Origin of the sequence: Halanaerobacter jeridensis, from assembly GCF_016908315.1 — a bacterium.
Lineage (GTDB): Bacteria > Bacillota > Halanaerobiia > Halobacteroidales > Halobacteroidaceae > Halanaerobacter > Halanaerobacter jeridensis.
On the sequence record NZ_JAFBDQ010000002.1, the window covers coordinates 1 to 115,343 of the forward strand.

General features: G+C 32.2%; 112 protein-coding genes, 8 tRNA genes, 2 pseudogenes and 3 riboswitches (1 of these 125 running past the window's edge). Of the genes and pseudogenes, 105 read left to right on the forward strand and 17 right to left on the reverse strand.

What is annotated here, in order from left to right:
* The 21 genes from JOC47_RS01750 to JOC47_RS01850 all read left to right on the forward strand — a co-directional run.
* The coding region (locus tag JOC47_RS01750; RefSeq protein WP_204700261.1) for a recombinase family protein at positions 1–300 on the forward strand (300 nt) is incomplete at its 5' end.
* A 28-nt stretch (positions 301–328) separates the two neighbouring features.
* A complete protein-coding gene (locus JOC47_RS01755) occupies positions 329–1,858 on the forward strand; it encodes a transposase (protein ID WP_204700262.1) in 1,530 nt (509 codons plus the stop codon).
* Between the two features lie 176 nt (positions 1,859–2,034).
* A complete protein-coding gene (locus JOC47_RS01760; RefSeq protein WP_204700263.1) occupies positions 2,035–2,274 on the forward strand; it encodes a hypothetical protein in 240 nt (79 codons plus the stop codon).
* 19 nt (positions 2,275–2,293) lie between these two features.
* Positions 2,294–3,136 (forward strand): DUF4280 domain-containing protein, encoded by an 843-nt coding sequence (locus JOC47_RS01765; protein WP_204700264.1) that lies wholly within the window; start codon positions 2,294–2,296, stop codon positions 3,134–3,136.
* 217 nt (positions 3,137–3,353) lie between these two features.
* Positions 3,354–4,328 (forward strand): AAA family ATPase, encoded by a 975-nt coding sequence (locus JOC47_RS01770; RefSeq protein ID WP_204700265.1) that lies wholly within the window; start codon positions 3,354–3,356, stop codon positions 4,326–4,328.
* Positions 4,329–4,404: 76 nt separating this feature from the next.
* The gene (locus JOC47_RS01775; RefSeq protein WP_204700266.1) at positions 4,405–5,226 is read left to right on the forward strand and encodes a DUF58 domain-containing protein; all 822 of its coding nucleotides are present in this window, start codon (positions 4,405–4,407) and stop codon (positions 5,224–5,226) included.
* The gene (locus tag JOC47_RS01780; protein ID WP_204700267.1) at positions 5,223–6,011 is read left to right on the forward strand and encodes a hypothetical protein; all 789 of its coding nucleotides are present in this window, start codon (positions 5,223–5,225) and stop codon (positions 6,009–6,011) included. Before JOC47_RS01775 ends, JOC47_RS01780 begins: the two co-directional genes overlap by 4 nt.
* On the forward strand, positions 6,011–6,979 hold the full coding sequence (locus JOC47_RS01785; RefSeq protein WP_204700268.1) for a VWA domain-containing protein: 969 nt from the start codon (positions 6,011–6,013) through the stop codon (positions 6,977–6,979). Before JOC47_RS01780 ends, JOC47_RS01785 begins: the two co-directional genes overlap by 1 nt.
* Before the next feature lie 36 nt (positions 6,980–7,015).
* Positions 7,016–7,993, forward strand: a complete 978-nt coding sequence (locus JOC47_RS01790) for a VWA domain-containing protein (RefSeq protein WP_204700269.1) — start codon at positions 7,016–7,018, stop codon at positions 7,991–7,993.
* Positions 7,990–8,946 carry a tetratricopeptide repeat protein gene (locus JOC47_RS01795; protein WP_204700270.1) on the forward strand — a complete coding sequence of 319 codons (957 nt, stop codon included), beginning with the start codon at positions 7,990–7,992 and terminating at the stop codon, positions 8,944–8,946. Before JOC47_RS01790 ends, JOC47_RS01795 begins: the two co-directional genes overlap by 4 nt.
* A 36-nt stretch (positions 8,947–8,982) precedes the next feature.
* Positions 8,983–10,647: a BatD family protein gene (locus JOC47_RS01800; protein WP_204700271.1), complete on the forward strand. Its 1,665-nt coding sequence runs from the start codon at positions 8,983–8,985 to the stop codon at positions 10,645–10,647.
* Positions 10,648–10,749: 102 nt separating this feature from the next.
* Positions 10,750–11,865: an aldo/keto reductase gene (locus JOC47_RS01805; protein WP_204700272.1), complete on the forward strand. Its 1,116-nt coding sequence runs from the start codon at positions 10,750–10,752 to the stop codon at positions 11,863–11,865.
* An 89-nt stretch (positions 11,866–11,954) separates the two neighbouring features.
* Positions 11,955–12,056, forward strand: a riboswitch (purine riboswitch).
* A gap of 406 nt (positions 12,057–12,462) precedes the next feature.
* The gene (gene guaA / locus JOC47_RS01810) at positions 12,463–13,998 is read left to right on the forward strand and encodes a glutamine-hydrolyzing GMP synthase (RefSeq protein ID WP_204700273.1); all 1,536 of its coding nucleotides are present in this window, start codon (positions 12,463–12,465) and stop codon (positions 13,996–13,998) included.
* A 374-nt stretch (positions 13,999–14,372) separates the two neighbouring features.
* Positions 14,373–14,474: riboswitch (purine riboswitch) on the forward strand.
* Between the two features lie 92 nt (positions 14,475–14,566).
* Positions 14,567–15,880, forward strand: a complete 1,314-nt coding sequence (locus tag JOC47_RS01815) for an NCS2 family permease (RefSeq protein WP_204700274.1) — start codon at positions 14,567–14,569, stop codon at positions 15,878–15,880.
* 192 nt (positions 15,881–16,072) lie between these two features.
* Positions 16,073–16,360, forward strand: coding sequence for a YerC/YecD family TrpR-related protein (locus tag JOC47_RS01820; protein ID WP_204700275.1), 288 nt, complete (start codon positions 16,073–16,075; stop codon positions 16,358–16,360).
* The gene (locus JOC47_RS01825) at positions 16,353–16,502 is read left to right on the forward strand and encodes a hypothetical protein (protein ID WP_204700276.1); all 150 of its coding nucleotides are present in this window, start codon (positions 16,353–16,355) and stop codon (positions 16,500–16,502) included. Before JOC47_RS01820 ends, JOC47_RS01825 begins: the two co-directional genes overlap by 8 nt.
* Positions 16,503–16,746: 244 nt before the next feature.
* Complete coding sequence (locus JOC47_RS01830; protein ID WP_239550867.1) at positions 16,747–17,997, forward strand: TIGR00341 family protein; 1,251 nt, start codon at positions 16,747–16,749, stop codon at positions 17,995–17,997.
* Positions 17,998–18,177: 180 nt separating this feature from the next.
* Positions 18,178–19,098, forward strand: coding sequence for a cysteine synthase A (cysK, locus tag JOC47_RS01835; RefSeq protein WP_204700277.1), 921 nt, complete (start codon positions 18,178–18,180; stop codon positions 19,096–19,098).
* A gap of 526 nt (positions 19,099–19,624) precedes the next feature.
* Positions 19,625–19,736: riboswitch (SAM riboswitch) on the forward strand.
* Between the two features lie 85 nt (positions 19,737–19,821).
* Positions 19,822–20,874 (forward strand): methionine ABC transporter ATP-binding protein, encoded by a 1,053-nt coding sequence (locus JOC47_RS01840; protein ID WP_204700278.1) that lies wholly within the window; start codon positions 19,822–19,824, stop codon positions 20,872–20,874.
* A complete protein-coding gene (locus JOC47_RS01845; protein WP_204700279.1) occupies positions 20,846–21,517 on the forward strand; it encodes a methionine ABC transporter permease in 672 nt (223 codons plus the stop codon). Before JOC47_RS01840 ends, JOC47_RS01845 begins: the two co-directional genes overlap by 29 nt.
* 31 nt (positions 21,518–21,548) lie before the next feature.
* Positions 21,549–22,352, forward strand: coding sequence for a MetQ/NlpA family ABC transporter substrate-binding protein (locus tag JOC47_RS01850; RefSeq protein ID WP_204700280.1), 804 nt, complete (start codon positions 21,549–21,551; stop codon positions 22,350–22,352).
* 76 nt (positions 22,353–22,428) lie between these two features.
* Here JOC47_RS01850 and wrbA read toward each other — a convergent pair whose 3' ends face one another.
* Entirely contained in the window at positions 22,429–23,043 is a 615-nt protein-coding gene (wrbA, locus tag JOC47_RS01855) for an NAD(P)H:quinone oxidoreductase (protein ID WP_204700281.1), read from the reverse strand.
* Between the two features lie 176 nt (positions 23,044–23,219).
* Between wrbA and JOC47_RS01860 the strand changes: the two genes are divergently transcribed.
* The 5 genes from JOC47_RS01860 (at position 23,220) to JOC47_RS01880 (ending at position 28,106) form a co-directional block, all read left to right on the forward strand.
* Entirely contained in the window at positions 23,220–23,681 is a 462-nt protein-coding gene (locus JOC47_RS01860) for a hypothetical protein (RefSeq protein WP_204700282.1), read from the forward strand.
* 17 nt (positions 23,682–23,698) lie between these two features.
* Positions 23,699–24,304, forward strand: coding sequence for an adenylyl-sulfate kinase (gene cysC, locus JOC47_RS01865; RefSeq protein ID WP_239550868.1), 606 nt, complete (start codon positions 23,699–23,701; stop codon positions 24,302–24,304).
* A 311-nt stretch (positions 24,305–24,615) separates the two neighbouring features.
* Positions 24,616–25,836 (forward strand): L-lactate MFS transporter, encoded by a 1,221-nt coding sequence (locus tag JOC47_RS01870; RefSeq protein ID WP_204700283.1) that lies wholly within the window; start codon positions 24,616–24,618, stop codon positions 25,834–25,836.
* 221 nt (positions 25,837–26,057) lie between these two features.
* Positions 26,058–27,026: a biotin synthase BioB gene (gene bioB / locus JOC47_RS01875; RefSeq protein WP_204700284.1), complete on the forward strand. Its 969-nt coding sequence runs from the start codon at positions 26,058–26,060 to the stop codon at positions 27,024–27,026.
* A gap of 162 nt (positions 27,027–27,188) precedes the next feature.
* Positions 27,189–28,106, forward strand: coding sequence for a chemotaxis protein (locus JOC47_RS01880; protein WP_204700285.1), 918 nt, complete (start codon positions 27,189–27,191; stop codon positions 28,104–28,106).
* A 59-nt stretch (positions 28,107–28,165) separates the two neighbouring features.
* Here the strand turns inward: JOC47_RS01880 and JOC47_RS01885 are convergent.
* Positions 28,166–28,242 (reverse strand) — tRNA-Ile (locus JOC47_RS01885).
* Positions 28,243–28,467: 225 nt separating this feature from the next.
* Between JOC47_RS01885 and JOC47_RS01890 the strand changes: the two genes are divergently transcribed.
* The 6 genes from JOC47_RS01890 (at position 28,468) to JOC47_RS01915 (ending at position 32,311) form a co-directional block, all read left to right on the forward strand.
* Positions 28,468–29,403 (forward strand): DUF362 domain-containing protein, encoded by a 936-nt coding sequence (locus JOC47_RS01890; protein ID WP_204700286.1) that lies wholly within the window; start codon positions 28,468–28,470, stop codon positions 29,401–29,403.
* A 170-nt stretch (positions 29,404–29,573) separates the two neighbouring features.
* Entirely contained in the window at positions 29,574–29,921 is a 348-nt protein-coding gene (locus tag JOC47_RS01895) for a hypothetical protein (protein WP_204700287.1), read from the forward strand.
* Between the two features lie 3 nt (positions 29,922–29,924).
* The gene (locus JOC47_RS01900) at positions 29,925–30,398 is read left to right on the forward strand and encodes a 2-thiouracil desulfurase family protein (RefSeq protein WP_204700288.1); all 474 of its coding nucleotides are present in this window, start codon (positions 29,925–29,927) and stop codon (positions 30,396–30,398) included.
* Entirely contained in the window at positions 30,398–30,856 is a 459-nt protein-coding gene (trmL, locus tag JOC47_RS01905; protein WP_204700289.1) for a tRNA (uridine(34)/cytosine(34)/5-carboxymethylaminomethyluridine(34)-2'-O)-methyltransferase TrmL, read from the forward strand. Before JOC47_RS01900 ends, trmL begins: the two co-directional genes overlap by 1 nt.
* Before the next feature lie 38 nt (positions 30,857–30,894).
* On the forward strand, positions 30,895–31,764 hold the full coding sequence (dat, locus tag JOC47_RS01910) for a D-amino-acid transaminase (protein ID WP_204700290.1): 870 nt from the start codon (positions 30,895–30,897) through the stop codon (positions 31,762–31,764).
* Positions 31,765–31,990: 226 nt separating this feature from the next.
* A complete protein-coding gene (locus JOC47_RS01915) occupies positions 31,991–32,311 on the forward strand; it encodes a thioredoxin family protein (RefSeq protein WP_204700291.1) in 321 nt (106 codons plus the stop codon).
* 41 nt (positions 32,312–32,352) lie between these two features.
* Here the strand turns inward: JOC47_RS01915 and JOC47_RS01920 are convergent.
* From JOC47_RS01920 to JOC47_RS01955, 8 genes are all read right to left on the reverse strand, one after another.
* Positions 32,353–32,439 (reverse strand) — tRNA-Tyr (locus JOC47_RS01920).
* Between the two features lie 19 nt (positions 32,440–32,458).
* Positions 32,459–32,534: transfer RNA gene (locus JOC47_RS01925), tRNA-Thr, on the reverse strand.
* 6 nt (positions 32,535–32,540) lie between these two features.
* Positions 32,541–32,617 (reverse strand) — tRNA-Asp (locus tag JOC47_RS01930).
* Between the two features lie 4 nt (positions 32,618–32,621).
* Positions 32,622–32,697, reverse strand: a tRNA-Glu gene (locus JOC47_RS01935).
* A 7-nt stretch (positions 32,698–32,704) separates the two neighbouring features.
* A tRNA-Lys gene (locus JOC47_RS01940) sits at positions 32,705–32,780 on the reverse strand.
* 21 nt (positions 32,781–32,801) lie between these two features.
* A tRNA-Arg gene (locus tag JOC47_RS01945) sits at positions 32,802–32,878 on the reverse strand.
* Positions 32,879–32,890: 12 nt separating this feature from the next.
* Positions 32,891–32,967 (reverse strand) — tRNA-Pro (locus JOC47_RS01950).
* Between the two features lie 228 nt (positions 32,968–33,195).
* A complete protein-coding gene (locus JOC47_RS01955; RefSeq protein ID WP_204700292.1) occupies positions 33,196–34,146 on the reverse strand; it encodes an L-lactate dehydrogenase in 951 nt (316 codons plus the stop codon).
* A gap of 214 nt (positions 34,147–34,360) precedes the next feature.
* On the opposite strand from JOC47_RS01955, the gene JOC47_RS01960 reads away from it, so the two are divergent.
* From JOC47_RS01960 to JOC47_RS02005, 10 genes are all read left to right on the forward strand, one after another.
* A complete protein-coding gene (locus JOC47_RS01960) occupies positions 34,361–34,747 on the forward strand; it encodes a Fur family transcriptional regulator (RefSeq protein WP_204700293.1) in 387 nt (128 codons plus the stop codon).
* A gap of 144 nt (positions 34,748–34,891) precedes the next feature.
* Positions 34,892–36,445 (forward strand): PAS domain-containing sensor histidine kinase, encoded by a 1,554-nt coding sequence (locus JOC47_RS01965; protein ID WP_204700294.1) that lies wholly within the window; start codon positions 34,892–34,894, stop codon positions 36,443–36,445.
* A gap of 19 nt (positions 36,446–36,464) precedes the next feature.
* Positions 36,465–37,376: a UV DNA damage repair endonuclease UvsE gene (gene uvsE, locus JOC47_RS01970; protein WP_204700295.1), complete on the forward strand. Its 912-nt coding sequence runs from the start codon at positions 36,465–36,467 to the stop codon at positions 37,374–37,376.
* Positions 37,377–38,089: 713 nt separating this feature from the next.
* Positions 38,090–38,608, forward strand: coding sequence for an NADH-quinone oxidoreductase subunit NuoE (nuoE, locus tag JOC47_RS01975; RefSeq protein ID WP_239550869.1), 519 nt, complete (start codon positions 38,090–38,092; stop codon positions 38,606–38,608).
* Between the two features lie 6 nt (positions 38,609–38,614).
* Positions 38,615–40,414: an NADH-ubiquinone oxidoreductase-F iron-sulfur binding region domain-containing protein gene (locus tag JOC47_RS01980; protein ID WP_204700296.1), complete on the forward strand. Its 1,800-nt coding sequence runs from the start codon at positions 38,615–38,617 to the stop codon at positions 40,412–40,414.
* Positions 40,415–40,442: 28 nt separating this feature from the next.
* A complete protein-coding gene (locus JOC47_RS01985) occupies positions 40,443–42,260 on the forward strand; it encodes an NADH-dependent [FeFe] hydrogenase, group A6 (RefSeq protein ID WP_204700297.1) in 1,818 nt (605 codons plus the stop codon).
* Between the two features lie 246 nt (positions 42,261–42,506).
* Positions 42,507–42,914 carry a secondary thiamine-phosphate synthase enzyme YjbQ gene (locus JOC47_RS01990; RefSeq protein ID WP_204700506.1) on the forward strand — a complete coding sequence of 136 codons (408 nt, stop codon included), beginning with the start codon at positions 42,507–42,509 and terminating at the stop codon, positions 42,912–42,914.
* A 28-nt stretch (positions 42,915–42,942) separates the two neighbouring features.
* Positions 42,943–43,704: a histidinol-phosphatase HisJ family protein gene (locus JOC47_RS01995; RefSeq protein WP_204700298.1), complete on the forward strand. Its 762-nt coding sequence runs from the start codon at positions 42,943–42,945 to the stop codon at positions 43,702–43,704.
* Between the two features lie 120 nt (positions 43,705–43,824).
* On the forward strand, positions 43,825–45,639 hold the full coding sequence (gene typA, locus JOC47_RS02000) for a translational GTPase TypA (protein WP_204700299.1): 1,815 nt from the start codon (positions 43,825–43,827) through the stop codon (positions 45,637–45,639).
* Positions 45,640–45,687: 48 nt separating this feature from the next.
* Positions 45,688–46,875: a pyridoxal phosphate-dependent aminotransferase gene (locus JOC47_RS02005; RefSeq protein ID WP_275579350.1), complete on the forward strand. Its 1,188-nt coding sequence runs from the start codon at positions 45,688–45,690 to the stop codon at positions 46,873–46,875.
* 24 nt (positions 46,876–46,899) lie between these two features.
* On the opposite strand, the gene JOC47_RS02010 is transcribed toward JOC47_RS02005, so the two are convergent.
* From JOC47_RS02010 to JOC47_RS02020, 3 genes are all read right to left on the reverse strand, one after another.
* Positions 46,900–47,376, reverse strand: a complete 477-nt coding sequence (locus tag JOC47_RS02010) for a sporulation membrane protein YtrI (protein ID WP_204700300.1) — start codon at positions 47,374–47,376, stop codon at positions 46,900–46,902.
* 1 nt (position 47,377) lies between these two features.
* Positions 47,378–47,680, reverse strand: coding sequence for a YtrH family sporulation protein (locus JOC47_RS02015; RefSeq protein WP_239550878.1), 303 nt, complete (start codon positions 47,678–47,680; stop codon positions 47,378–47,380).
* A 128-nt stretch (positions 47,681–47,808) separates the two neighbouring features.
* Positions 47,809–48,081: a hypothetical protein gene (locus JOC47_RS02020; RefSeq protein WP_204700302.1), complete on the reverse strand. Its 273-nt coding sequence runs from the start codon at positions 48,079–48,081 to the stop codon at positions 47,809–47,811.
* Between the two features lie 185 nt (positions 48,082–48,266).
* Between JOC47_RS02020 and dnaE (JOC47_RS02025) the strand changes: the two are divergent.
* From dnaE (JOC47_RS02025) to JOC47_RS02065, 9 genes and pseudogenes are all read left to right on the forward strand, one after another.
* Positions 48,267–49,451 (forward strand): annotated as a pseudogene (gene dnaE / locus JOC47_RS02025) (DNA polymerase III subunit alpha); the annotation flags it as partial.
* Positions 49,452–49,743: 292 nt separating this feature from the next.
* Entirely contained in the window at positions 49,744–50,688 is a 945-nt protein-coding gene (gene dnaE, locus JOC47_RS02030) for a DNA polymerase III subunit alpha (protein WP_204700304.1), read from the forward strand.
* Between the two features lie 269 nt (positions 50,689–50,957).
* Positions 50,958–52,307 carry a helix-hairpin-helix domain-containing protein gene (locus JOC47_RS02035; RefSeq protein ID WP_204700305.1) on the forward strand — a complete coding sequence of 450 codons (1,350 nt, stop codon included), beginning with the start codon at positions 50,958–50,960 and terminating at the stop codon, positions 52,305–52,307.
* 212 nt (positions 52,308–52,519) lie between these two features.
* On the forward strand, positions 52,520–53,029 hold the full coding sequence (locus JOC47_RS02040) for a phosphatidylglycerophosphatase A family protein (protein ID WP_204700306.1): 510 nt from the start codon (positions 52,520–52,522) through the stop codon (positions 53,027–53,029).
* A gap of 263 nt (positions 53,030–53,292) precedes the next feature.
* On the forward strand, positions 53,293–54,111 hold the full coding sequence (locus JOC47_RS02045) for a DUF368 domain-containing protein (protein WP_204700307.1): 819 nt from the start codon (positions 53,293–53,295) through the stop codon (positions 54,109–54,111).
* Between the two features lie 27 nt (positions 54,112–54,138).
* Complete coding sequence (locus JOC47_RS02050; protein WP_204700308.1) at positions 54,139–55,548, forward strand: HD domain-containing protein; 1,410 nt, start codon at positions 54,139–54,141, stop codon at positions 55,546–55,548.
* A 200-nt stretch (positions 55,549–55,748) separates the two neighbouring features.
* Entirely contained in the window at positions 55,749–56,696 is a 948-nt protein-coding gene (locus tag JOC47_RS02055; RefSeq protein ID WP_204700309.1) for a helix-turn-helix transcriptional regulator, read from the forward strand.
* Between the two features lie 177 nt (positions 56,697–56,873).
* Positions 56,874–59,108: a glycoside hydrolase family 3 C-terminal domain-containing protein gene (locus JOC47_RS02060; RefSeq protein WP_204700310.1), complete on the forward strand. Its 2,235-nt coding sequence runs from the start codon at positions 56,874–56,876 to the stop codon at positions 59,106–59,108.
* Positions 59,109–59,294: 186 nt separating this feature from the next.
* The gene (locus JOC47_RS02065; RefSeq protein ID WP_204700311.1) at positions 59,295–59,780 is read left to right on the forward strand and encodes a hypothetical protein; all 486 of its coding nucleotides are present in this window, start codon (positions 59,295–59,297) and stop codon (positions 59,778–59,780) included.
* A 45-nt stretch (positions 59,781–59,825) separates the two neighbouring features.
* Here the strand turns inward: JOC47_RS02065 and JOC47_RS02070 are convergent, their stop codons facing one another.
* Positions 59,826–60,956, reverse strand: coding sequence for an ankyrin repeat domain-containing protein (locus JOC47_RS02070; RefSeq protein WP_204700312.1), 1,131 nt, complete (start codon positions 60,954–60,956; stop codon positions 59,826–59,828).
* Positions 60,957–61,174: 218 nt separating this feature from the next.
* On the opposite strand from JOC47_RS02070, the gene mtrB reads away from it, so the two are divergent.
* From mtrB to JOC47_RS02305, 47 genes and pseudogenes are all read left to right on the forward strand, one after another.
* Complete coding sequence (gene mtrB, locus JOC47_RS02075) at positions 61,175–61,390, forward strand: trp RNA-binding attenuation protein MtrB (protein WP_204700313.1); 216 nt, start codon at positions 61,175–61,177, stop codon at positions 61,388–61,390.
* A gap of 395 nt (positions 61,391–61,785) precedes the next feature.
* Positions 61,786–63,285 (forward strand): SSO2105 N-terminal domain-containing protein, encoded by a 1,500-nt coding sequence (locus JOC47_RS02080; RefSeq protein ID WP_204700314.1) that lies wholly within the window; start codon positions 61,786–61,788, stop codon positions 63,283–63,285.
* Positions 63,286–63,573: 288 nt separating this feature from the next.
* Positions 63,574–65,064 carry an anthranilate synthase component I gene (gene trpE, locus JOC47_RS02085; protein ID WP_204700315.1) on the forward strand — a complete coding sequence of 497 codons (1,491 nt, stop codon included), beginning with the start codon at positions 63,574–63,576 and terminating at the stop codon, positions 65,062–65,064.
* On the forward strand, positions 65,039–65,608 hold the full coding sequence (locus JOC47_RS02090) for an anthranilate synthase component II (protein WP_338035302.1): 570 nt from the start codon (positions 65,039–65,041) through the stop codon (positions 65,606–65,608). The genes trpE and JOC47_RS02090 overlap by 26 nt, the downstream gene beginning before the upstream one ends.
* Positions 65,609–65,837: 229 nt before the next feature.
* Positions 65,838–66,860 carry an anthranilate phosphoribosyltransferase gene (gene trpD / locus JOC47_RS02095; protein WP_204700317.1) on the forward strand — a complete coding sequence of 341 codons (1,023 nt, stop codon included), beginning with the start codon at positions 65,838–65,840 and terminating at the stop codon, positions 66,858–66,860.
* Between the two features lie 151 nt (positions 66,861–67,011).
* Complete coding sequence (gene trpC, locus JOC47_RS02100; protein ID WP_204700318.1) at positions 67,012–67,782, forward strand: indole-3-glycerol phosphate synthase TrpC; 771 nt, start codon at positions 67,012–67,014, stop codon at positions 67,780–67,782.
* A gap of 36 nt (positions 67,783–67,818) precedes the next feature.
* The gene (locus JOC47_RS02105) at positions 67,819–68,445 is read left to right on the forward strand and encodes a phosphoribosylanthranilate isomerase (RefSeq protein WP_204700319.1); all 627 of its coding nucleotides are present in this window, start codon (positions 67,819–67,821) and stop codon (positions 68,443–68,445) included.
* A 195-nt stretch (positions 68,446–68,640) separates the two neighbouring features.
* Positions 68,641–69,819, forward strand: a complete 1,179-nt coding sequence (trpB, locus tag JOC47_RS02110; protein WP_204700320.1) for a tryptophan synthase subunit beta — start codon at positions 68,641–68,643, stop codon at positions 69,817–69,819.
* 196 nt (positions 69,820–70,015) lie between these two features.
* A complete protein-coding gene (gene trpB, locus JOC47_RS02115; protein WP_204700321.1) occupies positions 70,016–71,212 on the forward strand; it encodes a tryptophan synthase subunit beta in 1,197 nt (398 codons plus the stop codon).
* 315 nt (positions 71,213–71,527) lie between these two features.
* Complete coding sequence (gene trpA / locus JOC47_RS02120; RefSeq protein WP_204700322.1) at positions 71,528–72,322, forward strand: tryptophan synthase subunit alpha; 795 nt, start codon at positions 71,528–71,530, stop codon at positions 72,320–72,322.
* Between the two features lie 138 nt (positions 72,323–72,460).
* Positions 72,461–72,862: a hypothetical protein gene (locus JOC47_RS02125; RefSeq protein ID WP_204700323.1), complete on the forward strand. Its 402-nt coding sequence runs from the start codon at positions 72,461–72,463 to the stop codon at positions 72,860–72,862.
* Between the two features lie 137 nt (positions 72,863–72,999).
* Entirely contained in the window at positions 73,000–73,725 is a 726-nt protein-coding gene (locus tag JOC47_RS02130; RefSeq protein WP_204700324.1) for an N-acetylmuramoyl-L-alanine amidase family protein, read from the forward strand.
* 40 nt (positions 73,726–73,765) lie between these two features.
* On the forward strand, positions 73,766–73,978 hold the full coding sequence (locus JOC47_RS02135) for a hypothetical protein (RefSeq protein WP_204700325.1): 213 nt from the start codon (positions 73,766–73,768) through the stop codon (positions 73,976–73,978).
* A 181-nt stretch (positions 73,979–74,159) separates the two neighbouring features.
* Entirely contained in the window at positions 74,160–74,741 is a 582-nt protein-coding gene (locus JOC47_RS02140) for a hypothetical protein (RefSeq protein WP_204700326.1), read from the forward strand.
* 233 nt (positions 74,742–74,974) lie between these two features.
* Positions 74,975–75,562, forward strand: a complete 588-nt coding sequence (locus JOC47_RS02145) for a DUF2345 domain-containing protein (RefSeq protein ID WP_204700327.1) — start codon at positions 74,975–74,977, stop codon at positions 75,560–75,562.
* A gap of 235 nt (positions 75,563–75,797) precedes the next feature.
* Positions 75,798–77,972: pseudogene (locus tag JOC47_RS02150) on the forward strand (transcriptional regulator).
* 165 nt (positions 77,973–78,137) lie between these two features.
* Positions 78,138–78,563 carry a membrane-associated protease 1 gene (locus JOC47_RS02155; RefSeq protein WP_204700329.1) on the forward strand — a complete coding sequence of 142 codons (426 nt, stop codon included), beginning with the start codon at positions 78,138–78,140 and terminating at the stop codon, positions 78,561–78,563.
* Positions 78,564–78,696: 133 nt separating this feature from the next.
* On the forward strand, positions 78,697–79,098 hold the full coding sequence (locus JOC47_RS02160; protein ID WP_204700330.1) for a DUF5675 family protein: 402 nt from the start codon (positions 78,697–78,699) through the stop codon (positions 79,096–79,098).
* A gap of 33 nt (positions 79,099–79,131) precedes the next feature.
* Positions 79,132–79,779 carry a hypothetical protein gene (locus tag JOC47_RS02165; protein ID WP_204700331.1) on the forward strand — a complete coding sequence of 216 codons (648 nt, stop codon included), beginning with the start codon at positions 79,132–79,134 and terminating at the stop codon, positions 79,777–79,779.
* 30 nt (positions 79,780–79,809) lie between these two features.
* Positions 79,810–80,235: a membrane-associated protease 1 gene (locus tag JOC47_RS02170; protein ID WP_204700332.1), complete on the forward strand. Its 426-nt coding sequence runs from the start codon at positions 79,810–79,812 to the stop codon at positions 80,233–80,235.
* 126 nt (positions 80,236–80,361) lie between these two features.
* The gene (locus tag JOC47_RS02175) at positions 80,362–80,775 is read left to right on the forward strand and encodes a hypothetical protein (RefSeq protein ID WP_204700333.1); all 414 of its coding nucleotides are present in this window, start codon (positions 80,362–80,364) and stop codon (positions 80,773–80,775) included.
* A complete protein-coding gene (locus tag JOC47_RS02180) occupies positions 80,772–81,299 on the forward strand; it encodes a hypothetical protein (protein WP_204700334.1) in 528 nt (175 codons plus the stop codon). Before JOC47_RS02175 ends, JOC47_RS02180 begins: the two co-directional genes overlap by 4 nt.
* Positions 81,300–81,430: 131 nt before the next feature.
* Positions 81,431–81,718, forward strand: a complete 288-nt coding sequence (locus JOC47_RS02185) for a WG repeat-containing protein (protein WP_204700335.1) — start codon at positions 81,431–81,433, stop codon at positions 81,716–81,718.
* A gap of 149 nt (positions 81,719–81,867) precedes the next feature.
* On the forward strand, positions 81,868–82,482 hold the full coding sequence (locus tag JOC47_RS02190; RefSeq protein WP_204700336.1) for a hypothetical protein: 615 nt from the start codon (positions 81,868–81,870) through the stop codon (positions 82,480–82,482).
* Positions 82,479–83,006 carry a hypothetical protein gene (locus JOC47_RS02195; RefSeq protein WP_204700337.1) on the forward strand — a complete coding sequence of 176 codons (528 nt, stop codon included), beginning with the start codon at positions 82,479–82,481 and terminating at the stop codon, positions 83,004–83,006. The genes JOC47_RS02190 and JOC47_RS02195 overlap by 4 nt, the downstream gene beginning before the upstream one ends.
* Positions 83,007–83,080: 74 nt before the next feature.
* The gene (locus JOC47_RS02200; RefSeq protein ID WP_204700338.1) at positions 83,081–83,713 is read left to right on the forward strand and encodes a WG repeat-containing protein; all 633 of its coding nucleotides are present in this window, start codon (positions 83,081–83,083) and stop codon (positions 83,711–83,713) included.
* A 92-nt stretch (positions 83,714–83,805) separates the two neighbouring features.
* A complete protein-coding gene (locus JOC47_RS02205) occupies positions 83,806–84,309 on the forward strand; it encodes a hypothetical protein (RefSeq protein WP_204700339.1) in 504 nt (167 codons plus the stop codon).
* 38 nt (positions 84,310–84,347) lie between these two features.
* Positions 84,348–84,677, forward strand: coding sequence for an ankyrin repeat domain-containing protein (locus JOC47_RS02210; protein ID WP_204700340.1), 330 nt, complete (start codon positions 84,348–84,350; stop codon positions 84,675–84,677).
* A 30-nt stretch (positions 84,678–84,707) separates the two neighbouring features.
* Positions 84,708–85,058, forward strand: coding sequence for an ankyrin repeat domain-containing protein (locus JOC47_RS02215; RefSeq protein ID WP_338035303.1), 351 nt, complete (start codon positions 84,708–84,710; stop codon positions 85,056–85,058).
* Positions 85,059–85,197: 139 nt separating this feature from the next.
* Positions 85,198–85,500, forward strand: a complete 303-nt coding sequence (locus tag JOC47_RS02220) for a hypothetical protein (RefSeq protein ID WP_204700342.1) — start codon at positions 85,198–85,200, stop codon at positions 85,498–85,500.
* A gap of 2 nt (positions 85,501–85,502) precedes the next feature.
* On the forward strand, positions 85,503–86,456 hold the full coding sequence (locus JOC47_RS02225; RefSeq protein WP_204700343.1) for a hypothetical protein: 954 nt from the start codon (positions 85,503–85,505) through the stop codon (positions 86,454–86,456).
* Positions 86,453–87,154 carry a hypothetical protein gene (locus JOC47_RS02230; protein WP_204700344.1) on the forward strand — a complete coding sequence of 234 codons (702 nt, stop codon included), beginning with the start codon at positions 86,453–86,455 and terminating at the stop codon, positions 87,152–87,154. Before JOC47_RS02225 ends, JOC47_RS02230 begins: the two co-directional genes overlap by 4 nt.
* A gap of 17 nt (positions 87,155–87,171) precedes the next feature.
* Complete coding sequence (locus tag JOC47_RS02235) at positions 87,172–89,814, forward strand: Hsp70 family protein (protein ID WP_239550871.1); 2,643 nt, start codon at positions 87,172–87,174, stop codon at positions 89,812–89,814.
* Positions 89,815–89,848: 34 nt separating this feature from the next.
* Entirely contained in the window at positions 89,849–90,619 is a 771-nt protein-coding gene (locus JOC47_RS02240) for a hypothetical protein (protein WP_204700345.1), read from the forward strand.
* A 385-nt stretch (positions 90,620–91,004) separates the two neighbouring features.
* Positions 91,005–91,433 carry a DnaJ domain-containing protein gene (locus tag JOC47_RS15615; protein ID WP_204700346.1) on the forward strand — a complete coding sequence of 143 codons (429 nt, stop codon included), beginning with the start codon at positions 91,005–91,007 and terminating at the stop codon, positions 91,431–91,433.
* Between the two features lie 20 nt (positions 91,434–91,453).
* Positions 91,454–92,086 carry an FHA domain-containing protein gene (locus JOC47_RS02250; RefSeq protein WP_204700347.1) on the forward strand — a complete coding sequence of 211 codons (633 nt, stop codon included), beginning with the start codon at positions 91,454–91,456 and terminating at the stop codon, positions 92,084–92,086.
* Positions 92,087–92,104: 18 nt separating this feature from the next.
* Positions 92,105–92,641 carry an FHA domain-containing protein gene (locus JOC47_RS02255; RefSeq protein ID WP_204700348.1) on the forward strand — a complete coding sequence of 179 codons (537 nt, stop codon included), beginning with the start codon at positions 92,105–92,107 and terminating at the stop codon, positions 92,639–92,641.
* Between the two features lie 30 nt (positions 92,642–92,671).
* Positions 92,672–93,502 (forward strand): PP2C family protein-serine/threonine phosphatase, encoded by an 831-nt coding sequence (locus JOC47_RS02260; RefSeq protein WP_204700349.1) that lies wholly within the window; start codon positions 92,672–92,674, stop codon positions 93,500–93,502.
* Between the two features lie 19 nt (positions 93,503–93,521).
* Positions 93,522–94,622 carry a PP2C family protein-serine/threonine phosphatase gene (locus tag JOC47_RS02265; protein WP_204700350.1) on the forward strand — a complete coding sequence of 367 codons (1,101 nt, stop codon included), beginning with the start codon at positions 93,522–93,524 and terminating at the stop codon, positions 94,620–94,622.
* Positions 94,623–94,678: 56 nt separating this feature from the next.
* On the forward strand, positions 94,679–95,605 hold the full coding sequence (locus JOC47_RS02270; protein WP_204700351.1) for a hypothetical protein: 927 nt from the start codon (positions 94,679–94,681) through the stop codon (positions 95,603–95,605).
* A 6-nt stretch (positions 95,606–95,611) separates the two neighbouring features.
* The gene (locus JOC47_RS02275) at positions 95,612–96,544 is read left to right on the forward strand and encodes a serine/threonine protein kinase (RefSeq protein ID WP_204700352.1); all 933 of its coding nucleotides are present in this window, start codon (positions 95,612–95,614) and stop codon (positions 96,542–96,544) included.
* 241 nt (positions 96,545–96,785) lie between these two features.
* Positions 96,786–97,700 (forward strand): acetyl-CoA carboxylase, carboxyltransferase subunit beta, encoded by a 915-nt coding sequence (gene accD / locus JOC47_RS02280; protein ID WP_204700353.1) that lies wholly within the window; start codon positions 96,786–96,788, stop codon positions 97,698–97,700.
* Entirely contained in the window at positions 97,687–98,643 is a 957-nt protein-coding gene (locus tag JOC47_RS02285; protein WP_204700354.1) for an acetyl-CoA carboxylase carboxyltransferase subunit alpha, read from the forward strand. Before accD ends, JOC47_RS02285 begins: the two co-directional genes overlap by 14 nt.
* A 35-nt stretch (positions 98,644–98,678) precedes the next feature.
* A complete protein-coding gene (gene pfkA / locus JOC47_RS02290) occupies positions 98,679–99,683 on the forward strand; it encodes a 6-phosphofructokinase (RefSeq protein WP_204700355.1) in 1,005 nt (334 codons plus the stop codon).
* Between the two features lie 31 nt (positions 99,684–99,714).
* Complete coding sequence (pyk, locus tag JOC47_RS02295) at positions 99,715–101,472, forward strand: pyruvate kinase (protein WP_204700356.1); 1,758 nt, start codon at positions 99,715–99,717, stop codon at positions 101,470–101,472.
* 74 nt (positions 101,473–101,546) lie between these two features.
* Positions 101,547–102,053 carry an FxsA family protein gene (locus JOC47_RS02300; protein WP_239550872.1) on the forward strand — a complete coding sequence of 169 codons (507 nt, stop codon included), beginning with the start codon at positions 101,547–101,549 and terminating at the stop codon, positions 102,051–102,053.
* Between the two features lie 338 nt (positions 102,054–102,391).
* Positions 102,392–102,925, forward strand: coding sequence for a LysM peptidoglycan-binding domain-containing protein (locus JOC47_RS02305; RefSeq protein ID WP_204700357.1), 534 nt, complete (start codon positions 102,392–102,394; stop codon positions 102,923–102,925).
* Here the strand turns inward: JOC47_RS02305 and JOC47_RS02310 are convergent.
* Together JOC47_RS02310 and JOC47_RS02315 are read right to left on the reverse strand one after the other, a co-directional pair.
* Positions 102,922–103,659: a TIGR03915 family putative DNA repair protein gene (locus JOC47_RS02310; RefSeq protein WP_204700358.1), complete on the reverse strand. Its 738-nt coding sequence runs from the start codon at positions 103,657–103,659 to the stop codon at positions 102,922–102,924. The genes JOC47_RS02305 and JOC47_RS02310 overlap by 4 nt on opposite strands.
* A 31-nt stretch (positions 103,660–103,690) precedes the next feature.
* Positions 103,691–104,929: a putative DNA modification/repair radical SAM protein gene (locus JOC47_RS02315; RefSeq protein WP_204700359.1), complete on the reverse strand. Its 1,239-nt coding sequence runs from the start codon at positions 104,927–104,929 to the stop codon at positions 103,691–103,693.
* Between the two features lie 235 nt (positions 104,930–105,164).
* On the opposite strand from JOC47_RS02315, the gene JOC47_RS02320 reads away from it, so the two are divergent.
* From JOC47_RS02320 to JOC47_RS02345, 6 genes are all read left to right on the forward strand, one after another.
* Positions 105,165–106,136, forward strand: coding sequence for a hypothetical protein (locus tag JOC47_RS02320; protein WP_204700360.1), 972 nt, complete (start codon positions 105,165–105,167; stop codon positions 106,134–106,136).
* A gap of 329 nt (positions 106,137–106,465) precedes the next feature.
* Positions 106,466–108,148, forward strand: a complete 1,683-nt coding sequence (locus JOC47_RS02325) for a porin family protein (RefSeq protein WP_204700361.1) — start codon at positions 106,466–106,468, stop codon at positions 108,146–108,148.
* 17 nt (positions 108,149–108,165) lie between these two features.
* Entirely contained in the window at positions 108,166–110,478 is a 2,313-nt protein-coding gene (locus JOC47_RS02330) for a hypothetical protein (protein ID WP_204700362.1), read from the forward strand.
* A gap of 174 nt (positions 110,479–110,652) precedes the next feature.
* Positions 110,653–111,453: a transporter substrate-binding domain-containing protein gene (locus JOC47_RS02335; RefSeq protein WP_204700363.1), complete on the forward strand. Its 801-nt coding sequence runs from the start codon at positions 110,653–110,655 to the stop codon at positions 111,451–111,453.
* A gap of 341 nt (positions 111,454–111,794) precedes the next feature.
* The gene (locus JOC47_RS02340; protein WP_204700364.1) at positions 111,795–112,538 is read left to right on the forward strand and encodes an amino acid ABC transporter permease; all 744 of its coding nucleotides are present in this window, start codon (positions 111,795–111,797) and stop codon (positions 112,536–112,538) included.
* Complete coding sequence (locus tag JOC47_RS02345) at positions 112,535–113,260, forward strand: amino acid ABC transporter ATP-binding protein (protein ID WP_204700365.1); 726 nt, start codon at positions 112,535–112,537, stop codon at positions 113,258–113,260. The genes JOC47_RS02340 and JOC47_RS02345 overlap by 4 nt, the downstream gene beginning before the upstream one ends.
* Before the next feature lie 102 nt (positions 113,261–113,362).
* Here JOC47_RS02345 and JOC47_RS02350 read toward each other — a convergent pair whose 3' ends face one another.
* Positions 113,363–114,673, reverse strand: coding sequence for a mechanosensitive ion channel family protein (locus JOC47_RS02350; RefSeq protein ID WP_204700366.1), 1,311 nt, complete (start codon positions 114,671–114,673; stop codon positions 113,363–113,365).
* 262 nt (positions 114,674–114,935) lie between these two features.
* On the opposite strand from JOC47_RS02350, the gene JOC47_RS02355 reads away from it, so the two are divergent.
* Positions 114,936–115,343 carry the 5' end (the start) of a helix-turn-helix transcriptional regulator gene (locus tag JOC47_RS02355; protein WP_204700367.1) on the forward strand. It continues 540 nt past the right edge of the window, so the window shows 408 of its 948 coding nt (coding positions 1–408); the start codon lies at positions 114,936–114,938; its stop codon lies beyond the right edge, outside the window.

Consider the following 115,343-nt stretch of genomic DNA (forward strand, 5'->3'; position numbering starts at 1 on the left):
AAGAAAAAAGGACTTAAAGAACTTATTAAATTAATTGAAAGTAGGGAAATTGGAAGAATTGTAGTTAATTATAAAGATAGACTTATCAGATTTGGTTATGAAATGTTTGAACAGATGTGCGAACTAAATGATGTCAAAATTGAAATAATAAATCATACTGAAGATAAAAGTTATCAAGAAGAATTAGTAGAGGATGTATTGTCAATTATTACAGTATTTTCAGCTAAATTATATGGAAGTCGCAGTCATAAATTGAAAAAGATAAAGACAAGTAATAAAGAGTTATTTACTATTGATTAAACATATTAAAGTTAAAGGAGAAGAATAGATGCTGCGCACAAGCAAAATATTAATCAAAGATCAAGATTTTAAAGAATTTGCAATTGAGAAGGTATATCTAACCCGACATTTTGAAAATATGCTGCTTATTTTACTAGAGCAAGACTATAAACAAGAGATTGGAGATAAAAATTTGATTTCTAATCCCTATGTAATGAGAGCAGTAATTAGAGATACCAAAGGTGGGAAATATGCTGAAAAAGTAGCTTATATGAAAGAAAAATATAAGGATCATGATCTAATGCAGGATTTAATTAAAGTTGGAAAACAACTTAAAAAAGATAATCTTGTGATGACTATCAGAAAAGTAAAAGGTAATTTCCAATCTTTTTATACCAAAAATAAAAATAGTGATAGAAAAGCAAAACCGCCCAAACCTAAAAGCTTATCTTCACTAAATCACTATACTCTTTTAATTGATAATGATAAAGGTCTAGGACTTTCTTATTTAAAGAAAGGTAAAGACAAATTAGGTATCACTCTAGATCATGATAGAGGCAGACAATATATAAGAGTTAATCAGCAAAAGCTAAAACAGTTAGTGTATGGTGACCTAAATAACATTCAATCTATTAATTTACAGTATTCTAATGGTGAATTGTACTTATTAGTTACTTATCATCATAATAAAAAGGTACAAAATAATAAACCGCATAAGATTGCAGGTTTAGATATAGGGGTTAATAATCTAGCAGCAGTTTATATAGAGGATAAAGATAGTCCGAGTCTGATAGTAGATGGTAAGAAGTTCAAGAACTATAATAGTCAATTCAATCGACAAATAGCTAAATTGTCTAACACTATTGATACTCTAGAATCTAAAGCTAAAAAGAAATATTTAAGAAAATATATAAATTTTCTCTTCGAAAAGAGAAATAGGTTTTTCTATGACCAATTTCATAAAGTCAGTAAAAGAATGTTGGAATACCTAGATAACCATAATGTAACTGAGCTGGTTATATCATATACTCTTAATGAACTGAAAAACAATGGTAATTGCAATATGCAGAAAAAAACAAAGCAAAATTTTATCCAAATTCCATTCATTAAATTATTAGAATATCTAGAGTACAAAGCACAAGATTTTGGAATTGAAGTGACAGTTGTTGATGAAGGGTGTACATCAAAATCTAATTCATTTACTAAAGAAGTTTATAAAGCTAAATCATTACAAAAACAGATTAAAGATTTAAAACATCAACAAGATAAGACTGAATCTGATATTGAGTATCAAGAATATCAGCGTTTAATTGATGCTTACAAGAAATTGTTGAAAAACTACAATTATTCAGGTAAGCGAGTTAAACGGGGGTTATATGTTGATAACAGCAATGATTTAGCAATAAATTCCGATATTAATGGAGCTAGAAATATTTTAAGATTAAGTCCCAATTATCAAGAGCAGAAATGTACTAATCTTTCTAAACTCTGTAATCCAATTAAAATAAATAGTGATTATGAATTTGTTAAACTGCTTAAAGATAGCTGGGACTATGAAATTAAGAGAAAAGTAGTTTAAAAAGCACACCCGAGTCTTCTTTAAGATAGGGTTCGTGGATAAGAACACTGTAACTTTGGTGTTAACGCTGTAATCTACTCATTTGTTAATTTTGATTAGCTTTGAGCAGATATAAATCAGCGGAAAAGAGAAAAAAAGAGTATCAACGTTTATTTGAAAAACTTAATGTAAAACAAATGAAATCTTATAACAAACAGCAAAGTATTTCCATGACTGCTTATTCTGTTGGTCTTAGTATTACAGGAGCAGCTAAAGGTTATAAGTATTGGGAAGAACCAGTACCTTCTCATTTGGATGTAGTAAAAAATTTGGATCAAGCCTATCAGAAAGAACGGGCTAAAGATAAACCGCTAGCTTTTTATAAACTACGGCATTTAGAAGGAAATTGGTATTTGTCTTATAGTGTTGATGATTAATTTAAAGAGGTGAGAAAAAATGAAAAAAACGAAAGCATCATATATTCAGAAGACAAGTAAATATGAATTTAGGAAAGATACTGAGGGAAATTTAATTATTACTTATTATAATGGAGAGGAAAAATCTAAAGCAGTATGTATTGAAGGGTTTAAAGAAGGAGATTATGGATTATGGATAGAAAAAAAGCCTCTTTATTTTATAGAAAATGGGCAAATTGTTAGTACTGACACAGGTACAAGAGCTGGTATTAGTGAGGTCTTAGCATTAAAGGAAAATAAATTTTTAAAAGAAGAGAATAGAATTAAGAATGATTTTCTATGGATTCATGATCAAGAGGTAATAGTTTTTCCTCATGATAAAGAACAGGGCCAAGCTAAAACTAAGCAGCAAAGTGAAGCAGTGGGCAGTCCAGCAAAAGCAAGTGGAGCTAGTGGAAAAGTTGCAAGTAGTAGTAATAAGGGGACTAAAGAGAAACAGGATAAAAATAATAATCAAGAAAAAGCTAATGACAGTTCTAATGGAGGTGCCCAACTGTATGTTTGTTCTGGAGCAGTGTTAAAATGCAGTTGTGGTGGTCGAACAAGTAATTTACAAGTGGTATCTGGTCATAATGCCAAAGTTTGCGGTAATTTAATTGCAAATATTATGGACCATCAGCCAATGACTAATGTGCCCTCTTTTGGGTATTGCAAAGATCCTAAAAATTCTTGTGTGCCTAATTTGCCTTCACCATGGACTAAAGTAAAAAAAGACGTCAAGGTTGGTCAGCATCCTGCTTTATTAGAAGGTTCTACCTTAACTTGTTCTAACGGAGGACAAATTGAAATTGTGGATCCTGGACAGAGTATTCTCAAGGAATAGTAAAGGACAAAAACTAGAAATTATATTGGTCGCCGCAAGGCGATTTTTTCTTTTTAATCAAATTTCCAATTTTGCTCACAAAATTTTCACAAATTAACTTTAAAATAATTATTGAGTCAGAGATTAGATTAATTTCTATATCTTAAAAAAGGAAAATCAAGGGATAAATAGAATAATTTAAAGGGGTATTAATTATTTTTTAAAGGAGGCATTTTAAATGGAGAAGAATCAAATAAATGAAAAAGTGCAGGACAAAGCAGCAGTAGTAGAGGAAATCAAAGCAGAGATTGGTAAAGTAATTATTGGCCAAGAGTATATGGTGGACCGCATTTTAATTGCTATTTTTACAGGGGGACATATTCTCTTAGAAGGAGTACCAGATTTAGCTAAATCTTTAACGGCTAATATTACGGCTCGGATATTGGGAATAGACTATAAACGGATTCAGTTTACGCCTGATTTATTACCGGCAGATGTGGTAGGAACAGAAATTTATAACCATAACGCAGGAGAATTCACCACAGAAAAAGGGCCAATTTTCAGTAATCTGATTCTAGCAGATGAGATTAATCGAGCTCCGGCGAAGGTACAGTCAGCATTATTAGAAGCGATGCAGGAAAAGCAGGTTACGATTGGCGATGAGACATATACTTTGGACAAACCATTTTTCGTATTAGCAACGCAAAATCCTTTAGAACAGCAGGGTACATATCCACTACCAGAAGCACAGCAGGATCGTTTCATGTTGAAACTAACGATTGATTATCCAGCTAAGCAGGAAGAGAAAGAGATTATTAATCGCTTTACGACAACAGGAAAAAATAATTTAGATAAATTTACTTTAAAGAAAATAGTTACTAAAGAAGAGATTTTAGAACTACAGGAGTTAGTAAAAGATATTTATGTTGATGAGAATTTAAAAGATTATGTCTTAGATATTATCTTCAAGACTAGAGAAGATTCAGAATATATTTCTTGTGGAGCTTCACCGCGAGCTTCAATTAATCTAATTTTAGCAGCTAAAGGAAAAGCATTTTTAGAAGGGCGGGGTTATGTAGTGCCTGAAGATATCAAAGAAGTAGTTTATGATGTCTTAAGACACCGGATTTTACTGAGTTATGAAGCCGAAGCAGAAGGGGTGACGCAGGAAGATATTATTTATGATATTTTGGAGAGCGTTAATCTGCCGTAAACTACAGTAAATAGTAACTAGTAATCAGTAATGAGTGAAAGTCAGACAGCTAAAATGAGGTTCTGGAGGTGTGAGTATGATTTCTCAAGATCTGATTGATAAGATTCGTAAAATAGAGATTAAGTCCAATAAATTAGTCGAAGAGATTTTTTCGGGTGAATATAAATCAACGTTTAAGGGCAAAGGGTTAGAATTCAAAGAAATTAGAGAATATTATCCTGGTGATGATGTGCGGACGATTGATTGGAATGTTACCGCGCGGCAGAATAAACCTTATGTTAAACAGTTTCAAGAAGAACGGGAACTCAATATGTTTTTATTGATTGATATGTCTAACTCAACTAATTTTGGGCAGAAGAAAGAATTAATTGCTGAAATAGGAGCGACTTTGGCTTTTTCAGCGATTCAAAATAATGACCGTGTGGGCAGTATTTTATTTACTGACCAAGTTGAAGAAATGATTCCTTCAGGTAAGGGAAAGAAGCATGTCTTAGCAATTATTGAAGAAATATTAGATTTTACTCCCGAGCATCAGGGGACAGATATTGCTCAAGCTTTAGAGTATTTTAATAAGGTTGAAAAGAAACGGAGTATTGTCTTTTTAATTTCTGATTTTTTAACTAAAGATTATCAAAAGGAGTTACAAATCACTGATCAAAAACATGACTTAGTGTTGATTAGAGTATTAGATAAAGGAGAAGAGAAACTACCGCAGGGGGCTATTTTTGAGTTTGAGGATTTAGAAACAGGGGAGACTATTGTGGTAGATAATTTAAGAGAGGCTCAAGAATTAAAATCTAATGCCAATCTTCCCCAAAGAAATTTAATTGATATTTATACTGATCAAGATTTTGTGATTCCCTTACAGCAATTCTTCAAAAGGAGAATGGGCAAATGAGAGTAAATAAAATCCTACTAATTGGTCTATTATGTTTGTTGTTGTTGGGAACTATGAGTGGGCTAAGTCAAGCAGAACAGCGTGATATTTATATTGGTGATTTAATCAAACTACAAATTGCAGGTAATGTAGCACCAGAGGAGATTAAAGAGAAGTTTAGTGAGTTTGAAATAGTTGATTTAGAGCAGCAGGAAAGTGGTTATCAATTAACTGTTAGAACTTTTGCACTGGGCCAAAAAGTTGTGCAGTTAGGAGATAAAAAGATTAGAATTGATGTTAAGTCGACTCTTGATAAATATAAAGAGCGGCAGAAAGTATTTGCAGGAGATTTAAAGGTTCAAGAACCCGACTTCAAATGGCAGTGGAGCTATTTGTTGTATGTGCTGGGAGCTCTCGTTATTATCATTGCTAGTTATTACATCTGGCAGTGGTGGAAGAATAGGGCGCAAGAAGAAGTAACACCTTATCAATCCTTCCAGCAGCGATTAACTGCAGCAGCTGAAGCTGAGGATTATTTTGTGGCATTAACTTATGCCTTAAAACGTTATTTAGAACAGACTTTTAACTGCCGGATTATCGGTAAGACTTCGACTGAGATTATAGCAGAGGTAGAAGAAATTTCTGCTTTAGAAGAGCACTTAGCAGCATTAGAAGATTGGCTGCAGCAGGTTGATTATTATAAATATACTACAGCAGAAGCTGATGGAGAAGAGCAAGAGAAATTAGCAGCTGAATTAAAGAAAATAGTAGACGAAATCGAAAAGCAGGAACAGGTGGTGAAATGATGTTTAGATTTTTACACTGGTACTGGCTATTACTAATTCCAGTTATCATTTATATATTTTTTAAAACTCAAGGGCAGGGCCAACTTAAATTTTCGAGTCTGCAGTTATTTGAAGATACGGGAATAAAAAAGACTTACAAACATAAAATCGGTAAATATTTAATCTTAATCGGGTTGATATTATTAGTTGTAGCGTTAGCTCGACCGCAATCAGGCGAAAGATTAAAAAATATCAAGAAAGAAGGGCTAGATATTGTTTTGACTTTAGATGTGTCTGAAAGTATGCGTTCAGTAGATTTTGACCCTAATCGCTTAGAGGTGGCTAAAAAAGTAGCCAATAATTTTATTACTAAACGACCTACTGATCGTTTAGGATTAGTTATCTTTTCTGGTACGGCTTATACCAGGATTCCCCTTACTTTAGATCATAATATTTTAGAAAGATCTTTAGAGAAAATAACTACTAGTGATGTTAATCAAGAAGGGACCGCGATTGGGATGGGGATTTCGATTGCAGTTAACCGCTTAAAAAAGAGTGATGCTGAGTCGAAAGTAATTATCTTATTAACTGATGGAGAAAATAATGCCGGGCAGATAAATCCTACTACTGCTGCCGGCTTAGCTCAAGAAATGGATATTAAGGTGTATACGATTGGTGTGGGTAGTAATGAAACTATTTTGCCTGTAGAAGTAATGGGCCAAACGCGCTATCGGAAGTACGAAGGTGGTCTGGATGAAGAATTATTAACTGATATTGCCCAGCAGACTGGTGGTAAGTATTTTAGAGCTAAAGATAAAGATGCATTACAAGAGATATTTAATAAAATAAATAAGTTAGAAAAAACAGAGTTTAAGGATAATAATTATTTTCAGTATCATGAATTAGCTTATGGCTTTATTAAGGCAGCATTATTATTTATCTTAGTGGGAATCTTCTTAGACCGCTATTTATTCCTGAAAATACCGTAATTTAGTGAGTAGGAGAGAGTGAGGAGGCATCAAAATATGGACTGGAGTCAAGTTGAATTTAGTGAACTAAGCAATGCTGTGTATTGTCTAATCCCGCTGTTAGTTTTAATAACCTTAGTTTTTGCCTACCGTAAACGGGATAGAATTATCGAGCAATTGCAGTGGGGTTTAAAATATAAATTTAAGATTTTAAAGCCGGCCTTGATTGTTCTAGGGTTGGGATTAATAGTTTTTTCTTTATTAGGACCGCAGATGTTAGAAGGTTATCAGGAAGTTGAACAGAAAGGACTTGATATTTATCTAGTAGTCGACACTTCTAAAAGTATGTTGGCCCAAGATGTAAAACCGAGTCGACTACAGCGGGCCAAGAAAGGAATCGAACAGTTAATTGATTCTTTAGATGGAGATAGAGTCGGATTCATTCCTTTTTCCTCTGATGCCTATATTCAAATGCCGCTGACCAGTGATTATCATTTAGCTAAAATGTTTTTAGAAGTTATTGATACTAATATGATAGCAGGCGGTGGGACAGATATAGCTGCAGCTATTAATTTAGCTAAGAATTCTTTTGACCGCTCAGCTCAAGGGGAAAAAGTGATTGTAATTTTTAGTGATGGGGAAGTACATAATCCGGAAGGAATTAAAGCTGCTCGTAAGATTAAGAATACCAAAATTTATACAGTTGGTGTTGGAACTAAGCAAGGCGGTTTGATTCCTCAATATAATGCTCAAGGAGAGAAAGTTGGCTATAAAAAAGATAATACAGGGCAGTATGTTAATTCTAAATTAAAGCAAGCCACGTTAGAGAAGATTGCCGGGCAGGGCAGCGGAAAATTTTATCGACTGGATTTGCAAAATCGAGCGATTGATAAATTGATTGAGCAAATTGAACAGCTGCAAAAAAGAAAATTAGGTACAGATAGAATTAAGAAGTTTAGGCAATTATATCAATACTTTTTAGGAGCAGGATTATTGTTGATTGGTTATTTCTTGCCTGAGCGAGGTGAGAAATGATGAAAAGAATTTTGATTGTGGGTCTGATGTTGTTCTTAATAATTACTATGATTGGTTGTCAAAGTGAAGAGCAAGCAAGACAGTTTTTTAAAGCAGGTAATCAATTATATCAAAGCGGGAAGTATAAAGAAGCAGTTAAAAAATATCAGCAGGCTTTAAAGTCTGATTCTGCCAATCCTAAGCTGCATTATAATGCGGCTAATAGTTTCTATCAATTAGAAGAATATGAGTCAGCAGCTAAACATTATCAAAAATCAGCTGCTAGCTTAAATCGTTATTTAAACTTGGGTAATGCCTATAAAAAGAGTGGAGATCAACAAAAATCACTGCAGAAAAAGATGAAGTTCTATCAACAGGCAGTTGATACTTATCAGCAGGGGATTAAAGAGTATCCTCAAGCAGAAAAATTGAAGTTTAATTATGAATTTACTAAGCAGTTATTAGAAAAATTACAGCAAGAGCAGAAGAAAAATAAGGATAAGTCTAAGCCTGAGTCTAAGCAAGACCAAGAGCAAAAAGAACAGTCGCAGAAAAAGGATAAGTCTAAGTCTGAGTCTAAGTCTAAGGATAAGTCTAAGCAAAACAATAAACAAAATCAAGAGCAGGAAAAGAATAAACAAGATAAGGAAAAACAAGAGTCACAACAAAATAACAATCAAGATCAACAGCAGCAAGATGAAAGTAAAAATTCGCAAAATAAAGAACAGCAAAAAAGTAAGCAGCAGAATAATAAAAGTCAGTCTGCTGATAAAGAGAATCAGAAGCAGAAAAAGTCTTCTCAGCAGCAAGCTAAACCAGGAGAGCAGAAGAAACAGAAAATTGACGAAAAAAAATTAAAAGAAGCCTTAAAAATTCTTAGAATGCTCGAGCAGGAAGAGGAAGATAGTCTTAAGAATAACCAAAAAGTAAAAGATGAACAGCAGCAAAAAGATGATAACAGTCAAGATTGGTAGAGTTAATAGCGGCGAAGTTTGAAGGAGGGTGGAGAAATGAGGAAAAGCTTAAACATTTTAATATTAACTTTAATGATTTGCTATCTAGCTGCGGGAACAGTGCTGGCTGAAGAACCGCAGTTTAAGTTAGATATTGGCAATACTAAGCTGCAGCCTGGAGTTAGTACGCAGTTGTTACTAACAGTAAAAAATGCTAAAGGAGCTGGAAAACCTAAAATCAAAGGACTCGATAACTTTGAAGTTTTATCACAGGGTTCTACAACTCAAACTCAAATTGTAAATTTCAAGACTACTCATTTAAAAAAATATCATTATCAAATCATGCTCGAGAAAACAGGAACTTTTTCGCTGCAAGGTATAGTTGAATATCAAGGTCGAGAATACAAGACTAATCAATTAACAGTTGAGGTTAAAGAAAGAAATATGGAGGATAAACAAGACCGCGGATCTTTATTTATTGAGACTAAATTAGAAAAGGAGAAAGTTTATTTTGGAGAACAAGTAGTCTTACATTATAATTTATTTTCTCGTTATCGGGTGCAAGATTATGGTTTTAGAGAAAATCCTAATTTTGATAATTTTATTGCTAAGAAAATTAAAGAAGAGTTAAAAGCAGATTATGCTCGGATTGCTGGAAAAAAATATATAAAATATGAGGTAGCTAAAGTTATTTTAACTCCGACTAAAACAGGAGAACTCAAGGTTCCGAGCTTTAATTTTCAAGTAAATATTAGTAGTGATGATTTTTTTAATTCAGTCCAGGCTAAATACTTACAGACACAACAGCAAAAGATTAAAGTTATTTCTTTACCGGAAAAAGGACAACCAACTGATTTTTCTGGTTTAGTAGGCCAATTAGAGCTAAAAGCTAAATCATCTGCTGAGAAAGTGAAATATGGAGATTCTGTGAGTTGGCAGGTTACGGCAGAAGGAACTTGTAATTTAGATAATTTAAATCAGTTAATTAAAGCAAATAAAGAAAATTATGAAATATATGAAACAGCAAAAGATAGTGATAATCAACTCCAAAATGGTCAATACTATAGTAAAAAAGATTTTGAGATAATTATAGTGCCGCAAAAAGGAGGCACGCTTAAATTTCCTGAAATTAAAATTCCTTATTTCAATCCCCAAACAGAAAGTTATGAATATGCTACTTTAAAAGGACAAGAGATTGAAGTGACAGGAGGACCGCAGAAAGATAGTAGTACAGAACAGTCTGCTGCGGATGATAGTACTAAGAGCAATAATAAAGAAGAATTAGAAACGGTAGAAGTCAGGCAAATTAATGTACAGGAAGAAAAGACGGATGATTATTATACTTTAAAGATTAAGAAGAGCTATGTGAAGTGGAGTTTAGTAATTTTAACCTTCTTTATTTTACTGATGATTATGGTGTTGATAGTTAAGAAATATTTGAGTCAGAAAGATGATAGATTAAAACAGATTTACGAGCAAATACAAAAGGCAGATTCGGATAATGAGTTATATAACTGTTTGAACCAATTGATTAAGACTAAATATGGGGTTAGTTTAAAGGCTGATTCACGGCAGATAATCAAAGAAAATATTTCTGATGAGCAAGTGATTCAAGATGTAATTTTAGTATTAGATTATATTGAGCGTAAACGCTATAGCTTTGAAAGAGAAGAATTAAATTTAAAAGAGAAGATAAATGATATTCACGAACATTTAAGTTGAAATAATAATATTCTAACCCAGGAGAAAAAATAACTAATTAGAATAATATTGATATGAGAAGTCATTATTGTAATTAATTTTAGCTTTTTATGGAGGGATAAAATGGAAAAGAGAAGATTAGGAAGAACAGATTTAGAAGTTAGCTTATTAGGCTTTGGTGGATTTCATTTACTAGAGATTCCTACAAAAGAGGCTCAAGATTTATTAAATTATTATTTAGACCACGGTGGCAATTACATAGAAACTGCCGCAGAATATGGGCATGGTGAATCAGAAAGAAAGATTGGCCCGATAATAGCAGACAGAAGAGAGGAAATAGTTTTAGCCAGTAAGACGCCTAAACGAAATAAACAAGAAGCAAAAGAAGAAGTAGAAGAGAGTTTAGAGCGCCTGCAGACTGATTATTTAGATGTCTTATTTATGCATCATGTTGAAACTCAAGAAGAGTTAGAAAAAATATTAGCTCCCGGTGGTGCTTTAGAAGCAGCTAAAGAACTACAGGAAGAAGGTAAAATTGGACATATTGGTATTTCTATGCACGGTCAGCCTGATGTGTTGATTGAAGCAGTAAAGACAGATGAATTTGATGTAGTAATGGCTACTTTTAATTACTTTGACCGCTTTAATTTTCCTAAATTAGAGGGAGAGTTAATGCCTTTAGCTAATGAGAACGATATTGGCTTAGTGCTGATGAAGCCACTTGCTGATGGTTTCTTGTGGCGTTCTGCCCAACAAGCTTTCCGCTATGCGTTTTCACTGCCGGTATCTATCGTAGTTACAGGTATGAATACTATGAATATGGTGCAGGAAGATATTAGCTATGCTAAAGACTTTACTCCGATGTCTGAAGAAGAAAAAGAAGAATTGTTTGCTGAAGCAGATGAACTAGGCGATTATATCTGTCGTCAGTGTGATGAATGTTATGATTGCCCAGAAGGGATTGATATTAAAGAAATATTCAAACTAGAAGGGTATTATGACCGCCAGATGAGAGATGGTAAACCGCGTAATCCAGAAAAGTTTGCTCTTAGAGATAGACTGCGTTTTTGGTTTGAAAATCAAGAGCGGGCCAAAAGAGAATATGCTGCTTTAGAAGTACAGGCTGATCAGTGTATAGAATGTGGCAAATGTGAAGATTTTTGTCCTTATGATTTACCGATTATGGATAAATTGCAGATGAGTCATTATAAGTTAGGAACAGATCAAAGCTTATTTTAAAGATAGCTGATATCATTAATCAACAGCAGCCTAGTTGACTCTTGACATTAATCGTTTTTTAAATTATACTAGCAATAGGAAATTAAAAATCAATAATATATTCGTATCTTCGTATACCTTTGGCAATAAGGGTCAAAAGTTTCTACCAGTTAGCCGCAAACTAACTGACTACGAAGGGCAATTTTCTGTTTTTTGGCCCAAGTGTACTTAATTTGCAACTGCACTTGGGTATTTTCTATTAAAGTGTAGCTTCGAGATTATCCAACAAGTCTTTCTTCGTTTAAAAATTTAGGTTAATTTGTCTAAACTTGAACAAATAATTTAAATTCAGTTTAATTAAATGGGAAATTAAACTCCCAAAATTTAAATCATTTGTTCTTCGTTAAGACTCATTAATAACCTAAATTTAAGACCACTCAGAAAAACTTACTGGATAATCTAATGATAGACTTACTTTAATGGTGGGAGCAGGAATAGCCTTATAGAGGTAGTTGTTTTTTGATTTTGAATAGCTTTTTGGTTTTGACTTTTCTTTTGACTTTTTACTCATCACTCTTTTCTTATTACTAATTACTGAATTTATAAGGGGGATTTTTCGTGAATCATGAAGTAGTCTTAGTCTTAGATTTTGGGGGGCAGTATAGTAAATTAATTGCCCGCAGGATTAGAGAAGGAAATGTTTATTCAGAAGTAGTACCGTATGATATTGATGTAGATAGAGTAAAAGAGATAGATCCAGTAGGGATTGTATTTTCTGGCGGGCCTAATAGTGTTTATGATGAAGGTGCTCCAGAAATTGATGATGAAATATTTGAATTAGGTGTTCCAATTTTGGGTATTTGTTATGGGATGCAATTAATGTGTCATGAATTAGATGGAGTAGTTAAGCGAGCAGAGAATAAAGAATATGGACGAGCTATGTTAGAGATTAAAAAAGCTGAAGGTATTTTGGCTGGTTTAGATGATGAATTAGAATGTTGGATGAGTCATGCTGATCGAGTAGAAGAAGTACCAACTGGTTTTGAGATTATTGGTGCGACTGATAATTCTCCAGCTGCGGCTGTAGGAAATAGTGACCGAGGTTTTTATGGAGTACAGTTCCATCCGGAAGTAGTACATACACCACGTGGCGAAGAGATCATAGATAATTTCTTATATCAAGTTTGTGACTGTAGTGGAGATTGGACTACAGCTAACTTTATTGAAGAAACTGTAGCAGAAATCAAAGAAAAAGTTGGCGATAAGAAAGTAATTTGTGGTTTATCAGGTGGAGTAGATTCTTCTGTAGCAGCTGCTTTAGTAAATAAAGCGATTGGTAAGCAGTTAACTTGCATTTTTGTAGACCATGGTTTATTGAGAAAAAATGAAGCAGCAGAAGTTAAAGAAACATTTGGGCAAGAATTTGATATGAATTTAGTAGCAGTAGAAGCACAGGATAGATTTTTGTCTAAGCTAGAAGGTGTAGCTGATCCTGAAGAAAAGAGGAAAGTAATTGGTAATGAATTTATTAGAGTCTTTGAAGAAGAAGCTTTAAAAGTGGGAAATACTAAATATTTAGTACAGGGTACTATCTATTCTGATGTAATTGAAAGTGGTGGTAGTGATTCTGCTTCTACAATTAAAAGTCATCATAATGTAGGCGGCTTACCAGAGGATATGGAATTTAAATTAATTGAACCACTGCGGGAGTTGTTCAAAGATGAAGTTAGAGAAGTAGGAGAAGAATTAGGTCTGCCAGAAGAAATTGTCTGGCGTCAGCCGTTCCCAGGTCCTGGTTTAGGAATTAGAGTGTTGAGAGAAATCACACCTGAAAAAGTGGAGATTTTAAAAGAAGCAGATGCTATCTTTAGAGAAGAAGTTAAAAAAGCAGGCATGAGTCGAGAAATTTGGCAGTATTTTGCTGTTCTTCCGCCGATGCGTAGTGTAGGAGTTATGGGGGATGAGAGGACTTATTCTTATACAATTGGCTTAAGAGCAGTGAAAAGTAAAGATGCTATGACAGCTGATTGGGCAAGAATCCCTCATGATGTATTGGAAAAAATATCGACTGCTATTACTAATGAAGTACCACAAGTTAATCGTGTGGTTTATGATATTACTTCTAAACCCCCAGCGACTATTGAGTGGGAATAAAGCAACCAAGCAAAAAGCACAGCATATAGATTGCGGAATCACAGCAATTTGCAAAATATATTGTATTTTTAATGCGTAAAGCACTTAGTTGCAAAGCTAAGTGCTGTGGGCTACACGGAGAGTCTTGGTTTTTAGACTCGTAGGCACTTACTTAGCTCTAAGTAGAGCGACTAGGGCTACACGGAGAGTTTTCTGTTTTTTGAAAACTCGGAGGGGCCAATAGGTGCGTAAGCTAAGTAATTAAGAAAAATTAATTACGAAAATGGATTTAATTAACAAAACACGAACAAAATATTTCCAAGTCTAAAAAAAGTTAGCCTTGAACTTGAAAAATAAATATATATATGCTAATATCATATGTGTAAAAGATAAAATTAAATAAATGACCATAATTCCGTATAACCCCAGGGATAGGGCCTGGAAGTTTCTACCGACTAGCCGTAAACTAGTCGACTACGGGATAGTATAAAGAAAGATATGACTATCTATATTCTATCCTAACTCCTAAGTATATTCCTCAGCGGGATTATAACTTAGGGGTTTTTTATTTTAAGAAAGGGGAATTAATATGACAAAGCTGTTAAATTCATTTTTTAATTTAGAAGAACATAATACTGATATTAAAACTGAGGTAGTAGCAGGAATTACAACATTTATGACAATGGCTTATATTATTTTTGTTAATCCAGGGATTGTTTCTGAAACTGGAATGCCGTTTCAAGCAGTAATGATTGCTACAGCAATGTCTGCAGCATTTGCTACATTGTGTATGGCTCTTTTAGCTAATTATCCATTTGCTTTGGCACCAGGAATGGGCTTGAATGCTTATTTCACTTATACTGTTGTTTTAGGAATGGGACTGAGTTGGCAGGAGGCTTTAGGTGCAGTATTTATTTCCGGGGTTATTTTCTTGATTTTAACTTTGACTAAGGTCAGACAAACAATTATTAATGCAATGCCTTTGACCTTAAAGTCTGCTGTTAGTGCTGGGATTGGATTATTTATTGCATTTATTGGTCTACAAAATGCTGGAGTAGTAGTTAATAGTGATGCTACACTAGTAACTTTGGGAAATTTAACAGACCCAAGTGCGATCTTAGCAATTGTAGGAATTATTATTACTGGTTTGTTGATGGCTAAAGATGTTAAAGGAAGTATTTTAATTGGAATTATTGTCACAACAGTTTTGGGGATGCCATTTGGAATTACCAAAATGCCTTCAGCAATTGTTGAAATGCCAAGTTTTTCTACTTGGGCACCTGTAGTATTAAAAGCTGATATTAGTGGAGCATTAAACGCAGGTATTTTAACGATTGTATTTGCTTTCTTATTTGTTGATTTGTTTGATACAGCAGGAACTTTAGTTGGTGTGAGTCATCAGGCTGGATTTTTAGATGAAGATGGCAACTTACCTAAGGCAGATAGAGCATTATTAGCTGACTCAATTGGAACAATTGGTGGTTCAATGATGGGGACTCCAACTGTTACTACTTATGTTGAATCAGCTTCTGGAGTTGCTCAAGGTGGTAGAACAGGTCTGACTGGAGTAGTTGTAGCTTTATGTTTTCTTGCTTCAATCTTCTTTAGTCCAATTATTTCTATTGTACCTGCAGCAGCTACAGCACCAGCATTAATCATTGTTGGTTCAATTATGTTAGAGAATGTAACTGAGATTGATTGGAATAATGTGGCTGAAGTAGTACCTGGTTTTGTAACAATTGTTTCTATGCCCTTTACTTATTCAATTGCAACAGGTATTTCTTTAGGTTTTATTTTGTATCCAATTATGAAGTTTTTCCATGGTGAAGGTGATGAGGTTCACTGGGTTATTTATATCTTAGGAATGTTATTTATACTTAAATATATGTTTTTGGGAGGATAGATCATTTTCAGTAATATATTTGAGCTCTGGTGTTTTAATACCAGGGCTCTTTTATTTTTTTGCTTTAATATTTATTAGTAGAAAAAAGTATAAGTTTAGAAAACTTGAAATATACTGAAAGTAATTTAACACTTTAAATTACTGTTGAAAAAATGTACAATAATTATATAGAACTTATGGGGGTGAAATAACGTGAGTGAAAATTTCGGCGATGAATTTACTGAGCAATTATTTGAAGCCATATTGCAATTAGAAAATAAAGAGGAATGTTATAAGTTTTTTGAGGATGTATGTACAATCAAAGAAATTAAAGCTTTAGGACAGCGCTTAGAAGTAGCTAGATTGTTAAATGAAGGAGCTACTTATGAGCAAATTGCTGATGAAACTGGTGCCAGTAGTGCTACCATTAGTCGTGTGAAACGTTATTTGAATTATGGTGCTGAAGGATATCAATTAATTTTAGAAAGATTGAATGATTAGTTTTAGCGGTGATGAAGTGTTAAAAGGGAGAAGATATAGTCTAGAAGGGATTATAGATATTGAAACTTATAGAAAAGATTTATATTATGTCCCCGCTGAAGGTTATAAAATTTGGTTAGCCCCGCAGTCTGATTGGGGTTGACCTCCTTGATTTAGATTTTGCTATTGGAGATTATAAAGGTCAATATCAGCTTAATAAGCAGGATTTAAAATTCAAGGTTTTTAGTCCTATATGTCGTGAGACTGGTATGAGGTCAAGCCGGATAATTTATTTATCTGCTGGAGAAAATAAAGTTAAGATTAGACAAGGAATGAAGAACTGTAGTGAAGAAATTATCTCAGACTTAAGTATTTAAATATAATCTTATGATTGATTTTGGGGGGGGTTGAATTTGCAAATTATTCATGCAACCTTTGCCAGTGGTGAAGGGGAAGAAGCTGTAGAATTAATCGAAAACTTAGGAATGGAGGTTGAAGATTATAAACTGATTGAGTCTGATAGTGGGGATTTATTAATTATAAATTTATTATATGATAAAGTTGATATAATAATCGATAAATTAAAGGGGAAATTTGATTTCACCAATAATGTACATCGTAGTTTAATGATCTTTACTCCTGACACTATCATTCCTAGAAATAAAGAAAAAGTTGACCAAGAAAGTTATCGATCGGCTAGGGAAACAATTATTAATTATGCTCGGGATAATAGTGAAGTGAGTCTACAACTTATATTTTTAGCTTTAGTTGCTGCTATTATTACATCTTTAGGATTGATAATTAATAATACTCCAGTAATAGTAGGTTCAATGATTATTGCTCCAGTTTTTGGCCCGATTGCTGCTATGGCTATTGGAATTGTTTTAGGAGACTTAAAATTATTGGGGCGAGGTTTTTTAGCTGAAATGACAGTAGTGGGAATAGCAGTTTCAGTAGGGGCTATTTTTGGATTGATCATTCCTAATGTAGCAGTTAATCATGCTCTTAAAGTAAGGATGTTACCTACTTTACCTGATTTACTAATTGCTTTAGCTGCTGGAGGTGCTGGTGCTTACTCTTTAATCAAAAATGTAAAGTCACAGCAATTGGTAGGAGTAGTAATTGCTGCAGCTTTGATTCCAGTTATGGCTACAATTGGAATTGGGATTTCTTTAGGAAATCTTAATTTAATTGTAGGGGCTACATTGCTATTATTAGGGAACTTTTTTGCTTTACTATTAGCAATCATTCTTGTTTTTTATTATCAAGGGTTAAAACCACAGTGGTGGTATGCGTCTACTGCTAAAAAGTTAATCAAAAGAAGCTTAATTATCTTAACAGTTTCTGTAATTATTTTAACTTTACCCTTATCAGCAATTACTTATCAACAGATGATCAAAGAAAAACCAGAAGATATCGTACGGAAAGTATATCGCCAACAATTTAGTGATCAATTAGAAAATAGGTTAGTATCAATTGAGATTAAGCCGAAAAGTAAAGAAATATTATTAGTTTTATATTCTTCTCAGGAAACAAGCTCTACTTATTTTAAATTTTTAACTAATGAAATTAAAAATAAATTGGGAACAGATTATAATGTAATATTCGAGGTGATTCCGACGAAAATTATTCGACCTACTGTCAGTATTGAACAGTAGGTTTTTTGTTTTTTGTATAATTTAGAAAGCTTAATTAATAGAATTAAACGATTTGTATATTCTTAAAAATTAAAGTTTTTTCACAGTATAGCTTGACAAACACATTTTTTTGTGGTAATTTTAAAATACCAATTAAACATAGTGATTTACTTGGTTTTAAAAATTAAAGGGGGAATTAAGATGATTGCTAATAATATTACCGAATTAATTGGAGATACGCCATTAGTTAAACTTAATAATTTGCTTGAAGATGATAAAGCTGATGTATTAGTTAAATTAGAATCTTTTAATCCTGGGGGCAGTATTAAAGATAGAATTGCTTTGAATATGATTGAAGAAGCAGAAAAAGAGGGTCGCCTAGAAGAAGGTGGAACGATTATTGAACCTACTAGTGGTAACACAGGAATTGGATTAGCGTTAGTAGGTAGAGCAAAAGGGTATAATGTAATTTTGACTATGCCAGAAAGTATGAGTATAGAGCGTAGAAAAATATTGAAAGCTTATGGGGCAGAGTTGATTTTAACTCCTGGAGATGGTGGAATGCCGGGTGCTATTGATAAAGCAAAGCAATTAGCTGCTGAAAATGATAATTACTTTATGCCACAGCAGTTTAATAATGGGGCTAATCCAGATGTGCACCGTAAAACAACAGCCCAAGAAATTTTGCAAGCAACTGAAGGGCACTTAGATGCTTTTGTAGCAGGAGTAGGTACTGGAGGTACAATTACTGGAACAGGAGAGGTATTAAAAGATGAAGTAGAAGATGTAGAAATTGTAGCTGTAGAACCTACTGACTCAGCAGTAATTAGTGGAGATGAACCAGGACCACATAAGATCCAAGGGATTGGGGCTGGATTTATTCCTGAAGTATTAGAAGTAGAGTTATTAGATGAAGTAATTCAAATTGAGAATAACCGAGCTATGGAAGTAGCACGAGACTTGGCTGCAGAAGAAGGGATTTTAGTTGGTATTTCTGCTGGGGCAGCAGTTGCAGCAGCAATAAAAGTGGCTGAAAGACTAGAGGCTGATCAACGAGTAGTTGTTATTGCTCCTGATACGGGAGAAAGATATTTAAGTACTCCTCTATTTAATTTAGAATAAACTATAGATAAAAAAGCTGCCTATAGGCAGCTTTTTTAATTATCATTATTTTTTTCTATTTTTTTTAGCGTATTTATGAAATGATTGAAATCTTTACTCTGATAGCGACCATTGTAGAATGAAGAATTATTTTTGGGTCTAATAATAAAATAAATAATAAGTAGCAGAAACAATATAATTAGAGACGATAATACTAAGGCCAAGATGCATCACTTCCTTAATCTAAAGATAATAGGAAAAAAGATTAGAATTTTCTTAGCTGAATCTATATAAAATAATTTATAATTAAATCATTTATTGTTTATATATTATAAAAAATAATAAATAAGTAAAATTTATACTTATAATATATATTATTCTATGATTAATTTAAAACACCTGCAAATTCTACACTATTTTTATAGTGACTGATGAGAAATTACTATAAATTTTTCTTGAAGTATTAATTTTTAATTTGCTGTCTTGACAAAAACATTTGCAAGTGTTAGTATAATTAAAAAGATGTAGCGGCAAAAAATATATATAATTCTTATCCAGAGAGGTGGAGGGACTGGCCCTGTGAAGCCCGGCAACCAGTGTTGAATCAAAAAACACCCGGTGCCAACTCCTGCAGTTATTTTTTAGCTGAGAGATAAGAGGGTAGAAATATAAGACCTCTTCTCTTGGTGGGAAGGGGTCTTTATTATATAAGAACTAGCATTATATAAGAAGGGGTTTGATGCAATGATTGAAATAAAAAATCTTAAAAAGGTTTATTCAGGAGAAGAAAAAGATGTTGAAGCATTAAAAGGAATTGATTTAAAAGTAGAGCATGGTGAAATTTTTGGTTTGATTGGCCCTAGTGGTGCGGGCAAAAGTAGTTTTATTAGATGTTTGAATTTATTAGAAGAACCCACTGCTGGACAAATCATTGTTGATGGCCAAGATTTAACAGCTTTAAATACAAAAGAATTGCGCGAGGCGCGAAAAGAATTGGGAATGATCTTTCAGAATTTCAACTTATTGAATTCTCGTACCGTAGCAGATAATGTTGCTTTCCCGCTTGAAATTGCTGATGCAAATAAGGAAGAAATCAATGATAAAGTGAGTGAATTATTAGAGTTAGTAGGATTAGCGGATAAAGCGGATAGTTATCCTAGTCAACTTAGTGGAGGACAACAACAGAGAGTAGGTATAGCTAGAGCATTAGCTAATGACCCAAAAGTTTTATTATGTGATGAGGCGACTTCATCATTAGATCCTGAAACTACACATTCTATCTTAGATTTGCTACGTGATATTAATGAAAAATTAGGGATTACAATTGTACTGATCACTCATGAGATGGAAGTAATTAAGGAAATTTGTACTAAAGTAGCAGTGTTAGAAGCTGGTAAAGTAGTAGAGGTAGGAGATGTAATTGATATCTTTACTAAACCAGAAAAAAATGTAACTAAGAAATTTGTTCAGCGGATTATAAATGCTAATGTACCAGAAGAATTGCTATCAAGAGTAACAGTAGAAAATCCTGAACACGGTCGTTTGATTAAGATTTGTTTTGTTGGTGATTCAGCTAGTGAACCTTTAGTATCTGACCTGGTACATAACTTTCAAATTGATGCCAATATTTTGTATGGTAATATAGATAAGATCCAAGGGATTCCTTTTGGTACTTTAATTATTGAATTAACAGGAGATTTAGACCAAATTGAATCAGCAATTGATTGTTTACATGAAAGTGATAATGTTCGAATTGAGGTGATTACTGATGAAGAATCTGTTAGCATTCATTATTAAAGATTTAGGCTTATTGTGGACTGGAATCCAGCAAACATTTTATATGGTAGGGATTTCAATGGCTATTTCTACTTTATTTGGGATTCCATTAGGAGTAGGTGTAGTAGTTACAGAAGAGGGGAATATTTTAGAGAATAAATATATAAACTTTATATTAAGTGCTATTATTAATGTTGTTCGTTCTATTCCTTTTATAGTATTAATGGTAGCTTTGATTCCATTTACTAGATTTTTAATTAATACTTCGATTGGAACTACTGCGGCTGTAGTACCTTTGACTATTGCTGCTATACCATTTATTGGTCGAATCGTAGAGAATTCATTAAAGGAAGTAGATAATGGAGTGATAGAAGCTGCTCAGGCAATGGGGGCTACTCCTTGGGAGATAATTACTAAAGTTTTATTACCAGAGTCACTACCTTCTTTAATCTTAGGATTAACTATTACTGCAATTACTTTGATTGGTTTTTCTGCTATTGCAGGAGCAATAGGGGCAGGAGGCTTAGGTGATATTGCAGTTCGTTATGGTTACCATCGTTTTGAGACTGTAATTATGGTTAAGACAGTTATTTTATTGATTATTTTAGTGCAAGGAGTACAAACTTTTGGTAATTGGTTGGCAAATACATTAGATCATTCTTAATTATCAATTAAATATATGAGGAGGAGAGAAAATGAAAAATTTAAGTTTAGTTTTGCTATTATTGTTAGTTGTTGGAGTTGTAGCAGGTTGTGGGCAACAAGCTCAAGAGAAGAAAGAAATTACAGTAGGGGCTACGCCTGTACCACATGCTAAGATTTTGAAAGAGGTAGTTAAGCCTAAATTAGCTGAAGAAGGAATTACTTTAAAGGTGAAAGAGTTTACTGATTATGTAACTCCTAATTTAGCCTTAAGTGATGGGAGTATTGATGCTAATTACTTTCAGCATGTGCCGTACTTGAATAACTTCAAAAAAGAAAGAGATTTAGATTTAACATATACTGCTAAGATTCATTTAGAACCAATGGGATTATATTCTAATAAAATTGATAGTTTAGATCAATTAGAATCAGGTTCTACAATAGCAGTACCAAATGATGCTACTAATGAAGGGCGATCATTATTGTTATTAGAGAATAATGGATTGATCAAGTTAGCCCAGGAAGCAGGGTTAGAGGCAACTCCTGAAGATATAGTAGAGAATCCTAAGAATCTAAAGTTTAAAGAATTAGAAGCAGCTCAATTGCCACGAGTATTAAAAGATGTTACGGCTGCTGTAATTAATACTAATTATGCTTTAGAAGCAGATTTAGTACCAACTAAGGATGCAATTGTGATTGAAGGTGAAGATTCTCCATATGCTAATGTATTAGCTGTGAGAAACGATAATAAAGAGAATGAATTAATTAAAAAGTTAACAGATGCTCTTACTTCTGAGGAAGTAAAGCAATATATTAAGGAACAGTATAAAGGTGGAATTGTAGCTACATTTGAATAAAATGCAAAATAGTAGACCCGAGGGGGTCTACTATTTTTATTAATTTGAGATATTAATTTGTGTGTAGATTATAGTTTTAAGATTGCACTTGTTTAGCAGTGATTTTTGCTACATGTTCCCCTTGGAATCGAGCAGCATTTAATTCATTTTCGCTAGGCATTCTGCTACCATCGGCATCAGCTAAGGTAGTAGCTCCATATGGAGTACCCCCAGAGATTTCATCCATTTCAGTTAATCCAGAGAAACTATAAGGCAGACCAACAACAATCATACCATGATGTAATAATGTAGTATGGAAGTTTCTTAATGTAGTCTCTTGGCCCCCATGTTGAGTAGCAGTACTGGCAAAAACACTACCTACTGTACCAACTAATTTACCTTCTTGCCATAAAGCTCCAGTAGTATCTAAGAACTGTCTCATCTGCCCGGCCATATTACCAAAGCGAGTTGGAGTACCAAAAATAATAGCATCTGCGTTTTCTAAGTCATCAATAGTACATTCGGGTACATCAGCAAATGCTTCTTGTGCCTCTAAAGCACCTATTTCTTCTAATGTATCTTCAGGCATAGTTTCTGGTATTCTACGTAATTCAACATCAGCACCGTCTACTTTTTTAGCACCTTCAGCTACTGCTTGGGCCATTTGATATGTATGCCCATAAGTTGAATAGAACGGGATTAAAATTTTCATGAAACCACCTCCGATAATCATAATAATTACTAATTATTATTTTATCTGAAATTTATTTTTTTGTCAAAAAATAGTTTAAAAAACTTTGTTAACAATAAAATAAATTTAAAAGGAGGGATTTAATGGTTTATAGATAAATTAATAAAATAAGATTAATTTATCTAAGGGGTGATTTTATGGATGATGATGAAGTGATTGATGAAAAAGTATCAGAAATTTTGTTAGAATTAGAAGATTCTAAACGAGAAGAATTAGAAAAAGTAATTGCTACTAAGTGTGGTACAAATAACTTTTTTGTAGAACATAGTAGAGAAGATAGAGTTAATAAAATAAAAGAACAACTAAATAAGCAGCAACAATTAATTGAAGATTTAAGAGATGAAATAGCCCGCTTAAATAATATTGATAAGTTAGATGAATTACCTAGCGTTAAGGATCATAATTTAGATGAAATTGAATTAGCTGATAAAGATATGAGGGAAAAGGTTGCTAATAGAGTTGAACATTTAGCGGATAAAATTAAAGAAGGAGATTATTTATCGGAAGATACAGTTAAGACAATTGATTTTTATCGTGAGCAGCTAATTTCTAGATGTTTAAAAGAAGAGGACTTTTACGGTAAGTCAAGTAATTTATAAATGGAGGGAATAAAAAATTGCAAAAAACAGAAGAGAATGCAGAAGATAAAAATATAGTCTGGCATGAAGGGGATATTACTTACGAAGATAGATGTAAAAATTTAGATCAACAAGGTAAGGTAGTGTGGTTAACTGGATTATCAGGTTCTGGTAAATCAACTATTGCTGTGGAAGTAGAAAAAGAACTTTTAAAAAGAGGTAAAGCAGTTTATAGATTAGATGGTGATAATATTCGTCACGGTCTAAATTCTGATTTGGGTTTTAGTGCTGAAGACAGAGATGAAAATATTAGAAGAATAGCTGAGGTAGCTGCTTTATTTAGAGAGGCTGGTATGATTGTTTTAGCTTCTTTTATTTCTCCTTATCAAGAAATGCGTGATTTTGCTCGTGAGCGAGCTGAAGGAGACTTTATAGAAATTCATGTTAAAGCTGATGTAGAAACTTGTGCGAGTAGAGATCCGAAAGGATTGTATGAAAAGGCTAAAAAAGGTGAAATTAAAAACTTCACTGGAGTTTCTGCTCCTTATGAAGAACCAGAAGATCCAGAGTTAGTGATTGATACAGCAGAACTGTCAGTTGAAGAATCAGTCGAGAAAGTATTAAATTATATTTTAGAAAATTAAATTAATTATTTAAGGTCTCTAGCTGTAACTGGGGGCCTTTTTTTTGCTTAATTTTAATATTAATTCATTCAAATGAATAATTATGAATATTTTCTTGCACAAAAAACGATTATCTGTTATTATATGTTTTAAATATGTACTAAATTTGATATTAGTAATTGATGTTAGTAGGTTAATATCCTAGCTAAAATCAAGGTTGAGAGGGGGGATAATTTAGCAGTAGGATTGGTTATTTGATAGATTGAATTGTTTATAATTGATAAAATAAAATTTTATCATCTTTTATATTTATTAAGGAGTGATAAATAAAAATGGAAAAGAGTTCAAGTTTTATTACAAAAGACAAAAGATGGCTTTATATACCGTTGGGGTTAATAATTTTTATGTGTATGGGAACTGTTTATTCTTGGAGTGTATTTAAAAAGCCCATTGAAGAATTATTTAAAATAAGTGCTACTCAAAGTGCCATGCCGTATACTTTCTTTTTGATTTTTTATGCAATCACAATGCCAGTAGCTGGAGGCTATATAGATAAATATGGTCCTAAAATAGTAACTATAGTAGGAGGATTAGTAGTTGCTGCTGGTTGGATTTTATCAGGATTTGTTTCTAATATTACGTGGTTAATTGTTACTTATGGAGTGATTGCAGGAAGTGGGGTAGGTATAGCTTATGGTGCACCGATGGCTGTAGCTGCTAAGTGGTTTCCTGATAAAAAAGGATTTGCAGTAGGTTTAACTTTAGCAGGTTTTGGTTTGTCACCTTTTATAACGGCTCCAGTAGCAAATTGGCTAGTAAGTGCTTATGGAGTATTTGCAGCATTTAAAATTTTGGGAGCAGCTTTTGCAATTATTATTACAGTTTTAGCATTACCATTAAAATTCCCAGAAGAGAAAATAGCTGATGAATCAAATAATGATGAAGCAGAGCAAGAAGTGAATTTTTCTACTAAGGAGATGTTGAAAAACCCTACTTTTTATGGGTTATGGATCTGTTTTGTTATTGGTACAACGGCTGGCTTAATGGCTATTGGAATTTCAAGTCCAGTAGCAGAAGAAATTGTTAATTTAGATGCTAGTACTGCAGCTTTTCTAGTTTCCTTTTTCGCTATATTTAATGGGATTGGGCGACCTATTTTTGGTGGACTTAGCGATAAACTGAATCCTAAAAAGGCTACTTTGATATCATATAGTTTAATAATTTTAGCTTCAGTTATTATGCTAATTGTTGGAGAAGGAAATACGATTCTTTATGCTTTGGCTTTTAGTTTGTTTTGGTTGAACTTAGGTGGTTGGTTGGCTATTGCTCCAGCTGCTACAGGTAGATTCTTTGGTTCAAAAAATTATAGTAAAAACTATGGCTTTTTATTTACAGCTTATGGTGTAGGGGCATTTGTAGGTAATATGCTATCTGGTAGAATAAAAGATATTTTAGGAAGTTATAGATATGCCTTTTATCCTACAATTGCTTTGGCAGTAATAGGGATAATAGTTGCCTTTGTCTTATTAAAGCAGCCTGAAAAGAAAAATTAAAAAATAATAAGCAATTAGTAATTACAAAGCCTCTCTAGTGATTTTATTATTAGAGAGGCTTTGTTTTTTTAATAATGTCAACTAATTTTAAAACAAGTTGACAAACAAAGGTTAGTTTATTAAAATTAACATAGAATATTTTTTTATAGCTAATAGTAAAAAATAGATATATGACTGTAGAATTTAAAAATAATGTTAGAGTAAGAGAAAGGAGATTTGTAATGATAAATAAATTAAAAGAAAAAGTTTTAGCTGGTAAAGAAATAAATAAAGAAGAGGCTTTAGAATTAGCTTCTTTATCACAGGATAGAATTCTTAAATTATTATCTGCAGCAAATGAGATAAAAAATGAATTTATGTCTGATGAAGTTAACATGTGTTCAATAATTAATGCCAAATCAGGGAGTTGTTCTGAAGATTGTAGTTTTTGTGCTCAATCAGCTCATCATGATACAGAAGTGGATACATATGCATTATTGTCAGAAGAAAAAATATTAGATAAAGCAAAAGAAATGGATCAAGCAGGGGCCAAGCACTTTGGGATTGTAACTAGCGGTCGCGGTATAGAAACAGAGACTGAGTTTCAACAAATATTAGATGCAGTAAAAAGAATTAAAGACGAGACAGACTTAGAAGTGTGTGCTTCTTTAGGAACTCTAGAAGCTGAACAAGTACAGAAGTTATCTGAAGTTGGATTGAAAAGATACAATCATAATCTCGAAACTTCTCGCAATTATTTTGCAGAGATTTGTTCTACTCATGACTACCAAGAGCGAGTGCAGACAGTTAAATTTTTGAAAGAACAAGAGATTGAGGTCTGTTGTGGTGGAATTATGGGATTAGGTGAAAGTTTTGCTGATAGGATAGATTTAGCCTGTACCTTAAGAGAATTAGATGTTGATTCAATACCTCTAAATATTTTAAATGCAGTAGCAGGAACGCCACTAGAAGATAATGATCCTGTGACACCTTTAGAAGCATTACAGACAGCAGCTATATTTAGATTTATTAATCCCAGAAAGAATATCAAGTTATGTGGTGGCCGGGAGAAAAATTTGCGTGATTTACAATCTTTAAGTCTTTTATCTGGGGTTAATGGGTTACTAGTCGGTAATTATTTAACTACTGATGGTCGATCGGTACAGGATGACTTACAGATGATAGATGATTTGGGTTTGAATAACGGATAAAATAATTCCTCTGCTATTGGCAGGGTTTTTAATTTTTATCATTAATTTTATGTTAATTAAAAGGAATAATAAATAATTTATCGAAATTTGTTACTAACAGTGTAATATAATTTTGATCTTAGAAGGCAATAATTTAAAATTTAAATTGAATGGAGTGATAGAATGGGAAATCAAACAGATATTTTGCTTGAGAGTGGGACAGGAAATTTAGAAATCTTAAAATTTAAAGTTAAAGGCTTGTTATATGCTATTAATGTGATAAAAGTAAAAGAGATTTTACAAATTGCAGAAGAGGAGATAAACCCATTACCTTCTCAACCTGAATCTGTGCGAGGGGTTACTAATGTAAGAGGTGATGTGATTACTATTATTGACTTGCGTAAATATTTAGATTCAGGAGAAGAAAATGAAGCTAAAGAAGATAAGAATTATATGATTTTAACTGAATTTAATCAAACGAGGATTTTATTTGCAGTTGATGGCGTAATAGGAATTAATAAAATCAGTTGGAAAGATATACAAGAACCTAATAGATTGATGGGAGATTTAGTGAATGGGGTTATTAAATCAGACGATAAATTAATTAACTTTTTAGATTTTGAAAAAATTCTATCTGATGTACAACCAGAATTGGCCTTAGGATTAGATGAAGTAAAGATTGACCATAGTAAAAAAGAAGAAAGAGAAAAGAAGAAATTGATATTGGCAGATGATTCTCCTACAATTAGAGAAATTTTAAAAGAAACACTTTATAAAGCGGGGTATACAAATTTAAAGGTCTTTAATGATGGTCAGAGAGCATTAAATTATTTAAAGACACTTAAAGAAGAAACGGAAGATGTTATGGATGAAGTACAAGGTCTAATAACTGATATAGAGATGCCACAATTAGATGGACATGCGTTAATTAGAAAAATAAGAAATGATAAGCAATTAAAAGACTTACCAACCTTAATATTTTCTTCTTTAATTACAGATAATTTAAGACATAAAGGTGAAGAAGTAGGAGCAGATGAACAGATTAGTAAGCCTGAAATGGAAAATTTAATTGATGTATTAGATGAATTAGTTTTAGAATAGATTTGAGATATAAATAACGAAACCCGAGACCAATTGGTCTCGGGTTTACTAATATAAAATGGTGGACCCGGAGGGATTCGAACCCCCGACTAATCGGTTATGAGCCGATTGCTCTAACCAACTGAGCTACGGGTCCACGAGTAAATATTATTTTTTTGAAAAAACTGATGTCTCTTTCAAGCGACGTCTACTAGTATACCGAATATAATTGAAAAAGTCAACCGTAAATTAAAATTTTTTATTAATTTTTATAGTTAAAGTGGGTTTATTAGGCGGGATTGACGTAAAAAATAAATAATAAAAGTATTTATTTTGTCCCCCTGGATATAATAACTAACAAACTAATTCTTGGAGGGATAAGATGCTGAGAAAGAGGCGGATTGAAGAAAGTAAAGTTGCTATTGGAGAGGGATTAGAAGGAGACGTAATTGCTAATTTATTAGATCAATTAGCAGTTAAGGATGCAATTAATAATCAAGATGTAGTGACAATTACTCCTAATTGGGTTAATACTAATGCACCTCAAACAGGGACTGTAGTTGGCCCGGAATCTTTGCGGAAATTAATTCAATATATTAAGAGCCAAAAACCAGCAAGAATAGTAATTGCTACAGGTTCAGCTGGAGCAGAAACTCCACAAGTTATGCAGCAAACTGGATATCAACAAATAATTGATGATGAAGAAGTAGAATTTGTAGATTTGAATTATGGCCCGTATCAAGAATTTGAGATAGATCATCCTAAATTGAAAACAATAAAATTGAACAAATTAATTACTGAAACAGATTTTTTAATCTCTTATACCCAAATAAAGCATCATGAAGAAGCGACAGTTTCTTTAGGAATTAAGAATATTGCTTTAGCTTGGCCGCCAGCAGAGATCCATGGTTTTCCAAAAGCAGGGCAGGGTATTCATGAATATTTACATCAATTCATAGCAGAGATGGGGAAATTGATGCCGATTGATTTAACTATTTTAAGTGCAGACCAGGCAATGGTCGGTACTGGACCTTCTAAAGGTAAAGCAGTGGATGTTGACTTAGTAGCAGCAGGTACTGACCCGTTAGCAACTGATGTAGTTGGAGCAAGATTGTTAGGATTTAGGCAGCAGGCAATTCAGTATTTACATAATTTAATTCGGGCTGAAATAGGAGAAGGTGACTTGCAGAAAGTAAATCTATTAGGACTGCCTCTTGACCAAGCTGAAAAAAAGTTTAGTCAAATAGCTTATAATCATGAGATTATATTAGATAAAGAAGGAATTTTACCGCTGCATTTAAAAGCAAAACAGAAATAAAAGCAATAAGACAGCTCAGTTGAGCTGTCTTATTTAATTATTAGATTTTTATTTTAATCTGTGACCTGGAAGATGAGAGTTGATAGCTAAACCTAAAACCGATTTTAGCTTATATTAACACACTTTTCTCTCCTGTTTAGAATATGATGTTTAGAAGAGGAGGGGATAGAATGCATAAAATAAAATCCAAAGAGGACTTTATTATTATAACAGGAAGTAATATAATTAGAAATAATGAGGCTAAATTAATTTGTGAAGAATTAATGATTGAATTAGCTAATGGTCACATTACTAATTTGATTTTAGATGTACAGTCCTTAGATTTAGATAAGAGCAAATTTGATATCTTCATTAATTATTTATCTAGGATGAATTTAAATTGTGTGGCATTAGTTTTACCTAAATTAATTTCCTCGTTAAAATTTAAATTGTGGAAAAGAAAGTATAATAATTATCTTGAGTTAAAGCAATTTAACAATCTAAATGAAGCTAAACAATGGATTAAGGAAGGGAGTTAAAATATGATTTTAGTTAGTGCTTGTCTATTAGGAGAAAATTGTAAATATGATGGAGGAAATAATGAAACTGAAGAAATAAGAGCAATTTTTGATGAAGAAGAGTTAGTCCCAGTCTGTCCGGAAAAGTTAGGTGGGTTAGAAATCCCGCGTCCACCAGCAGAGATTCAAAATGGAACCGGAGAAGAAGTATTAATGAATAAAGCTAAAGTAGTTAATCAAGATGGAGTAGATTTAACAGAAGAATTTTTAGCAGGAGCTCGGAAAACATTAGAAAAATCTTCAGCTAATGATTGTAAACTGGCTATATTTAAAGCTAGAAGTCCATCTTGTGGTAGTGAAGAAATTTATGATGGAGAATTTAGTGGAGAGACTAAAGAAGGAGTAGGAGTAACTACGGCTTTATTAAAGAGAGCAGGGATTAGAGTCTTTAATGAGGAGAATTTAATGAAAGCTAAGGAAGCTAGGGAGGAATTGTAATGAATGTAGTCTTATATCAACCGGAAATACCTCCTAATACAGGTAATATTGCTCGTACTTGTGCTTGTACGGGTGCTAGTTTACATTTGATTAGACCATTAGGTTTTTCAACTGATGAAAAATCTCTTCGCCGAGCTGGTCTAGATTATTGGGATAAATTAGATATTCATTATTATGATAATCTAGAAGAATTATTTGCTGAATATGCAGATAGTAATTTTTACTTTGCTACTAAATTTGCTGATAATTATTATGATAAAATGGATTATAATGAAGATGATTTTTTAGTTTTCGGTCGGGAAACAGCAGGATTACCTGATTACATATTAGAAAATCAGCCTGAACAGTGTATTAGAATTCCGATGCGAAAAAATATTCGTTCTTTGAATTTAGCTAATTCTGTATCTATTGTGCTATATGAAGCTTTAAGACAGAACAATTGGTCAAATTTAGTTTGATATTAGTTTGCAATTGAAAGATTAAGAGGGGGAGTTTGATGAGTAATATAGCTTATGTCAATGGAGAATTTGTAGCATTAGAAGAAGCAACAGTTTCGATAGAAGATAGAGGCTTTCAGTTTGGTGATAGTATCTATGAAATAATAAAATTATATAATGGTAAGTTATTTAAATTAGAGGACCATATTCAGAGATTATTTAATAGTGCTCACCAAATAAGATTAGATTTAGATTATAGTAAAGAAGAATTAAAAGAATTAACGCAGCAGGTTTTAGAAAAAAATAAGAATAGTGAACGAAAAGAAGCAGGTGGCTTATATATTCAAATTACTCGCGGAGCTGCTCCGCGTAGCCACAGCTTTTCTAGTGATTTAGAGCCAACTGTAATTATGTATTTACTTCCGGCTAAAAAAATAGAGTCTGAAATTAGAGAAGAAGGAGTAACTGCTATTACTATGCCTGAGCAAAGGTGGCAGCATTGTAATATTAAAACAAATAATTTATTACCTAATATTTTAACTAGCCACCGGGCCAAAAAGGAAGGGGCAGATGAAGGTATATTTGTAACTGAAGAAGGTATGGTGACTGAAGGGACAAGTAGTAATGTCTTTATTGTTAATAATGATAAAATTTTGACTCATCCGGCTGATGGAGAAATATTACCTGGGATTACTAGAGAGCTAGTATTAGAATTAGCGGCTGATAAATTTAATGTACAAGAAAAGAAATTTAGCTTAAAAGAATTATACCAGGCTGATGAAGTATTTATTACAAGCACGCCCAAAGAAGTGCTTGGAGTAATAGAAGTTGATGATAAGCAAATAGCTCAAGGAGAAGTTGGGCCAATAACTAAAGAAATCCATAAGTTATACCAAAACTATATAGAAGAATTTAAAACTAGGGCTTAACTTTTAGCTCTAGTTTTTCTATATAAAGCTTCACTTTATAAGTGAAGCTTTATAGTAACAAGTAAAGAGAAAAGAGTGATGAGTAGAAAATCAAAAACAAAGTCAAAATCAAGTTCAAAACCTTTCATTTCAAAGGAATTTAAATGGGTTTTGAGGTTTTGACTTTAAGGCTTTTACTCATTACTGATTACTTTATAGTGATAATATTTAGAATGGAGGTATAAAAATGAAGGATTTAAAAGAAATCAATTCCGAGAATATAGAGCAAATGATAAATAAAAATGATAATTTGTTAATTATATTTTCTAATCCCGAGTGTGGATACTGCGGATTGGCAAAGAAAAGTTTAGAGGAAATTATAGATAAATTTTCTGATTTAACTGTGGGAGAATGTATTGTGAATAATAATCCAGAATTAAAAGAAAAATATTCTATAACTAGTGTACCTATGTTTAAATTAATCAAAAATGGAGAAGTAGTATATACAGACTATGGAGTAGTTACTGCTAATAATTTATATTATCAGTTGTATTCTTTATTAAATTAGCAAAAAAGTAAAAAACCAACCCGATTGGGTTAGTTTTTAAGTGGTGGAGGGGAGAGGATTCGAACCTCTGAAGGCAGCGCCGGCAGATTTACAGTCTGCTCCCTTTGACCAGACTCGGGAACCCCTCCTCAATATTATTTTTTTAAATGGAGCTGGCGATCGGACTTGAACCGATAACCTGCTGATTACAAGTCAGCTGCTCTGCCAATTGAGCTACGCCAGCTTAATATGGCGGGGACGACGAGAGTTGAACTCGCGATCTCCGGCGTGACAGGCCGGCGTGTTAACCAGCTACACCACGTCCCCGCATTGGTACCCCCAAGGGGATTCGAACCCCTGCCGCTGAGATGAAAACCCAGTATCCTAGGCCGCTAGACGATGGGGGCCTAACAATGGTGAGCCATGGAGGATTTGAACCTCCGACACCCGGATTAAAAGTCCGATGCTCTACCAACTGAGCTAATGGCCCACAATAATTTATTCTGTTTAATGGCACGCCCGGGAGGACTCGAACCTCCAACCTTCAGATTCGAAGTCTGCTACTCTATCCAGTTGAGCTACGGGCGCACAAAATTAAATTGGTCGGAGCAGCAGGATTTGAACCTGCGACCCCCTGGTCCCAAACCAGGTGCTCTGCCAAACTGAGCCATGCTCCGAAAATATTTTTCCTGTCTCAAATTCATGCGACAATTGCTATTATAAGTGATTTTTAAAACTCTGTCAAGAATTTTTTAAAATTAACTAACTGAAGTTTTGTCGCCTCTCTTGTCGCAGCATTTACTAATATACCATTAGATTTTTTATTTGTCAAGAAATAAATATAAAAAAAGAGTAACAAGTTAAAATAAAAAGCCCTGGAGAAATATTCCACAGGGCCATTGAATTTATAATTCTAAAGTATCTGCTATTTCTTTTAATTTTTCAGCAGATTCAACAAATGCTTCTTCTTCATTATCATTTAGTGGTAAATTTAATACTTGTTCTACTCCTTGAGAGTCAACTATTGTCGGTAAACTGAGGCAAATATCTTCTATCCCATATTGACCATTCATATAACTAGAAATAGTCAAAATAGAATTTTCATCTCTTAAGATACTGCGTACGATTCTAGCTACTGCTAAAGATACAGCATAAAAAGTTGCGCCTTTTTTCTCAATTATTTCATAAGCTGAATTTTTAACTTCTTCACCTATTCCTTCTAATTCACCTTCACAGTTATAGTCGCAAATTGGGCAGTAGTTATCAAGTGGTGTTCCAGCAATATTAGTTAAGCTCCATACTGGCACTTCACTATCGCCATGTTCTCCAATTATATATCCGTGAACATTATTAGCAGCAACTTCACAATGATTACTAATTAATGATCTAAATCTAGAACTATCTAAGACTGTTCCTGAACCAATAACTTGATTTTTTGGGAAACCAGATAATTTTAATGTGACATAAGTTAATATATCGACTGGATTTGTAACAACTAATAAAATTGCATCCTTAGTATATTCAGTTATGCTAGGGACAATTTGTTTAAATACTTCAGTATTTTTCTTTACTAAATCTAATCTTGTTTCATCAGCTGCTTGTTTAGCTCCTGCAGTAATAATGACTACATCAGCATCTTCACATTCTGAATAATCTCCCGCAGAAACCTCTACCGGTGGTACAAAAGAAGCACCATGCATTAAATCCATTGCTTCTCCTTCAGCTTTTTCTTGATTAATATCTATTAAAACTATTTCAGAAGCAATTCCCTGAACCATGAGGGCATAACCAGTAGTAGCTCCTACTCCTCCGGCCCCAATAATTGCTACTTTATGTCTATCATTTTTTTCTGCCATTATAATCACCTCTTATAGTATATTTAATAATAAAGTCAATTTCATTGCAAATGATAATCTTTATTATTATACCTTCAATAATAAATATAATTCTCCTTTTTTTATATAATGATTATTGTTACTAATTAATCAATATTGACTTTTGTAAAATTATTTGCTATAATTTTTACAGAAAGTACTATTAAGAATTATTATTAAGAAAGAGGTAGAAATTATGAATGCCAAAAAGAGACGTATGACTAAACAACGTAAGAAAATTTTGGAAGTGTTGAAAAGTACAGACTGTCACCCGACTGCAGATTGGATTTATGAAGAGGTTAAAGAAGAGATTCCTAATATTAGTTTAGGAACTGTTTATCGTAATTTGAATGTATTAAAAGAGATGGGTAAAATAATGGAATTGAACTATGGTAGTGATCATAGTAGATTTGATGGGGTTCCTGAAAATCATTATCACTTCAGATGTATAGAATGTGGTAAAGTAATGGATCTTGATATTGATGTCCAAGATGAGCTAGAGAAAAAGGCAGAAAATGAGATTGATGGAGAAATAGATTATCATAGGACTGAGTTTTTTGGCTATTGTGATGAATGTAAGTAAATTGATTAGTTATCGGAATCATCCTTACCTAAAATGGTGAGGATGATTATTTTATTTAATAAAACTTTAGTAAGCGGGGTGTAATTTGGTTATAAACATTTCATTATTTTATAACCAGTCATTATGGATGATAAAAACAAATTTTTGCACCAAATAGTTGATAATCCAAAATGTTTAGATGAAATTTTAGACTTCATTGTTGATGCTTTTTTTATTGTTAATCATCAAGGTCAAATTTTAAAAGTCAATCAGAATGCAGTTGATATTTTAAAGTATTCTAAAAAAGAGCTTTTAAAAATGAAACTAGAAGAGTTAGAAGTAGAACATCAAGTGTTGAAAGATTTCGATATTCCAGCAACTGAAGAAAGTTATTCAGTTGAATGCAAATTAAAGACTGCTACAGGTCAGATTAAGCATTTTGAAATTACGGTTACTGAAGTGGATAAACTAGAAGAAGAAGTGTTTTTAATATTTGCTCATAATATTACACAATATAAGGAAAAAGAAATTGAGTTAAAGCAAACTTGTAGAGAGAATAAAGATTTTGTAGATGAATTAAGAAAACAAAAAAATAGGATTAATACTATTTTACAAACTTCGATGGATGCCTTTTGGATTATGGATATAGAGGGTTATATTTTAGAAACTAATGAGGCTTTTAGAAATATGTTTGGTTATTCTTTAATGGAAATTATGAATCTAAATATAAATATTAACGATTTAGATGTAACGAGAGATAAAGTATCAATTTTGGAAAAACTACAAGGAATAAGATATGAGGGTAAGGATAGATTTGAAACTAAGTATAAGTGTAAAAATGGTAACATGAAAGACTTAGAAATAAGTGTGACTTATGTTGAAACTTTAGATGAACCTATTTTTGAAGTTTTTGCGCGTGATATTAGTGAACGAAAGAAAAAAGAAAAAGCTTTGCAGAGAACTCAAAAACAATTAGTTCAGTCTGAAAAGATGGCAGCATTAGGTCGATTAGTAGCAGGAATAGCTCATGAAATAAATACTCCGATAGGTGTAGGTATTACTGCTGCTTCTCATATCGCAGATGAGACTAAATCTATTATTGATTTATATAATGATAATAACATGAAAAGAGAAGATTTAGAAAATTATTTAAAAACAATCTTGGATACTTCAGATATGATTTTAAAAAATTTAGATAATGCTTCAGAATTAATAAGTAATTTTAAGCAGGTAGCAGTAGATAGAACTGATAATAAAAAGAGAAAGTTCAAGTTAAAAGAATATTTAAAAGATGTATTAGTAAGTTTAAAACCTAAACTAAAAAATACAAAGCATAAAGTCAAAATTAATGGTGCAGATGATTTAGAAGTGGATACTTATCCAGGAGCTATTTCTCAAATTATTACTAATTTAACGGTTAACTCTCTTCGTCATGCTTTTGAAAAGCAAGAACAAGGAGTAATAAAAATTGATATTTTAGAAAAAGATAAAGTAGTAGAACTAAGATATAGTGACAATGGTCGGGGGATGGCTGAAGAGGAGAAAGAAAAAATATTTGATCCCTTTTATACTACTAAACGTGGTCAAGGGGGAACAGGTTTAGGTTTGAATTTAGTCTACAATTTAGTTACTAGTACTTTAAATGGAAAAATTGAATGTGATAGTAAGCTAGGTGAAGGTACAACATTTACTATTTTATTTCCTAAAGAAGGTAATTAAATTGTAAAGGAGAGATAATATGAATTTAGGATATGCTTGTATTAATTTAACTTTAGATGACAATAAACCTAATCGACGTACTACGGCTAAATATTTAAAAAAATTAACTCCGCAAGAACAATTAGATAAATTGAATGGATTATTAAAAGAAAATTTAACTAATACATTAAAAATATTAAAATTTAATGTAGAGCATAACATAAAGTTATACCGTATTTCATCAGATATTGTGCCTTTATCTACGCATCCAATTACTAGCGATTGGGATTATATTGAGCAAGAAAGAGAATTGTTAGAAGAAATCGGCGATTTTGTAAAGGATAATAATTTATTAGTCAGTATGCATCCTGGACAATATACAGTATTAAATAGTAATAGTGAAGATGTAGTAGAAAGAGCAATTGAAGATTTAGAATATCATTCAAAAATTTTAGAAGCAATGGGCTTGTCTACTAAACATAGGATTGTATTGCATATTGGTGGAGTTTATGGTGATAAAGAATCCGCTATAAAAAGATTTAAAGAAAATTTCAAGAAGTTATCGAAAGATATTCAAGAGCGGTTGATTATTGAAAATGATGATAAATCATATACTAGCAGTGAAGTCTTGGCAATAGCTCAGGATTTAGATATCCCGATGGTTTTTGATGTGCATCATTTCAACTGTAATCATCAAGAAGATGAAGTAATGGCAGAATTATTCCCGCAAATTTTAGAGACTTGGCCCCAAGAGGAGACTCCTAAAATTCATTTTTCATCTCCGCGAAATGAGGAAAAATTCTTGAGTCATGCTGATTATATAGATAGTGCTGATTTTAATCAGTTTATGTCTCAGGCTAAGGAATGGACAGATAGAGATTTTAATGTAATGCTAGAATGTAAGAAGAAGGATAAAGCATTACGGAAATTAAGATATGAACTTGATTATTAAAATATTATACTAGTTTACTTGTCACCTTTGCAGGGTGACTTTTTTATTTTTTGAAATTTAAGAATAAAAATAATTAAGTAATCTAATAATAATCTATATAAAGTGTAACTTCGAGATGTCTGAGCAAGCATTTCTTCGTTTAGAAATTTAGGATGATTCGTCTAAAACTCGTAAACTTAAAATAAATTTAGTTTAATCAAAATTGGAGATTAAACAATACAAAATTTATTTTAAGTTTACTTCATTAAGACTCATTAACATCCTAAATTTAATGCCACTACGAAAAACTTGCTCAGACATCTAATGATAGTTTTACTTTAATAGCGGGAGCAGGGATTGTCTTATCAAGATAGTTATGTTTTAATTGTAAGTTTTTGATTTTGACTAATTATTAGCCAAATTAAAATTAAAACCAAAAGGCACAATCAAAAAATAAGCAATCCCAAAATGGTATATCCCTGCTCCCACATTTAAAGTAAGACTGCCTTGGATTGAGATAAAATTATTTCGCAGCGTCTTTAAATCTAGTTTGTAGATGAGTCTTAATGAAGTATAATAAGCTGTAATTTTGAAAGTTTAATTTCTAATTTAATTAAACTAAATTGCAGCTTATTATACGAATTTAGACGAATCAAACTAGATTTAGGAGCGAAGAAACTATTTTTATCTCAATCCGAAAGCTACACTTTATATAGATATTATTTTAGGAAGGGATGAGTGCTTTGCAAGATCGTAAAGCAATTCAAATGGATACAGATGATAAAGTTTTAGAAGATAAATACGAAAAGATAGATGAAATACTCAAAGAAGCTAAAGATAAAGAAGAAAGTCTAATTGATATTTTACATAAAGTACAAAAAGTAGTGGGGTATTTACCACGGGAAGTACAGATTAAAGTAGCACAGGATTTGGGAATTCCCTTAAGTGAGATTTATAGTGTAATTAGTTTTTATTCATTATTTTCTACTGAGCCAAAGGGAGATTATAATATAGAAGTTTGTATGGGCACGGCTTGTTATGTTAAAGGTAGTGATGAAGTGTTAAATGAGTTGAAAGAAGAATTAAAAATTGAACCTGGCCAGGTTACAGATGACGGTAAATTTAGTTTAGAAACAACTCGTTGTGTGGGGGCTTGCGGGATGGCACCAGTGCTGTTAGTTAATGGGGAAGCTCATGGACAAGTGGACAAAGAAAATGTAGCGGAGATTTTAGATAGTTATGGCAAGGAGTGATAGTAGGTGGAGCAAAATAAAATTTTAGTTTGCGGAGGGACAAGTTGTCATTCTTCGGGAGCAGAAAATATCTATGAGAGATTAAATTTAGGATTAACAGAACATGATTTGATTTCAAAGTATAGAATTATTGAAACCGGCTGTTTTGGTTTTTGTGAACAAGGGCCAATTGTAGTTGTGTATAATAAGCAGCGTGAAGGTGGAACATTTTACTGCCAATTGGAGTTGGAAGATATAGATAAAATCATTAGTCAAGATTTAGTAGGAGGCAAGATAGTGGATGACTTAGTTTATACTGATCCTAATAGTGGTCAAAAAATAGGTGAGGTGGGGGAAATAGATTTTTATAAGTATCAACACCGCATTGCTTTAAGTAACTGCGGGGAGATAGAACCGGCTAATGTTGAGGATTATCGAGCTAATGGTGGTTATGAGGCCTTAAAAAAAGTAGTTAATGAATTAGAGCCTAAAGAGGTGATAGAAGAAGTAAGAACCTCTAGATTGCGTGGCCGGGGAGGTGGTGGATTTCCCACAGGGGTTAAGTGGGATATTACTTATGATAATCCTGAAACACCTAAATATATTATCTGTAATGCTGATGAAGGAGACCCTGGAGCTTTTATGGATCGTAGTATTTTAGAAGGAGATCCTCATAGTATAATTGAAGGATTAGCAATTGGTGGTTATGCTATTGGTGCTCAGCAAGGATTTGTTTATATTAGAGCCGAATATCCTTTGGCTGTAGAAAGATTGGAAGCAGCGATTAATAATGCTCGTAAAGAAGGATTATTAGGAGAAAATATATTTGAAAGTGCTTTTAACTTTGATGTAGAAATAAAAATTGGAGCAGGAGCCTTTGTTTGTGGAGAAGAGACTGCTTTAATTCAGTCAGTACAGGGGTATCGTGGTGATCCGCAGTCCAAACCACCTTATCCAGCCCAGCAAGGTTTATATGGACAGCCGACTTTAATCAATAATGTAGAAACTTTAGCTAATATTCCTATTATCTTACGCAAAGGTGGGGACTGGTATAGTTCTATTGGAACAGAAGAAAGTACAGGAACAAAGGTATTTGCTTTAGCAGGTGATATTAATAATACTGGTTTAATTGAAGTACCAATGGGCACTAGCTTAAGAAAAGTAATTTTTGAACTAGGAGGAGGAATTCCAGATGCTAAAGAATTCAAAGCAGCTCAAACTGGTGGACCATCTGGAGGATGTATTCCTAAAGAAGATCTAGATGTCTCATTAGATTATGATAGTCTTTTAGAAATGGGTTCCATGATGGGGTCAGGAGGATTGATTGTTCTAGATGAGAGCAACTGTATGGTTGATGTGGCAAGATTTTATTTAGACTTCACCCAAGATGAAGCCTGTGGTAAATGTGCTCCAGGAAGAATTGGTACTAAACGGATGTTAGAGATATTAACTAAAATAACTGAAGGCCAAGGTGAAGAAGAAGATTTAGATAAACTAGAAACTTTAGCGGAGAACATAAAAAAAACTGCCCTATGTGGATTGTGTAAATCAGCACCTAATCCAGTGTTGAGTACATTAGAGCACTTTTGCGATGAGTATTTGGCCCATATTAATGATGGGGTTTGCCCAGCAGGTGTCTGTTTTAAGGATAAAGGCTATGAAATTGACAAAGAAATTTGTATTGCCTGTAGTAAGTGTGAAGATATCTGCCCAGTTGATGCTATTAGAGGAGATACAGAGCAGAAATATGAGATTGACCCTGAATTATGTATTGTGTGTGGACAATGTGCAGAAGCTTGTCCAGTTGATGCCATAGCAGAAATTTAAAATTTATGCTAAAAAAAGGGGGGATAAAATGATAAATTTAACAATAGATGGACAGCAGGTAGAAATTAAGGCAGGGGCAAAAGTTTTGGATGCAGCAGAAAAACTAGATATTGATATACCAACTTTATGTTATTTAGAAGGAGTGAATGAACCTGGAGCATGTAGGGTTTGTGTGGTAGAGATTATAGGAGAAAAAGATTTACAGCCTGCTTGTAAGTATAATGTACGTGAAGGATTAGAGGTTAAAACAAATACTCCGGAAGTTTTGAATGCTAGAAAAGAAGTGATTGAATTACTATTATCCGATCATCCGTTTGATTGTTTGACGTGTGCAGCAAATATGAATTGTGAGTTACAAGCTTTAGCAAAACAATTTGGGATTAGAGAAATAGATTTACAGGGGGCAAAGAATGAGTATCCGATTGATGATTTATCTCCTTCATTAGTTAGGGAACCGAGTAAGTGTATTATGTGTAGAAGATGTATTGAAGTTTGCGCTGGAGTACAAGAAGTACATATTTATGATATTTTAGAGCGAGGATTTGGGGCAGTAGCAGGACCAGCATTTAACGACAGTTTAATGGATACTCCCTGTATCACTTGTGGGCAGTGTATTTTAGTCTGTCCGACTGGTGCTTTACATGCTAAAGATGATAAACAAAAAGTTTGGGATGCCTTGCGTGATTCTGAGAAACATGCTGTAATTCAAACAGCTCCAGCTATTAGAGTTACAATTGGGGAAATGTTTGGGTTAGAGCCAGGTAGTTTAGCAACAGGACAATTAGTGACTGCTTTAAAGAGATTAGGATTTGATAAAGTTTTTGATGACTGTTTTGGGGCTGATGTAGTAGTTATGGAAGAAGGACATGAATTAATGGAACGATTAGAGAGCGGTCAAGACTTACCGCAATTTACCTCTTGTTGTCCAGCTTGGGTGAAATTTTGTGAAAGCTTTTATCCTGAATTGATTCCTAATCTGTCTTCTTGTAAATCTCCACAACAAGTTTTCGGGGCTCTTGTTAAAACTTATTATGCTCAACAAGCAGAAATTGACGCAAGTAGTATTTTTTCTGTTTCTGTAATGCCCTGTGTAGCTAAAAAATATGAAGCAGCACGAGAAGAGATGAATGATAGTGGGCAAGATAGAGATGTTGACTGTAATTTAACTACGCAAGAATTAGGAGAAATGATTAAAGAAGCCGGTTTGGATTTGAGTAAACTACCAGAGACAGAATACGATGAGCCGATGGGTTATGCTTCAGGAGCAGGAGTTATTTTTGGTTCAACTGGTGGAGTATGCGAGGCTACTTTGCGAACAGTTTATGAAAAAATAACTGGGACTGAGTTAAATAGAGTTGAATTAAAAGAAGTGAGAGGGAAAGATTTTAAAGAAGGAATAATTGATTTAGGTGATGGGAGAATTATTAAAGCAGCAGTTGCAAGAGGGACAGGTAATGCTAGAAAACTAATTGAAAAACTGCAGTCAGGAGAGGCAGATTATGATTTTGTAGAAGTGATGGCTTGCCCAAATGGAGGATGTGTTGGTGGAGGAGGACAGCCTAACTATTCTGGCTATGATAGTTGGCGTGAAATGGGGGATAAATTTGTGCAGAGAGCAGAAGGATTAGTAGAGGCAGATCGTGGTAAAGAGCACCGTAAAGCTCATGAGAATCCCTTTGTAGAAAAATTATATAATGAATTTTTAGAAAAACCGCATGGTGAAAAGTCACAAAAGTTATTACATACAGGATATGTAACAAGACAATTATATACAGATAGCCGATTAGTAGGAAAGAAAGAGGCTTCTTCAGAAATTTCTGATGCTAGAAAAGGAGAAGAAGCCTAAAGCAGGCTCGATGATTAATTAGTATCTACTAGAAAAGAGGTGTGCTGATGCAGGTTCCTTTAATATTAATAGCTGCAGCATTAGTAATAACTATAATAATTATCATTAAAAGTTGATTATTTTTTTGATAATTACTTAAAATTAGCAGCTTTAACTGATATAATTTATATGAGGTATAGTTGCTAGTGAAAATATAAAGCTAAAAACATAAATTTTTCATATTTTATTAGGGGTGAGATATCTATGATGTTCACTCAATTTACAGTGGAAACTAAAGAACATGATCAATTAATTGATATTACTGATAAGATTGCTAAAATAGTTGAGCAGTGGCATGTAAAAAATGGTAATTGTTTGGTCTTTATACCACATACTACAGCAGCAGTTACAATTAATGAAAGTGCGGATTCTGCTGTTAAAAGAGATATGTTAAGCAAATTAAGTGATATTATCCCCTGGGATGATAATTATGAACATTTAGAAGGGAATTCAGCAGCTCATCTGAAATCCAGTCTGATTGGGTGTTCTGAGGAAATAATTATTAAAAATAAAGAACTTGTGTTAGGAACTTGGCAAGGAATCTTCTTAGCTGAATTTGATGGTCCGCGAACTCGTAAAGTAAAGGTCAAATTAACAGCAGATGAAAAGGTTTAAGCTTGATAAATATTGAGGAGGAAAACTTATGTTAGTAGATTATCATACACATTTATTAGGTCATGAGTATAGAGAAGGAACTGCTGAAGATATTCGCGAATTTTTAGAGCAAGCAGTAGTAATGGATGTCAAGGAGATAGGTTTTACGGATCATAATCGTTATTATGAACAATTTGATTTTGAATTAATCAAAGAAGTAGCAGAGGACTTTCCTGAGTTAGAGGTTAGAACGGGGATTGAAATGGATTATACTCCTGGTGAAGAAGAGGAAATTGCTGAGTTTTTATCTGAGTTTGATTTAGATTATGCGATTGGTTCGATTCATTTTCTTGGGGATTGGATGTTTGACCATCCTGATTATAAAGATGAATATGATGAATGGGAAATAGATGAATTATATAAGACATATTTCGAGAGAGTACAAGGTGCAGCTAAGTCTGGATTATTTGATTTCTTAGGACATTTAGATTTGATTAAAGTATTTGATTTCAGACCAGCGACTGATGTAGTAGAATTAGTAACTCCCACTTTAGAAGTAATAGCAGAAGAAGACATTGTAATTGAAATTAATACTAATGGTCGTAATAAACCGGCTAATGAATTTTATCCTAGCCGTGATATTTTAGAAAAGGCTTATGAGTTAGGGATTAAAGTTACAATGAGTTCTGATGCTCATTATGCAGAGCGGGTAGGGGAAAATTTAGCTGAAGTAAGAGAGATGTTACTTGATATTGGTTATGAAAAAATAGCTACTTTTAAGAATAGACAACGAAAAATGGTTAAATTATAATAAGTGGTTATTAAAAAGCACCTATTGAAGGTGCTTTTTATAATCTCAAAATAAAGTTGACAATTACGGTTACATATTATAATCTAAATTTGATATTAGTTTGTTTCAAGGGGGAAAATAATGATAACTAGAAGTGATATTAGAAATATAGCAATAGTAGCTCACGTTGACCATGGAAAAACGACTTTAGTAGACTCTTTACTAGACCAGAGTGGGATTTTTCACTCTAATCAACAAGTACAAGAGAGAGTAATGGATAATAATGATTTAGAACGAGAAAAAGGGATTACAATTTTATCTAAGAATACAGCAGTTAATTTTAATGATACTAAGATAAATATTGTTGACACACCTGGTCACGCTGATTTTGGTGGCGAAGTAGAAAGAATTTTAAAGATGGTAGATGGAATTTTATTAGTAGTTGATGCATTTGAAGGGCCAATGCCGCAGACTAAATTTGTATTAACTAAAGCATTGGAATTGGATTTGAAACCAGTGGTAGTAGTTAATAAAATTGACCGACCAGAAGCAAGGTCGGAAGAAGTAGTAGATGAAATTTTAGATTTATTTATTGAACTAGGAGCAGATGATGACCAAATTGAATTCCCAGTTGTCTATGCTTCAGCTTTAGAGGGTTATGCTCAATCAGAATTAGATGAAAGTAGTGATGATTTAACTCCTTTATTTGAATCAATTGTGGAACATATTCCGGCACCGCGAGGAGAAAAAGATGCACCTTTACAAACAGTTGTAACTACGATTGAATATAATGATTATGTAGGAAGAATGGCGTTAGGAAAAGTTAATCGTGGTCAAATTTCTGAAGGTGAAGAAGTAGCTATCTGTAAAAATGATGATAGTATTGAATATAAAAAGGTTAGTAAATTGTATACTTATCAAGGTTTAGATAGAGCAGAAGTTGAAGAGGCAGAAGTAGGAGATATTGTAGCAATTGCAGGTATGGAAGATATCAATATTGGCGAAACAATAGCTGATAAAGAAAATCCTGAACCGTTATCGTTTATTAACATTGAAGAGCCGACTGTTAGTGTTAATTTTAGAGCAACTGATAGTCCCTTTGCCGGTCAAGAAGGAGATTATGTTACTTCTAGGCAGTTAAAAGATAGATTATTAACAGAACTAGAGAAAAATGTAGCTCTAAAAGTAGAAGAAATAGATGCAGATACATTTAAAGTATCAGGACGAGGCGAACTACACTTAGCTATTTTAATGGAAACTATGCGTCGTGAGGGCTATGAATTTCAAGTTTCTAAACCAGAGGTAATTATTAAAGAGGAAGATGGACAAAAGTTAGAACCGATTAAAGAAGCTGTGGTTGATGTACCAAAAGATTTTATGGGCACAGTAATTGAAGAATTAGGGAAACGAAAAGGTGAAATGCAGAGCATGGAGTCATTAAGTCAAACTAGAATGCGGTTATTCTTTGAAGTACCAGCGCGTGGTTTGATTGGATTTAGATCACAATTTTTAACGAAGACAAAAGGGGAAGGTATTTTAACTCATACATTCTCTCACTTTGGCCCTTATCAAGGTGAGTTTGAGAAGACAAGTACTGGTTCAATTGTTGCAGATAGAGCAGGAGAAGTAACGCGTTATGGTATTTTCACTGCTCAAGAGCGGGGCGATATTTTTGTAAAGCCAGGTGCTAAAGCTTATGAGGGAATGATTGTCGGATCTAATTCTCGTGACCAAGATTTGGATATCAATATTTGCAAGCAGAAGAAATTAGATAATATGAGAGCATCCGGTTCGGATGAAGCAATGGTTTTAACTCCAGTGACTGAATTGAGTTTAGAAGATGCTCTAGAATATATTTCTAATGATGAATTAGTAGAAATAACTCCAGAAAATATTAGATTGCGTAAAGAAATTTTAGATAAAAAGAAGCGAGTCAAAGCTAATAAAAGGGATTAGTGATATATTTTTAAGATTAAAGAAAAATAATCTACTGTAGGAAGGGGAATGGAAAACATGGAGTTGTCAGCAAAAGTAAGGCAATTAGAGGCGTCTCCTACTTTGGCGATTAGTACTGAGGCTAAGAAATTAAAAGATAGTGGTAAAGAAGTAATAAGTTTGGGGGCTGGGGAACCAGATTTTAATACTCCCCAACATATCAATCAAGCTGCTATTGATGCTGTGAACAATGGCTTTACCGGTTATACTGAAACAATAGGTATTAAGGAATTAAGGGAAGCTGTGACCAAAGATTTAGCAAAACGAGGTTTGGAATATGATAATAATCAGGTGATCGTGACTACGGGAGCTAAATATGCATTATTTACTGCTCTGCAGTCTATTATTGAAGCAGGAGATGAGGTTATTTTACCAGCCCCTTATTGGGTTAGCTATCCTGAGCAGATTAAATTTGCAGAAGGAAAAGTAGTTGCGGTTGAAACTAAAGAAGAAAATCGCTTTAAGATGACAGCTGAAGAGTTTGCTGCTGCGATTACTGAAGATACTAAAGCAGTAGTGATTAATAGTCCTAGTAATCCAACTGGTGCTGTTTATACTAAAGAAGAACTACAAGAAATTGCAGAAGTAGCAGTTGATAATGATATTTTAGTTATTTCAGATGAAATTTATCAAAAGATTACTTATGATACTTCAGCAGTGAGTATTGCTGAGTTAGGTTCTGAAATTAAGGATAGAACTATTATTATTGATGGTGTATCTAAAGCTTATGCAATGACTGGTTGGCGGATAGGTTATGCTGTTGCGCCTAAAGATGTAATTACAGCAATGGGTTGTTTACAAAGTCACAGTACTTCTAATCCTAATTCCATTGCTCAAAAGGCTAGTACAGCGGCTTTAACAGGATCTCAAGAACCGACTAAAAAGATGGTTAAAGCATTTCAGCGGAGAAGAGATTTATTAGTTGATTTAATCAATTCTATTCCTGGATTTGAAACAATTAAACCAAGTGGTGCTTTCTATCTATTTGTGAATGTAAAAGAATTAATAGGATCTGAAATAAATGGGACAGTAATTAAAGATGATCAAGAGTTAGCCGATGTATTGCTTCATGAAGCAGGAGTAGCAACTATTCCAGGTTCTTTTTTCGGTAAAGATGGTTACTTAAGAATTTCTTATGCTATTGGAGAAGAAGATTTAAAAAGAGCGGCAGAAAAAATAAAAGACTTAGTAGGATAGTTTTTAGACAGCCATTTTGGCTGTCTAATTTTTTTCTTCTTGAGTTGTAAATCTAAATCTAGCTGTAGGATGAATAATTATCCATTGTAAATTCAATTTAAAATTTTCATTTTCTGTTTTAATAATTCTATTCTCTAAAGTAGTGCCTAATAATTGGGTATCTACTTTTGATATTTCACGACCAATTAAGCTATTTAAAAGATTAAATATTTCTTCTTCTAAATTTTGCTGTGTATGTTTATCTAATTTAGTTTCGATCTCTATCTTTATATTTTGGATAACTGGTTTCTTGCGTTGAGCTAAACTTTTTTCTAATTTATTTAATTTAGTTTGCTGGTTATTAACTTGAGCTATTAATTTTTTCTTTTCGTATAATAATTGGTCTAATTGTAATCCAATGATTAGATTGATAATACTGCTGCCAAGGATAATTCCTAATATAAATGCAGTACAAATAATTAAAATTTGAGATTTGGTCAGAGTTAAAAAGTTAAAAGACATCTCAACTGCCTCCAGTTAGATTAGAAATAAGCCAAACTCCTAATTGGGCTCCCAAAAAGGCAGTTGTGAGGATAATGAATTGTTTAATAATGGTCATAAATCTACCTTCTAGTAGACTTCCTTCAAAGGTTCTAAGATTAGAAAAAGTGCCACCAATAGCAGTTACTATAGCCCATAATTTTATGTCACGACTAATTTTAAGCATTTCTTTGAAAGGAGGATTAGTAGTTAAAGTAGCACCTAAACTACCGATAATAGCTCCTCCTAAGACAACGCCTAATGAAATAAAGAAAACAATAATCATTCTTTCCAAGTAGACCACCTACTACTTTTAAAATATATTAATATTTATTTCTAGGTAGGAGAGATTATAACTAAAATAGAGCTGATCTTAAATAAAAAATCACGGGGTTGCCCCGTGAAAATTGAATATTACAAATGATTATTTAATATTTCATCAGCTCTTCCTAATTGATTTGGTAATAAATTTGCTGGTAAATAGTCCATTCCTAAATTGTTGACAACTTGAAAGCGGGCGCATTGATTATAGTTAGATTGACAGTAACGTTTAACATAGGATTTAGAAAAATCATCTGTAGTTAAAACCCCGGGAGTATTTAAGTATTCCTTAATTAAATCGATGTCTTGAGCCAACAATACTTCATTAGAGAGGGAACAGCGGGAAAAGAAGGGACAGTTAAACATTTAAGGCTACCTCCTTTGCAAGATATATTATCTAATTTTATATATTTCAACATAATATAATATTTTCCTGCAATTTTCTAAAAAAATTTACATAAAATTATTGCAAGATGAATTCAAAGAAGGATAAAGAGCTTAAATGACTAAATAATTAAATAATGAGAAGTTTTTTATGGGGAGGTGAATAGATGTCTGATTTTGTTCATTTGCACAATCATAGTGAATATAGTTTATTAGATGGAACAGTAAGAATTGAAAATTTAGTTCAAAAAGCTAAAGAAGATGATATGCCTGCTGTAGCACTTACTGACCATGGTGTTATGTTTGGAGCAATTAAATTTTATCAAGAGGCAAAGAAACAGGGGGTTAAACCGATTATCGGTTGTGAATTATATATAGCAGACGACCATCAACAAAAAGATGCCCGGAATAAAGAAAATTATCATTTAGTTTTATTAGCTGAGAATAAGCAAGGGTATCGTAATTTATTAAAGTTAGTATCAACAGCATATTTAGATGGTTTTTATTATAAACCCCGTATTGATAAAGAATTGTTAAAAGAACACAGCCAAGGTTTAATTGCTTTAAGTAGTTGCTTAGCAGGAAGAATAGAAAAACTAATTCAAAATAGACAATTTGATAAGGCTAAAGCAGAAGTAGAAAAGTACCGTGATATATTTGGAGCTGAGAATTTCTTCTTAGAACTGCAAGATCACGGCTTGAAGGAAGAAAAAGAAGTAAATAATGAATTAGTGAGATTAGGCCGCGAATGCAATGTGCCTTTAGTGGCTACTAATGATGCTCATTATTTAGAAGAAGATGATGCCCAAGCCCATGATATTTTGTTGTGCATTCAAACAGGTAAAAAAGTAAGTGATGAAGATAGAATGAAGTTTCCTAATGATCAGTTTTATTTCAAATCACAGCAGGAAATGAAAGAATTATTTAGTGATTATCCTGAGGCTATTGAGAATACAGCTAAGATTGCCGAGCGCTGTAATGTGGAATTTGACTTTGATCAGACGTTATTGCCGCATTATGAAGTGCCTGAGGGTGAAACTTTAGAATCTTATTTGCGGAAGTTAGTCTATCAAGGAGCCGAAGAAAAATATGAAGAGGTTACGCAGGAAATTGAAGAAAGAATTGATTATGAACTAAAGATAATCAATCAAATGGGATATCCGGCTTATTTTTTGATTGTGATGGACTTTGTGCGTTATGCTAAGGAGAATGATATTATTGTTGGCCCGGGTCGTGGTAGTGCGGCTTCAAGTATAGTATCTTATCTCTTGGATATTACTACAATTGATCCGTTAGAGTATGATTTGTTATTTGAAAGATTTTTAAATCCCGAGCGTGTGTCAATGCCAGATAAATCACTACCTTTGCAGTGAGATGTCGAATTAATTGGAAACAGTTGATGATAAGTCTCTTGAATTGCTGGAACTTCCTTAGAGCTTTACAAACCACAACATAAAGCTGAAATATGCTTAAATGTGATGGTTAAAAATTGTAAAGATTGGGATACCAGCAGCTAAGCTCCGAATAGGAGAAAGTTCAACGACCAGCTCAAAGGAGCGTAGCCTGAGTCTAAGAATAAGGTTAAGCTTAATGGCTAAGGCGAAGAGGGAGACACCTTAATCAAATTCAAAACAAGGTGAAGATATGGTCTATTCCCTATTAAATACTGAGAAATCAGGGGTAGAAAAGATCGATATTGATTTTTGTTATGAGCGTCGGGATGAAGTGATTGAGTACGTAACAAGAAAATATGGACAAGATAGAGTAGCCCAAATTATTACCTTTGGAACGATGGCTGCTCGGGCAGCTGTGCGTGATGTAGGGCGTGTCTTAGATGTTGATTATGATAAGACTGATAAAATAGCTAAATCAATTCCTGGTGGTACGATTGCTGAAGCATTAGAAGAATCTGATGAGTTAAAAGAAATGTATCAGCAAGATGACGAAGTGCAGGAAGTATTAGACTATTCAGCTCGGTTAGAAGGTTTACCGCGTCATGCTTCAACTCATGCAGCAGGAGTAGTAATTACTAAAGAAGAGTTGACTGAATATACTCCCCTCTATCAAAATGGAGGAGAAGTTACTACTCAGTATGCTATGGATGATTTAGAAAATTTAGGTCTATTAAAGATGGACTTTTTGGGACTAAGAAATCTGACAGTAATTGATAAGACTTTAGACTTAATTGCAGATACCCAACAGGTTGATTTAGGAGTAAATGAGATAGAATTTCAAGATGAAGAGGTATTTGAGTTATTAAGTTCTGGTCATACTTTAGGTGTTTTTCAACTTGAAAGTGATGGAATTCGCCGGCTGATTACTAAATTACAGCCGGAAGAATTAGAAGATGTAATTGCGTTATTAGCGCTTTATCGACCAGGGCCATTAGGCAGTGGAATGGTGGATGATTATATTGCCCGCCGTCATGGAGAACAAGAAATTGAATATCCGCATCCTGATTTAAAAGAAATCTTGGAGCCAACTTATGGAGTGATTTTATATCAGGAGCAGATAATGCAGCTTGTACAGGAGATTGCTGGTTATTCTCTGGGGCAGGCAGATATTTTAAGAAGAGCTATCGGTAATTAGCTTGCCGATATAAAACGGGACTAAAACGGTAGAAGCTAAAGACATAGTTAATAGCCAATACCTTGGTAACTTAATCTTTAAAACAGATTAAGTACTGTAGAGCATAGTGATTGAAACTAGTGGGAAATAGAATATAATATCACCATGAGAGTCCTGCACTGCTAAATCTAATTAGTAAAAATGTATGCCGAGCTTACACGATAATAAGTGTAAGAACTAGAGAATAAAAAGTCTCTAGGTTAACAAATCTGAAGAAAAAAGAAAAAATTATGGAAAAGCAGAAGAAGAGTTTCATTGAAGGAACCATAGAGAATGGTTATACTCGCGAACTAGCGGAAGAACTATTTGAATTAATTGAATATTTTGGTGGATATGGATTTAATAAAGCCCATTCAGCCGCCTATGCTTATGTGAGTTACTACACTGCTTATTTAAAGACTTATTATCCTGTGGAATTCATGGCTGCTTTATTGAGTTCTCAGATGGGGAATAGTGATAAAGTAGCAGATTATATCAATGAAGCACGACGGATGGGCATTGAGGTGCTTGGCCCGGATGTTAATTATAGTCGAGTGCAGTTCACAGTAGAAGATGGAAAAATACGATTTGGTTTAGAAGCAGTTAAGAATGTAGGGGCTAAAGCAATTGAAGAGATAATTAATGCTAGAACTGAAGAATCATTCACTGATTTAAGAGATTTTTGTGACCGCGTTGATGTAGCTAAAGTTAATCAGCGGGTAGTAGAGAGCCTAATTAAAGCAGGTGCTTTTGCTTCATTTTCTGCTCATCGCTCGCAGTTACTAGAGATAGTACCACAAGTTTTTTCTCAAGCTCAGAGCAGTCAGCGTAAGCGAGGGAAAGGACAAACTAGTTTTGCTGATTTAGTGGAAGATGATGAGCAATTTGGTGCGCAAGAGATTAAACTGCCAGATATAGATGAGTTTAAAGAACAGAAGTTGTTAAGTTTAGAAAAAGAAATGTTGGGGCTCTATTTTTCAGGTCATCCTCTTGATAATTCACTAGATAAAATCAAAAGTAACCGTACTGCAGCTATTGAAGATTTAGCAGAAAATATTAATCAAGTTGTAGTAGGGGGCATAATTATTAGTTGTAGAGAAATAACAACTAAGAACCACAGAGAAATGGCCTTTTTAAGTTTAGAAGATGAATCAGGAGAAGTTGAAATTATAGTTTTTCCTGATACTTATGCTGAAGCTAAAGAATTAATTGCTGAAGATAATGTAATACTAATTAAAGGGCGTACTGATGAAGAAGGAAAATTAATTGCTAGTCAAGTAACAGATATACAAGACACAACTAGTTCTAAAACCAAAGTAGATAATAAGAGTGAGTCTAAATCAAAATCTAAACAAGATAAGAAAGAAAAACAGAGTCAGTCCGAAAAAGTTCATTTGCAAGTAGAAGATGTAACTTTGGAAAAATTACAAAACTTAGAAAGTATTTTAGCAGAGTATCCAGGGCCAAATCTTGTGTATTTGCATTTAGTGATTAAAGGACATAGAATTAGTATTAGATTGAGTGAGAAATATAGTCTTCATTCTAACAACAAAGAGCTTAGAGAAAAACTAGATGAATTAGGAGTGAAGTACGCATTTTAAATCAAGTATTTTTTAACCATTGTAGCATTTATTGCTTGGAATAAATACAATATAATAAACTTGTTTCTTTCAAAAAAGGCTTCTCGGTTAAAATAAATCATTTCAAATTGCTTTCATTATAGTTTTAAACTAAAATTATTAGAACTTTAATGTTTTCAATTTAGTAACTAATTTAGCCGAAAGCACACATAATTAATATAGGGGTGGTAATGATGAAAGAATTGATCATAAAAAAGTTAAAGGATAGAGGAGTAAAATTGGAAGCGATTTCTGCAGTAGTCTATAAACTACAAAAACCATATAGTGAAAATCTAACTGTTGAGGAATGTCAAGATGCTTTAGAACATGTTCTAGAAAAAAGAGAAGTGCAATATACTTTGTTAACAGGAATTACCCTTGATGAATTAACAGAAAAAGGTGAGTTAGATGAACCATTAGCTGGAATAATAAAAGAAGATGAACCATTGTATGGTGTGGATGAAAGTTTAGCTTTTGCTATTTCTAGTATTTATGGTACGATTGGATTTACTAGTTTTGGTTATTTAGATAAGCATAAAATGGGAATTATGAAAGAGTTAGATACTAGTGAAAACAATGTGAATACTTTTTTGGATGATTTAGTAGCAGGGCTAGCATCTGCAGCTTCAGCTAAAATTGCTCACCAGAAAAGAACTGAATTGAATTTAAAAAAAGAAAAATTAGAAGAAGAAGATGTATCATAATAAAAATAGTAGCTGGTAGTGAAATTTGGGAAAATTGCTGTATATAGATTGGGCAGTTAGTAAAGCGAAAAGTAGGGATAATGGGGCTGCACGGAGTGTTTTTTGAATTTTAAAAACACGGAGGAGACAGTGAAACAGTAAAACAGTAAAGAGAATAAAGAAAAAATAGGAAAAAAGAAGTGTAGAGACTTGGCATCGCCAAGTCTTCTAATTAATTAGAAAATAGTTTTAATTGATGGTTTGTATGAAGGAGAGGTATGGTTATGTCACAAGATAATAATTATTTAGAAGAGTTTGTAGAACTATTTCTAAAGTCAATTCCTATCGGAATGTCTAATACTTTACCGGGGATTAGCGGAGGTACAATGGCTTTAGTCTTAAAAATGTATGACCGTTTAGTAAACGGAATTAAAAAAATCAATCTAAAAATATTAATTCCGATAGTATTAGGAGCAGTATTTGGCGTTGGAGTCGGAGCTAAGGTTGTAACTACTTTATTTGAGAGTCAACCGGGATTAATTACTGCTTTTTTATTAGGATTGATTTTAGCTTCTAGTAAAGTAACTTTTGTACAGGTAAAAGATTTCAATTGGAAGACGGGAACCTTATTTATCCTTGGATTAGTTATTGCTTTAACTTATTCTGTTGATATTAGTTCAGGGGCAGGAACAGTAGTAGTTTCGCCAATTGTGGTCTTATTAGGTGGTGCAATTGGTAGTACAGCTATGATTCTACCGGGGATTAGTGGTGGTACTGTACTAATTATGTTGGGCTTATATGAAAGAATATTATCAGCTATTAGTGCAGTCTTAGATCCCGTTTTGGCCCTGGAATTAAGCGCAATTCCTCTATCTGAAGTAAAAGTCTTATTTGCTTTTGCTGTAGGTATTGGTGGAGGATTATTGCTCTTCTCTTGGCTTTTGTCTTATTTATTGAATGATTTCAGGTCATTATTAATGGCGTCTTTAACAGGATTGATTTTAGGTTCAATGCGTAGTGTAATTCCTAATCAATTTGGAGTTAAAGAAGTAATTGGTTTTTCAGTGGGAATTTTAATTATTTATGTCTTAGATAAACAATAATCTTACTTATTTCAGGAGGATAAAATAATGAACAAGGGTGCTAAGATTATTAGAGATCCGATTCATGGTGATATAAAGATTAAGAAAAAATTTGTAGATGTAATTGATACTCCTGAATTTCAAAGATTGAGGCGGATTAATCATTTAGGAACGGGCAATCTTTTATTTCCGGCAGCAGAATATACGCGTTTTTCTCATTCATTAGGTACTTTTCATGTGATGAAATTGATTATTAATCATTTTGAGGAAGTATTTGCAGAACTTGATTTAGAGGACGAGTTAGGGCAGGAAGAAAAGAATTTAGCCTTAGCTGCTGCCTTATTGCATGATATTGGTCATGGACCTTTATCACATACTTTTGAAACATTAGTTAGGAATATAGCTGGAGATAAGGATTATCTAGAGCATGAAGAATGGAGTAAAATGATTATTACTGCTCCAGAGAGTGAATTACGAAGGGTATTAGAGGATAATTTTGGCCCTGATTTTCCTAATAAGGTTGCTAAGATAATTAGTACAGGCTATAGATTAGAAAAGCCGGAATTGTTGAGTGCTGGATTTAAAAGAGTTAATATTTTAAATTTGATTTCTTCACTAATTAGTAGTCAACTAGATGCTGATAGAATGGATTATCTACTTCGCGATTCCTTTTTTACAGGAGTAGAATATGGAGAGTTTGATTTAGCAAGATTAATTGAATCATTGAGATTAACAGTCAAAGGAGCTAATTATTATTTGTGTGTACCGCGTAAGTATTTATCATCGATTGAGGAGTATTTATTATCCCGCTATCATATGTATAAAGATATTTATACTCATCCCTTTAAACGAGAAATAGAAACTATTTTAGTTAAATTATTTAGTCGGGCTAAGAAGTTGTATCAAAAAGATAAGCTTAATAACTGTAATTTACCCCAAGCTTTAATTTCTTTATTTAATCAGCAGCAAATAACTATAGAAAGTTATTTGAACTTAGATGATATTGATATTCTTAAATTGATTAAAGATTGGAGACAAAGTACTGATCCAGTCCTATCTGAACTAGCTGCAGCTTTTACTGAGCGGAAGAAATTCCAAAAGTTAATGGAGGCAGATAGAGAAGAAATTGAAAAATTAAAGAAAGAATTAAAGCAAATTTTAAGTGGGTCGGAATTAGAAAGTGTAGAACAGGGATACTTTTGGTTAGAAAATCAAGTTGAAGATAGTTTCTATAATGAGTTATACCAAGAGGAAGAAGGAAAGATTAGAATTTTAAATAAAGATGGTTCCTTAGATGACTTTAGAAATGTATCAGAGATTATTAGTCGGTCTCATAAACAACCTGATAATAAAAAGCAGGTTTATGTTAATTTTGACTTATTAGCAGAAGAAATAGCTGATCAAAGAAAAGTACAGCAGTTAAAAGATAAATTAAAAGAAGAGTGGATAAAAAAATAATAATATTCTCTTAGGCATTCTCGTATTCAATTTTGGTTGGAATCCAAATCGAATTTTTATATAGCGAGGATGTCTTATTTATTTAAAGTTTAATTGTAAATTTTTCTATCTGAATAAAAAATCAATTGGAATCTCTTTGGGAAGTTTTGATAAAGAATGATAGAATATAGTTAGTGATTTTAAGCTAAGAGGTGATAAATATGGAAAATGATCTGCTTAAACGTAATAATTATGAATATGAGTTGATTGATTATCAAGAAGGTTTACCAATGAAAATATTTATGCAGGGTTTTTTTGAAGCAGATTATCATTGGCATAAAGAAATTGAAATTATTCTTGTTTTAAAGGGACAATTAAATATCAAGATCGGTAGTGATGATTATTTATTAGAGGAAGATGATTTGATTGTAATTAACAGTAATCAAGTTCATAGTACTACTGACCAAGCTGAAGATATTATTTTATTAGTGATGCAGATTGATCCTAGTTACTATAATGAATTTCAACCCCAATTAAGCAATGTCTTTTTTGAATTTAAGCCTTTTTTAGAAAAAGGAGCAGCACAACAAAAATTTCATCAGATTAGAAGCTTTTTAGCAGAAATAATGTGGGAATTAAATGAAAAAGATGAAGCTTATCAACTTAAAATAAAAGGCATTATAAATTCTTTAGTTGTTTATTTGCTCAGAAATTTAAATTATGAGACTGTTGATCAGGAAAATGTTAAATTACAAGAAGAAAGTTTAGAACGGCTGCAGAGAATTATCAATTATATTGATAATAATTATGCACAGGAGATATCACTACGGACTATAGCAGAAAGAGAAAATTTGAGTTATTATTATTTGTCACATTTTTTTAAAGATAAGATGGGCATCTCTTTTCAAAAGTACTTAAATGAAGTTAGAATCAAAAAAGCTGAACCACTATTGAGAAATAAAGAAAAAACAATTACAGACATATCTTATCAAGTTGGTTTTGCTAATCCTAAATCTTTCTATAGAGTCTTTAAGAATAAATTTGATTCTACCCCAGGGGCTTATAGAGAAGACCTAGAAGCAGATAGTAATGATAAGTTTAAAGAAGATAGTTGTTTAGACTTTGATCAAAATTTAGCATTTGAAAAATTATTCAGTTATAGAAGTTAAAATAAATGCGACCGCAAAAAAGAACATAAAGATAAAGCAAATATTTAAATGCAATAATGTAGAAATAACTATAAAATTTTAATGTACTCAGATAATATAGGGGGGCATTAAAGTGAAGATAGATATCGAGAAAATATTATGGTTTGTAGACTTATATAACATAGGAGGTCGATAATTGTGGAGATAGATATCGAAAAATTGATTGCAAAATTGACTGTAGAAGAGAAAATTAAACTTCTTTCTGGTGGAGATGCTTGGCATACTCAAGAAATAGAATCTGTGGATATTCCTAATATTACATTAACTGATGGGCCACATGGAGTTAGGTTAGAAGACAAAGAAGCAGGAGAGTTTTTTCAATCAAAGCCGGCTACTTCTTTTCCAATAGAAGCTGCTATGGCTGCTAGTTGGAATCAAGATCTAATTGAAGAGATGGGCCAAAAAATGGGTGAAGAGTGTCAATACTATGATGTTGGAGTTTTATTAGGACCGGGAGTTAATGGTAAGCGTTCTCCTTTAGCAGGTAGAAATTTTGAATACTTTTCTGAAGACCCTTATCTCTCAGGGAAGATAGGAGCATCTTTTGTAAAGGGCGTGCAATCAGAAGGAGTAGGAACTTCTGTTAAGCATTATGTTGCTAATGAACAAGAAACTAATCGGATGGTTGTCAGTAGTGAAGTTGATGAACGAACATTAAGAGAAATTTATTTACTTCCTTTTGAGATGATCGTTAAGGAAGCAAATCCGTGGACTATGATGTGTGCTTATAATAAAGTGAATGGAACACATATGTCGCAAAATAAGAAGTATTTAGTAGATGTATTAAAAGATGAATGGGGTTATGAAGGATTGATAATGTCTGATTGGGGCGCTGTAAGTGATAAAGTAGCTTCAATCAAAGCAGGTTTGGATTTAGAAATGCCGGGACCTGGTAAAGAAGATGAAAAGGCACTGCAGGCTTTTGAAGCAGGAGAACTGACTATAGAAGAGATCAATGCTCGGGTAAAAGTAGTTTTAGAACTAGTGGAAAAAGTTTTAACTGAGCAGAAGGATGTAGATGAGTGTGATTTTGAGCAAAATCATAAGGTGGCTCGTAAAGTAGCTGAAGAATCTATGGTGTTATTAAAGAATGAAGCAGATATTTTACCACTAGCAGAAGATAGTGATTTAGCTGTGCTTGGTAAATTTGCTCAAGAACCTCGTTTTCAAGGAGGCGGAAGTTCACAACTTAATCCTTATAATTTAGAAACTCCTCTAGCTGAAATTAAGAAGCACGGTACAGTAGATTATGCTCCAGGTTATGAAGATGAAGAAATAAACGAGGACTTAATAGCAGAAGCTTGTGAGATAGCTCAAGATAAAGATAAGGTGATTATCTTTGCGGGAACGACAGAAAAAATAGAATGTGAAGGATATGATAGAAAAGATATCAGTATTCCTGAAAGTCATATCCAATTAATTAAAGAAGTAGCTAAAGTTAATCAAAATATTGTAGTAGTTACTAATAGTGGAGCTGCAATTGATATTGAAGAATTTGAAGCGCAGGCTCGAGGAATAGTTCATGCCTGGTTACCTGGCCAAGCGGGGGGCAGTGCTCTAGCTAATATTTTATTTGCTAAAACAAATCCATCTGGTAAACTAAGTGAAACTTTCCCTATAGCTTATGAGCATAATCCTACTCATTTAAGTTTTCCGGGGGATATTAAACAGGTAGAATATAAAGAAGAAGTTTTTGTAGGCTATCGCTATTATGATGCGAAAAAATTAGATGTAAAATATCCATTTGGTTTTGGATTGTCTTATACTGAATTTGAATATTCTAATTTGGAGTTATCTAAAAGAAAACTTAAAAATGGAGAAGGATTAGTAGTATCTGCTGATATTAAAAACACTGGTGATTATGCTGGACAAGAAGTAGTACAGCTTTATGTCAAGGATCATGAAGCTGTAGTTAGAAGACCTGAAAAGGAATTAAAAGGATTTACTAAAGTTCATTTAGAACCAGGAGAAAGTAAAAGAATTAATATCAAATTAGATGAACGAGACTTTTCTTTTTATTCTGAAAAATTAGGTGAATTTGCTGTTGAGTCTGGTCAATTTGATATTATGCTAGGTTCATCTTCTAGAGATATTAGAGCAGTAGAAACAATGGAGTTTGATTCTAATGATGATTTGCGAGAACCTTTAACTGTAAATCACAGTATTGAAAAATTATTAGAAGATGAAAGAACAGGAGCAGAAATCAAAGCTATTTTGGATGAAATAGATATAGACCAAGATAATAATTTTTACTCTATTTTATTGGGAATGCCTTTAACTGTGGCAACTGGAATTTTAAGATCCTTTAACTTTTCTGAAGAAAAGATAGAGCAGTTAGCAGAGATACTTGAAAACACTGATGAAGAATTATAAAAAAATGTCTTTAATTAATACATTTAGAAATAGCACCTAGGCCTGCAGGTCTAGGTGCTATTTCATTTAAAAAAGAAGAAGTTTGAACAAAAATAACGAATAAATAATATTAATGTCATTGATTATAAATAGAAATTATAGTATAATCAATTTCGAATGCTATTATTTACATAAGGAGGAGAAAACGTGAAGAAAAAAGCTATTTTAATCTGTTTAGCTTTACTGCTTGTTGTCTCAGGAAGTTGTTTAGCCGAGGATAAGAAGGAAGAAGAAGGGATTGATATTAACCGTAATATTAATTTGATTGTACAAGAAAAAGATCCCCAAACTGCTTATGAATTATCATTAACTCCTGTTTTTGGCCCAGAAGTTGCAGCTAATTATGTTTCTCATAAGCCAATTGAGTGGCAGGGTAATAAAAATTTAATTCATAAGGCTAATGCTCAGACTATGTTTAATTTATCAGAAATACTAGCTGGACTAGTATTGGGTATAGCTGCTGAGGAAGATGAAGATGGCAATGGTGGAGTATATGTTGCTAGTGGATTCTTAGTAGCATATATGCATAATCATTTCTTTGGAAAAGATATGGCAGAAGAAGCTGTTGAATATAATAAAAAGTTGTATGAAAAATTTGATTGGAATCCACCAAAAGTAAAATTAGAGAAATAATAACATAGAACAAACAAACTCACGGCATTTGCCGTGAGTTTGTTTTTAAAATTTGATATTAAATCCACCTTGTAATCCATAACTACTAAAATTAATTTCAGTAGCATAGATTTCATTTTGTATTTGTCTATAGATTAAACTAGTACTCAAATTTAATCTATTATTAATCTCTTTTTCTAATCTAAGACCAGTTTTGAAACCTAATCCGGCATTTTTAGAATTAGTGCTCAAAGTATAATTAATTCCTGCTCCTGCAAAGAAGAAATGATAATCAAAGATTAAAAATAGATTAGTAAATGAAATTGAAGAATAATTATTTTGTAAAGCATCTTGTAGGTATTCTAATTCTACTCCTAAAGCCATATTTCTTTTTAAATAATATTTGTAACCTACAAATCCTCCTAATCCTTGACTAGAAGATTGAAGGTTTAATTCGTTATTATTAAAACTATAACTATTATAACTAACACCATCGTAAAAAGTAGAACGTTTTTTAAATGGTGTTGTTTTATTTTTTTGTTTATTCTTTTTAGGTTCTTGAGGTTTAGGTTGTTTAGATTGCTTAGGTTTATCTTTTATAATCTCTAATTGCTTATTTGATTGGGGATTATTTTCTTTTGCTTTATCATTTTTAGTTTTATTAACATCTAATAAAACTTTTTTTAATTCAGAATTATTATTTGCTTTACTTATATCTACAGCAGTTTTATTCTGATTGTTGTGTATATCAGTTTCTGCTTTAGCTTCAATTAGAATTTTAGCTAGTTCTAAATTATTATTCTTAGCTGCCCAAATTAAAGCAGTATTACCGCTAGGTGATTGATAGTTAATATTTGCTCCAGCATCTAATAATTCTTTTACTACAGATGGCTTGTTTCCATTTTTAACAGCATAAAGTAAAGCAGTTAATCCATTATCATCCTTTAAGTTAACTTCTGCACCTTGCTGAATTAACAAAGCAGTAACTTTATAGTCTTTATTATAACCTGCTGCCCACATTAATGGTGTTTTGCCATTTTGATCTTGAATATTAATATCTCTAATCCTTTTAATAGAGTTTTTAGCTTGCTCATATGAACAAAAGCGCCATCCAATTGGTGCAGCTAAAATACTATTACTGAAGGTGAATAGATATATGAACAAAAACAAAAGTAATAATTTGTTATTTTTCTTCATCAGATCACTCCTTTGCTACTTGTAATATTGATCTTTAATTTATAATAAAAGCTTACTAATTAATTCAATTCAATAAAAATTAAAATAGTCCTTTGCTAACAGGAGTTTAAAAAATAAAAATTATAATTATGCTAAGATTCACTATTTTATCTTGACATTAATTGGATTGTACGTTATGATAAAGATAACTAATTCGAGATGAGTTGAGGTGAGAAGAGATGATGGCTAATGAAGATTATGTAGTTGTAAAAGCTTTAGAAAATGGAGTAACAATTATTGGTTTGACTAGAGGAGAAGAAACTAAATTTCATCATACAGAAAAGTTAGATAAGGGTGAAGTTATGGTCGCCCAGTTCACAGAGAATACTTCTGCGATTAAGATTAGAGGAAAGGCAGAGTTAATTACTGAGCACGGAAAAGTGGAATCAGAATAGTATAAATATATAGATATATTAGAAATAGAGAGTTTAGATTAGATAGCATTTTAGATTAGGGTTAATAGTTTAGAAAATTTAATATTTGAGACGAGATGAGATTAGACGAGATGAGGGAAGGCCTAGAGACGAGATGAGGGGAGAAGTGTACCTAATTTTTGTACTTTAAGGGCCAATGGACTCACGTCTGTTGGCTCTTTTTTGATTTGTTAATCAATAAAAGGAGGTTTAAGCAGTTGCAAAATATTGATGTAAAATTATTAAAATTAAGGTAAAATAATTTTTAATTCCGTATCTAGATGTAGTATATACTATATCTAGAGGTGATAGAATGAAATATTTGAAAAGATATGAAAGAACTCAGATGATTGGGATAAATAAAGAAGGTGCTAGTAATGAAGACAACAATTAAAGCTAAATTACTAGAGATGCCTTCAGAGGAAAGCGAAAAACTTGATAACCTTATGCTTAGATTTTCTTCAGCAATCAGATTTGCTTTTAATCGTAGAAAGCCTGATGCTTATGATCCAATGAATAAAGGTGATTTGGAGAAATTACTGCAGAGTAAATATAAACTTAACTCTAGATATGCTAAAGATGCAGTTATGAAAGCAGATAGCATTATATCTTCGCAAAAAGAATTAGTAAAAGAATATCACCGTAATTATAAATCTAAGGTTAAACAGGTTAAACAAGAATTAAAAAGAGCAAAATCCAAACAAAAAATCCATGCTTTAAAAACAAAGTTGGATAAATATCAGCGTAAGTTAGAAGAATATCAAAAACATTTAAATGAAGGTACTATTCCTAAAGTTATTTTTGGAGGGAAAGAAAATTATAAGGCTAGGTGTGAAGGGAAGATCTCCAATCAAGAATGGAAAGAACTTCGTAACAATAAATTCTGTTCTCGCGGAGATAAAACTAAAAAAGGTAATCTCAATACGCGCATTGTTTTAGATAAAGAGGATAACATTTTTTTAAGGATTAATACTAGTATCAAGAAAAATAACAGTAGATATGAGTATATTAAAATTCCTCTTTATTTACCGCAAAAAGAGAATTTAGAGGGAAAGGTTAACGGTAGAGATTATAAAAGTATGGTCTTAGATGTCGTTAGCAAAGAGAAACCTTATTATGTAGAAGTTATCCGTAAGGATAATCAATATTATGTCCATATTACTATTGAAGAGAAAACGCCAGAAATTAAATCTGCTAATCCTGAACAAGTAGGAATTATAGGAATAGACACTAACCCAGATGGTTTTGCTTTAACTTGTCTTGACCAAGAAGGTAATTATAAATGGCATAAATGTATAACCAATCCTGAATTAACTTCTGCTAAAGGTAATAGGCGGGCTAATCTTTGTGGTGAATTAGCAAAAGAAGTAGTTGAATTTATTAAAAATAAAGGATATTCAATAGCAATTGAAGATTTGGAATTTAAACGCAACAGGTATGGAAATAAGAAATTTGAGAGGATTTCGCATCAATTTGTATATAGAAAATTGTTGACTTTTTTAGAGAGGGGATGTAAGCGTGAAGGTATAGAAGTTATTAAAGTTAACCCTGCCTTTACTAGCATCATTGGCAAATATAAATACCAGCATCAGTTTGGGATAAGTGTTCATAATTCTGCTGCATTAGTAATTGGCAGAAGGGCTTTAGGTTTTAATGAACGGATCCCAAAACAATTAATCCAAGTTATGAGTAGTTATTTAAACAGAGTTAAATTCATGAATTTTATTTCTAGTTCTCAATGGTCTAAATGGGGCAAAATTGATTATATAATTAAAACTTTGATTAAAAATATCAAAAAGGAAGGTGGTGAAAATCCTGCTTATAGCAAAGACTATGCATATTCCAAATACAGGAAGAAGTTGTTGGGGATCGCTTAATAATTATAACCTGATTAAAAGAATTAATTTTCCAATAGTTTAGATAGGGCAAAGCACCACATAGAGAAAGGATTTTGCCTAGAATGTAAAATTTAGGGACGGGTAACACCTGTATCTTTCTAGTACCTTGATATTGTAAATATTAAGGGCAGTAAGGAAGATTATAATCAAGCGATTATACCTAACACGATCTAATCCTGTATGATTGTGGTCTATGTATAGTTTTGCATAGGTTTTTATAAGCAGGTTGAGTTGAGATGAGTTTAGCCGAGAAAAGAGTGAGTTATTATGTATAAGCCAAGTCAAGCAGAATTTAGAGAGCTAAGTACACAAGGAGATTTAGTTCCTATTTATAAAGAGTTATCAGCCGATTTAGAAACTCCTGTTTCAGCCTTTATGAAATTAGGAGATGGTGATTACTCCTATTTATTAGAAAGTGTGGAGCAAGGACAGCAAGTGGGACGTTATTCGTTTATTGGAATTGATTATCATGGTGTAGTTCGCTGCAAAGACAATCAATTGCAAGTAGAAGATGAAGAGGGGAATATCACTAAGAATAAGAGTACTGAAAATCCAGTGGATGATTTAGAAGAAATATTAGAACAGTACCAAGCAATAGAAATAGAAGATTTACCTTTATTTTATGGTGGGGCTGTAGGATATTTAGGTTATGATGCTATTCAATACTTTGAAAAGATTCCTCAAACTAATGAAGATGATTTAGAAGTGCCGGAGATGTTATTTGTACTCAGTGATACAGTATTAATCTTCGATCACCTACATCATAATATGAAAGTTGTGACTAATGTTAAAGTAGGAGATAATCCTGAACAAGACTATCAAGAGGGAATTAAAAAGATTGAAGAAGTAATTGAAAAACTAGAGCAGCCAGTACCAAAACAGAATAATGGACAGCAACCTAAAGATTTAGTAGCTCAATCTAATATGAGTAAAGCAAAATTCATGAACAGTATTGAAACTATTAAAGACTATATTGAGGCAGGGGATACTTTTCAAACAGTTTTCTCGCAACGCTTAGAGGTAGAAATTGAGAGTGAACCCTTTTCAATTTATCGGGAGTTAAGAAGATTGAATCCCTCTCCTTATATGTATTATCTTAATTTTGGAGATTTTGAATTAGTAGGTTCTTCTCCAGAATTATTAGTCAGAGCTGAAGAAGAAAAAGTAGAAACGAGACCAATTGCTGGAACTAGAAAAAGAGGTAGCAACCAAGCTGAAGACCAAGAATTAGCCCAGGATTTATTAACTGATGAAAAAGAGAGAGCAGAGCATACAATGTTAGTTGATTTAGGTCGCAATGATATCGGTCGCGTGAGTGAATATGGGACAGTAGATGTAACTGAATTAATGGAAGTTGAATATTATTCTCATGTGATGCATTTAGTTTCTAATGTGACAGGAGAATTAAGCAGTGATGACGATATTTATTCTGCTTTAGAAGCCTGTTTTCCGGCGGGAACAGTTTCAGGTGCTCCTAAAATTAGAGCCATGGAGATTATTGATGAATTAGAGCCGACACGACGTGGACCTTATGCTGGTAGCATTGGTTACTTTAGTTATTCTGGTAATTTAGATAGCTGTATTACCATTAGAACTATTTTAACTAAAGATGATAAGGCTTATGTGCAGGCGGGAGCAGGAATTGTGGCTGATTCAGATCCTGAGTCAGAGTATGAAGAAACTTTAAATAAGGCTAGTGCTTTATTAGAAGCTGTTAGATTGGCTGAAGGTGGTGGAGAACTTGATATTAGTAATTGATAACTATGATTCTTTCACTTATAATTTAGTGCAATATATTGGAGAGTTAGGTTATGAGATTAAAGTAAAGCGTAATAATGAGGTAACTATTGAAGAAATAAAAGAGCTGAATCCTGATAAAATAGTAATTTCTCCGGGGCCTGGGAGACCTGAAGATGCTGGGATCTCATTAGCTGTAGTTAAAGAATTAGCTGGAGAAATTCCAATTTTGGGTGTTTGTTTAGGTCATCAAACAATTGGGGCAGCTTATGGAGGAAAAGTTGTTAAGGCTCCAGAATTAGTTCATGGTAAGACGGCTAATATTGTAACTGAAGATGAGAATATTTTAAAAGGGATTGATAATTTTAAAGCAACTCGGTACCATTCTTTAGTTTTAGCTGAGAAGAGTTTAGCCCCTAATTTTGCAATTACATCCAGAACAGATGAGGGCTTAATGATGAGTATAGCAGATGAAGAACAGGATTTATATGGAGTGCAATTTCATCCAGAATCAATTATGACAGAACACGGTAAAGAAATTTTAAATAATTTTTTAAAGCTTTAAAAAATTATTTAAAATAAGTAACTAGTAAAAAGAAAAGAGTGATGAGAAATTAGTAATAAGTAAAAGAGAAGAGAGTAAAGAGAAAAGGTCAGTGATTAGAGAAAAATAAAAGTAAGAAAAAATAAACTATTAAAGGAAGCGATTAATTTAAGAGGTAGTGTTTTTTATTTTTAACTCTTTACTGATCACTTGTTACTAATTACTAATACTAACGGGGAGTTGAGATGAGATGAGAAGAGAAATCGAAAAGGTAATTGCTGGTCAGAACTTGTCAGTTGAAGAGAGTCAAAAAATGATGAATATGATTATGAGTGGCGAAGCTACAGACGCTCAAATTGCTGGATATATTACAGCTTTAAGAATGAAAGGAGAAACAATCTCAGAAATAACTGGAGCAGCACGTGTGATGAGAGAAAAGGCAGCTCCAATTAAGACTAATCAAGATAGACTAGTAGACATTGTAGGGACTGGTGGAGATAAATTGGATACTTTTAATATTTCTACAACGACTACTTTTGTAGTAGCGGGAGCGGGAATGCCGATAGCTAAGCATGGTAATCGTTCAGTTTCCAGTAAGAGCGGCAGTGCCGATGTATTAGAAACATTAGGAGTTAATTTGGATTTAACCCCTGACCAAGTAGGAGAGTGTATTGATGAAATCGGAATTGGTTTTTTATATGCACCTACTTTTCATAAAGCAATGAAACATGCTATTGGCCCGAGAAAAGAAATAGGAATTCGGACTATTTTTAATCTATTAGGACCTTTAACTAATCCTGCGAAGGCTCCAATTCAATTGCTAGGAGTCTATGACCCAGATTTAACAGAGCCTATTGCTCATGCATTAAACAATTTAAATGTAGAATCAGCTTTTGTGGTCCATGGTTTAGTTGGGTTAGATGAATTATCAACAGTAGGAAAAACTAAGATTAGTCGTTTAAAAGATGGTGGAGTTGAAACTTATTATCTTAATCCTAGTGATATAGGCTTAACAGAAGCTAAGCAAGAAGATATCAGTGGGGGCGGTCCAGAAGAAAATGCTCAAATTACTCGAGATATATTAAGCGGTAAAGAAGGGCCAAAACGAGATATTGTATTATTAAATGCAGCAGCAGCTTTAGCGGCAGCAGGAAAAGTAGAAGATTTAGAAGCTGGAGTTCAATTGGCGGCTGAAGTGATTGACCAAGGAGCAGCATTTAAGAAGTTAAATCAATTGATCAAAGTTAGTAATCAATATAAAACCATTAATTAGAAAAGAAAAATATATTCAGACATTAATTAATGAATGCCGGTTAATCAATATTATGTAGAGACTTGGCATCGCCAAGTCTAGTGTTTTGAATTTGAATTGTCAATTATAAGTTATCAATTTTACATTGTATTATCGAGGAGGAGAGAAGAAAGTGATTTTAGATGAGATAGTGGAACAGAAGAAGCAAGTAGTAGAACAGGATAAGAAAACTGAAAGTTTAGAGCAATTAAAAAATAAAATTAATCAGGCAGGAGAGACTAGAGATTTTAAGCAGTCATTAAAGCAGGGTGGAATAAGTTTAATAGCGGAAATAAAGAAAGCATCTCCTTCTAAAGGAGTAATTAAAGAAGACTTTAATCCACTGCAAATTGCTGCAGAGTATCAGCAGGCAGGAGCAAGTGCTTTATCTGTTTTAACAGACCAAGATTTTTTTCAGGGGGAATTAAGTTATTTAGCAGGGGTAAAAGAGGAAGTAGAATTGCCATTATTAAGAAAAGATTTTATTATTGACCCCTATCAAATATATCAAGCTCGGGCTTATGGTGCTGATGCAATATTATTAATTGCTGCTATTTTAGAGGGAGAAGAATTAAAAGAATATTTAGATATTGCCCAGGAATTAGATTTAGATGTATTGTTAGAAGTTCATAACCGGAAGGAATTAGAAATGGCATTAGATGTTGATGCAGATATTATTGGAATTAATAATCGAGATTTAAAAGTTTTTGAAGTTGATTTAGCTACAACTCTAGGACTTAAACGTTTAATTTCTGATGACAAAGTAGTGATTAGTGAAAGTGGGATTAAGGATCGTTCTGATATTAATTTATTAGCTGAACATGAGATTGATGGTGTTTTGGTAGGAGAAGCTTTGATGCGGAGTAATAATATTAGTGATAAAGTTAAAGAATTAATTGGTTGAGGAAATGACTATTTATTTAAAAGGGAGTAAAATAAAATGGCTGATACTGTGCAGGTTAAAATTTGTGGATTAACTAATCTTGCTGATGCTCAGACAGCAGTTGACTTTGGTGCAGACTTAATAGGTTTTATATTTGCTTCTAGTCCCAGGCAAGTAACTTTAAAGGAAGTGCGGGATATTACAGATAATTTAAAAGGGGATGCTGCTACAGTAGGAGTATTTGCTGACCATGATCTATCTAATGTGCAGCAAATAGCAGCAGACTGTGATTTGGATTATATTCAGTTACATGGTTCTGAATCCCCAAGTTATTGTCAAAAGATAGAGAGACCGATACTCAAAGCTTTTTCGATTAAGGACCAAGAAAGTTTAGAAGATTTAAAAAAATATGATGTAGATAAATATCTGCTTGATACTTATGACCCTGATAAAATAGGTGGTACGGGAGAAACTTTTAACTGGGATTTAGCTATAGAAGCTAAAAAATATGGGCCAATCTTTTTGGCCGGCGGATTGAAACCTGATAATGTGAATCAGGCAATTGAAAAAGTTAATCCGGCAGGAGTTGATGTTAGTAGTGGAGTAGAATTAAGAGCCGGTAAGAAAAATTATCGTAAGGTCAAAAGATTTATTCATAATGCTAAAAAGAGTGAAGGATATTAAAATAATAACAATTAGTATAGCATTAGCAATTTAAGATAATATGTAGAGACTTGGCATCGCCAAGTCTAGGTTTATTATGATGTAGTTGCATTCATATTTATTAAAAACAAACATTAAAATCAAAGAAAAGAGAAATAAAGATAGAAAAGAAAAAACAATTAATAAATAGCAAAAAACAAGAGGAGTTGAGCTGAGATGAGTTTTGCAGATAAATTTGGTGATTTTGGTGGGCAGTATGTACCGGAGTTATTAATTCCGGCTTTAGAAGAATTAGAGGAAGCTTATGAAAAGTATAAAGATGATCCAGAATTCAAAGAAGAGTTTGAATATTATTTAAAAGAATATGTAGGTCGTCCTAATCCCTTATATTATGCTGAAAGATTAACTAAAAAACTAGATGGAGCTAAAATTTATTTAAAACGAGAAGATTTAAATCATATGGGAGCTCATAAAATAAATAATACCTTAGGTCAGATCTTATTGGCTGATAAAATGGGTAAAGATAGAATTATAGCTGAAACAGGAGCCGGTCAGCACGGCGTGGCAACTGCTACGGCAGCAGCAATGTTTGGTATGGATTGTGAAATTTTTATGGGGCGTGAAGATGTCGAGCGGCAGTCCTTAAATGTATTTAGAATGAGATTATTAGGTGCTACAGTAACGCCTGTTGATGAAGGAACTGCTACTTTAAGTGATGCTATTAATGTTGCGTTCAAGAGTTGGCTAGAAAGATTAGATGATACAATGTATCTATTTGGTACAGTAGCAGGACCGCATCCTTATCCGACTATTGTGCGAGATTTTCAATCAGTAATTGGTAAAGAAGCTAAAGAACAGATTCTAGAAGCAGAAGGTAAACTGCCTGATTATTTAGTAGCCTGTGTTGGTGGTGGTAGTAATGCGATGGGGTTATTCCATGAATTTAGAGATGATGAAGAGGTAAAGATGATTGGCGCTGAAGCTGCAGGTAAAGGTGTGGAAACAGGTAAACATGCAGCTACCCTATCAGAAGGAAGTCCTGGGATTTTACATGGTTCGAAGAGTTATGTTTTACAGGATGATTATGGTCAGATTGAACATGCTCATTCTATTTCGGCCGGCTTAGATTATCCAGGTGTGGGCCCTGAACACAGCTATTTTAAAGAGTTAGGTCGGGCTGAATATGTAAGTATTACCGACCAAGAAGCTGTTGAATCATTTAAATTATTATCAGAGGTTGAGGGGATTATTCCAGCTTTAGAGAGTTCTCATGCTATAGCGCAGGCTGTGAAGTTGGCCCCGGAATTGGATGAAGAGCAAGTAATAATTGTTAATTTATCAGGTCGCGGTGATAAAGACGTTTACACAATGAAAGACAGTAAGAATAGTAAATAGTAATCAGTGATGAGTGATGAGGAGACAGTAAAACAATAACAATGAATATAGATATTGTATGTAGAGACTTGGCATTGCCAAGTCTAGGGTTTGTATTTTATGCGGTATTACCTGGTTTTGAATTTATGTTTTGATTTCAACTGTTTAACTGTCAGACTGATAAACTGCTTAACTAAATAAAACGGGGGGGTTGCAAATGGGAAAAGAAAATAATAATGGTCAATTTGGTGAGTTTGGTGGACAGTATGTTCCAGAACTATTGGTTCCAGCATTAGAAGAGTTAGAGGAGGCTTACTTAAAATATAAAGATACACCTGAATTTAGAGAAGAGTTTGAATACTATTTAAAGGAATATGTCGGTCGTCCTAATCCGTTGTATTATGCAGAAAGACTAACTAAAAAACTAGGTGGAGCTAAAATTTATTTAAAGCGTGAAGACTTGAATCACATGGGAGCTCATAAAATAAATAATACCTTAGGTCAGATATTATTGGCTGATAAGATGGGTAAAGAAAAGATTATTGCTGAAACAGGAGCAGGTCAGCATGGTGTGGCAACTGCTACAGCAGCAGCTATGTTTGGTATGGACTGTGAAATTTTCATGGGCCAAGAGGATGTAGAGAGACAAGCTCTAAATGTATTCCGAATGAAACTGTTAGGAGCTAAAGTTAATCCGGTAACTGAAGGAACAGCTACTTTGAGTGATGCTGTAGATGCTGCTATTCAGCATTGGGCAGAAAACGTAGAGGATACTTTCTATTTGTTAGGTTCTGCAGTTGGCCCTCACCCCTATCCAACTATGGTACGTGACTTCCAATCAGTAATTGGTAAAGAAGCTAGAGAACAGATTTTAGAAGCAGAAGGTAAACTACCTGATTATTTAGTAGCTTGTATTGGTGGCGGTAGTAATGCAATTGGTTTATTCCATGAATTTATTGATGATGAAGATGTTAAAATGATTGGGGCAGAAGCTGCAGGTAAGGGCGTTGATACTGAAGAGCATGCTGCGACAATGACTAAAGGAGAACCTGGTGTTATCCACGGATTTAAAACTTATGTCTTGCAAGATGAAGCGGGACAGATTATGCCGGTTTATTCTATTTCAGCTGGATTAGATTACCCAGGTGTTGGCCCCGAACACAGTCATTTGAAAGAATTAGGGCGAGCAGAATATGTAGGAGTAACTGATGAAGAAGCAATTGAAGCTTTTCAACTATTATCAGAAACCGAAGGGATTATTCCGGCTTTAGAGAGTTCTCATGCAGTAGCGCAGGTCATGAAATTGGCCCCGGAATTGGATAAAGACCAAGTGATTATTATGAATTTATCCGGCCGCGGAGACAAAGATGTTTATACCGTCGCGGAAAAGATGGATATCGAGTTAGAAGATTAATAATGTTCCCAGAATAAAACTATGAAACAAAGATAAATTGTCTAATCACGGAAAGTCCGCTAGGACTTGTAGGGAAAAGATGGATATAGATCTAGAGAATTAATAGCGATCATAAAATGCAATTTTGGTATTAAGATAAACTATCTAATCACGGAAAGCCCGCTAGGGCTTGTAGAGAAAAGATGGATATTGATTTAGAAGATTAATAGCGGGGGCAGGAACTGTACTATTTTGAGATTGTTTATTTTTTGATTGTGCTTTTTGACTTTAACTGTCTTACTGCTTAACTATAATAATATTTCGCGAGGTGAGAAAATGAGTAGAATTTCTAAAGTGTTTAATCAATTACAAGAGAAAGGAAAAAAAGCTTTTATCCCATTCTTAATGGCAGGAGACCCTGATTTAAAAACCACTAAAGAATTAGTATTAGAAGCTGAACAAAGAGGAGCAGATATTATAGAAATAGGGTTACCTTATTCTACGCCGTTAGCAGATGGACCGACAATTAAGAAAGCAGGGAAAAGAAGTCTAGAACATAATACTAATTTAGATGATATATTTGAGTTAGTTGCAGAAATTAGAGAAGAAAGTGAAGTACCACTAGTATTGATGGGTTACTATAATCTTGTTTTTAAATATGGAGTAGAGAAGTTTGTGCAGCAGTGTGAAAAAGTAGGTGTTGATGGGACGATCATTCCTGACCTGCCGATTGGAGAAGATGAGGAATTGAGAAGTTTAGCACAAAATTTAGATATTATTTCCTTGGTAACTACAACTAGTAAACCAAGTCGCGTTAGAACTGTAGCCCAAAAGTCGCAAGGGTTTATTTATGCAGTTTCAACGCCTGGAACTACAGGAGCTAGAGCAGAGATTTCTAACGAAATTGAGGAAAAAGTTGAACAATTAAGAGAATTCACTGATACGCCAATAGCTGTTGGATTTGGTATTTCAAAACCTGAACATGTAGAAGCAGTAACTGATTTTGCTGATGGAGCGATAGTCGGTAGTGCGATTATTAGACAGATTGAAGAAAATTTAGAGCAACCAGAAAAAATAGTAGATGAAGTAGGAGATTTTATTGAATATTTAACTAGTAGTATAAAAAAATAAACTTAGATTACGAGGAGCTACTCCAAATCAAGGGGTGGCTTTTTTTATTTTTTTGCAAAAAATTATTTTCTCCACTAATTACCATGAATTATTTCTTATTAATAATTTCAAAATAAAGTGTGAGAGGGGGATGATAAAATGGCAGATGACAAAGAAAAAAATCGGAGAACTAAAAAAAGAAGTAGAAAGCATGATCCAAAACGAGATGTAAATGAAGAATATAAAGTGACTGATCAAGAAATAGCAGAAGAATTGATAAATGATGATATTGAACAAAATGAAAGTGCGGAAGAAAATATGGATTCTTCAGAGATGAATGTTAATAATTTATTTACACCATCGGAAGTTGAAGAAGAGCTAGCAGATGAGTTAGTAGCAGGTGATATTGAAAAAGATGATGACTTGAATGAAGGGGACTTAGGATTGCCTGAATCAGATAATGAAGATGTATTTCCTGGAGAAGATGATGACGAGATAGCTGAAGAATTTGCTGAACTTGCTGTTGAGGATAAAGAAAAATATAATCAAGATGAACAGTAGAGTGTAGATGATAAATAATTAGAAGTTGATCCCTAGGTCATTTTATAGTCTAGGGATCTTTTTAATTTTAAATTATTTATAAATTAATCTGGTCTTGAATAAAATAGATTAAATTATTTTATTTAGGAGTGAAACTTATGTTGGTGATAATGTCTAAAAAGTTATTTTATATTTTATTATTTATCATTTGTTTTATTATGTTCTTTTTTCAAGCAGCCACTCTAAATTTTGTAATAGAGACTACTAAACCTTTGGCCCATAAAAGAATAATAGTAATTGACCCTGGTCATGGAGGAATAGATGGCGGGACAAATGTAGGAGAACTATTAGAAAAAGATATAAATTTAGAGATTGCTTTACTATTAAAAGAACATTTAGAACAGCATAATAAAGTGCAAGTAATTATGACGCGTACTAAAGATACTGCCTTAGATCACTTGAACCAATGGTCTTCTAGCCGTCATACCCGAGATTTGAAAGCAAGAGTAGATATTATAAATCAATCTAAAGCTGATCTATTCATTAGTTTGCATGTAGATTATAGAGCACAACAGAGAGAGGCTCAAGGGCCAATGGTACTATATTCTGATAGGCATCCTCAGAACAGAGTAATTGCTACTACCTTACAACAACATTTGAATAAATTGCAGACCTCCTTTCCTATTCATAAACCCAAAAAGAGACCTGATCTTTATGTTTTGAAGGCAAAAAAAACCCCGGGGGTAATTGTAGAAGTTGGTTTTTTCAGTAATCACCAAGATAGAACAAGACTGCAAAATGATAATTATCAAAATCAACTAGTCGAAGCTATTTATAAGGGGATAGAAGAATATTTTTCTGGATTGAAATTTATTGTTGATTAAATATTGTTAAGGCTAGAATAGATAAGAAACAAACAGCGAATTGACTGAATTTGATGAAACTCAGTATCAAGAAATAAAGAGTGTAGATGAGATTCAAGATGATTTAATACCCTGGTTATTATTTCTCAAGAGTTCTGATAGTGAGGTGGTAGAAATGATTGAGGAAAGAGTTGCAGAGCTGAAAGAAGCTACCGAATCTCTAGAAGTATTGAGCCATGATGAAGATGCTAGAGAAGAAAGAATATCAGACTGAGCCAGTGGGAGAAATTCTGCTGTCTCATTTATTATTTTTTGGAGGGGATAATAAGATGACTGATAATCATAAAAAGATAAAGAAAGAGTAAATTATTTAATTTTAACTATTGAAAAAAACTTTAAGTTGTACTAAAATATAATTGTGCTTAATGGAAATAATTAGTTAAGGAGGGGAAGATTTGAAAAATGAAAAAATAGCAAATCAAGGTGGAGTTATAGTAGAGGAATTTGAATTTGAGCAATTATATGAATTAGATATTCAAAAAGAAGTAAATAGACATGACCAATTACAAATTAGTGGGTTAATCTCTGATAAGCAGAGAGAGAAATATATCAAGTCTACTACTGTGGGTAAGCCGATTACAGTTAAAATCAAAGAAACAGGTGTTGTTATTTTCAAGGGGCTAGTAGAGGAAATTCAATTAAAAACTAGAAAGAATAATTATTTTATCCAGGTAAATGGTATTTCAGCTACTTATAACTTGGATATTAAGAAGAAAAGTTTTTCTTTTCAAGAAACCGGTATTCCCTATAAAAAGTGGATCAATAAAGTTGTTAAATCCTATTCTAAAGTTGATTTTAAAGAGAAAGCTTCGCAGGGAGAGACTAAAGAAAATTTATTTTTGCAGTATCAGGAGACAGATTGGGAGTTTTTGCAGCGTATAGCGTCTCGCTTTAGTACTGGCCTTGTGCCTGATAGTTCAGGTGACGGAATCAGATTCTACTTTGGTGTACCAAAAGGTAAAAAACAGTCAAGATAGAAGATATAGACTATCAAGTTAGTAAAAAATTAAAGACTTCTCAAGAAATCAAAGAAAATTATCAAGAAGATGTTAAGGATAAAGATTTTGTTAATTATACATTACAGATTAGAGATATAAATAAAATTCAAAATTTAGCTGTAGGTACGAAGGTTAAATTTAGTAATCAAGAGTTGTACGTTAAAACGATTCATTTATCAATTAAAGGTGGTAATTTAATTGGTGATTATAATATGGTAAGAAAAAAAGGATTAGCTATTAAAGAAATAATTAATTCTAAGCTAATTGGTTTAAGTATTTTGGGTAAGGTTTTAGAAGTGAAACAAGACCAAATCAAAGTACACCTTGAGATTGACGAAAAACAAGACAAGTCTAAGGCGATTTTATTTAAATATTGTACTGATTATACTTCTGAGGGAGATACAGGTTTTTATACTATGCCTGAAAAAAAAGATCATGTTCTTTTGTATTTGCCTGATGAACATGAAAAAAATGCAATAATTAGTACTGCGCTGCGTAAAGAGATTAAGGGTAGTGATAAAGTAGGAGACCCTAAGATTAAATATTTTAGAACTAAATATGGCAAAGAAATAGCTTTTAAAGAGAAAGAAATAGTTATTACAGGTAAAGAGGAGCAAGTATTAATTAAAATTAATGAAGAAAATGGAATTGAACTATTGAGTAAGCATAACATTAAAGTAAGTAGTAAGAAAAAGATTAAAATGGATGCTAAAAAAGCGATTGAAATGAAGTGCAAAGGTAGTAAAATCAAATTAGATGGTAAAATTGATATTCAAGGCAGTCAAGTGACGATTAACTAATAATAAGAACGCCCACACACCCTAAAAACATTTGAAATAAATAACATAATATGGTAAAATATTAAGTGGAATTTAATATTTTTATAAGTTTAGGTCAAAAATAAAGGGTACTACTTTTAATTTAGAAAAGGAGGAGACTATATTTTTTTATCTATTAATGTAAAATATTTCTTATAAAAATAATATATTCTAATTAAATTTAAATCTTAATGATTTAAGTAAGGGGGAGATTGTAATCGAGGTTATTGACCAGACTAATAAGACAATTTTATTTGAAGAAGTAAATCCCGAGAAACTAGATTTACTTACTTTAGTAGGTGATGTTAAGGGGATTGAAAGTTTGGAAGACGAGAAGATTAAGGAGATTAATGAGCATTTATTAGTAGATAGTTTTGAAGAATTTTTAGAAAAATTCAGCCCTACTATTTATTCTTATTACAATGCAGCAAATCAAAAGGTGATGTATACTGCTAAAAAGCCTGAAGGAATTCCAGGAAATAATATTAGTGAAATTAGTTTAGATCAAAATAATGATTTTTTAAAGATGTTATTTACTTTAATTGATACTAAAAAAGACCAGGGCCAAGAAAATGTAGATTTTAAGTTCGAAAATATTTTAGATATGTTATCTCCGAAAAAGGTAATGGAAGATATTAAACAGGTGCGAAAAGAAGTTGATTATCTATACGGAAAGTATGAAAAGTTAGATGATGAAGACCCAACTAAGTTAGAATTAGGAGATAAGTTAAATCAAAAGTTTGAAGAAGCTAGCCAGAATTATAATAATGTCTTAGGTATGTTACCTTTAGCTATTGAAGATATTAAGACTAGATTATTGCTAGGTGAAGGAGAAGAAGGTTCTGAAGCAGAGGAAGTAGAGATTGGTATGCTTACTATGGGAGAAGAAGGAGAACTTAAGATTTTAGAAGCCTCTACTGAAGAAAAAGAAACATTACCAGCTGAAGCTACAGAAAATACGGAAGCTTTAGTAGAAGTGTTTGAAGAAGATTATAATGAGATCAGTGAAAATCCTACTCCATATGTTAAAGACTTGGTAGTCAGGACTTTTGCTCCAATAACTGGAATTGGGGAAACAGATATTAATGTAGAGCAAGAGGTAGAAAATTATAATCATTATTTAGATTTTTATAAGCAATCTAAAGAAGATTTTGTAAAGGTAGCTAAACCATTAGTAGAAAAATTGTTGGGAGTTAAAATGTTTTTTGAGCAATATGATACAGATAGCTTAGGGATGCAACCTGAATTATTAGTTACTAATTGTAAAGTAGACATGATGGTTAAATCAAACAATAAGCCCCGCTTAACTACCTTTTTAAATACAGTTAATGCTAAAAATAATTTTGCTGAAACTATTTGGTTTGGAATTTTACCAGCGATAGAAATGTCAGAGGACGGTAAACGAAAAATTAGAAGGCAGCGTTTTAAAGGGACTGAAAAAGAAGAGAAAAAGGTGAGGAATACGATGGAATCTTTGGCTTCTATTTTAAATGTTGCTAAAGATTATAAAATGCAAATTTTCTTTAACTTTCAGGCTAGTGATGGAACAACCTTTAATGATTTAGCTACTAAAGGTGTAGATAAGTATATGGAAAAGACAGAAATCTTGACTCGTAAGGAGTATAGTGAATATGCAGTACCTTGTTTGCCTAATTTTACAGTAATTCCAAAGAAGAAATCAGGAGTAGAATTGGATAAGAAAATGATTGCAACTGAAAAAGGAGCTCAGCTATCACCAGAAGAAGAAGACTTACTTAAGCTATGGCTGGAAGGAGTTTATATTGATGCTTCTTATGTAGCAGCAGGAATTGTCTCTGCTTATCAGTGTCCTGACTTTTTAAAAGATCACTTCAATTTAGTTTCTAGACAATATCCGGGGGTTAGATTTGATATTGAAAGTGGCGATAATGCGCTTAAAGTACCTACAACTTTAGCACATGAAATTTCTGGTTTTACCAATAAGATTAAAGATCAAATTAATCGCCGTGATTTTGGTTTTGTATTTTTTTCCGAGAATGCATTAATAGATGATAAGACAGTTGATCGAATTACCGTCTATAAAGCTCGTAGTATGGCTTTAACTGAAGATGGCTATGATTCTATTTATAAAACTTTAGTTAGTACTTATATCGAAAGGATTTTAAGATTCAAAACTAGTGACTTTAAATAAGATAAAATTGAAAGATTTTTCAGTAACAATCCAAAAAGTCAGAAGAGTCAGTGGAATAATGAAAAAGATTATGTTAACTCTATTCTGCAGCAGGGAGACGATATCAATCACACAATTGATTTAGACAGTAATACTTGTCAGCTTGATATTGTCTTTAATGGTAATGTTAAAAATCTTGAAGTTAATATTACTAAGAGTACTAGTGCAGCAAATGCAAGTTAGTTAAAGAAGAAATAAAGTAAGATATGCTATTAGTCGTTAGCTGTGAGACGTGAGCAGAAATCAAGAATCAAATTATAATTTTATTAACTTTTGATTTGGCTGACGCCTCACAGCTAATAATTAATAGCAATGAGGATTATATAAAATAAAAGGAGTTGTTTGTTAATGGGATTTAGATTAACAATTGAAGGACAAAGCGAAACAATTAAGTTAGGAATGGAGAATATCAATGATGTAAGCTATCAATCTGATACACCAAATGATTCAAATGCACGAGCAACAGATTTATCAACGATATTAACAATAAGTGGAAAGATTTTAGCAGCAGTAGATGGAGAACCAGATCAAACTAAAAAATTAGCGTTATGGTCATTAGTTAATGCTGAAAAAGCAGATGCTTATCGCAATGCAGTATTAGAAGTTATTGCAGGAGATCAAGTGGTAAGAAAAGTAACTTTTCCGAATTCTTTTGTAGTTGATTATACAGAAGATTTTGGACATACAGAAGGTGTAGGAACATTTGTATTGGTACTTAAGCAGAAAAAAGATAAATTACCTTCTGTGGCTATTGATGGGAATTATGCAAAGTAGAGATATAATTATTTAAATTGCAGTTATTTTATTAATTGAATTCGGAGGAACTAGAAATTATAATTATTTGGTTTCTCCGGATTTGAGATTACAGTACAGAAGAAATAAATAAAAAGTTTGGAGGAGAAGATATATGGCCTGTATGATAAAAATTGTTAGATATAAAGAGACAAAAGACTCTACCATGGGAAATTTATATTTAAATGGTAAGAAAATTGGTTATACTTTAGAATTGCCATGGAATGAAAATAAACAAAATGAAAGTCGAATTCCGGCAGGTAATTATAATGCTTTTATTAGAGAAGCAGACACTTCATCAAGCTGGAATTATGATGTTATTCAGCTAAAAAATGTTCCTAATCGAACGGCAATTCAAATACATCGTGGCAATAGACCTGACCATACTGTAGGATGTATTTTACCTGGTTTAGGAAAGGGATTGAATCGAGTATGGTCGAGTGAAAAAGCTTTAAATAAATTGTTGAATCAGGCTCAAGATGGAGGAATTAAAGTAGTTATTAGAAACAAATTATGATTTGCTTGAGAATAATTAAGGGGGAAGGTAATTATGAATTTTAATAAGACAAAGTATGTTATTTTATTCATCGTTGCAGTGATGATAGTAGGGACAATGAGTAGTAATGTAGATGCTGAAGAGTATAATTGGCAAAAATTAAAGACTACGTATAAGAAATTTATTGATACCCCTAATTGTATTCAAAAACAAAACTTGTTAAAAGTATTACCCCATGAGAAAATTAGAAAAATAAATGATGAAGTTTTAGATTATATTTTTGCTAACTTATCAAGACTAGAAGGTTTAGCGAAAAGAGGGGACTCTAATGCTATTGATATCTTATTTAAAATGATTTATTTAACTGATGGAGCTTATACGGAAAGATTATCAATTGTATTAGGTTCTATAATTTCAAATCATCCACAAGAATTTTTATATGCAGTAAAAAACAATTTTCAGATAGTAACTGCTTCAGGTTTAAGCTCTTTAGTAGGTAATTTAGGTCCTAAATATGTAGATAAGGTTGAGAAGAGGGTAATAGAATTAGAAAAGAGATATGGTGCACTTAAAGAGGTAGAAAATGTTCCTGACCAAATACGGGATTTATGTTTATATGAACTTGGACGTCAGATTTTTGAGAGTCGTAGAGATATAATTTATTTAAATGGGAATCAGAAAATGTTAGAAAACGCCAATTAAAAATTTATAAAAGTAAAGGAGTTGTTGGAAATGGGATTTAGATTAACGATTGAAGGAGAAAGTGAAACAATTAAGTTAGGAATGGAGAATATCAATTATGTAAGTTATCGATCTGATACTCCAAATGATTCAAATGCACGAGCAACAGATTTATCAACGATATTAACAATAAGTGGAAAGATTTTAGCAGCAGTAGATGGAGAACCAGATCAAACTAAAAAATTAGCATTATGGTCATTAGTTAATGCTGAAAAAGCAGATGCTTATCGCAATGCAGTATTAGAAGTTATTGCAGGAGATCAAGTAGTAAGAAAAGTAACTTTTCCGAATTCTTTTGTAGTTGACTATACAGAAGATTTTGGGCATACAGAAGGTGTAGGAACATTTGTTTTAGTACTTAAACAAAAGAAAGATAAGTTAGCAATGGTTGCTATTGACGGTAATTATGCAAAGTAAGTTTATGATTAATTAAAGAAATCAGTAGTAATAATTTTAATTATTACTACTGTAATTTTCTTGCTTAGAAAGCTTCAAGCTTTCTAAGCAAGAAAATTTAAAATTAAAAATGGAGAGAAGTATCTAATGATAAAAAATTTAATATTAATTAATATTGTTTTTTTAATCAGTTTGCTTTTTATTAGTTGCGATAATAATAATTATATCAAATATACCCCTTTGATTAAAATAGAAAAGGTAGGAGAAATAATTTTCAAAGAAAAGCAAGAATTAAATACTCAATTCCACAAAGAAAAGATAAAATTATTGTTAGATTATTATTATAAAGATTGGAAAGAAGGAAGCAAAGGAGAAATTTTAATTCCTAAAGATGATTATCAAAATAAAGAATTAATATATAATTTAACTTTAAAAACTGAAGATTCCAAGTTTATGGAAGAGGTAAAAAAAGATAAGAAAAAATGGACAAAAATTTATCGACATTTGATTATAAGTAAAAAACGAGATAGTAGAAGTATAGGGGTTGTTAAAGTACTATGAAAAATTTAGCTCACCGAAAATTATTTTTTTTAATATTATCTGTAATAATTTTAATTTTATTTGTAGGCTGTGAAAGAAAAGAATTTAAAAGCGAAAGAATTGAAGTGAATAAATTTAAAAAAGTTGCTGTAGGAGATAAGTTGCCTGGATTTGGTATTGGTTTAAAAGAAGGTGGAACTATTAGTTCAAGAAATTATCCAGGAAATTTTATTATTATTTTTAATAGTGACCAAGTTAAAGAAAAACTTGAGGCAGTTACTCTAGTTGATGAAGAACATGGTAAACTTGCTCAACCGGTTTTGGATAGAGGTGGTCATTTAATAAGTAATTGTGATTTTAAACTTGCGGAGGGTGGTTTTGGAATAGAAACTATTAATACCAATAAGGGATTTCGCTTGAAGGATTCTTTAATTGTAATTGCAGATTCAGAAAGTAGAATTACTAAGTTATATAAAAATGTAAAGTTGGAAGATTTAAAAGAAATTATAAATAATATTGATAAATTTATTGTTGAAGAGGAATAATTTGTTTCATGATTTATGGAATGGCTCACAAGTGAGGAATTCTGAATATTTTAAAAAGGTAAATCAGGTGAAATTATGGCTAGTAAAATAAGACCAATTATAATTATAGTTATGGGTTTAATGATGGTAGGTTGCAATTCTATAGAAAATCCAGAAAATCAAAATTTGAATATGCAACTAAATTCATTAGAGGTATAGCTGCTGTAGCTAAAGATTTAGAAATAAAAAAAGATGGAGAATTACGATTACCTGTTGGAGGCAAATGGGGATTTATAAATAAATCCGGAAAATTAATAGTCCAATATAAATTTGATAACGTAATATTTCCTTTCAATGAAGAGGGAAGAGCAGTAGTGGTTTATAATGGGAAAAAGGTATATGTTAATAGAAATGGTGAAGTTTTAGAAAGTTACAAATAAAAAACGACTACTTTCCGTGATTATTGATGGAAACTATGCTAAGTAAAATGATTGATTAAATTTCATTAGTTTAATAATGCTTCTCTGCTTGGTGGAATAGTTAAATTGTCAGGCAGAGGAACTAATTTTAAAATTGAGGTGAATATAAGTTGAGTCTAAACAAGGATGATTTTATATCAAATATAAATAAAATTTGCTATATAGAAAAAATTAATCCTGACGATTGGTTAAGAGTACGTTTAAATGATGGAAGGACTGTTGCTTTGCCTAGTTATTTAAAAGTTAAATTAGAAGAAATAAAAGATGGAAGAGAATATTTCAAGATTCTAGAAGGAGCTTATCGAGGTAAAAAAGCTAGTGTGAAACAGCAAAAACATTTTTTAGGAGTAGTTTCTGGGTCTTATTTTACGACTAGTTGTCTTCGCAGACCACCAGCAGTTTTAACTTTTGACCGGGGAGCAGAAAAATTAAGTATAGAAGGGTTAGGCACATATCATGCTAAAACTGATGAAGGTAATCCTATCAGCAAAGGGAGTTATAATATCGAAATTCCTGATGCACCTCATACAGGAGGAAACTATTATTTAGGTGATTCTAGATATGCTAAAACGTGGTTTAGAATTGGTCATTCTTTACATCCTGGAGAAAGATCTGCAGGCTGTATTACAGTAAAAGATACTAAAAGGTGGACAGAAATTTATCGATATTTGATTATAAGTAGAAAACGAGATAGTAGAAGTGTGGGAATTGTGAAAGTAATATGAAAAATTTATCCCCCAGAAAACAACATTTTTTAATTTTTATTTTAATAGTTTTAATTTTATTTGTAGGGTGTCAAAAAGAAGAATTTAAAAGTGAAAGAGTTGAGTTAGAAAAATTCAAAAAAGTTGCTGTTGGAGAAAAATTACCTAGTTTTACTATTGTTTTAAAAAAAGAAGAGAGTTTTGATTCAACAAGTTATGTTGGAGATTTTGTTATTGTTTTTATTAGTAGTCAAGTTTTTGATGAATTTGAATATCCTGTTGTATTTGATAAAGAACATGGTAAATTCGTTCAAGCAATTTTAGATAATAATGGTCATTTGTTAAGCGTTTGTGATTTTAAGCTTGCGAAATATGATTTTGGAATAGAAACTATTAATACTAATAAAGGAGTTCGTTTGAAAGATTCTCTAATTGTAATTGCTGATTCAGATAGTAGAATTACTAAGTTATATAAAAATGTAAAGTTGGGAGATTTAAAAGAAATTATAAATAATATTGATACATTTATTGTTGAAGCGGAATAATTTGTTTCATGATTTATGGAATGGCTCACAAGTGAGGAATTCTAAATATTTTAAAAGGTAAATTAGGTGAAATTATGGTTAGTAAAATAAGAACAATTATAATTATAACTATAGTTTTAATGATGGGAGGGTGCAATTCTATAGAAAATCCAGAAAATCAAAATTTGAATCTTTTTGAGAAGGAAGGATTATATGGATATAAAACAACTGATGGAGAAACTGTAATTCCAGCTAAATATATTTTGGCTCATGAATTTTCTGAACATGGGATAGCCCCTGTTTTAGATGTAGAAAAAGGTTGGATTTATATAAATAAATCTCAACAAGTAGTTATAAAACCCTATGAAGTTAATAATGGTTATGATGAATTTAGTGATGGTTTAGCAAGATTTAAAAAAGAAGATAAAATAGGTTTTTTTAATAAGAAGGGAGAAGTTATTATTCCTGATAAATTTGAATATGCAACTAAATTCATTAGAGGTATAGCTGCTGTAGCTAAAGATTTAGAAATAAAAAAAGATGGAGAATTACGATTACCTGTTGGAGGCAAATGGGGATTTATAAATAAATCCGGAAAATTAATAGTCCAATATAAATTTGATAACGTAATATTTCCTTTCAATGAAGAGGGAAAAGCAGTAGTGGTTTATAATGGGAAAAAGGTATATGTTAATAGAAATGGTGAAGTTTTAGAAAGTTACAAATAAAAAACGACTACTTTCCATGATTATAAGTAGAAAACGAGATAGTAGAAGTATAGGAGTTGTGAAAGTAATATGATCTTTTTATCTAGAAAAGAATGGTATCTATTATTAGTTGCTTTGGTAATCTTAATTTTATTTATTGGTTGCGGAAAAAAGAATTTAAAAGTGAAAGAGTTGAAGTAGATGAATTTAAAAAAGTTGCTGTTGGAGAAAAGTTGCCTGGTTTTGCTATTAGTTTAAAAAATGGCGGAAATCTTGATTTGAAAGATTTCACAGGAGATTTTATTATTATTTTAATTAGTAATCAAGTGGCAGATGAATTTGGCTCTCAAGTTATAGTTGATGAAGAACATGGAGAATTGGCACAACCTATTTTAGACAAAGAGGGACATTTGACAAGTATTTGTGAACTTAAGCTTGCAAAGACTGGATTTGGTATAGAAATTGTTTATACGAGTGAAGAATATTATTTAAAAAACTCGTTACTTATAATTGCTAATTCAGAAAGTAGAATTACTAAGTTATATAAAAATGTAAAGTTGGGAGATGTAAAAGAAATTATAAATAATATTGATAAATTTATTGTTGAAGAAAAGTAATGTTATTCTCAAATAATATATTGAGGAGATATAGAAAAATGAAAAAAATAATTATTATAGGTATAGTTATAATTGCTATTTCAGTAATTATATTTAACTTTATTAGTCATGAACTCAATTTAATTGAAGCAGTTAAAAATGAAAATGAAAAGCAAGTAAAAAAAATAATTAATTCTGGAGTAGATGTAAATCAAAATAATAATCTGCCATTGCTAACCGCTGTCAATAATGGGAATAAAAAAATAACAAGATTATTAATAGAAGCAGGAGCTAATATAAAGCAAACAAATAATAAAGAGGAAACAGCTTTAGATCTAGCAAGAGAAAAAGAAAATAGAAATATAATCAAATTATTAAAAAACAGATAGTATTCAAATAAAGATAATTGAGTAGTTATAATTAAGGCAGGAGCTAATGTAAAGATTAAAGATGATCAAGGTTGGTCAACTTTAATGAAAGTGGCGAAATTTGAAGAACAAAAGTTAGTTAAGCAGTTAATAGAATCTGGAGCTGAAGTTAATACAGTAAATGATTTTGGAGAGAACCCTTTAATTATAGCAGCCCAACAAGGAAATTTAGAAGTGATAAAATCATTAGTTGAAGTAGGAGTTAATATTAATACTAAAGATGACTTAGGTTATACCGCTTTGATGGATGCAGTATATAATAAGCATTTAGAAGTAGTAAAATTATTAGTTAAATCAGGAGCAGATATTAATCTTGTTAATAATAATGGAGAAACTGCTTAAGCTACTAAAAAATTAAAGTGGAGATGAAAATGGATTTTAGGAGATTAAATGGAAATCAAAAGATCTTAGAAAAAGTAAAGTAAATATTTATAAGCAGGTGATCACAATTAAAGATATCATACGTGAGAAACTTAGTAATATGGAAGATTTAGAGCAACGCGGTAAATTGAAAAAAGTTTTAAAGGAAGTATTTATGCCTTTAGTAGAGCATCAAGATATGATGCAGGCCAGATTAGAGAAAAGAGTGTTTGATGAGGTAGAAGACGAAACAGGGGATTATAATATTTATGCTACTTTAATACCGCGCAACAAGTTAAAACTATTAGATGATTTATTGTTTCCAATTTTAGAAGAGGATGAAGAAGAAAGTGAATATGACCCGAAAGAAATGTTGGAGCAATTGCGGGAAGGTGAAGATGTAATTGTTTCTAAATTTTTTTAAAATTGGATCAAGCCCAGATTCAATCATTAATAGATGGAGATCGGGTCTTTAACGGGATAATTGTAACTGATGAAAGGGATTATCATATTAAATTGAAATTAAATTATAATACTGATTATTTAGAGAAAGAAAAGGAATTATATAATATATTTTTAGAAAATAGAGTGAAATGGCGAAGCATTAATAATCCTTATATTCGCAAGTTTTTTAATGTAGTGATTAGTAGTTATGAGGATGGAGTGGAGGAATTGACCGAGTTTGAAGAGCTTAATTTCAATTTAGAGGAACTTGAGTCTAGTATGTATACAAAGTATATTCCAGTTTGGAACATCAAAGAAATTTATCAAGATGGAGAAGGGTTTCCAATGCCGGCAATAGATAAAATTCACTATGACCATGAGGTGGTTTTAGAGAATTTAGGTTTTGAACATGGTTATTTAGTTATCCCAGATGAGGATAATGAATTAATATCAGTTAAAAAGATTAAAGATCAAACTGGAGATAAATTAGTGATTACTAGTGATAATGAGCAGTCAGTAGAATGGAAAATACTGCAGGTGATTCAGAAAGCAGAACCGTGGAATGAAGATTTCGAGTTTGAAGTGTTAACTAATCAGAAAAAAGATGAATTTATGAATAAATTAATGCAGAAAAATTATAAAAGTATTAAAACTTTTGCTGAAATAAATAGATTAGCAAAATCATTTCAAATTAGTGACCGTATTAAGCTAGAAGAGATAGAAATTTTGGCTGAAACTCCTGAGCATGATTATAGTTATGATTTTAATTATTTTATTGAAGATGAAATTAGGCTAAATAGTTTAAAAGAGACAATGTTATTGAAATTTGTGGGGTCACAATTAGATTATTTAAAATATGACCTATTGAGTTTTGTTGTCTCAGAAATTCAAATGTATTTTCCCGAGTATTTATGTAAAGGAGTTTTTAAAGAATGAATTATATTTGGGAGCTAATTATTAAGGCTAAAAATGAGGAAAAATCTTTAGAAGATTTAAGATTTAAATTACCTGAAATATATTCTTCTTATTTGGAATTGAGTACTGAAATGCTTAATTTTAATGAGGTAGAATCAGAGATAGAGGTTAACCCTTATTATAGATTTTTTTTAATTTTCAAAGATTTATTTGACCCTAATTATGTTGAGAACCAAGAACTACGTGAAGTATTATTGGATGTTTTAATTCATTTTTTAGGCGAAATTGATTTATATCAAGGTATGAATAAAACTGAATATCATAAATTATTTATCTATCGCGAATTGCTGCAGGGCTGTTTTGGTTCTGAAGTAAGGAAGGGCATTAGAAAGTTTTCCCGTAAGGAAAAAAATATTTTAATAAATAACATTTATAAGTTTTATTACACTGGAGACCAAATTTATTATTTCAAAAAGACAATTAAACAAATGTTTAAAAATTCTATTGTCTATGTTAATGGAGAAGAGACAAGGGATAATAAAAACGAAATTTTATTATATATCGGTGTAGTTCCTAATCAAAATAATAAGCAGAAATTAGAAGTAATTGAAACATTATTTTTACCGATTAATTTTGTGACTATCACCTATTGGCAGTATCATTTTGGCATTATTGCTTTAGAAGAAGCAATGAAAATAGGTGCTACTGCTTTATATTAAAGAAAGGAGTAATTATCATGTCTTATCGCTTAAACCCAGGTCAAACAAATTATCGTAATAGATATTTTACTAGAAGTGAATTAGAAGAAATGTCTACTTATACTCTTCATAAAATTTGTCGAGAGTATAAAATAATCAAAGGTTATCAAAACTCTTCTAATCGTAAGCGTTTAATAGAATTAATTTTAAAATATAGAGGAAAGAAAATATCTCATTTGATTGATCATTCTCAAACAGGAGGTTTTAATCGTTTACAAAGTATTTTAAATCAACAGTTAGCAACTGAAAAAGATGCCAAGCAGCGAATAAAGGTACCAGCTAAAATGATAGTCTATCCTAATATCGGAGTCAAAAAAGAGGATATGTATGAAGTAATTACTAAAGATTTATTAAGTGAATCGAATGTATTATTAGTCAATGATAGAAATTATTTGTGTGGTATTTTTAACTTAAAAAAATATAAACAGCAAAAAAACAAATATTACTTAACTGCTGCTAAAAAGAATTTGAGATTAGATGGTTTAAAGAATAAGAATTATAGTTTTTTATTTTTCGATAAAAATGATTCTGAGTACTTACACAAAGCGTATTATCAAGAAGAACGACTACCGCCTCGTAGTTTAAGTTGTTATAAAGTGCCGCTAAATGATTTTGAAACTAGGGAGTTAGAAAAAACTAAAGCAATACTTTGTATTGATTTTGGTACTTCTAATACTACAGCGGGGGCATATTTAGATAATAACTATGTTTCTTATTTATCGACGAATGATATTTTAAATAACCGGATTCAAATTGACCAGACTAATTTTGTTAGGTTCTCTTATGAAACTTCACGACAAAAAGAATGGATTGCGATGAGTCCGACTATAGTTTATGTTTTAGATTGTAAAGACCAAGACAATATTAAATTTTTATTTGGATATCAAGCAAAACAGCAGATGAAAAAGAAAGATTATTCTACTAAGGCTAGTGTATTCCAAGGAATCAAAAGATGGGTTAATACTTATCAAGTAGTGGAAGAAATTCATGATGAAGATGGGAATACCATGAAGATTACTCGTGGGGAAATTATAAAAGCCTATTTAGAATATATAATTCAAAAAGCTGAACATCAATTTAAATGTAAGTTTAAGCGTGTTCACATTTCTAGTCCTGTAAAATTGAAATCACAGTTTGGTACAATGTTTGAAAATATTATTGAGGATTATGAAATTGAAACTAAAGATATGCTCGATGAAGGTGTTTCTGTTCTTTATAATACAATTATTAATCAGATCGATAAGCGCAAATTTTATAATGGTCAAGAACATAAAGCATTAGTGATTGACTTTGGAGGGGGAACTACAGATTTATCATCTTGTTTGTTTAAAATAGAAGAGGATGATATTTCTTATAAAGTTAAAATAGAAACTAGTTTTGAAAATGGAGATACAAACTTTGGTGGTAATAATTTAACTTATCGAATTATGCAATTTATGAAGATTGTATTTGCTCATTATTATCAGAATGAGGGCCAAATGATAGATATTGATGAGTTAATAACTGTTCCCCAAGGTAATATGTTTAGGTATGTAGATGAATTTGGAATCAGTGAGATTTATGCTGATTTAGAAAAGAAATATGAAGAAGTAGAAACTATAATTCCTACTAAGTATAAGAAGTATGAAAATAAAAGTAGCGATGATTATCAAAAGGTAAAGAACAATTTTTATTTTTTATGGGAAATAGCTGAAAATATGAAAAAAGAATTCTACAAGCGGACTAATATTTTACGCAATAAGTTTGATTCAGCGGAATTTTCTCAAGGAGGCAATGACTTACATGTTACCTCTTTAAATAAATGGAATTTATCAATTGTTAAAGAGGGGTTATTAGAACAGATTAATCGCTTTCCTGATGTTGTATTTAATATTAAAGAAATTAGTAAGTTGATCAAAGCTGATATTTATAATATTGTTCGCAAATTTTTAGAGAGATTTTATGAAAATAGAGAGTTAATGGATTATTCTATTTTAAAACTGACAGGACAATCTTGTAAAATAGATATTTTCAAAGAAGCTTTAAAAGAGTTTGTTCCAGGGAGAAGTATTGAATATAAAAGAGAAAAAACAAGTAAAAGCAGTATTGAATTAAAACTCTCTTGTCTTAAAGGAGTTATTAAATATATGAAGGCTAAAAAGTTAGGGGATATTGAAGTTGATATAGAGCAGTCAGCTCCAATTATTCCTTATGCAATAAGTGCTCATTCTTATACTACAGTTACTAGAGAAGAGGTTACTCTAATTGAAAGTCAACAGCGAATTAATCAAGCGACAGGAAATATTTCTAAGCCTTTAAGTACAGAAGAAATAAAATTTTATTTAAAGACTGATGAAGGGGTACTCAAAAAAGAATATATTTATGAAAATAATTGGGAGCAATATGAAAAGACAAAAGTAGAACAGATTGCAGAAAAGTATCAAGGTAAAATAATTCAACATGATACAGATACAATTAGGAATAATGAGGTTAAATTCTTTTTGTTTACCGAAACTGGAAGTTGGGGATTTTTTGTATTACCGTTATGTAGAAGAAAAGATCAGCTATATGTAGGTCCCAAAAGATTTTTCACCTTTGAAGATGATTTATCAACTTTAGATTTCTTTGATGGTCTAAAATAAATATTAAATTTAGTAATTGAGAAAGGATGATATTTTGTATAATAATCAATTCCCATTTTTCAATAGAGGTGCTATTTTAAAAAAAGAGCTATTGAAGAATTTACGTGATTTCCCCCGTGATGTAGTGGACCTTTATTTTGCTGATTACTCAGAAGGGGTTTTAGCCGGAAGTGCTCTTGAAATTGTAGGAGAAGAAATTGTCATCCAAGCAGGTCTTATTAAGTTTAATGGTCGGATATATTTGCTAACTGAAGCTGAAAGAATAGCCTATCAACCGACTAATGAAGATATGATAATCAAAATTAAATTTCCTACAGCTGAAGAAAGTAATGAATTTAAAACTTGGGATAGCGAACTATTATTGAGTTCGGGAACGGAATTAGCAGAAAATGAATTCGAATTAGGGAGATTTAAGCTGAGGGAAGGAGCAAAATTAAGGACAGATTACAATGAGTTTTCTGATTTTGCTACTGAATACAACACAGTTAATATTATTCATGTTAAGTATTCTAATTTAGGGAAATTTACTATGCATCCCTTAATTATGGATTTTTTCGCACATAAAATTTTAAATAGCGATACGGATAATCAATTTGATATTTCTTTTGCCATGCAAACTCTCCAAGCAAGAACAGTTAGTAGGGAGTTAATAAAAAGTTATTTAACAAGAAAATTAGAATTAACGCAAAAGAGTTATAGCAATTTAGAAATATATAATTATTTAACTCAAATAATTAGGCAGTTATCGCGGTATCAATTTAAAAACACCCAAATGAAGCGAGAGAATAAAATATTAATAGATTAATCTTATATAAAGTGTAGCGGCGGGATTAAGATAAAATGATTTCTTCACTCCTGAATCTAGTTTGATTCGTCTAAACTTGTAAAAATAATTAAATTTAACTTAATTAAAAGAAATTAAACAATACAAAATTTAATTATTTTTTACTTCATTAAGACTTGTCTACAAACTAGATTTAAAGTCGTTGTGAAACAATTTTATCTTAATCCAAGGCAGTCTTACTTTAATGGTGGGAGCAGGAATAGACTATTTTGAGATTACTTATTTTTTGATTGTGCACTTTGGTTTTGACTTTATGTTTTTAGCTTTTGACCTAAACTGTCTTAATATAAAGTGGCACAAAAGTGCTACTTTATATGGATAAAAAAGAAAGGAGCAAAATAATTTAATGAAAAATTATTATAAGATTTTAGGGGTTAGTTTTGATGCAGAATATGCAGAAATAAAGAAAGCCTATCGTAAATTATCCAAAAAGTATCATCCGGATATTAGTAAGGAAAAAAATGCTGAGCAGAAGTTTAAAGAGATTACTAAAGCCTATGAAATACTGAGTTCAGAGGAAAGTAGAGCAAAATATGATCAAAAACTAAAGCAGCATTCTCGGCAGCATAGAAAGAGTGCTAAGCAAAGTCAAAAGAAAAGTAAATCACAGAGCAATTTTAGTCAAGGTGATTTTGATAAATTTGAGGAGCGATTTAAAGACTATTTTGGTTTTGATCCTGAAACTAAAGAAAAGATCAAGGAGGAGGAAGATGAAGGTGAAGGTTTAAACACAGATGATTTATTCAACAGTTTTTTTGGGGTAGGTAAGAAATAAACAAAGGGAGGATTTGAGTTATGAAGAAGTTCTTGCGGCTGATTAATATTCCTCGTCATATTAGAAATTATTTATTGCGACGAAAAATCAAGCAGAATAAAAACCCTGCTAAAACGAGAAGTAATAAAGGAATGTGGCTGAAAGTTATTAATTTTTTGATTATTGTGGGAGTTATAGGTGAATTAACTTATCTGAATTTGAAATATAAAAATCCATATTTATTTTTTAGTAGTCTAGGCATAGTTGCAGTAATTTCTATCTTTTTTTTAGTTAAAAAGATTAGACAATTTAAAGATAATGAAGTCGAATATCAAAATATTAACAAGCTGATTTTAAAGGATGATACAGGGAAGATAATTGAACAGTGGACTTTAAATGATAAAACTGCCCTATTAGTAGGAAAAAAAGCCGAAGTTAATAATGTTGATGTAGATTTGTCGCGGGCAACTTATTCATCTTTGATCAGCCGAGAACATGCTGTTTTAAATAATGCAGAGAACAAGTGGTATTTTGAAGATTTAGATTCTTTAAATGGTAGTGGGATTCGCCGCAAATATGATAGTAAAAAATCCAAAGTAAATCCTGGACAACCATATAAAATAAATGCTGGAGATACTCTGTATATTGCTAATACTAAACTAATGATTCAGTAGAACTTAGGAGGGTAAATTATGAATATGAGTAGATGTCAAAACGGACATTTATATAATCCAAAAAAGTATGATAAGTGTCCTTATTGTGATGCAGATGTGTTAGAAGAAAACCAAAATTCACAGCAAAGTCGTCCGCAGCAACAAGAACAAAATCAGCCCCAAACTGGTGAAAAAACATTAGCCTATTGGGATGGTCAGGACGGATCTAATCCCGTAGTGGGTTGGGTAGTTTGCATTGAAGGAGTAGAAAGAGGTCAAGATTATCAAATCAGGAGTGAAAGAAACTTCATTGGCCGTTCAGAAGATATGCATATTAGTATTAAAGGAGACCAGAAAATTTCGCGTCGTAATCATGCAATTATCAGTTACAATCCTAAAGAGCGTAATTTTGTGATGATTCCTGGTGCTGATACAACTGGAATAGTTTATATTAATGGAGAAGCTGTCTATTCTCCAACAGATTTAACACCCTATGATGTAATAGATATGGGAGAGAGTAAATTTATATTTATTCCGTTATGTGGGCAACACTTTGAGTGGGAAAATGAAGTTTAAAAAAACAATCAGGAAGTTGGAGAGGAGAAAATGATATTGGGTTTACCGCAACTTTTGTTAGTAACGATAACTCTATTAATTGCTCTTAAATTTGCTTTGGAGTATTATAGTAAAGATAACAGAGAGCTTCCTGCACTAAGTATTGCTAATGCTCAAAATATAGGGACTAGAAAAAGGCAGGAAGATTCTTTTGCTACTATTAAAGATGAAGATCAAGTGCTGGCTGTTGTAGCTGATGGAATGGGTGGTTTTCATTCTGGCAAAGAGGCGAGTGAATTAGTTACTAAAAACTTTATGGAACAATTTTGTAGAACTTATGATATTAATTCAGTCAGTCAATTTTTAGTTAATACTGTAGAAGATAGTAATCAAAAGTTACAACAAAGAATGGAGATTGAAAAAATTGGTACTACTTTAATAGCAGTTCTGTTAAAAAAAGATTTATTATATTGGATTGCGGTAGGGGATAGTCATTTATATTTATATCGTAATCAACAGTTAAAGCAGTTAAATACAGATCATATATTTGCTAAAAAACTACAAAATTCTTATCAGGCGGGAGAAATCAGTCGCTATAAAATGTTAAATCATCCCCAGCGTGAACGATTAACTAGTTATTTAGGACAAGAAAATTTAGCAGAAATAGATTATAGTATAGATCCAATTGAATTGCAGAGAGGAGATAGGCTGGTTCTCTGTACTGATGGAGTTTATGATAGTATTTCAGAATTAGAGTTGAGTCAATTATTAAAGCAGCAAAAGGAAGACCAAATAGTAGCAGAAGAAATTATAGCAAAAGTTATGTCCAAAGGGCAACCTAAACAAGATAATGCAACTGTGGTTGTATTAGCAAAAAATTAAATTAGATGGAGGGACGGCAATGAGGCGAGAAAATAGTGATTTCGGGACTAAATTTATTACTTCCCCCGGAGATTTTAAAATCAATAAAGATTATTTTGCTTATTTAGAATTAGATGACTATGCTTGTTGGGTCTTAGCTGATAGTTTAGATTCAGCTACAGATATCTTAAGTGCAGAAATAGTAGTTAATAGTATTTTAAATGATTTTAGAGAGAAACCATCTTTAAAAAAAAGAAAGATTAAGAAATATATTAAAAATTCTCACCAGCGATTAAAAGAAGAAAGTAGAACTATGAGTTTGCAGTCGACAGTATTAGTTGTAGTTAGTGATTACCATTCCCTACGTTGGGGTTATATAGGTAATACTAGATTATATCATTTACGGAAAGAAAAGATTAAAGCTAAAACTAAAGACCATAGTATTGCTCAGATGATGGTAGAGGTAGGAGATATAGGGGAACAACAGTTGAATCAGCATCAAGAAAGAAATAATTTAGAGCAGTATTTAGGTCAAGAAAAGAGTATTAGCCCTACAATTGCTAAGAAAACTGAACTGAAAGATGATGATATTTTAATTCTTTGTACTTCTGGATTTTGGGAGCATATCAGTGATTATGATTTAGAATCTGATTTAGAAGAAGTAAAAAGTCCTCAAGAATTAGTTGAAAAGTTAGAATTGAAAATGCTGAGTCAGGCTAGCAATAGTTTAGATAATTATTCGGTTGTTTCAGTATTTGCTAATAAGGTACTGCAGGAAAAAGTAGGAAAAAAGAAGTTTTCTATTAAGAAAATTGCTATGATCTTAATCCCTATTTTGTTTTTATCTGGAGGAGTCTTTCTTTATAATAAACGAGTTAGTAAAATTAGAGCTAAAGTGATGGCTGCTAAAAGTAAATTTAATCGAGCTAACCGTCTGATTAAAAAAGGGCAGGGGCGAAAAGCTAGACCAGAATTACAAAAAGCTAAAGAGAGTTTTAAAAAATTAGGCAAAGATGAGGAAGTAGCTAAAATTAATAAACAATTAGAGCTTGTTAATGCTCAAGAATTAGAAGCAGAGGGAGATAAGAAGGTTACTGCTAAAGATTATGTAGGGGCTCTGATTATAAAGAATCAAAACTGATTTATTTAAAAGTAGGAGAGTATAATCTTAAAGAGATTGAAAATAAAATTTTCCGTTTGACCAGAATTTTAAAGGGAAAAGACTATGAGCGAGAAGGAACAGAATCTTATAATTCTGCTGCCTATAGTGAAGCAAAGCAGAAATATAATTTAGCCTTAGAAATCTATCGTGAATTTAGCTTGCAAGATGAAGTGAAAAAAATTGATCAGCAGTTAAAAAAGATAGATGAAAAGCTGAGTAATGATGACCAGAACAAGAAAATTAAAGAGATTAGAGCTGAAGCGAATGAGTATTTACAGATTGGGGATTATAAAAGTGCGATTAATAAATATATTGAAGCCAAAGTTATTTCTTCTAATTTAGGTTTAACTAAAGAAGTCAGTGAGATCAATAATAAGATCAAACAAATTAATAATCGTTCAATTATAAAAAAGGCTGAGGAATATGAGGATACTGCCGCAATTCAATTAAATAAGCAGAACTTCTCTGAGGCATTATTCAATTATAAACAGGCCGAAAAGATATATTCAGAATATGGATTATCAGATAGAATTTCTAAAGTTAGAGAAAAGGTAAAAAGTGTTAAAGAGATTAAATTATTAACTGAAGCTGAAAATAAAGAAGAACTAGGAGACAGACAGTTTGATAATCAAAAATATGAACAGGCTATAAGTAGTTATCAACAAGCTCAAGAAATTTATAAAAATGCTCAATTAGAGACTAAAGCTAATAAATTAGGAGAAAAAATTATTAGTGTAGAAGTAGCTAAAACATTTAACAAAGCTAAAGAATATGAAAAGTTAGGAGATCAGTTAGCAGGGGAAGAAAATTATAAAAAAGCAGTTATCAATTACAAACAAGCTCAAGGGATTTATAGTAAGGTAAATAAATTAAAAGATTTTAACCGAATTCAAGAAAAAATTGATAAAGCTAAAAATGAACAGAAAGGTTTTTTTGAACGTCTATTTTCTTTAAAGGAGTAATTAACGATGGTTATTCATAATCAAAAAGTTGATTATTTATATCTACCAAAAGGAACAATTCTAAATGATAAATATCTAGTTAAAGATAAATTAGTGCCTAAAAGTAATTTGTCTATTGTCTACTTGGCTGTTAATTCTATCACTGGAGAAAAGGTAATAGTCAAGGAATTTTTTCCACAGGAATTAGTACTTAGAGACCTTGATGGAATAAAAGTTGTCCCAAAATACTCTAATCAAAAATCATTAAAAAAAGAAGTGAGTTTCTTTTTACAAGAAGCTAAAATCATGAAACAGATTAAAAGTCCTGGTGTTGCTTGCTGCTATGATTACTTTAAAGCTAATAATACTGGATATATAGTATTAAAGTATTATCAAGGAGCAAATTTAAAAGATTATTTTAAGCAACAGCAGTTAGACTTAAGAAAGTTTCTACTGCAAGTTTTTTATCCGTTATTAAAGACAGTTGCTAGCATTCATGAACAAAACTACATTCACCGTGATTTAAAACCTACTAATATAATATACACCGATAAACCGATATTAATAGATTTTGGTTCGGCAGTTCAATATACAACTACGGAAAATAAAAGAAGAGTTTTAACCCCTGGTTATTCCCCCTTGGAATTTCATTCAGAAGAAAGTAAACAAGGTCCTAGTTCAGATGTTTATAGTTTAGCAGCTATTTTATATTATTATTTTACTTTTCAACCACCTTTAGCTGTTAAAGAAAGAATTATTGAGGATAGTTTATTGCCTGTTTCTGAATTTAACCCCTGGGTTTCTCAGGGGTTAAATGATTTTATAATTAGGAATTTATCTTTGGAATCTAAATATAGAGACCAAAGTATTGCAGAATTTAGATTGAATTTAAGGCTTGAGTATCTTAAAATAAAAAGTAAGAAAATTCTTAAATCTTTTTTTAGTAATTTATTTTCATAGACTAGTTTCTCTGCTCTAAGATAATTTAATAGTAGAATAGTTGCATTTTATTGATTATATGGTATAATATGAGCAGTATATTGTGGAGTAAAATACTAAGTATTATGTTTTATCAATTTTGTTTTTGTGTATAATATTGATAGAGTCTTAAAAAAGCATCTTTTTAAAATCAAAGGAGATGTAATTAAAAAGTTTAAATATGTAAAGAATAAAATGATATGTTTAGGGTGAGGTGGAAGTCTTGTTAAAGGACTTTTTTAGTAGTAAATCAAAATATGTGACTGTTGAAACAAAGAAAAGAACTAAAAACAGAGATGAAGAGACAAATGAACAGAAACGAAAGAAAGAAATGCCGGATGATTTATGGACTAAGTGTGACGAATGTGAAGAAATTATCTTTAACAAAAAATTGGCAGAAAATTTAAAGGTTTGTCCAGAATGCGACTATCATTTCCGCTTAACAGCTACAGAAAGAATTTCACTATTAGTTGATAATGAAGATGACTTTGAGGAATATGATGGTGATTTAGAAGCTGGAAATCCGCTAGATTTTCCTAATTATGAAGATAAAATTAAGAAATATCAAGAAAAAACTGATTTGAAAGAAGCTGTATTGACTGGAGTAGGTAAAGTTAATGGTTATGAAGTTTCTTTAGTTGCTTTAGACTACAGATTCTTGATGGGTAGTATGAATTCAGTTGTAGGAGAGAAAATAACTAGAGCTATTGAAAGAGCCATCGAATTAGAATTGCCTTTGATTATTGTTGCTGGAGGTGGCGGTGGTGCTAGAATGTATGAAGGAATGTTATCCTTAATGCAAATGGCTAAGACTAGCGCTGCTTTGAAAAAATTAGATGATGCTGGTCAATTATTTATTTCTATAGTAACTGACCCGACTTTTGGTGGTATTTCAGCTAGTTTTGCTTCTTTAGGTGATATTAATATTGGTGAAGCCGGGGCTAAAGTAGGTTTTGCTGGTCCTAGAGTAATTAAACAAACTATTAATAAAGAATTACCTGATAATTTTCAAACTTCTGAATTTTTACAAAAGAATGGAATGATCGATAAAGTGGTTGAAAGAAAAGAACTAAAAGATTTGTTAGGAAAATTATTAGATATTCATAATGTTAGAGGTGACGATAATGGGGGACAATAAATTAGATTTTGAGCAACCTCTGATTGAGTTAGAAGAAAAGATTAATGAATTAACTGAATTTATGGAGACGAAAGATATAGATTTAACTGATGAGGTTGATAGATTGAAAAATAGAGCAGATACTGTGCGGGAAGAAATATTTGCTAATTTAGAGCCGTGGCAAATTTTAGAGATAGCCCGTCATCCTGAACGGCCGACAGTTTTAGAATATACTCAGATGATGTGTGATGAATTCATAGAATTACATGGTGATCGCAATTTTAGTGATGATAAAGCTTTAGTTGGTGGGATTGGTAAACTGGGTGATGAAGCAGTAACCATTATTGGTCACCAAAAAGGTAAGACTACCAAAGAAAATATAAAGAGAAACTTTGGTATGGCTCATCCAGAAGGTTATCGTAAAGCTCTGCGTTTAATGAAACAGGCTGAAAAATTTGATCGGCCAATTATATCTTTAATTAATACTCCTGGAGCTTATCCTGGTATTGGAGCTGAAGAAAGAGGTCAAGCAGAAGCAATTGCTCGCAATATGCGAGAAATGATAGATTTAACAGTTCCTATTATTATAGTGGTAATTGGTGAAGGAGGCAGTGGAGGTGCCTTAGGTATAGGTGTTGGAGATAAAATTTTAATGTTAGAATATAGCTATTATTCTGTTTGTTCTCCTGAAGCTTGTGCTGCTATTTTATGGGAAGATTCTGATCAAGCTGAGACTGCTGCTGAAGCCTTGAAATTAACTGCTAAGGATTTACTTGAACTAGATATTATAGATGATATTATTGCTGAACCTCCTGGTGGTGCTCATAGAGATTATGAACGTAGTGCTAAATTATTAAAAGAGGAAATTCTTAAAGAAATTAAGCAATTACAACAACTATCTCAGGATGAATTATTAGAGCTTAGATATAATAAATTCAGAAAGATGGGTCAGATTAAAGAATAGTAAGTATTAATTTTAGGGAGGGGATTAATAAAAAAATGAGTAATTTAGCTGTTCTTACTAGTGGTGGAGATGCACCAGGCATGAATGCAGCAGTTAGAGCTGTTGTTAGGAAAGCACTTAGTGAAGGCCTTGAAGTATTTGGAGTTCAAAGAGGTTATGCAGGTGTTATAGATGGAGATTTTATAAAATTAAATAGTAGTTCAGTAAGTGATGTTATTGGTCAAGGTGGAACCTTTTTGCGTTCAGCTCGTTGTGATGAGTTTAGAACTCCAGCAGGGCGTAAAAAAGCTGCTGAGAAATTGCGGTCTAAAGGTATAGAAAATTTAGTAGTAATTGGTGGAGATGGTTCTTTTACTGGAGCTAAACTACTATCAGAAGAAACTGGCATTAATACTATTGGAGTACCTGCTACTATTGATAATGATATTGCTTGTACTCATGATTCTATTGGCTATGATACAGCTTTAAATACTATTATTGATGCGATTAGTAAAATTCGTGATACAGCTAGTTCTCACGAAAGAGCATTTGTAATTGAAACAATGGGTAGACATGCTGGTTTCTTAGCTTTAGCAGCTGGATTAGCAGGAGGCGCAGAATCTATTTTAGTGCCTGAGCGGAAAACTGATGTTGACGAAGTATGTCAGACAATTCAGAAAGATTATGAAGAAGGAAAGATACATAGCATTATTCTAGTTGCTGAAGGTGTAGAACTAGAAGGTCAAAGATTTGAAACTAATCGTGAAATGAATGAAAGTCCTGCTTTTGCTTTAAGTAAAGAGATTAGTGATCGTACTGAATTTGAAGCCCGAGTTACTATTTTAGGTCATATTCAAAGAGGAGGGGCTCCAACAGGCAGAGATAGATTATTGGCTAGTAGATTAGGAGCTGCTGCTGTAGATAGACTATTGGCAGGAGAATCTAATGTAATGGTGGGATTAGTTAATAGTCAAGTTCAGGCATCACCAATTAAAGATGCAATTGAGCAAGAAAAAGAACTAGATATGGACTTATACGAGTTATCAACTATTTTATCTTAAGGATGAACATAAATTAAGGGGGAGAAATTAAATGAGAAGAACAAAAATAGTTTGTACAATAGGACCTGCAAGTGATGATAAAGAGACTTTAACTGAATTGATTGATGCTGGAATGAATGTAGCGCGGTTAAACTTTTCTCATGGAGACCATGCAGAGCAAAAAGCAAAGTTAGAAAGAATTAGAGAAATTACTAATAACAATGAGGGTGATCGTAAGGCTGCTATCTTGTTAGATACTAAAGGTCCTGAAATTAGAACTGGAAAATTAGAAACTGATGAAAAAGTGTACTTAGAAAAAGGGCAAGAATTTATAGTGACTACTGAAGACATTGCTGGAAATAGTGATAAAGTTTCTATTTCTTACAAAGGAATTTGTGATGATTTAGAAACAGGAGACACTATTTTAGTTGATGATGGGTTAATTGGTTTAGAGGTTAAAGAAATCCAAGACCCAGAGATAACTTGTGAAGTAATTAACGGAGGTAAATTAGGATCTACAAAAGGAGTTAATTTACCAGGAGTACCAGTTAGATTACCAGCAATTACTGAGAAAGATGTTAATGATATTAAATTTGGGATTGAAAATGAAGTTGACTTTATTGCTGCTTCATTTATTAGAAAAGCTGATGATGTATTATCAATTAGAGAAATTTTAGAAGAACATGATGCAGATATTAATATTATTGCTAAGATAGAGAACCAAGAAGGAGTAGAAAATGTTGATGAAATTCTAGAAGTAGCTGATGGTTTAATGGTTGCTCGAGGTGACTTAGGTGTAGAAATTCCACCAGAAGAAGTTCCTGCTGCTCAGAAAATGATGATTAAGAAGTGTAATAGAGCAGGTAAGCCAGTTATTACTGCTACTCAAATGCTTGACTCTATGATTGAAAATCCACGACCTACAAGAGCAGAAGCAAGTGACGTAGCTAATGCAATCTATGATGGTACCGATGCTACAATGTTATCTGGAGAAACTGCTATGGGGGATTATCCAGTCGCTTCTGTTGATACAATGAATAGAATTGCAAGAGAAACAGAAAAGGCATTACAATATGAGCAATTAATTGATCGACCAGATTTAACACCAGCTAAAACAATTACTAATTCTATCTGTCATGATACTTGTAAGACAGCTTATGAATTAGATGCATCGGCTATTATTACTTCTACTCGTTCTGGATATACGGCTCGTATGGTTTCTAAGTATAGACCATATGCTCCAATTATTGCAGTAACACCAAACAAGAAAGTATTTAATAAATTAATTCTATCTTGGGGAGTTAAGCCAGTATTAGCAGATATCACTCAAAATACTGATGAAATGATTGATAAATCAGTAGAAGCTACTAAAGAAGCTGGTTATATTGAGAATGGTGATTTAGCAGTAATTACTGCTGGAGCACCAGGAGTACCAAGTACAACTAATCTATTAAAAGTAGAAATTGTTGGAGAAGCTGCTTTACGTGGAGTTGGAGTAGGAAATAAAGCAGCAAGTGGGAAAATTTGCGTAGCTGAAAATGCTGATGATGCAATTGAAAATATTGAAGATGGAGATATTTTGGTAGCACCAGAAACTACTAAAGCTTATGCTCCAGCATTAGAAAAAGCAGTAGCATTAATTACAGAAGAACCAGGAGTTACATCTCATGCTGCTACTAAAGGAATGGAATTAGATATTCCAGTAATTGTAGGAGTATCAGGAGCAGTTAGAGATTTATCAACTGGTGATACTGTTACAGTAGATAGTATTCGTGGTTTAATTTATAAAGGTGAAGCTAAAGTACTATAAAAGTTTTAAAATGGTTAAGATATTAAGTGCGCAGCTATTTAGCTGCGCATTTTTACTATTAAGGAAGTGATAGTATGTTGCTTAAATTAATTTTGATATTTAGTATAGTTCCTTTGTTAGAATTTATGTTATTGATTAAATTAGGTGGTGTCATAGGTTTAGGTGCTACTATTTTATTAGTAGCAGGGACTGGTGTAGTAGGTATTTCAATTGCGCGCCAGCAGGGCTTAGCAATTATTTCTGATATTAAAATGAAATTTAACCAGGGCCAAATGCCCAAAGATGAATTGCTAGATGGAGGGCTAGTCTTAGTTGGCTCAGCAATGCTATTAACCCCAGGATTGATTACAGATACTTTAGGGTTTTTATTGATTGTACCATTTACTAGACCAATCATGAGAAAAATTGTGCGAGATAAAATCTTGAGTAATTTTGTTGTGTCTCATAATCTCAATAGAAATGACCACACAAATCAGCAAGAAAGTTATCATGATGATTATACTGTGGATAATGATGAGGAAGTAATTGATATTACAGATTATGAAGAAATAGAAGAAGAACAGAATGATAGTAACGAGTGAGCATTAAAATAGAATGAAAGATATATTTTAAGAGCAATTGCGTTTTAAAGCGTAGTTGCTCTTTTTCTATATAAAGCTTCACTTTGCAGTGAAGCTTTATAGCTAGAAGTAAGTAGCTAGGAGCTAGTAGTTAAAAACATAAAATCAAATTCAAAACCTAAAACATTAACCTAGTATTCAATAATTCAAAGCTATGAACTGTTTTTTGGTTTTGAATTTACTACTAGCCACTAGCTTTTATCTACTAGCTAGTGGCACGATAGTGCCACTTTATATAGATTAACATTTACTAGAATCAGGAATATAATATTATAACAACTAAAGAAAGGAGTGATTTGATGCCTAATGGTAGAGATTGTCCTCCCGATACTGAAGAATATATAATTAAAGAAGGGGATACTTTATATAAAATAGCTCAAAATTTTGATACTACTATCTCAGCTTTGATTGGTGCTAATCCAGGAATTAATCCCAATAATTTAAAAGTAGGAGATGCTTTATGTGTACCATTGCAAAAAAGGTTCCCCTCTTGTCCGGAAGAAAATTATTATCGGATTCAGGCTGGAGATAGTCTATACAAAATTGCCCAGAGATTTAATATTTCTGCTGATGATTTACAAGAGGCTAATCCTAGATTAGATCCTGATAATTTACAGATTGGAGAGGTGATATGCATTCCTGTGGCTACACCGCCAGTAGAATGTCCGGAAGGGTCAACGGCTTATTTGGTGCAAGAAGGAGATACTTTTTATTCAATTGCTCGTAAATTTAGAGTGTCAGTTGAAGATTTGCAGGCAGCTAATCCAGGTGTTGATTCTAGTGGTTTATTGATTGGACAGAAAATTTGTATACCAACTGAGATATTGCCTTAGTTATTTTTTTCTACTAAGTGTTTCCAATATTTTTTAGGCATGTTTTGCTGTTGCAATTTCTTGTTTTGACGATTTTCAATAGCAATGCTGTCAAAAAATTCTTGCCAGAGATCTTGATATTCTTCTTCCATAGCTGATAATTCAATTTCTGTTTCAGTTAAAGGAGTTAAAGCCCATTCTTGTTGGTTATAAATTGCTGCCCACTCTCGAGATAGGTCATGGATGATCCAGTCTTGATCACTCAGTCTTTTGGCAAAATGACGAGCTAAAATTTCGATAATATTGTAATCTGGTTCCATTGGCCCGTAATAAACTCCATTTTTCAAAGTTCTAAAGCGCAGTAGACCTTTCATCCGGTGTGCTTCACGACTAACTTTTCTGCGGGCTGATTTTATTTTTTTGACTATATCATTAGAGTGAAATTTATTGACTTGTCCTCCTTCTTTAAAAGCTAATTTCAGGTAATGAAATAAGTTGATTTCAATTTCTTCTAATTCAGATAAAAAACAATAATAAACAGTTCTAAGAGTATAACTAGAAATTTTATCTTTAATAGCCGCATATACTTTATCAGATTTTTCTTCGTCCGTTTCTATTTTTTTAGTAGTACTAAATAAATTAGTAGTGAAATTTTCTTCACTGACTATTTGTTCAGGGGGGTTGTCACTGTAAAAAGCTTCATAAATAGCGGTTAGAAAGCCTTGAAAACTACCATCATAAATAAAATAAAGCATATTGTCACCTCGAAATCGTTAATAATAATCCTTAAAAGAGCGATAATTGTGTGTATTTATCCTGTTTGCCCACCTTATGTTTGAGTTTTTGCCGTAGAGAATCAGGGTTAAAAGCAAAGTCACCATAATATTTTCCGCGGCAAGTAATAAAGTACTTGGCCCTATTAAGAGCAGGACCAATTTTTTTGAGGTCTTGGTAATTGAGTGCTTTTTCCTGCCGTGCTGAAATTATTTTTTTAGCTGATCGCACTCCAATTCCTGGAATTCTAAGTAATGTATCATAGCCTGCCTTATTAATTTCTATCGGAAATATATCTAAGTTTCTTAAAGCCCAATCCATTTTCGGGTCAAAATCTAAATCTAGTTCAGGATTGCCTTCATTTAATAATTCATCCGCTGAAAAACCATAAAATCTCAGTAACCAGTCTGCCTGATAAAGACGATGTTCTCTTAATAAAGGCGGTTTAGGAATAGCAGGTAAATTAGAATCTTGATTTACAGGCACATAAGCCGAATAATAAACCCGTTTTAAATTCATTTTTTGATAAAGACTCTCTGATAGTCTTAAAATTTGATAATCAGGCTCAGGTGTAGCTCCAACTATTAACTGGGGGCTTTGACCTGCTGGGACAAATTGAGGAGCATTGTTATATTTTTTTCTGTTAGCTTTACTTTCTACAATTTTAGAGCCAATCATATTCATAGGCTTTAAAATATCTTCTTTCTTCTTACCAGGGGCTAGTTTTTGCAAACCATCATTAGATGGTAGTTCAATGTTGACACTCATTCTATCAGCATAAGTACCAGCTTCTTGAATCAGTTGTGAATCAGCCCCTGGGATTGCTTTTAAGTGGATATAACCATTAAATTTATGTTCTTCTCTTAACTTTTTAACAACTTCAAGCATTTGTTCCATAGTGTAATCAGGATTTTTTTCTACTGCTGAACTTAAAAATAAGCCTTCAATATAATTGCGGCGATAGAAGTTAATAGTTAATTTAATTACTTCTTCAGGCGTAAATGAAGCTCTCTGCTTATCATTTGAAGCTCGATTAATACAGTAAGCACAATCATAAATACAGTTATTAGTAAAAAGAATTTTTAATAGTGAAATACAACGTCCATCTTCAGACCAACTATGACAAATACCATTCCGGGCAGCATTGCCTACTCCTCCAGATTTGTTAGAGCGACTACTGCCGCTAGAAGAACAGGAGGCATCATATTTAGCTGCATCTGATAAAATACTTAATTTAGTTTTTAAATCCATAATTATCCCTGATTATAAAGCATAGATATAAAAATAGGATTTATAATCAGGTCTCACACCTCCATTTTAAATAATTTTTATTATCTTAAGATAAATTATAACATATGATAATTATTATTTTAATCAATTATCTATATAGTATTTTTTTACATTTATTGCAGGAAATTGATTATAGGTCTATAATAAGTTATTTAGAGAGTAAATTAAAATTTATATGAGGAGGATTCTAGAAATTATGAAGAGAAAAGGTTTAATGATTATGTTGGGATTAGTAATTATATTAGCTAGTACTACAGTAGCTAATGCTACTACAAATCGAATGAGAGTGCTAGGGAATGGGGGGTTAGTAGGAATTGTCAGTGATGAAGCAATTGATTTAGAATTAAATTCAGCTCAATTATCTCGAATTAATGATAATAAATTATTTATGGATATGCACCTGAGATTAGAAGATGATGAAAATTATTTTTTCTTGGCTCCCAAGGTAGCTTATCAATTACAGTCTAATAATACTTTAGGAATTTATGCTGATATTAATTCACATGAAGATAGAGATGATGTACTAAGTTTTCGCATTGCAGATGCAATACAGATTGATGATAAATTAGCAATTGGTGGTCGAGTAGGAATGGTCGATTGGAAAGATGAGAATGAGGTTGTATTAGAGGGCGGGTTTGTCTATCAACCTTCTGCTACAATTACAATTGATGGATCTCTAGGTATTAATCATGGTTTTCAATTATATGATAATATTTATGAAGATAATACTAATTTATTTTTAAGAAGAACTAAAGAAATTAATAAAGATGAAAGTATAGTTGCTCTAATTGATCTTGAGTTTTATGATGATGAGTCTGAGGAAAGTCAAAAAATTGCTATTGGTAAAAACTCTAGATATAAGGATTCTTTTTTAGCTTATGGACTTGATTTTTATAATCAGGATGATTACACTAAAATTGATTTCAATTGGGGTGCAGAAAGTATTATTACTGAAAAAGTTACGCTGCGAGTGGGTAGTAAACATAGATTGTTTGCTAAAAATAATGATGATGAAAAGCTATCTACACCAAGATTAAATCATGTGAATGTAGGTTTGACTTACAATTATAATCAGCAGACTCAAATAGATATTGCTTATTTACCTTATGTTCAGCTAGGTGATGATGCTACTACTGATATAAATATATCCTTAACTAAAGTTTTTTAATTAGAAAATCATAATGATTAGATTAAGCTATTTAGTTCAAGATTGATCTTGAACTAAATAGCTTTTTTATTTTTTTGTTTTGCTTAAAATATTGCTGAATTGACTTTAGAACAAATTTTAAAAGATTTATAAAAACGCAAGGTAATTAAAGATAAATGAAGAATAATGTAATATGATGTTGTATTTTCACATTTTAGCAGTAGTAAATTTTATTTTGCGATTTTAACTTAATGTATAAATTATAATAATTTAAGTAATTTGTATTAAAGCAGAAAGGAGGTAGTCAGGCAAGTTTATCCCTATATAGGGATTACACTGCCGATTACAATATGAAAAAAAAGACTTTGTTGATTGTAATAGTAGTATTATTTCTGATCAACTTTAGTTCTGAAGCTAAAGTTGATTTTTCGGGGGAAATTGAATATAAACTTAATAACATAAGTGTTAATAGTGATAATGGACAATATATTGAAGATGTTTTTTCTAAATATAATAGTGAAATTTATGATTCAGAATTTGAACAGTGTCTAATAACTCGCTTTAATCATCAGTTTTCCTGGGGAGAGAGTAAAATAAGATTAGGGTTATTAGAAGGTGATAGTGATGATTTAACTTTAGATGATTTTTTATTTGATTTAGCTTGGCAGGATAGTGTTAAATTTAGAATAGGAACAAGAGTTAGACCTGAACTTAGTAAATATATATTTAGTAATAGTGAGAAAAAAGAATGTAATAATGAAGAGGCAACTGCAGGAGCAATAGCTGAAATTAATTATAATAATTTAAAAGTGCTACCTCTTTATTTGCAGGTTGAAGAAGATATAGAAGATTTTACTTCAGATATAAATGTTTATGGTTTAGATACTAATTTCTTAGCTAAAGAGAATTTAACTATTGGGACAACAGCCTTGAAAACTGTTCCTCAAGAAGAGGAAATTAATGATATTCAGTCACAAAATAATTATAGTTTGACTGTGGATTATCAACCGCGAAAGTGGTTAGGTATAGATGCAGATTTAGCTCGTTCAGCCCAAGAAGATGAGAGGTATAGTGAAGAAGTTTATGGTAATTTAACTGTATTAAATTTTTCTACTGAGCTTAATTCTAAGTTAAACACAGAATTTAGTTATCAAGATGTGCATGAATTATATGCACCTATTAGAACAACAAAGTATGAAGAAGAATATAGGTTTAGAGAAAATGATTATAATCAAGGCTATAAGATTACAGGAAATTATAGATTACCCCCTCGATGGAAATCTACTTTAAAGTTTAAATATAGTGATTTTATGCGGACTAATTCTTATATTCAGGCAGACCCTTATGTACAAAATTTAGGGGTGGCGGAACAGTTAGAAGATAATCAGATTAAAACATATGAATTGGGACTTATTAGTGAAAGAGCTCGTGTTTATTCTCGTCTGTTTTACACTCATGAAGTAACTACTAATGATACTGATCCTTCTATTGTAGTTGATCCAACAGAAGAGGCAACAGAGAATGAAGATCGAGATAGTAATTATAGCCCGGGGTATAAAGATAAGACCTTAGATACGATTCATCTGTATAGCAAATATAAAATTTTAATTGCTAGAGATTATAATTTTAATATTAGTGGACGTTATGTTTGGGAACAAGAAAATAATAAATATCATAATCACAATCCTAATCTAAGTAATCAAATCACAGAAAATATTTATATTTTAGGATTTGATGGTGCTTATAAGGTTAATTCGCGCTGGGATTTTAACGGGCAGTATAATATAGAGTATCATGATATAGATTTTGAAGTGGGGAATAATCAAGCAGCTTGGACTGAAGGGTTGTTGCATGATGTAGACTTCAATTTTAATTATCAACTAAGTGAACAGAGTAGTTTGAATTTAAGCTATAATTACCGTATTTATGATTTACTTGATTATGATTTAAGTGGAGAAGGAGAAATATATCGCTACTATGACCATGATTTTAATACTCATGAGATTAACCTGAGTCTGACCACTAAATTTTAACTGAGGGGGTAGTCTAAATGATAAAAAAGTTGTTTTGTAGTTTATTATTAATTTTGTTATTAGCAGGTTGTAGCAGTAGTGATAGTTTAGAGAAGAGTATTGATTATGGAAAATTAAATTTACTGCCTCCTGAAACTTGGGATCAGGCAACAATTGATAATTCTCAAATTATTATTAGTGATGGAGAAACTAAAACTCAAGATAATAATTGGGGACTGCGTAAATTAGAAGAAGGAACATATATAGTACGTGTTGAACACGAAGATTATTTTAATTATGGACAGGTTATTGAAGTTAGCGAGGACCAAATAACTAAATTAGATCCTGATTTAACTCAGTTTTCAAAAGATAGACAAGTAATCTCTAGAATTAATAATGATGGCAAGTTTCAATCTTTTCATGAGGGGCAGTGGAGTAATGATTTTATAGTAGAAGGAGTCAATTTAGGGTTAGGAAAGCCTAATCATTTTCCAGGTGATACTGCAATTACTAAAGCAGAATATTCGCGGTGGTTAGAGATGATTGGAGAGATGAATGCTAATGCAATTAGAGTTTATACTATCCATCCTCCTGGTTTTTATGAAGCATTATGGGAATATAATCAAAATCATAGCCAGCCTATTTATATACTACATGGGGTTTGGGCCAAGGAAGAAGGGCTAGCTCCAGAGAGTGATGTATTTAGTGAGCAAGTGATAGATGAGTTTGAAGCAGAAATCAAAGATGTGATTGATGTTGTTCATGGTCAGTCGATCATTGAACCTAGACCTGGTCATGCTAGTGGTGTTTATAAGCATGATGTATCGCAATATGTTTTGGGCTACATTCTAGGAATTGAATGGAATCCGGATTTAGTCCATAATACTAATCAAGAGAATGTATCAGATTTTAATGGGGATTATTTTAAAACCACTAATGCTGACCCGTTTGAAATATGGTTGGCCCAACGAATGGAAACTGCAGTGCAATATGAAGATAATAAATATAATAAACAGCGTTCTATTAGTTTTACTAACTGGGTTACAACAGATGCTATTGAAAATAAATCTAAGGCTAATGAACCAGAATTAAGTCAGCGCTTAGCTTCGATTAATGCGGATCATATAGAGCCTAAGTCGAGCTTTAATGCTGGATATTTTGCCTCTTATCATGTTTATCCTTATTATCCGGAGTATATAAATTTAAAATATGATAGTAATAATTATGCTCAATATTTAGCTGAATTAAAAAATGTGCATCAAGTGCCTATTTTAGTAGCAGAATTTGGAGTTCCTAGTTCGAGAGGAAAAGCTCATAATAGTGCTCAAAATAATTTGAACCAAGGTTTTTTATCGGAAACAGAGCAGGGAGAAGGAGTTGTAAAATTATTTAATGATATTAAAAATCAAAATTTGATGGGCGGCTTAATCTTTAGTTGGCAGGATGAATACTTTAAACGAACCTGGAACACTGCTGATTATGATAATCCTTCTCGCCGACCATATTGGCCTGATATTCAGACTAATGAACAATTTTTTGGGTTGCTGAACTTTGATGTGAGAGCAGAAAAGAATATTTATATTGATGGCTCTGATGAAGGTTGGAATCTAGATCAATCATTTTATCAAAGTGAGAATCATAGTGTATTTGAAAAGATGTATGTTAATCATAATCCCGAAGGTCTTTATCTACGGATTCATTATCAGAATCAGATAGATTTTAGTACTGAAGAAAGTTATATTTTATTGGATACTGCACCTGATTTAGGGCAGAATAATTTGTTAGGTCAAAACTTAGAGCAGGGGATAGATTTTGTAGTTAAACTTGCTGGGACAGAACAATCAAGAGTGTTAGTATCAGAAGATTATGATCTCTTTGCTTATGAATATGGAGATCAAGTGACTGCTAGTTATCCTTATACTATTGATGGATTTAATCCAATGCGGATGATTCTTAAGAAAGGTGGAGATTTACCTTTTGACTATTACGAAACAGGAAAGTTAATGTTTGGAAATGGTAATCCAGATGATAATAATTATAATTCGCTAACAGATGTAGCAGTGAATGATAATGTCTTGGAGTTAAGAATTCCCTGGGGGTTATTAAACTTTAAAGATCCCAGCCAACGTGAAGTAATGGGTGATTTCAATCAATCTGGTTTTGATTCTTCAGAGTTTATAGATGGTATTAGTATCCGCTTAGTTGGGGAAAAGAATGGTAGCTTGACTCCTTTATGGCCGGCAGATAATGCTGATGTTAAAAAGTATAGTTGGGATACTTGGAATCAAGTGCAGTATCAAGAGAGAAAGAAGAAAAGCTATGAGTTAGTTCAAGATTTATTTGCTAAATAATTATAATTACACAGATTGATGTAGATGGCCCTAGCTTGACAATATCTTAACAGAAAAGTATAATCTAATTAACTTAATAGTAACTTATGCTAATTGTAATTAGTTTTAATAATAGTTCCAGTGTAGTTTGAAAAATATAAAACTAAGATATTTGATACTGTTGGAGGTATAAAAATGAAAAAGACAATAATTTTATCAATGTTAGTGTTAATTATGGTCATTAGTGGTTGTTCACAGCCTGAACAAAATATATTAGACAAAGATGTGATTAGAGTAGGGATGGAATTGAAATATCCACCTTTTGAAACTAAAGATAAAAATGGAGATCCTAAAGGAGCTAGTGTTGACTTAGCAAGAGCATTAGGAGACTATTTAGGGAAAGAAATTGAAATAGTAGATACTCCTTATCCAAGCTTGATTCCGTCTTTAATGAGTAGAGAGATTGATTTGATTATTTCTTCAATGACGATTACACCAGCTAGAGCTGAAAAGGTAGATTTCTCTATTCCCTATACTAATAGTCAATTAATGATGTTAGTGCACGAGGATTCTAAAGTGCAGTCTCATAAAGATTTAAATGATCCTGAGGTGACAATTGTATCTAAAACAGGCACAATTGGAGCGTTATGGGCCAAGTCTAACGCCCCTAAAGCTAATATTAAAAATGTAGAAGAAGAGTCCACAGCTGTACTAGAAGTATCTCAGGGTAAAGGTGATGTCTTCATCTATGATCCATTGTCTATTATCCGGCATCATCAAAATTATCCTGATAGTACTCGAGCTATTCTAGAGCCATTACCTAATACTAAAGGTTGGGGTGTGGCAATGCGTAAAGGGAATGATGAATTACGTAAAAAAATTAATGAGTTTATTAGAACTGCTAAAAAAGATGGAACTTATGATCGGATTAGAGAAAAGCATTTACAGAATAAGATAGAGAAATTTGAAAAGTATGGGTTAGAATTTTTCTTTTAAAGTGTAGCTTCAAGATTGCCCAGTAAGCATTTCTTTGTTTGAAAATTTAGGTTAATTCGTCTAAAATTGATTTTACTTGCACTTCATTAAGACTCATTAATAACCTAAATTTAATATCACTCAGAAAAACTTACTGGGCAATCCAATAATAGTCTTGCTTTAATAGTGGGGGGCAGGGATCGTACCATTTTGGGGTTGCTTATTTTTTGACTGTACCTGTAGGTTTTGTTTTAAATTTTTCTCTTTTACTATTTCATTTTTAATTTATAAAGTTAAGCTTTATATAGATATTGTTTTAAGCAATCGTGTAATTTTGTTGGCTTTAAGGAGGCAATTAATTAATGTCTAAAGAATTCAAACCAGGGAGTGCACTATTATCACTACTATTTTATACAGCACTATTCACATTTATTGGGATGAGATTTAATTATACTTATGAATGGTTTAGCTTGAGTGGTTATTTTGGGTCTATAGCAGAAGGTTGGATTACTACTGTTATATTAAGTGTTGTGTCTTTATTTTTTAGTTTAATTTTTGGTCTGATATTATTTTTTATGAAAGAATCTAAAATAACAACTTTACGCTATATTAGTAAAGTATTTAATGAAGTTATGTTTGGCTCGCCACTATTGGTATTAGTAGTGATTTTATATTATATTGTGGGACGAGCCTTTTATGTTAATGATAAATTTATAGCAGCGGTAATTATTTTAACTCTATATAATTCAGCCTATATTTCTGAAATTTATCGAGGGGGAATTGAAAGTATTCCTGATGGGCAGTGGAAAGCTGCTGAAGTATTTGGATTTAGTGAATTTCAAACTTATAGATATATTGTTCTGCCCCAGGTCTTGAAGAATATTTTGCCGCCGTTAACAGGGCAGTTAGCATTATTAGTCAAGAGTACGGCTTTATTATCTTATATGGCAGTCAATGAATTCTTCAATACGATGATGGGCGTTAATGCTAATACTTTTGCTTATATTGAAGGTTATCTTGTCTTGGCGCTAGGATACTTAATTATTACTATACCAATTTCATTGTCAATTAAATATATGGAACAGAAACTGCAGGTGATAGAATGAGATTAGAATTAAATCAACTTGAGAAGGAATTTGGCGATAAGAAGGTTTTAAACGGATTAGATGTGGATATAGAAGACCATCATATTATCGGAGTTATTGGCCCGAGCGGTGGTGGGAAATCCACTTTATTGCGGATGATTGCTGGATTTGAAAGTATTAGCAGCGGTCAAATTCATTTAAATGATATTAATGTGGGCCAAGAAAAAGAAAAATTGCATAAAAGATGTGGGTTTGTCTTTCAATCCCATCATTTGTTTTTACATTTAACAGTCTTAGAGAATATAACGCTTATTTTAGAAAAAGTACATGGTTATAGCTCTCAAGATGCTGAAGAGAAGGCAATTAGGCTACTCGATCAGTTTGGCTTAAAACAGCATGTCAATAAAAAACCTCAGCAGTTAAGTGGAGGACAATCACAGCGAGTGGCGATTATTAGAGCTTTAGCAATTGATCCTGATGTACTTTTATTTGATGAACCGACTAGTTCCCTTGATCCAGTGTTGACTTATGATGTATTAGAGACTATTTTAGAATTAAAAAAAGAGAAGAAAGATTTCGTGATTGTAACTCATGAGATTGGTTTCGTCAAAGAAGTAGCTGATTATATTGTCTTTATTCATGAAGGGGAAATTGTTGAACACGGGCCAGTAGAAATTGTTGAAGAACCTAAGACGGATCAATTAGATGATTTCTTGTCTAAAGTCTTTAGTTGGACAAATTAAAATTTTCAGAACAAAATAAAACATTTACTAGACACCTTAGAAATTTTAAGGTGTCTTTATCTTTTTGCTAATTGCTAATAGCTTAGACCTCATGACGCAGAGCTAATTGGCCCTAAATTCTTTTAGTTCAGTAGGTAATGACTGTAGATGTAAATCATGTTGCGGATAAGGAATTTCAATATCATGGGATTGAAAAGCTTGCCATATTTTTAAAAAGAGTTCACTTTTAATATTGTCTAGTCCATTTTCAGGGTCAACGATCCAAAATTTTAATTTTAATTCAACGGAACTAGCGCCAAAACCAGTCAGCAAACAAGAAGGTTCTTTGTGACTAGTCACCCTCTGATGCTCTTTAGCAACCTGCTCAATTAGTGCAATTGCTTGTTCAACGTCACTATTATAAGAAATTCCGACTGGAATTTCTAAGCGAATTAGTTTATCGCTATAAGATAGGTTAACAACTTTTTTAGTGATTAGGTCTTCATTGGGGATTAGATATTCTTCACCATTAAGAGTTACAATAGACACAAATCTAGAATTCAAGCTAGAGATTAAGCCATATGTATTATCTATTTCAATCACATCCCCAGGCTTTACGGATTTATCAATTAAAATAATAATGCCACTAATAAAATTAGAAACTATTTTTTGTAAGCCAAAACCAATTCCCACACCAATACCACCACTTAAAACTGTAAAGGCGGTTAAATCAATCCCGATACTGCTTAAAGAAATGATGATAGCAAAGCCAAATACAGTAAATCTAATAACTTTATTAAGTAATACTTTTAGAGATGGAGTCAGACTAGAATTGTTTTTGATTTTTGTTTCGACAAAAGAAGTAGTTTGGCTAGCTGCCCACATAAATAGAGATAAGACAAACAGCCCTTGAATAAGTAATAAGAGTGAAATTCTAATTTCTCCGGTAGTGAAGTCAATATTGTCTAATAATTTGATTGTCCGATCATAAATATTCATAATATTAAGAGTAACAATTGTTAAAATAAAGGCTGAAACTAATCTAATGATGAATGTGTTTTTAAATAAAGAAGACATCAGGCGAATGATTAACCAAGCAGTGAGAATTTCACTAATTATAGTCATTATTTTATAAGGCCAAAAAAAGTTTAGTGCTAAGAATATGTATAATATTAGTAGTAGATTATAAGTTAAGGGTAAGATTAATGATTTTATTAATAGCTTGGACTTTTGATAAATCTTAGATTTTTTATCAGAAGTAACATTATTTAAAAGTGTTGTAAGCTTTAATTTGATTTTTTTGTGAATTACTAAAGTTAGTAATGCTAGTGCTATTAATAATATGATTTGAATTATTTTATCAGTGGTGAAAATATTTTGTTCTACAGTTTTAACAGTTTGACTAACTAGTTGCGGAGTTAATTCAAGATTCAATTATTTTCCTCCTCATTTATTCAGTAATTAATATATAGTATGTGGAGAAAAATAAAATATGAAAGTGAAATTTTAATAGATCCAATCAATTTTAGAAAAAATATACTAATGAAAAACAAGCCATAAAAAAAGGAAATTATAGTTTATTATATAATTTTATCTATATATCAACAATATTTTGTTAAAATCAATTATTTTTTATGACAAACAGTTGTCATAGGGTTATGCTATACTATATTTACAGAAGAAGGAGATAGGAATTATGAAATACGATAGATTATTGCGTTTGACCTCTTTAATAGATTACATATCTTCAGCACCTGGAAAAACGTATCAATTTTATGCTGATGAATTTGGAGTTCACCCTAGGACTATTAGAAGAGATATTGATGCTTTATCTGAGGCGGGGCTACCTGTTGAAACAAGTGCAGGAATTAGATTTATCAATGATATTCAGTTACCTGAAATTGATTTTAATTATAATCAAGCTTTTACTTTAATGATTGCTTTATCTGAATTAAAGAGGTATACCCAATTTGGTGGAGAATTGACTGAGGTTAAAAAGAAATTAAAAGAAACTCTTCCTGATAAATTAGTTGCTATGGTTGAAGAAATAGAAAAGAGAATTGGGATTTATCCTAGCAGACCTGAAATAGCAACAGAAATTTCA

Bases quoted from the DNA above. Each gene is read 5' to 3' on its own strand.
- JOC47_RS01755 (WP_204700262.1), top strand. From the start codon at position 329: ATGCTGCGCACAAGCAAAATATTAATCAAAGATCAAGATTTTAAAGAA.
- JOC47_RS01760 (WP_204700263.1), top strand. From the start codon at position 2,035: ATGAAATCTTATAACAAACAGCAAAGTATTTCCATGACTGCTTATTCT.
- JOC47_RS01765 (WP_204700264.1), top strand. From the start codon at position 2,294: ATGAAAAAAACGAAAGCATCATATATTCAGAAGACAAGTAAATATGAA.
- JOC47_RS01770 (WP_204700265.1), top strand. From the start codon at position 3,354: ATGGAGAAGAATCAAATAAATGAAAAAGTGCAGGACAAAGCAGCAGTA.
- JOC47_RS01775 (WP_204700266.1), top strand. From the start codon at position 4,405: ATGATTTCTCAAGATCTGATTGATAAGATTCGTAAAATAGAGATTAAG.
- JOC47_RS01780 (WP_204700267.1), top strand. From the start codon at position 5,223: ATGAGAGTAAATAAAATCCTACTAATTGGTCTATTATGTTTGTTGTTG.
- JOC47_RS01785 (WP_204700268.1), top strand. From the start codon at position 6,011: ATGTTTAGATTTTTACACTGGTACTGGCTATTACTAATTCCAGTTATC.
- JOC47_RS01790 (WP_204700269.1), top strand. From the start codon at position 7,016: ATGGACTGGAGTCAAGTTGAATTTAGTGAACTAAGCAATGCTGTGTAT.
- JOC47_RS01795 (WP_204700270.1), top strand. From the start codon at position 7,990: ATGATGAAAAGAATTTTGATTGTGGGTCTGATGTTGTTCTTAATAATT.
- JOC47_RS01800 (WP_204700271.1), top strand. From the start codon at position 8,983: ATGAGGAAAAGCTTAAACATTTTAATATTAACTTTAATGATTTGCTAT.
- JOC47_RS01805 (WP_204700272.1), top strand. From the start codon at position 10,750: ATGGAAAAGAGAAGATTAGGAAGAACAGATTTAGAAGTTAGCTTATTA.
- JOC47_RS01815 (WP_204700274.1), top strand. From the start codon at position 14,567: ATGACAAAGCTGTTAAATTCATTTTTTAATTTAGAAGAACATAATACT.
- JOC47_RS01825 (WP_204700276.1), top strand. From the start codon at position 16,353: ATGATTAGTTTTAGCGGTGATGAAGTGTTAAAAGGGAGAAGATATAGT.
- cysK (WP_204700277.1), top strand. From the start codon at position 18,178: ATGATTGCTAATAATATTACCGAATTAATTGGAGATACGCCATTAGTT.
- JOC47_RS01840 (WP_204700278.1), top strand. From the start codon at position 19,822: ATGATTGAAATAAAAAATCTTAAAAAGGTTTATTCAGGAGAAGAAAAA.
- JOC47_RS01845 (WP_204700279.1), top strand. From the start codon at position 20,846: ATGAAGAATCTGTTAGCATTCATTATTAAAGATTTAGGCTTATTGTGG.
- JOC47_RS01850 (WP_204700280.1), top strand. From the start codon at position 21,549: ATGAAAAATTTAAGTTTAGTTTTGCTATTATTGTTAGTTGTTGGAGTT.
- wrbA (WP_204700281.1), bottom strand. From the start codon at position 23,043: ATGAAAATTTTAATCCCGTTCTATTCAACTTATGGGCATACATATCAA.
- JOC47_RS01860 (WP_204700282.1), top strand. From the start codon at position 23,220: ATGGATGATGATGAAGTGATTGATGAAAAAGTATCAGAAATTTTGTTA.
- JOC47_RS01870 (WP_204700283.1), top strand. From the start codon at position 24,616: ATGGAAAAGAGTTCAAGTTTTATTACAAAAGACAAAAGATGGCTTTAT.
- bioB (WP_204700284.1), top strand. From the start codon at position 26,058: ATGATAAATAAATTAAAAGAAAAAGTTTTAGCTGGTAAAGAAATAAAT.
- JOC47_RS01880 (WP_204700285.1), top strand. From the start codon at position 27,189: ATGGGAAATCAAACAGATATTTTGCTTGAGAGTGGGACAGGAAATTTA.
- JOC47_RS01890 (WP_204700286.1), top strand. From the start codon at position 28,468: ATGCTGAGAAAGAGGCGGATTGAAGAAAGTAAAGTTGCTATTGGAGAG.
- JOC47_RS01895 (WP_204700287.1), top strand. From the start codon at position 29,574: ATGCATAAAATAAAATCCAAAGAGGACTTTATTATTATAACAGGAAGT.
- JOC47_RS01900 (WP_204700288.1), top strand. From the start codon at position 29,925: ATGATTTTAGTTAGTGCTTGTCTATTAGGAGAAAATTGTAAATATGAT.
- trmL (WP_204700289.1), top strand. From the start codon at position 30,398: ATGAATGTAGTCTTATATCAACCGGAAATACCTCCTAATACAGGTAAT.
- dat (WP_204700290.1), top strand. From the start codon at position 30,895: ATGAGTAATATAGCTTATGTCAATGGAGAATTTGTAGCATTAGAAGAA.
- JOC47_RS01915 (WP_204700291.1), top strand. From the start codon at position 31,991: ATGAAGGATTTAAAAGAAATCAATTCCGAGAATATAGAGCAAATGATA.
- JOC47_RS01955 (WP_204700292.1), bottom strand. From the start codon at position 34,146: ATGGCAGAAAAAAATGATAGACATAAAGTAGCAATTATTGGGGCCGGA.
- JOC47_RS01960 (WP_204700293.1), top strand. From the start codon at position 34,361: ATGAATGCCAAAAAGAGACGTATGACTAAACAACGTAAGAAAATTTTG.
- uvsE (WP_204700295.1), top strand. From the start codon at position 36,465: ATGAATTTAGGATATGCTTGTATTAATTTAACTTTAGATGACAATAAA.
- nuoE (WP_239550869.1), top strand. From the start codon at position 38,090: ATGAGTGCTTTGCAAGATCGTAAAGCAATTCAAATGGATACAGATGAT.
- JOC47_RS01985 (WP_204700297.1), top strand. From the start codon at position 40,443: ATGATAAATTTAACAATAGATGGACAGCAGGTAGAAATTAAGGCAGGG.
- JOC47_RS01990 (WP_204700506.1), top strand. From the start codon at position 42,507: ATGTTCACTCAATTTACAGTGGAAACTAAAGAACATGATCAATTAATT.
- JOC47_RS01995 (WP_204700298.1), top strand. From the start codon at position 42,943: ATGTTAGTAGATTATCATACACATTTATTAGGTCATGAGTATAGAGAA.
- typA (WP_204700299.1), top strand. From the start codon at position 43,825: ATGATAACTAGAAGTGATATTAGAAATATAGCAATAGTAGCTCACGTT.
- JOC47_RS02005 (WP_275579350.1), top strand. From the start codon at position 45,688: ATGGAAAACATGGAGTTGTCAGCAAAAGTAAGGCAATTAGAGGCGTCT.
- JOC47_RS02010 (WP_204700300.1), bottom strand. From the start codon at position 47,376: ATGTCTTTTAACTTTTTAACTCTGACCAAATCTCAAATTTTAATTATT.
- JOC47_RS02015 (WP_239550878.1), bottom strand. From the start codon at position 47,680: ATGATTATTGTTTTCTTTATTTCATTAGGCGTTGTCTTAGGAGGAGCT.
- JOC47_RS02020 (WP_204700302.1), bottom strand. From the start codon at position 48,081: ATGTTTAACTGTCCCTTCTTTTCCCGCTGTTCCCTCTCTAATGAAGTA.
- dnaE (WP_204700304.1), top strand. From the start codon at position 49,744: ATGGTCTATTCCCTATTAAATACTGAGAAATCAGGGGTAGAAAAGATC.
- JOC47_RS02035 (WP_204700305.1), top strand. From the start codon at position 50,958: ATGGAAAAGCAGAAGAAGAGTTTCATTGAAGGAACCATAGAGAATGGT.
- JOC47_RS02040 (WP_204700306.1), top strand. From the start codon at position 52,520: ATGAAAGAATTGATCATAAAAAAGTTAAAGGATAGAGGAGTAAAATTG.
- JOC47_RS02045 (WP_204700307.1), top strand. From the start codon at position 53,293: ATGTCACAAGATAATAATTATTTAGAAGAGTTTGTAGAACTATTTCTA.
- JOC47_RS02050 (WP_204700308.1), top strand. From the start codon at position 54,139: ATGAACAAGGGTGCTAAGATTATTAGAGATCCGATTCATGGTGATATA.
- JOC47_RS02055 (WP_204700309.1), top strand. From the start codon at position 55,749: ATGGAAAATGATCTGCTTAAACGTAATAATTATGAATATGAGTTGATT.
- JOC47_RS02070 (WP_204700312.1), bottom strand. From the start codon at position 60,956: ATGAAGAAAAATAACAAATTATTACTTTTGTTTTTGTTCATATATCTA.
- mtrB (WP_204700313.1), top strand. From the start codon at position 61,175: ATGATGGCTAATGAAGATTATGTAGTTGTAAAAGCTTTAGAAAATGGA.
- JOC47_RS02080 (WP_204700314.1), top strand. From the start codon at position 61,786: ATGAAGACAACAATTAAAGCTAAATTACTAGAGATGCCTTCAGAGGAA.
- trpE (WP_204700315.1), top strand. From the start codon at position 63,574: ATGTATAAGCCAAGTCAAGCAGAATTTAGAGAGCTAAGTACACAAGGA.
- trpD (WP_204700317.1), top strand. From the start codon at position 65,838: ATGAGAAGAGAAATCGAAAAGGTAATTGCTGGTCAGAACTTGTCAGTT.
- JOC47_RS02105 (WP_204700319.1), top strand. From the start codon at position 67,819: ATGGCTGATACTGTGCAGGTTAAAATTTGTGGATTAACTAATCTTGCT.
- trpB (WP_204700320.1), top strand. From the start codon at position 68,641: ATGAGTTTTGCAGATAAATTTGGTGATTTTGGTGGGCAGTATGTACCG.
- trpB (WP_204700321.1), top strand. From the start codon at position 70,016: ATGGGAAAAGAAAATAATAATGGTCAATTTGGTGAGTTTGGTGGACAG.
- trpA (WP_204700322.1), top strand. From the start codon at position 71,528: ATGAGTAGAATTTCTAAAGTGTTTAATCAATTACAAGAGAAAGGAAAA.
- JOC47_RS02125 (WP_204700323.1), top strand. From the start codon at position 72,461: ATGGCAGATGACAAAGAAAAAAATCGGAGAACTAAAAAAAGAAGTAGA.
- JOC47_RS02130 (WP_204700324.1), top strand. From the start codon at position 73,000: ATGTTGGTGATAATGTCTAAAAAGTTATTTTATATTTTATTATTTATC.
- JOC47_RS02145 (WP_204700327.1), top strand. From the start codon at position 74,975: ATGGTAAGAAAAAAAGGATTAGCTATTAAAGAAATAATTAATTCTAAG.
- JOC47_RS02155 (WP_204700329.1), top strand. From the start codon at position 78,138: ATGGGATTTAGATTAACAATTGAAGGACAAAGCGAAACAATTAAGTTA.
- JOC47_RS02160 (WP_204700330.1), top strand. From the start codon at position 78,697: ATGGCCTGTATGATAAAAATTGTTAGATATAAAGAGACAAAAGACTCT.
- JOC47_RS02165 (WP_204700331.1), top strand. From the start codon at position 79,132: ATGAATTTTAATAAGACAAAGTATGTTATTTTATTCATCGTTGCAGTG.
- JOC47_RS02170 (WP_204700332.1), top strand. From the start codon at position 79,810: ATGGGATTTAGATTAACGATTGAAGGAGAAAGTGAAACAATTAAGTTA.
- JOC47_RS02175 (WP_204700333.1), top strand. From the start codon at position 80,362: ATGATAAAAAATTTAATATTAATTAATATTGTTTTTTTAATCAGTTTG.
- JOC47_RS02180 (WP_204700334.1), top strand. From the start codon at position 80,772: ATGAAAAATTTAGCTCACCGAAAATTATTTTTTTTAATATTATCTGTA.
- JOC47_RS02195 (WP_204700337.1), top strand. From the start codon at position 82,479: ATGAAAAATTTATCCCCCAGAAAACAACATTTTTTAATTTTTATTTTA.
- JOC47_RS02200 (WP_204700338.1), top strand. From the start codon at position 83,081: ATGGTTAGTAAAATAAGAACAATTATAATTATAACTATAGTTTTAATG.
- JOC47_RS02205 (WP_204700339.1), top strand. From the start codon at position 83,806: ATGGTATCTATTATTAGTTGCTTTGGTAATCTTAATTTTATTTATTGG.
- JOC47_RS02210 (WP_204700340.1), top strand. From the start codon at position 84,348: ATGAAAAAAATAATTATTATAGGTATAGTTATAATTGCTATTTCAGTA.
- JOC47_RS02220 (WP_204700342.1), top strand. From the start codon at position 85,198: ATGGAAGATTTAGAGCAACGCGGTAAATTGAAAAAAGTTTTAAAGGAA.
- JOC47_RS02230 (WP_204700344.1), top strand. From the start codon at position 86,453: ATGAATTATATTTGGGAGCTAATTATTAAGGCTAAAAATGAGGAAAAA.
- JOC47_RS02235 (WP_239550871.1), top strand. From the start codon at position 87,172: ATGTCTTATCGCTTAAACCCAGGTCAAACAAATTATCGTAATAGATAT.
- JOC47_RS15615 (WP_204700346.1), top strand. From the start codon at position 91,005: ATGAAAAATTATTATAAGATTTTAGGGGTTAGTTTTGATGCAGAATAT.
- JOC47_RS02250 (WP_204700347.1), top strand. From the start codon at position 91,454: ATGAAGAAGTTCTTGCGGCTGATTAATATTCCTCGTCATATTAGAAAT.
- JOC47_RS02255 (WP_204700348.1), top strand. From the start codon at position 92,105: ATGAATATGAGTAGATGTCAAAACGGACATTTATATAATCCAAAAAAG.
- JOC47_RS02260 (WP_204700349.1), top strand. From the start codon at position 92,672: ATGATATTGGGTTTACCGCAACTTTTGTTAGTAACGATAACTCTATTA.
- JOC47_RS02265 (WP_204700350.1), top strand. From the start codon at position 93,522: ATGAGGCGAGAAAATAGTGATTTCGGGACTAAATTTATTACTTCCCCC.
- JOC47_RS02275 (WP_204700352.1), top strand. From the start codon at position 95,612: ATGGTTATTCATAATCAAAAAGTTGATTATTTATATCTACCAAAAGGA.
- JOC47_RS02285 (WP_204700354.1), top strand. From the start codon at position 97,687: ATGGGGGACAATAAATTAGATTTTGAGCAACCTCTGATTGAGTTAGAA.
- pfkA (WP_204700355.1), top strand. From the start codon at position 98,679: ATGAGTAATTTAGCTGTTCTTACTAGTGGTGGAGATGCACCAGGCATG.
- pyk (WP_204700356.1), top strand. From the start codon at position 99,715: ATGAGAAGAACAAAAATAGTTTGTACAATAGGACCTGCAAGTGATGAT.
- JOC47_RS02300 (WP_239550872.1), top strand. From the start codon at position 101,547: ATGTTGCTTAAATTAATTTTGATATTTAGTATAGTTCCTTTGTTAGAA.
- JOC47_RS02305 (WP_204700357.1), top strand. From the start codon at position 102,392: ATGCCTAATGGTAGAGATTGTCCTCCCGATACTGAAGAATATATAATT.
- JOC47_RS02310 (WP_204700358.1), bottom strand. From the start codon at position 103,659: ATGCTTTATTTTATTTATGATGGTAGTTTTCAAGGCTTTCTAACCGCT.
- JOC47_RS02315 (WP_204700359.1), bottom strand. From the start codon at position 104,929: ATGGATTTAAAAACTAAATTAAGTATTTTATCAGATGCAGCTAAATAT.
- JOC47_RS02320 (WP_204700360.1), top strand. From the start codon at position 105,165: ATGAAGAGAAAAGGTTTAATGATTATGTTGGGATTAGTAATTATATTA.
- JOC47_RS02325 (WP_204700361.1), top strand. From the start codon at position 106,466: ATGAAAAAAAAGACTTTGTTGATTGTAATAGTAGTATTATTTCTGATC.
- JOC47_RS02330 (WP_204700362.1), top strand. From the start codon at position 108,166: ATGATAAAAAAGTTGTTTTGTAGTTTATTATTAATTTTGTTATTAGCA.
- JOC47_RS02335 (WP_204700363.1), top strand. From the start codon at position 110,653: ATGAAAAAGACAATAATTTTATCAATGTTAGTGTTAATTATGGTCATT.
- JOC47_RS02340 (WP_204700364.1), top strand. From the start codon at position 111,795: ATGTCTAAAGAATTCAAACCAGGGAGTGCACTATTATCACTACTATTT.
- JOC47_RS02345 (WP_204700365.1), top strand. From the start codon at position 112,535: ATGAGATTAGAATTAAATCAACTTGAGAAGGAATTTGGCGATAAGAAG.